Annotated in this window: 73 protein-coding genes, 1 tRNA gene, 1 pseudogene, 1 CRISPR repeat array, 1 riboswitch and 1 other annotated feature; of the genes and pseudogenes, 62 read left to right on the top strand and 13 right to left on the bottom strand. The window is 40.2% G+C overall.

The genetic code is table 11. The annotated features are described in order from the left end of the window. Positions 1-189: 189 nt before the first annotated feature. From selB to FZC40_RS12215, 3 genes are all read left to right on the top strand, one after another. Positions 190-2,079, top strand: a complete 1,890-nt coding sequence (gene selB, locus FZC40_RS12225) for a selenocysteine-specific translation elongation factor (protein ID WP_148604722.1) — start codon at positions 190-192, stop codon at positions 2,077-2,079. Positions 2,080-2,132: 53 nt separating this feature from the next. Further along, positions 2,133-2,693, top strand: a complete 561-nt coding sequence (locus tag FZC40_RS12220) for a hypothetical protein (protein WP_148604720.1) — start codon at positions 2,133-2,135, stop codon at positions 2,691-2,693. Positions 2,694-2,827: 134 nt separating this feature from the next. Next, positions 2,828-2,924: transfer RNA gene (locus FZC40_RS12215), tRNA-Sec, on the top strand. Positions 2,925-2,965: 41 nt separating this feature from the next. On the opposite strand, the gene mobA is transcribed toward FZC40_RS12215, so the two are convergent. Continuing rightward, positions 2,966-3,538, bottom strand: a complete 573-nt coding sequence (gene mobA / locus FZC40_RS12210; RefSeq protein ID WP_148604718.1) for a molybdenum cofactor guanylyltransferase — start codon at positions 3,536-3,538, stop codon at positions 2,966-2,968. 239 nt (positions 3,539-3,777) lie between these two features. On the opposite strand from mobA, the gene fdhF (FZC40_RS12205) reads away from it, so the two are divergent. The 8 genes from fdhF (FZC40_RS12205) (at position 3,778) to FZC40_RS12170 (ending at position 13,780) form a co-directional block, all read left to right on the top strand. Further along, entirely contained in the window at positions 3,778-5,952 is a 2,175-nt protein-coding gene (gene fdhF / locus FZC40_RS12205) for a formate dehydrogenase subunit alpha (RefSeq protein ID WP_148604716.1), read from the top strand. Further along, entirely contained in the window at positions 5,949-6,485 is a 537-nt protein-coding gene (locus tag FZC40_RS12200; RefSeq protein ID WP_148604713.1) for a 4Fe-4S dicluster domain-containing protein, read from the top strand. Before fdhF (FZC40_RS12205) ends, FZC40_RS12200 begins: the two co-directional genes overlap by 4 nt. Positions 6,486-6,811: 326 nt before the next feature. After that, the gene (gene fdhF, locus FZC40_RS12195) at positions 6,812-8,980 is read left to right on the top strand and encodes a formate dehydrogenase subunit alpha (RefSeq protein WP_148604711.1); all 2,169 of its coding nucleotides are present in this window, start codon (positions 6,812-6,814) and stop codon (positions 8,978-8,980) included. A gap of 3 nt (positions 8,981-8,983) precedes the next feature. Continuing rightward, positions 8,984-9,517, top strand: coding sequence for a 4Fe-4S dicluster domain-containing protein (locus FZC40_RS12190; RefSeq protein WP_148604709.1), 534 nt, complete (start codon positions 8,984-8,986; stop codon positions 9,515-9,517). 131 nt (positions 9,518-9,648) lie between these two features. Beyond that, positions 9,649-10,437, top strand: a complete 789-nt coding sequence (fdhD, locus tag FZC40_RS12185) for a formate dehydrogenase accessory sulfurtransferase FdhD (RefSeq protein WP_148604707.1) — start codon at positions 9,649-9,651, stop codon at positions 10,435-10,437. Positions 10,438-10,459: 22 nt separating this feature from the next. After that, a complete protein-coding gene (locus FZC40_RS12180; protein WP_148604705.1) occupies positions 10,460-11,020 on the top strand; it encodes a 4Fe-4S dicluster domain-containing protein in 561 nt (186 codons plus the stop codon). A 17-nt stretch (positions 11,021-11,037) separates the two neighbouring features. Further along, positions 11,038-12,414 (top strand): [FeFe] hydrogenase, group A, encoded by a 1,377-nt coding sequence (locus FZC40_RS12175; RefSeq protein ID WP_148604702.1) that lies wholly within the window; start codon positions 11,038-11,040, stop codon positions 12,412-12,414. Between the two features lie 193 nt (positions 12,415-12,607). After that, the gene (locus FZC40_RS12170) at positions 12,608-13,780 is read left to right on the top strand and encodes an aminotransferase class V-fold PLP-dependent enzyme (protein ID WP_148604700.1); all 1,173 of its coding nucleotides are present in this window, start codon (positions 12,608-12,610) and stop codon (positions 13,778-13,780) included. On the opposite strand, the gene FZC40_RS12165 is transcribed toward FZC40_RS12170, so the two are convergent. Continuing rightward, positions 13,781-14,041 (bottom strand): putative Se/S carrier protein, encoded by a 261-nt coding sequence (locus FZC40_RS12165; RefSeq protein WP_148604698.1) that lies wholly within the window; start codon positions 14,039-14,041, stop codon positions 13,781-13,783. It lies immediately after the preceding gene. Beyond that, positions 14,038-14,649 carry a sulfurtransferase-like selenium metabolism protein YedF gene (gene yedF, locus FZC40_RS12160; RefSeq protein WP_148604696.1) on the bottom strand — a complete coding sequence of 204 codons (612 nt, stop codon included), beginning with the start codon at positions 14,647-14,649 and terminating at the stop codon, positions 14,038-14,040. Before yedF ends, FZC40_RS12165 begins: the two co-directional genes overlap by 4 nt. A gap of 241 nt (positions 14,650-14,890) precedes the next feature. Between yedF and FZC40_RS12155 the strand changes: the two genes are divergently transcribed. The 5 genes from FZC40_RS12155 (at position 14,891) to FZC40_RS12135 (ending at position 19,906) form a co-directional block, all read left to right on the top strand. Further along, positions 14,891-15,520: a cobalamin B12-binding domain-containing protein gene (locus tag FZC40_RS12155; protein WP_148567497.1), complete on the top strand. Its 630-nt coding sequence runs from the start codon at positions 14,891-14,893 to the stop codon at positions 15,518-15,520. 674 nt (positions 15,521-16,194) lie between these two features. Continuing rightward, the gene (locus tag FZC40_RS12150) at positions 16,195-16,854 is read left to right on the top strand and encodes a cobalamin B12-binding domain-containing protein (protein ID WP_148567499.1); all 660 of its coding nucleotides are present in this window, start codon (positions 16,195-16,197) and stop codon (positions 16,852-16,854) included. 17 nt (positions 16,855-16,871) lie between these two features. Continuing rightward, positions 16,872-17,576 carry a GntR family transcriptional regulator gene (locus FZC40_RS12145; protein ID WP_148604694.1) on the top strand — a complete coding sequence of 235 codons (705 nt, stop codon included), beginning with the start codon at positions 16,872-16,874 and terminating at the stop codon, positions 17,574-17,576. A gap of 22 nt (positions 17,577-17,598) precedes the next feature. Beyond that, positions 17,599-18,288: a DUF1638 domain-containing protein gene (locus FZC40_RS12140; RefSeq protein ID WP_148604692.1), complete on the top strand. Its 690-nt coding sequence runs from the start codon at positions 17,599-17,601 to the stop codon at positions 18,286-18,288. 145 nt (positions 18,289-18,433) lie between these two features. After that, entirely contained in the window at positions 18,434-19,906 is a 1,473-nt protein-coding gene (locus FZC40_RS12135; protein WP_148604691.1) for a UDP-N-acetylmuramoyl-L-alanyl-D-glutamate--2,6-diaminopimelate ligase, read from the top strand. 6 nt (positions 19,907-19,912) lie between these two features. Here FZC40_RS12135 and FZC40_RS17600 read toward each other — a convergent pair whose 3' ends face one another. From FZC40_RS17600 to FZC40_RS12125, 3 genes are all read right to left on the bottom strand, one after another. Then, complete coding sequence (locus FZC40_RS17600; RefSeq protein WP_279233337.1) at positions 19,913-20,044, bottom strand: hypothetical protein; 132 nt, start codon at positions 20,042-20,044, stop codon at positions 19,913-19,915. 112 nt (positions 20,045-20,156) lie between these two features. Then, a complete protein-coding gene (locus tag FZC40_RS12130; RefSeq protein WP_148604689.1) occupies positions 20,157-20,918 on the bottom strand; it encodes an exodeoxyribonuclease III in 762 nt (253 codons plus the stop codon). A gap of 169 nt (positions 20,919-21,087) precedes the next feature. After that, on the bottom strand, positions 21,088-22,977 hold the full coding sequence (locus FZC40_RS12125; RefSeq protein ID WP_148604686.1) for an ABC-F family ATP-binding cassette domain-containing protein: 1,890 nt from the start codon (positions 22,975-22,977) through the stop codon (positions 21,088-21,090). A gap of 133 nt (positions 22,978-23,110) precedes the next feature. Here FZC40_RS12125 and FZC40_RS12120 point away from each other — a divergent pair, with 133 nt between their 5' ends. After that, positions 23,111-23,584, top strand: a complete 474-nt coding sequence (locus FZC40_RS12120) for a gamma carbonic anhydrase family protein (RefSeq protein ID WP_148604684.1) — start codon at positions 23,111-23,113, stop codon at positions 23,582-23,584. A gap of 74 nt (positions 23,585-23,658) precedes the next feature. On the opposite strand, the gene FZC40_RS12115 is transcribed toward FZC40_RS12120, so the two are convergent. Together FZC40_RS12115 and FZC40_RS12110 are read right to left on the bottom strand one after the other, a co-directional pair. Next, positions 23,659-24,156, bottom strand: a complete 498-nt coding sequence (locus tag FZC40_RS12115; protein ID WP_148604682.1) for an ECF transporter S component — start codon at positions 24,154-24,156, stop codon at positions 23,659-23,661. Positions 24,157-24,246: 90 nt separating this feature from the next. Next, positions 24,247-24,849 (bottom strand): hypothetical protein, encoded by a 603-nt coding sequence (locus FZC40_RS12110; RefSeq protein ID WP_148604680.1) that lies wholly within the window; start codon positions 24,847-24,849, stop codon positions 24,247-24,249. Positions 24,850-24,997: 148 nt separating this feature from the next. Continuing rightward, positions 24,998-25,205, top strand: a binding site (T-box leader). Between the two features lie 55 nt (positions 25,206-25,260). Between FZC40_RS12110 and ileS the strand changes: the two genes are divergently transcribed. Next, positions 25,261-28,356, top strand: a complete 3,096-nt coding sequence (gene ileS / locus FZC40_RS12105; RefSeq protein ID WP_148604678.1) for an isoleucine--tRNA ligase — start codon at positions 25,261-25,263, stop codon at positions 28,354-28,356. 168 nt (positions 28,357-28,524) lie between these two features. On the opposite strand, the gene pheA is transcribed toward ileS, so the two are convergent. Both pheA and FZC40_RS12095 read right to left on the bottom strand, forming a co-directional pair. Next, positions 28,525-29,421: a prephenate dehydratase gene (gene pheA / locus FZC40_RS12100; RefSeq protein ID WP_148604676.1), complete on the bottom strand. Its 897-nt coding sequence runs from the start codon at positions 29,419-29,421 to the stop codon at positions 28,525-28,527. Next, positions 29,422-30,057: a lactate utilization protein gene (locus FZC40_RS12095; protein WP_148604674.1), complete on the bottom strand. Its 636-nt coding sequence runs from the start codon at positions 30,055-30,057 to the stop codon at positions 29,422-29,424. 124 nt (positions 30,058-30,181) lie between these two features. Between FZC40_RS12095 and FZC40_RS12090 the strand changes: the two genes are divergently transcribed. The 5 genes from FZC40_RS12090 (at position 30,182) to FZC40_RS12070 (ending at position 35,371) form a co-directional block, all read left to right on the top strand. Further along, the gene (locus FZC40_RS12090; protein ID WP_148604672.1) at positions 30,182-30,865 is read left to right on the top strand and encodes an HAD family hydrolase; all 684 of its coding nucleotides are present in this window, start codon (positions 30,182-30,184) and stop codon (positions 30,863-30,865) included. 239 nt (positions 30,866-31,104) lie between these two features. After that, entirely contained in the window at positions 31,105-31,383 is a 279-nt protein-coding gene (locus tag FZC40_RS12085; protein WP_148567512.1) for a Veg family protein, read from the top strand. A 138-nt stretch (positions 31,384-31,521) separates the two neighbouring features. Continuing rightward, positions 31,522-32,754 carry an arginine deiminase gene (gene arcA, locus FZC40_RS12080; RefSeq protein ID WP_148604670.1) on the top strand — a complete coding sequence of 411 codons (1,233 nt, stop codon included), beginning with the start codon at positions 31,522-31,524 and terminating at the stop codon, positions 32,752-32,754. A 94-nt stretch (positions 32,755-32,848) separates the two neighbouring features. Beyond that, a complete protein-coding gene (argF, locus tag FZC40_RS12075; protein ID WP_148604668.1) occupies positions 32,849-33,832 on the top strand; it encodes an ornithine carbamoyltransferase in 984 nt (327 codons plus the stop codon). A 48-nt stretch (positions 33,833-33,880) separates the two neighbouring features. After that, complete coding sequence (locus FZC40_RS12070) at positions 33,881-35,371, top strand: phosphohexomutase domain-containing protein (RefSeq protein WP_148604666.1); 1,491 nt, start codon at positions 33,881-33,883, stop codon at positions 35,369-35,371. 93 nt (positions 35,372-35,464) lie between these two features. Here FZC40_RS12070 and FZC40_RS12065 read toward each other — a convergent pair whose 3' ends face one another. Continuing rightward, positions 35,465-36,172, bottom strand: a complete 708-nt coding sequence (locus tag FZC40_RS12065) for a FadR/GntR family transcriptional regulator (protein ID WP_148604664.1) — start codon at positions 36,170-36,172, stop codon at positions 35,465-35,467. A gap of 289 nt (positions 36,173-36,461) precedes the next feature. On the opposite strand from FZC40_RS12065, the gene lctB reads away from it, so the two are divergent. The 14 genes from lctB (at position 36,462) to FZC40_RS11995 (ending at position 58,471) form a co-directional block, all read left to right on the top strand. After that, entirely contained in the window at positions 36,462-37,256 is a 795-nt protein-coding gene (gene lctB, locus FZC40_RS12060; protein WP_148567517.1) for a lactate dehydrogenase subunit LctB, read from the top strand. Between the two features lie 14 nt (positions 37,257-37,270). Next, complete coding sequence (lctC, locus tag FZC40_RS12055; RefSeq protein ID WP_148604662.1) at positions 37,271-38,509, top strand: lactate dehydrogenase subunit LctC; 1,239 nt, start codon at positions 37,271-37,273, stop codon at positions 38,507-38,509. Position 38,510: 1 nt separating this feature from the next. After that, the gene (lctD, locus tag FZC40_RS12050) at positions 38,511-39,911 is read left to right on the top strand and encodes a lactate dehydrogenase subunit LctD (RefSeq protein ID WP_148604660.1); all 1,401 of its coding nucleotides are present in this window, start codon (positions 38,511-38,513) and stop codon (positions 39,909-39,911) included. A gap of 7 nt (positions 39,912-39,918) precedes the next feature. Then, complete coding sequence (locus tag FZC40_RS12045; protein ID WP_148604658.1) at positions 39,919-41,460, top strand: L-lactate permease; 1,542 nt, start codon at positions 39,919-39,921, stop codon at positions 41,458-41,460. Positions 41,461-41,560: 100 nt separating this feature from the next. Next, complete coding sequence (gene larA / locus FZC40_RS12040) at positions 41,561-42,835, top strand: nickel-dependent lactate racemase (RefSeq protein ID WP_148604656.1); 1,275 nt, start codon at positions 41,561-41,563, stop codon at positions 42,833-42,835. Between the two features lie 389 nt (positions 42,836-43,224). Continuing rightward, on the top strand, positions 43,225-43,917 hold the full coding sequence (cas6, locus tag FZC40_RS12035) for a CRISPR-associated endoribonuclease Cas6 (protein WP_148604654.1): 693 nt from the start codon (positions 43,225-43,227) through the stop codon (positions 43,915-43,917). 11 nt (positions 43,918-43,928) lie between these two features. Next, positions 43,929-45,683 carry a type I-B CRISPR-associated protein Cas8b/Csh1 gene (locus tag FZC40_RS12030; RefSeq protein WP_148604652.1) on the top strand — a complete coding sequence of 585 codons (1,755 nt, stop codon included), beginning with the start codon at positions 43,929-43,931 and terminating at the stop codon, positions 45,681-45,683. Next, positions 45,673-46,620: a type I CRISPR-associated protein Cas7 gene (locus tag FZC40_RS12025; RefSeq protein WP_148604650.1), complete on the top strand. Its 948-nt coding sequence runs from the start codon at positions 45,673-45,675 to the stop codon at positions 46,618-46,620. The genes FZC40_RS12030 and FZC40_RS12025 overlap by 11 nt, the downstream gene beginning before the upstream one ends. 2 nt (positions 46,621-46,622) lie before the next feature. After that, a complete protein-coding gene (cas5b, locus tag FZC40_RS12020; protein WP_148604648.1) occupies positions 46,623-47,378 on the top strand; it encodes a type I-B CRISPR-associated protein Cas5b in 756 nt (251 codons plus the stop codon). A gap of 8 nt (positions 47,379-47,386) precedes the next feature. After that, positions 47,387-50,002: a CRISPR-associated helicase Cas3' gene (gene cas3 / locus FZC40_RS12015; RefSeq protein ID WP_148604645.1), complete on the top strand. Its 2,616-nt coding sequence runs from the start codon at positions 47,387-47,389 to the stop codon at positions 50,000-50,002. A gap of 11 nt (positions 50,003-50,013) precedes the next feature. Further along, complete coding sequence (locus FZC40_RS12010; RefSeq protein ID WP_148604643.1) at positions 50,014-50,508, top strand: CRISPR-associated protein Cas4; 495 nt, start codon at positions 50,014-50,016, stop codon at positions 50,506-50,508. Between the two features lie 12 nt (positions 50,509-50,520). After that, positions 50,521-51,519 (top strand): type I-B CRISPR-associated endonuclease Cas1b, encoded by a 999-nt coding sequence (gene cas1b, locus FZC40_RS12005; protein ID WP_148604641.1) that lies wholly within the window; start codon positions 50,521-50,523, stop codon positions 51,517-51,519. Between the two features lie 3 nt (positions 51,520-51,522). Next, the gene (gene cas2, locus FZC40_RS12000) at positions 51,523-51,807 is read left to right on the top strand and encodes a CRISPR-associated endonuclease Cas2 (protein ID WP_148604639.1); all 285 of its coding nucleotides are present in this window, start codon (positions 51,523-51,525) and stop codon (positions 51,805-51,807) included. 176 nt (positions 51,808-51,983) lie between these two features. After that, positions 51,984-57,526: a CRISPR direct-repeat array (repeat unit 30 nt; unit sequence GCCGAACCATAACATAGGATGTTTTTAAAT). Positions 57,527-57,877: 351 nt separating this feature from the next. After that, positions 57,878-58,471, top strand: coding sequence for a glycerol-3-phosphate responsive antiterminator (locus FZC40_RS11995; protein ID WP_186843847.1), 594 nt, complete (start codon positions 57,878-57,880; stop codon positions 58,469-58,471). Positions 58,472-58,754: 283 nt separating this feature from the next. Here the strand turns inward: FZC40_RS11995 and FZC40_RS11990 are convergent, their stop codons facing one another. Beyond that, entirely contained in the window at positions 58,755-59,528 is a 774-nt protein-coding gene (locus tag FZC40_RS11990) for a triose-phosphate isomerase family protein (protein WP_148604635.1), read from the bottom strand. Positions 59,529-59,535: 7 nt separating this feature from the next. After that, positions 59,536-59,985 carry an RpiB/LacA/LacB family sugar-phosphate isomerase gene (locus FZC40_RS11985; RefSeq protein ID WP_148604633.1) on the bottom strand — a complete coding sequence of 150 codons (450 nt, stop codon included), beginning with the start codon at positions 59,983-59,985 and terminating at the stop codon, positions 59,536-59,538. Between the two features lie 192 nt (positions 59,986-60,177). On the opposite strand from FZC40_RS11985, the gene FZC40_RS11980 reads away from it, so the two are divergent. From FZC40_RS11980 to FZC40_RS11865, 25 genes and pseudogenes are all read left to right on the top strand, one after another. Next, a complete protein-coding gene (locus FZC40_RS11980) occupies positions 60,178-62,202 on the top strand; it encodes a sigma 54-interacting transcriptional regulator (protein ID WP_148604631.1) in 2,025 nt (674 codons plus the stop codon). A 116-nt stretch (positions 62,203-62,318) separates the two neighbouring features. Beyond that, the gene (dhaM, locus tag FZC40_RS11975; protein ID WP_148567531.1) at positions 62,319-62,714 is read left to right on the top strand and encodes a dihydroxyacetone kinase phosphoryl donor subunit DhaM; all 396 of its coding nucleotides are present in this window, start codon (positions 62,319-62,321) and stop codon (positions 62,712-62,714) included. 147 nt (positions 62,715-62,861) lie between these two features. Beyond that, on the top strand, positions 62,862-63,869 hold the full coding sequence (locus FZC40_RS11970; RefSeq protein WP_148604629.1) for a dihydroxyacetone kinase subunit DhaK: 1,008 nt from the start codon (positions 62,862-62,864) through the stop codon (positions 63,867-63,869). A 110-nt stretch (positions 63,870-63,979) separates the two neighbouring features. Further along, positions 63,980-64,621 carry a dihydroxyacetone kinase subunit DhaL gene (dhaL, locus tag FZC40_RS11965; RefSeq protein WP_148604627.1) on the top strand — a complete coding sequence of 214 codons (642 nt, stop codon included), beginning with the start codon at positions 63,980-63,982 and terminating at the stop codon, positions 64,619-64,621. A gap of 336 nt (positions 64,622-64,957) precedes the next feature. After that, entirely contained in the window at positions 64,958-66,511 is a 1,554-nt protein-coding gene (locus FZC40_RS11960) for an amidohydrolase (RefSeq protein WP_243135808.1), read from the top strand. 16 nt (positions 66,512-66,527) lie between these two features. Then, the gene (gene glpK, locus FZC40_RS11955) at positions 66,528-68,015 is read left to right on the top strand and encodes a glycerol kinase GlpK (protein WP_148604625.1); all 1,488 of its coding nucleotides are present in this window, start codon (positions 66,528-66,530) and stop codon (positions 68,013-68,015) included. Positions 68,016-68,180: 165 nt separating this feature from the next. After that, a complete protein-coding gene (locus FZC40_RS11950; RefSeq protein ID WP_148604623.1) occupies positions 68,181-68,768 on the top strand; it encodes a class I SAM-dependent methyltransferase in 588 nt (195 codons plus the stop codon). Positions 68,769-68,935: 167 nt separating this feature from the next. Further along, entirely contained in the window at positions 68,936-69,061 is a 126-nt protein-coding gene (locus FZC40_RS17595; protein WP_279233336.1) for a hypothetical protein, read from the top strand. Positions 69,062-69,093: 32 nt separating this feature from the next. Then, a complete protein-coding gene (locus FZC40_RS11945) occupies positions 69,094-70,692 on the top strand; it encodes an ABC transporter substrate-binding protein/permease (protein WP_148604621.1) in 1,599 nt (532 codons plus the stop codon). Further along, positions 70,689-71,405, top strand: a pseudogene (locus FZC40_RS11940) (amino acid ABC transporter ATP-binding protein); the annotation flags it as partial. The gene FZC40_RS11945 and the pseudogene FZC40_RS11940, both read left to right, overlap by 4 nt. 565 nt (positions 71,406-71,970) lie before the next feature. Beyond that, on the top strand, positions 71,971-72,888 hold the full coding sequence (locus FZC40_RS11935) for a metal ABC transporter substrate-binding protein (protein ID WP_243135807.1): 918 nt from the start codon (positions 71,971-71,973) through the stop codon (positions 72,886-72,888). Further along, positions 72,888-73,727: a metal ABC transporter ATP-binding protein gene (locus FZC40_RS11930; RefSeq protein WP_148604617.1), complete on the top strand. Its 840-nt coding sequence runs from the start codon at positions 72,888-72,890 to the stop codon at positions 73,725-73,727. Before FZC40_RS11935 ends, FZC40_RS11930 begins: the two co-directional genes overlap by 1 nt. Beyond that, the gene (locus FZC40_RS11925; protein WP_148604615.1) at positions 73,727-74,569 is read left to right on the top strand and encodes a metal ABC transporter permease; all 843 of its coding nucleotides are present in this window, start codon (positions 73,727-73,729) and stop codon (positions 74,567-74,569) included. Before FZC40_RS11930 ends, FZC40_RS11925 begins: the two co-directional genes overlap by 1 nt. 53 nt (positions 74,570-74,622) lie before the next feature. Beyond that, positions 74,623-75,078 (top strand): Fur family transcriptional regulator, encoded by a 456-nt coding sequence (locus tag FZC40_RS11920; RefSeq protein WP_148604611.1) that lies wholly within the window; start codon positions 74,623-74,625, stop codon positions 75,076-75,078. Positions 75,079-75,207: 129 nt separating this feature from the next. Then, positions 75,208-75,305: riboswitch (NiCo riboswitch) on the top strand. Positions 75,306-75,435: 130 nt separating this feature from the next. Further along, positions 75,436-77,955: a cation-translocating P-type ATPase gene (locus FZC40_RS11915; RefSeq protein ID WP_148604609.1), complete on the top strand. Its 2,520-nt coding sequence runs from the start codon at positions 75,436-75,438 to the stop codon at positions 77,953-77,955. Between the two features lie 173 nt (positions 77,956-78,128). Beyond that, the gene (locus FZC40_RS11910; protein ID WP_148604607.1) at positions 78,129-78,935 is read left to right on the top strand and encodes an amino acid ABC transporter substrate-binding protein; all 807 of its coding nucleotides are present in this window, start codon (positions 78,129-78,131) and stop codon (positions 78,933-78,935) included. Between the two features lie 76 nt (positions 78,936-79,011). Further along, positions 79,012-79,674 (top strand): amino acid ABC transporter permease, encoded by a 663-nt coding sequence (locus tag FZC40_RS11905; protein ID WP_148604605.1) that lies wholly within the window; start codon positions 79,012-79,014, stop codon positions 79,672-79,674. Between the two features lie 9 nt (positions 79,675-79,683). Then, entirely contained in the window at positions 79,684-80,478 is a 795-nt protein-coding gene (locus tag FZC40_RS11900) for an amino acid ABC transporter ATP-binding protein (RefSeq protein WP_148604603.1), read from the top strand. A 398-nt stretch (positions 80,479-80,876) separates the two neighbouring features. Further along, on the top strand, positions 80,877-84,533 hold the full coding sequence (rpoB, locus tag FZC40_RS11895) for a DNA-directed RNA polymerase subunit beta (RefSeq protein ID WP_186843848.1): 3,657 nt from the start codon (positions 80,877-80,879) through the stop codon (positions 84,531-84,533). A 39-nt stretch (positions 84,534-84,572) separates the two neighbouring features. Beyond that, positions 84,573-88,244, top strand: coding sequence for a DNA-directed RNA polymerase subunit beta' (rpoC, locus tag FZC40_RS11890; RefSeq protein WP_243135809.1), 3,672 nt, complete (start codon positions 84,573-84,575; stop codon positions 88,242-88,244). A gap of 81 nt (positions 88,245-88,325) precedes the next feature. Then, a complete protein-coding gene (locus FZC40_RS11885; RefSeq protein ID WP_148604597.1) occupies positions 88,326-88,565 on the top strand; it encodes a ribosomal L7Ae/L30e/S12e/Gadd45 family protein in 240 nt (79 codons plus the stop codon). 109 nt (positions 88,566-88,674) lie between these two features. Further along, a complete protein-coding gene (gene rpsL / locus FZC40_RS11880) occupies positions 88,675-89,049 on the top strand; it encodes a 30S ribosomal protein S12 (RefSeq protein WP_148567559.1) in 375 nt (124 codons plus the stop codon). 138 nt (positions 89,050-89,187) lie between these two features. Next, on the top strand, positions 89,188-89,658 hold the full coding sequence (gene rpsG / locus FZC40_RS11875) for a 30S ribosomal protein S7 (protein ID WP_148567560.1): 471 nt from the start codon (positions 89,188-89,190) through the stop codon (positions 89,656-89,658). Positions 89,659-89,696: 38 nt separating this feature from the next. Next, positions 89,697-91,769 carry an elongation factor G gene (gene fusA, locus FZC40_RS11870; RefSeq protein WP_148604595.1) on the top strand — a complete coding sequence of 691 codons (2,073 nt, stop codon included), beginning with the start codon at positions 89,697-89,699 and terminating at the stop codon, positions 91,767-91,769. Positions 91,770-91,808: 39 nt separating this feature from the next. Continuing rightward, positions 91,809-92,226: GTP-binding protein (locus FZC40_RS11865; protein WP_148604593.1), on the top strand; the 418-nt coding region annotated here is incomplete at its 3' end.

Here is a 92,226-nt window from a genome sequence, read left to right as displayed (position 1 = left end):
CGTGTCCATCAAAGCCAAAGGGTTTTCTGAAAATGCTCTGGATCGGAAATTAAATAATGCCGAGACACCCATCATTGGAAGGATTCACAAAGATTTTTACTTACTGGATATGCGAACGATCGAAAGCAAAGATTTTGAAACCATTGCAATGGCACTTGAAAATCTGGCTGAGTGATGGGGGAGGCATGAATGAATCTCATTTTAGGTACAGCGGGGCATATCGATCATGGCAAAACAAGTTTGGTCAAGGCCTTAACCGGCATTGATACTGACCGGTTAAAAGAAGAAAAGAAACGTGGTATTACCATTGAATTGGGCTTTGCCTATCTTGATCTTCCGTGCGGCAATCGAATTGGAATTGTAGATGTTCCCGGACATGAAAAATTTATTAACAATATGCTGGCGGGAGCCGGAGGCATTGACCTGGCGATGATGGTGATTGCCGCTGATGAGGGCATCATGCCCCAGACGATTGAGCATTTTGGCATTTTATCCCTTTTGGAAATTCAGCATGGGGTGGTTGTAATAACAAAAACGGACTTGGTAGATGCGGATTGGATCGAAATGGTTAAAGAAGAAATTCGTGAAAAATTTCAGGGCAGTTTTCTTGAAAATGCCCCAATTATTCCGGTCTCGGCTTATACCGGAGCAGGGCTAGAGGAACTGAAGCAGGCGCTTTCACAGATCGTCTCACATGTTAAGGCAAAGAAACTATCGATCCCGTTTCGACTTCCCATTGATCGTGTTTTTTCAGTTGATGGTTTTGGAACGGTCGCAACCGGAACCTTGATTGAGGGACGTGTCAAAGTGGGAGAGAACATCATGCTTTATCCCACGTTAGAAGTGGCCAGAGTACGAAGTTTGCAGGTGCATGGAACGGCGGTGGAAAAAGCCGTTGCCGGACAGCGGGTGGCGGTGAATTTGACGGGTATCAAAAAACAGCAAGTGATGCGGGGAGACACCATTGCTCCCGCAACCAGTATGGAAAACACCATGATGGTTGATGTGAAGCTTAATATTTTAAAGAGCAGCAACCGGTCCGTAAAAAATGCCAGCCGGGTGCATTTCTACCACGGAACAAAAGAGATTCTGGCCAAGGTCATTCTCCTGGCCAAGGATGAACTGGAGGCGGGGGAATCGACTTACGTGCAGTTTCGGTTTGAAGAAGAACTGGCGTTAAAAGTGGGGGATCATTTTGTCATCCGCTTTTATTCGCCCCTGGAAACGATTGGCGGCGGTGTTGTATTAGATGCCAATCCGGTTAAACATCGACGAAACCAGGCGGCTGTCATCAGTGCCATGAAAATCAAAGAAAACGGTACCAGAAAAGATAAAGTGCTGCTGGCAATTTCCGAACAAAGCAAAAATCTGAGGGACATCGACTACATCAGAGATCACATCGGAAATGAGCCGATCACAAAAGAACTGGATGAGTTGGTTGAAGAAAAGAAGATCATCCCGTTAAGCGAGAGGTTGTATCTTTCAAAGGAATACCTGGCATCCTTGAAAAACAAGCTGCTTAAAATTCTTCGGGAATATCATAAAACCTATCCATTAAAGGAAGGTGCGAATCGCGAAGAAGTCAGAGGAAAGCTGATTCCCAGAGCGTCGGTTGCGGCGATTGACAGTATTGTCAATTACTTTATCGATAAAAAAATAGTGAAATGGGAATCCGAGTTCATCAGTCTTCCGGACTTTAAGGTGGTCTATAAAGAAGCGGATACGGAGTTGCTGAACGAGGTTGAGAATTTCTATAAAAATGCCGAATTTGCACCGCCGTCATTGGACGATCTAGCAAAATACTACGGAAAAAACAAACAATACACTGGCGCAATCACGATGTTGAAGAAATCGGGGACAATCATCGCGCTGGATTTAAAATACTGCATCCATAAGGATTATTATCAAAAAGCGTTGGATTTGATGAAGGACTATCTTAAGGAAAATGATGAAATTGCGTTAGGAATCTACCGTGATATTTTGGGCGTTTCAAGAAAATACGCAGTTGCTCTGCTTGAGGAATTTGATAAGAAGCGGATTACGAAAAAAGTTGGTGAGGCAAGAAGGCTTTATAAATAAAAAATGATGGCGAGGTGAGGATAATACAAACTAAAATTTATGACATACCAAATATGATTTTAATTGGTTCAACTGCAAGAAACAGCGGAAAAACGACGTTGGCGGTTTCATTAATAGAAAAGTATAAAAAGCAAATGCCGGTAATTGGGATAAAGGTAACGACGATTGATGAAAATAATCGAAGCTGCATTCATGGCGGAGAAGGCTGTGGGGCGTGTTCTAGTTTAAAGGGTGATTTTGAAATAACCGAAGAGAAAGGTCAGAACCCGAATAAAGACACCGCCATGCTTTTAGCAGGTGGGGCAGAAAAGGTATATTGGTTAAAAACGATCAATACTCATATCGATGAAGGAATTGAAGCATTGATAGCCCAAATACCGAAAGATGCATTAATAATATGTGAATCGAATACGTTAAGAAAATTTGTAAATCCTGCTGTTTTTGTTATGGTCAGAAATACTGCCGACAGCAAAATAAAAAAGACCGCGGCGGAAGTCATCGACCAGGCGGATATCGTTTTTGATAACTATTTTGATGGAAATTTTGAAGCACTTATTAATGAAATAGAAAAACGACTGAGCTCATTCGTAACAGTCAGAATGCCGACAAAGTAAAATAGTAAGTTCCGAAGACAATCGCAAATTATTATCAGGGATTGTCTTCAGGACGTTTTAGGCGCAGATTTACAGTTCGGAAGAACTTGCGAACAAAAAAAATATGTGATATTATAGCAATAATATTTATCTTTGGGGGTAGATGGGCGCTGGTGTGTCCTCTGGTCTTCAAAACCAGTATTAGTAGTGAAGAACTGCTTAGGTGGGTTCGATTCCCACATATTCCCGCCAATTTTGAATAGCAATCGTCCTAAAATGCGAAAAAACGCATTTTAGGGCTTTTTTATTATTCTCTGATAATCTTCCGGGGTATTAATATTATCCATTATTTTAGTTTCGTCATCGTTAGAAAAAAGTTTATAGTCGTACTGATCGATAAGACGGAATACTTTTGCTGAACCGTCTTTGATGATGGCATAAATTTTATCATAGCTATCGGTCGGATATATTCCGATTAAAGGTTCCGCCTTGCCATTTTGAGATAGCAAGGTAAGTTCGCTTTGTTCTTTTGTATGATAGTCGATTAACGAAAAAATTGTTTCTTCAACAAGCTGTGGCACGTCCACACAAACAATAAAACAGTATTTATTCTTAGCAACTTTAAAACAGGAATACATCCCGCCTAAAGGGCCCCGGTCTTTAAATTCATCCGCAACCGGTGTGATACCTTCAATTTCATGGGGATAACCAGATATGATAATGTCGGTAAAACCCATTTTCTGGGCCTTGAAAATCAGGGTCTCAAGAAAAGTTTGACCGTGATATTTAAGATCTGCTTTATTAACTCCCATACGGCGGCTTTTTCCGCCAGCCAGAATGAGAAATGAAAAGTCACTATATTGCATTTAAAGCCTCCTTCTTAACCGGTATCATTTTAATTTTGGATAATGCTTAAAAACTAATTATAGGGAACATTAAGAGAATAAGTCAAGCGTAAAAAATGAAATGAGAACAAAAATGCATAATCGAGAAGGGATTATAACGGTTTGTAATATCGGGGCGTTTCTGATTGACTTTATGCCGGGAAATATGTGACAATCGGAAGAGTGTGAATAATTTAACAAAAACTGAGAAGGAGGATGTTATGGGAAAACAAGTATTAACCACTTGCCCTTATTGCGGATCAGGATGTCAATTATACCTTAATGTTGAAAATGGCAAGATTGTTAGCTCGACCCCGGCAAATGGTAGAACCAACGAAGGAAACCTATGTCTCAAAGGGCATTATGGCTGGGATTATTTAAATGATCCACAGATTCTGACAAAAAGGCTTACCAAACCGCAGATTAGAAAAAATGGGGTATTGGAAGAGGTTGAATGGGATGAAGCCATCAACTATACAGCAAAACGGCTTAATGAGATTAAAGAAAAATATGGCCCGGATTCGATTATGGGAACAGGGTGTGCCCGTGGTTCAGGAAATGAAGCAAATTTCGTCATGCAGAAATTTATGCGTGCTGCGGTTGGAACGAATAATATCGATCACTGTGCGCGTGTTTGTCATGCACCATCAGTTGCCGGGTTACAGTACTCATTAGGTTCGGGTGCCATGTCAATTAGTATTCCAGAAATTGAAGATACTAAATTACTATTTGTAATCGGGTACAATCCGGCAGAGTCACATCCGATTGTGGCCAGAAGAATTGTAAAAGCCAAACAAAAAGGCGCGAAAATTATTGTCGCAGATCCTCGTATTACCGAAACGGCACGAATTTCGGATATGCATCTTCAATTAAAAGGCGGGTCCAACCTGGCGCTGGTACAGGCTATGGGAAACGTCATCATTGCTGAAGGAATGGTTGATCAGAAATTTGTTGATGATCATACTTTAGGGTATGAGGAATATAAAAAAACGGTTGAAAAATACACCCCGGAATATGTCGAATCGATTTGTCATCTGCCAGCCGAAACCATTCGTCAGGCCGCTAGAGAATATGCAAAAGCAGAAAGAGCAGCGATTCTTTGGGGAATGGGTGTTTGTCAATTTGGTCAGGCAGTTGATGTCGTTAAGGGACTTGCCAGTCTGGCATTGTTAACCGGGAATTTTGGCGGGCCAAGCATGGGCGTTGGTCCGGTCCGGGGACAGAACAATGTTCAGGGCGGCTGCGACATGGGCGCTTTGCCGAATTGTTATTCTGGGTATCAGAATGTTACCGATGATGCAGCACGTGAAAAATTCGAAAAAGCGTGGGGCGTAAAATTGCCGAAGGAAAATGGGATTCCCCTGACACAGGTTCCCCATCATGTACTTGATGTAAAAGATGAGAAGAAAAAATTGCACGCATATTACATCTTTGGTGAAGATCCCGGACAATCGGATCCGGATCTCAACGAAATGAGAGAAGCGTTGGACAAACTTGATTTTGTCGTTATGCAGGATATTTATATGAATAAAACCGGCCTCAAGGCAGATGTCATTTTGCCGGCAACAGCCTGGGGTGAGCATGATGGCGTTTACAGCTCTGCTGACCGTGGATTCCAGAGAATCAGAAAAGCGGTTGAGCCAAAAGGCGATTTAAAGACCGACTGGGAAATTATTTGCTTAGTATCAACAGCCATGGGTTATCCGATGAGCTACAAAAACACCAAAGAAATCTGGGACGAAATGAGAAGTTTGACCCCCAGTTTCTTTGGTGCAACTTACGAAAAGATCGAAGAACTGGGCTGCGTTCAGTGGCCGTGTCGTGATGAATCGATGGAAGATAAAGGAACACCATATCTTCATAAAGGGGGGATATTTGCTCATCCAAATGGCAAAGCTAATTTTTTTGCTACTGAATGGCGTGCGCCAGGTGAAATTGAAGATGTTGAATATCCTTATACATTATCAACGGTTCGCGAAGTCGGTCATTATTCTGTTCGAACGATGACCGGAAACTGCCGTACCCTGACCAATTTGGAAGATGAACCTGGCTGGATACAAATGAGCCCGGAGGACTGTGAAAAGCTTAATCTTAAACAAGGTGAATTGATTCGAGTCAACTCCAGACGTGGAAGTGTTATGACTCGGGTTATGCCGACAGAACGGGTCAAAACAGGAGCGACTTATATGACCTATCAATGGTGGATCGGGGCATGCAATGAATTGACGGTGCCATATTTAGATCCGGTGAGCAACACACCTGAATCCAAGTACTGCGCCATCAATCTTGAGAAGATAGACGACCAGGCCTGGGCTGAAAAACAGGTCAAAGATTCCTATGAAAGTATCCGAAAAAATATGGGTATCGATGCGGCAGAAAAGGGGTGTCGAATATGAATTATTTTGTAAAAGGTAATCCAGACTTATGCATCGGTTGCAGAACCTGTATGATCGGATGCGTAGTTGCACATGAAGGGGTGAAAATCTTTCAGATGAAGCCCGGTGAATATGTATTTAATCCAAAACTGGATATCATAAAAACGGCGACCATTACCATGCCGGTGCAATGCAAACATTGTGAAAATCCAGCCTGTATGAACGTCTGTGCAGTAGGTGCCATTCAAATGATTGACAATGCTGTGATGGTATTACAGGATAAGTGTATTGGCTGCAAAACCTGTATGATTGCCTGCCCATATGGTGCTATTAATATGGTCGTATCCAGTGATGGAAAAAAACAACTGGATGGCAGTGAACGGGTAGTGGCTAACAAATGTGATCTTTGTACCGGAATCGACGGAGGACCTGCTTGTATTCGCGTATGTCCAACAGCGGCATTAAAACTTGTTACGGAGGAAGATGTGGAAACATCTGTTTCAAATAAACGAACAGCAGCGGCAATTTCGCTTGCACAGGTAAAAGAATATTAATATTTTTAAGAATTGAATGATGACTGTATCAGAATATGACCATTGTTGTTGAAATGATGGATCATATTTTGCTGCAGTCAATTTTTAATAATATAATAATTTACGAAAAAATAGCAGAATGGTTAGCCTGATCTTTAGATATTATTTTTTTTAGATGGAAAGAGTAAAATTAGGCCCAAAAATAGACGGATTATGGAAAATTGATTTGAAATATTTTCGGATTTTGAGAGGGCTCGAAGAACAGATAAATATTTGCTATTACTTGATATTTATTTGCTGATATGACATAATAAGGCAAACGATATCACTGATAAGGAGGATGTATTATGGGAAAACAAATATTAACAACTTGTGCCTATTGCGGAGCGGGTTGTCAATTATATCTTAACGTCGAAGATGGTAAGATAGTAAGTTCTACCCCTGCAAATGGGAGAACAAATGAAGGAAACCTGTGTCTTAAGGGACATTATGGCTGGGATTTTTTAAATGATCCACAGATTCTGACCAAAAGGCTCACCAAACCACAGATCAGAAAGAATGGGGTATTGGAAGAAGTCGAATGGGATGAAGCCATCAGTTACACCGCAGAACGGCTGTCAGAGATTAAAGCAAAATATGGTCCGGATGCAATTATGGGGACAGGTTCCGCCCGTGGTCCGGGAAACGAAGCAAACTTTGTTATGCAAAAATTTATGCGTGCCGCTATTGGTACGAATAATGTGGATCACTGCGCCCGGGTTTGACATGCTCCATCTGTAGCGGGTCTACAGTACTCATTAGGAAGCGGTGCCATGTCAATGGGCATCCCAGAAATTGAAAACGCAAAATTATTATTTATATTTGGTTATAATGGCGCGGATTCACATCCAATCGTTGCCAGAAGAATTATAAAAGCTAAGCAAAAAGGCGCAAAGCTCATCGTCGTTGATCCTCGTATTACGGAATCAGCCCGAATCGCAGATATGCATCTCCAATTAAAAGGCGGTTCCAACATGGCGTTGGTACAGGCGATTGGGAATGTCATCATTAATGAAGGCTTAGCTGATCAGAAATTTATTGAAAATCATACCAACGGGTATGAAGAATATAAAGAATTTGTTAAAAAATACACACCGGAATATGCGGAACCAATTTGTCATGTGCCGGCTGAACAAATCCGGGAAGCAGCGAGAGCTTACGCAAAAGCAGAAACATCGATGATTCTTTATGGAATGGGTGTCTGTCAGTTTGCCCAGGCCGTTGATGTTGTAAAAGGACTTGCCAGTCTGGCACTCTTAACCGGAAATTTTGGCGGACCCAATATGGGTATCGGTCCGGTTCGTGGACAGAACAACGTTCAGGGAGCCTGTGATATGGGCGCTTTGCCGAACTGTTATTCAGGATATCAGAGTGTTACCGATGATGCCGTGCGAGAGAAGTTCGAAAAAGCCTGGGGAGTCAAACTTTCAAATAAAGTTGGTATTCCACTGACCCATGTTCCACATCGTGTCCTTGAAGAAAAAGATGAGAAAAAGAAAATCCATGCTTATTATATATTTGGTGAGGACCCAGCACAATCCGATCCTGATCTGAATGAAATCAGAGAAACATTGGATAAACTCGATTTTGTTGTCATGCAGGATATTTTTATGAATAAAACAGGACTCCATGCGGACGTTATTTTACCATCTACTGCCTGGGGTGAACATGATGGAATTTATTCCGCCTGTGACCGTGGATTCCAGAGAATCAGAAAAGCAATTGAACCAAAGGGTGACGTTAAAACTGACTGGGAGATCATTTCTTTGATTTCAACAGCCATGGGTTATCCGATGCATTACAACAATACCAAAGAGATTTGGGATGAAATGAGAAGTTTGACCCCAAGTTTCCACGGCGCGACTTATGAAAAGCTTGAAGCGCTAGGCAGCATTCAGTGGCCTTGCCGTGATGAGTCCATGGAAGATAAGGGAACACCATACTTGTTCACCGGTGGAAAATTCTCTCATCCAGATGGAAGAGGCAAGTTCTTTGCAACAGAGTGGAGACCACCCTGTGAAGTTGAAAGTCCGGAATATCCTTATACATTATCAACGGTTCGAGAAGTTGGACATTATTCAGTTCGAACCATGACCGGTAACTGCCGTGCCTTGGCGAACCTGGAAGATGAACCAGGCTGGATTCAAATGAGTCCGGAAGATTGCGGCAAATTGAATGTTAAAGAGGGCGAACTGATTCGCGTATTCTCGCGACGTGGAAGTCTCATGACCAGAGTTTTGCCGACTGAGCGTGTTAAACCAGGCGCCACTTACATGACCTATCAGTGGTGGGTTGGTGCCTGTAATGAATTGACAACGCCGTATCTTGATCCAGTCAGTAATACGCCGGAATCCAAGTACTGCGCCATTAATCTTGAAAAGATCGATGACCAGGCCTGGGCTGAACAGTGTATCAAGGATTCGTATGAAAGTATTCGAAAAAAAATGGGCATCGATACTGCCAAAAAAGAGGTGTAGAACATGAATTATTTTGTAAAAGGTAATCCAGACTTATGCATTGGCTGTAGAACCTGTATGATCGGATGTGTGGTTGCGCATGAAGGAGCAAAAATCTTTCAGATGAAGCCTGGTGAATATGTGTTTAATCCCAAATTAGATATTGTAAAGACAGCGACCATTACCATACCGGTACAATGCAAGCATTGTGAAAATCCGGCCTGTATGAATGCCTGTCCGGTGGGGGCCATTGAAGTCATTGATAATGCGGTGGTTGTTTCTCAGAATAAGTGTATCGGCTGTAAAACCTGTATGATTGCCTGCCCCTACGGCGCGATTGATATGGTCGTATCCAGTGATGGCAGCAAGCAGCTGGACGGCAACAGCCGGATGGTTGCTAATAAATGCGATCTCTGTTCTGGAATCGAAGGGGGACCTGCCTGCGTTCGAGTTTGCCCAACGGCATCGTTAAAACTCGTAACTGAAGAAGCGGTGGAAACTTCTGTTTCAAACAAACGGATGGCAGCGGCAATTTCTCTGACACAAGTGAAAGAATAATAAAATCTTCTCAAAATAAGTGATGATGACTGTATCAGAGCAAGGCGGAGTCTTCTCAACGTTTACTCATGCAAACCTTTGATGCAGTCTGATTTCTGATAGCGAAATATAACGAGGAGAAAAAGGAGGGGATGGCAAATTTGGATACCTTTTTAAAGCTAGCAGTTATAAAAGTCCAGGGTGAACAATCGGATGTTGTTGACGAGACAATTATTACTGAATATCCTTTTAAGCTGAATGTTAATGGCAACGACCTTTGTACGCTTTACTGTACACCCAAAAATCTGGAAGAGTTGGTTGCCGGTTATCTAACGAGTTGCGGCATGTCAGGTACCAGGCAGGATATTCTAAATATCGAAATAGATGAGAAAAATAATACTGCAAAGATACAACTTGCTGACTATGCACCTAGCCCGAAAAAGGAACCATTAGAAAAACCAATCGTCGTGGAAATTCAAACGATCTATGAAATAATGAAAAAGAATATCGCCCCAACGGAACTTTTTACTGAGACGGGCGGATTTCACCAGGTTGCAATTTATGATGGCGAAAAAGAAGTGGTAACCATCATGGATGTGGCTCGGCACAATGCCGTGGATAAGGTGATCGGGTATTGCATCCTCAATGATATCGATACCAGAAATAAGATCCTTGTAGTGAGCGGAAGGATTTCATCAGATATGCTTCAGAAGGCAGAAAAGGGTGGCATTTCAATTGTAGCATCAAAATCGGCGCCAACGAGTTTAAGTATTGAGAAAGCTGATCAAGCAGGCATTACTTTGGTTGGATTTATTCGTGGAGAGCGGATGAATGTATATACGCATCCCAACCGAATTGATTTGGGAGACGAATTATTTAGACTCATAACTAAAAAAAAAAGAATAAATTACTTGAGAAAATATTTTCAATACTTAAGATGATAAAAAGAAAATGGAGGGTAAAATGAATAATAATTTAAGTTCATTTGTTGTCGCATGTAATGATCAGTGTACCGGATGCAGAGCCTGTGAAGTGGCCTGTTTTACCGTACACAATCAAAAAGATAACAAAGTTGCACACACCGTTGGTACCGTTGAGATACCGGTTACACCCAGATTGTTTTTAACCAGACTTGAAGAGTTCTGTTTGCCGGTTCAGTGTAAACAATGCGAAGATGCACCATGCCTCAATTCCTGTTCGGCAAAAGCAATCGCCCGTATAGACGGTGTTGTCTATGTCAATGAAGACCTTTGTATTGGTTGTAAAAACTGCATGATGGCCTGTCCATTTGGTGCTTTGGAAATGCTTCCGATTGCCAAAAAAGGCAAAGCAGTTAAGCAAACCGGAAGTGATGAAGTGAGAAAATCCGCATATAAATGTGATCTTTGCATAAATATTGAAGGCGGACCCGCTTGCATAAAAACTTGTCCACACGATGTTTTAAAACTTGTGAATTTGGAAGAAGATCGTCGAGAAAAAAATATCAAGGCTGCCATTGCATTATCATTAACAGGAAATTTATAGGAAAGGGGGACAAATGAGTGATAATTAATATTGATAAAGATATATGTACCGGTTGTAGAGAATGTGCAGAAGTATGTCCAGTGTCTGCAATCGAGGGTGAACAGGGGAAAGCACAAGAAATTAATTATGATAAATGTGTTATGTGTGGTCAATGCGTACAAAAATGCAAATCTTACGTTTCAATTGTTGAACACGGCGCGGAAGTATACGATCAAAAAAGAGCCGAACGAAATCTTCCGGCTACCCTTAAAGAACCACTTTTTGCAGCCTACAACAATTGTAATTTAGATAAGGTTAAAGCAGCTTTAGCTGACAAAAACGTCATTACAATGGTTGAGTGTGCACCAGCAGTTCGGATGGCGATTGCCGAAGACTTTGGGGCCGAATTGGGAACTGTTGAGGCTAAAAAACTGGCGGCAGCACTGCGCAGAATTGGTTTTGATAAAATTTACGACACTAATTTCACCGCTGATCTCACCATTATGGAAGAAGGAACTGAACTGATAAAACGCGTCACAGAAGGCGGAAAACTGCCAATGTTCACATCCTGTTGTCCAGCATGGGTTTCCTTCCTTGAAAGAAATTATCCTGAAATGAAAGATAATTTATCAACTTGCAAGTCGCCACAGCAAATGGGCGCAATTTTCAAGACCTATGGCGCAAAGATTGATAATTATGATCCAGCTAAAATTTTCACTGTTTCAGTTATGCCATGTACCTGTAAAGAATTTGAGTGTAACCGTGAAGAAATGAACAGCAGCGGATATCAAGATGTAGATGTTGCCATCACGACAAGAGAACTGGCTTATCTGATTAAAGATATGGGTATTGATTTTAATCAACTGCCGGATGAAGATTTTGATCAGCCAATGGGCATGTATACTGGGGCGGGCACCATTTTTGGTGTTACCGGCGGGGTTATGGAAGCGGCAATCAGAACGGGTTATGAATTGATCACCGGAAAACCAATTCCGGCAGTTGATGTGACGGCTGTTCGTGGCAGTGATACCTTCCGTACGGCAACCTTACAGGTTGGCGACATTGAATTAAAAGTTGGAATTGTAACCGGTCTTAAAAATGTCATACCGGTTCTTGAAGATATTAAAGCCGGTAAGCTTGACCTCCATTTTATTGAGGTAATGACATGTCCAGTGGGATGCGTCAGCGGCGGTGGTCAACCGAAGCTTCTTCTTGACAGCGAAAAAGAAGCTGCTTATGAGGCAAGAACAAAAGGAACTTATGCACATGATGCTGAGCTGCCAATTCGTAAATCTCATGAAAATCCAGCGATTGCGAAAATTTATGAAGAGTATTTACTGACTCCAAACGGAAAAGAATCCCATCATATGTTACATACTAAGTATTGTATCGGGGAAAACGAATTTAAGAAATAATTAATTACATCATTGTAAAATATGAGGCTATTGAAAACTCTGATTGGATTGTCGTTTTTGCTGTGATATTTGTCACATTGATAATTCAAAAGAATTAAGTAAAATCACAAATCGATTTTACGAGTTTGCGATAGCCTCTTTTATAATAAAATTAGATTGCTTAGAAAAATGTAAAAAAAAAGAGGGTGTGCCCATGAAAACAGTTGATAAAAGTGTATATTTTGATAATGCCAGCACATCTTTTCCAAAAGCTCCGGGAGTAGGGCCTGCGATGGCGGAATATTTAGATACCAGAGGGTGTAATGTCGGAAGAGGAAATTACAAATGGGGGTATGAAGTAGCAGAAACGGTTTATAAAACCCGAAAGAAGCTGTGTAAACTATTCCAATTTAATCAAGGTTCAGACCCATCTAAAAATGTTATTTTTACTTCGAGTGTGACTGAAGGGCTAAATCTAGTCATTAAAGGCTTGCTTAAACCGGGAGATCATGTTCTGGTTAGCGGCATGGAGCATAATGCTGTGATGCGGCCGCTTTATTTTCTAGAACAGCAGGGGATTGCCATGAGCGTTATGCCTTGTGATATCCAGGGAAAGTTACAGCTGGATAAAATAGAGCCATTGATTCAGAAAAACACAAAAGCTATTATTATGACCCATGGGTCTAATGTATGCGGAACCGTATTGCCCATTGAAAAGGTTGCCGAGATTTGCGGTAAACACCAGTTGAAATTTGTTGTAGACAGTGCTCAAACGGCAGGGATCTTTCCAATCAATATGGCGGAAACATCGATTGATGCCCTTTGTTTTACCGGGCATAAGGGTTTGTTGGGGCCGCAGGGGATTGGCGGAGTGATTATGAAAGATGATTTGGCAGAGCAGATTACTTCTCTTGTCCAGGGGGGGACTGGAAGCCGATCAGAAAGTTTTGAAATGCCGGATTTTTTACCGGACAAATTTGAATCTGGAACACTTAACATCCCCGGAATTTATGGACTTTCAAAGGCTGTGGATTATCTTCAAGAAAAAGGTCTGGGAAGTATTTTAAATAAGGAAATGGAATTAACTCAGAGATTGATATCAGGAATACAAAGCATTGAAAACTTGAATTTAATCGGCATTCCTGATATTAATAATCGCAGTGCCGTGGTATCCATTGTCAGCGTTAAGAAAGATAATGCCCAGGTCGCTTTTGAATTAGACCAGAGCTATGGGATTATGACCAGAGTGGGTCTTCATTGCGCACCTTTGGCCCATAAGACTTTAGGCACCTATCCTCAAGGCACCATACGTCTATCGTTGGGACATTTTAACATGAGTGAAGAAGTGGATTATTGTCTAAATGCTTTGCAAGAAATCACGAAATAATTATTTGAATGGAGATGGGAAGATTTTCCCGTCTTTTTCAGTTATTTCATAAATTTGAAACATTTCAGGAGCTAAACTCCAAGACTCTAAACATGCCATGACAGGTTTCAGCTCTTCAGGTGAAAAACGAATGGAGATGCCACATCCGGCAGAAATCTCCCGGAGGGTAGGCATAATTGAAATGTTTGCGCAGGTTTCCAAATGAGACTGGGTGGTAATCGCTGAGTGGGTGTTTGCAAAAGTAATGACAAAATATGTCATAAAGTGACGACCTTTGAAGCACCGTTTATTTTCTCGGTGATGTCATACATGTTACTGATGGTTCCAACTTGAAGTTGGTCAGTCAGTTGATAGAAATCTAAGCAGGCACCGCAAACAAGAATTTCGCAGCCTTTTTCAGCAAGGACTTTAAGATGTTCAATAACCTGGTCATTCGTCGTCGGCAGTTTAACCCCGGCATTCATAAAAAGAATTGCTTTGGGAAGAGAGGTCCCTTGGGAAAGAGTGTAAAAATACATTTTTATTAAGTTGCCGCCGAGAACCGGGTCACCGGCACCAATGATATCTTTGCCCATGAATAATACCCAGTCATCAGTTGGCGTAGCAATATTTGTTTCAGGGAAAAGATCAGAAAGAGCCGAAGTGTTTCCCTGGAATGAGCTTTCATTACCAATAAAATCGACAGAATAGTCAGAATCGACGCCATTAATTTCAACACCATAACCCTTGTTTTGAGCTAACTTTTTTAAGTTTTCTACAGCAATGGCATTATCCACCAAAATGGTAAAGGACAAAACATGCCTTTCAATTTCTTTATTGGCCATAATAACCGGAATAGGACAATTTTTACCGCGCGCATCAATAGTCATAACAAGCCTCCTAGAATAAGTATTTGTTGTATTTCATTATAACAAGGGCAGTTATTTTAATCAAGAGCGAAGTAAATTGTCATATAATTAGAGTCGGATATTTGGAAAAATATCAAAAAAATGGAAGCGTTTACTTGACAAATATTATGTAAAGGTGTAACATAATATTGTAAACATGTACACACATGTCACACATGTATTTTTATTTCCAAAATATTGTAAAAAAGGAAGGGTTATTTGAATGTTAGATTTAAAAGTATTAACACAAGCGCTTGGAGATTTAGAAGAAGATGAGGTAATAGATTTACTGAATGAATATGTAGCAACAAATCCAACTGAAGAAGATGCTTTAGAAGCAGTCGGCGCGTGTCAGGCTGGTATGGGGATTGTTGGAGATCTTTTTGAAAAAGGTGAATATTTTGTTGGCGATTTAATCTTTGCCGGTGAATTATTAACTGAAGCCATCAATGTGTTGAAACCGGCTTTAGGTAGGGGCGGATCTACCGTTGCAGGTACAATCGTTCTGGGTACTGTGCATGGCGATTTACATGATATTGGAAAAAATATTTTCAAGAGCATGTCAGAAGCAGCTGGATTTGAAGTCATTGATTTAGGAATTGATGTAGCTCCAGAAATTTTCGTTGAAAAAGCTAAAGATTGCAAACCGGCGATTATTGGTATGAGTGGCGTGTTGACGCTAGCGATTGATTCGATGAAAGAAACCGTTGATGCACTTAAAGCAGCAGGTATTGATGCTAAAATTATTATCGGCGGAAATCCTGTAACAAAAGAATCTTGTGAATATGTTGGTGCCGATAAATTTACTACTAATGCGGCTGAAGGCGTTAAGATCTGTCAAGCTTGGGTATAAACCTTCCATTAAATATAAATAATCACTCAACTATGGATCGTGTCATGGGCATTATCCATAAGAGGGGAGAGAATTTTGATTCTCTTCCCTCTTTTAAATTTTTGCGAAGGCATTAAGAGACAAACAGTGCTTGAAATCATATGAAATTGTAATTTAATCTGCAAATTTTTCCTTTAAAAATAAAAAATTTGCAGATATTTGTATATACAGGTCGATATAAGTATGATATAATTTCGACAAACGATTTCATGGTTAATCAATATTTAAAAGGATAAAATCGTGAATGTTTTTTCAACTCAACAAAAAATTGCTGACGTATGGGTAAATAATGGTAAAAAAAGTTTCACAACCGATAGAAAAAATTTTAGCATCAAGCATTGCAGTTAGTGTATTTATCAACTGGATGCTTGTTATTATGCGCTGTCAAAAAGATAATAGTTTAGAGACTTTTGCTCTTTATGGATGAAAAGCAAAAGTCTCTAAATTCGAATGCTAGTTTTAAATTTTATTGTATAAAGGCAGATTATACCATTATTAAAAGAACTAAATTAGGGTATAATAAAGAAAAATTGATAAGGAATTTCAGGTGTAATTGCTTAAGACAGTGCCGCGATATTTATATGAGAATGGCATGAGGTCATTACTTTGCACCGTTTAGGAAGTGGAGCTTAAATATGAAACAGAGCATTGTAAGATCCATTGAAGGATTATATGAAGACCGAACATTGGAGCTTGTGCGAATTGCCATTCGTAAAGGATTCAAACCGATTGATATATTTAATTGGTTGCAAATCGGAATGGAACGGGTGGGGAAATTATATGAAACAAGTGATTATTTTATTGCTGATTTGATTTTCGCTGGGATTATTTTTCAAGAAGTGATGGAATTAGATGAACTAAAAGAAATTACTAAGGTTACCCCCAAAAATAAAATTGGTAAAATATTGCTCTTTTCAGTTTCGGGTGATTGCCATGATATTGGAAAAAATATATTCGGCTCATTTGCCAGAACAGCTGGATTTGATGTAGTGGATATTGGGACTGATGTTTCACTTTATCAAGCAATGGAAGCTGTTGAAACGGTGAAACCTGATATTATTGGACTCAGTGGTATGCAGCAAGAGACCATTTATGAAATGAGAGCGGTTGTTTGTGAGTTAATAAACAAAGGAATCCGAGATGATTATCGTATCATTATTGGAGGAGCTGTCATAGATGAAAAAGCAGGTGAGATTGTTGGCGCAGATTATGCAACCAAAGATGTCACGATGGGTGTTGATAAATGCAAATTATGGATGGTAGAGAAGTCCGCTCAGAAAAATACTAGAAGATAGACCAAGGTGGTGAGAACATGGGATCCCCCGAGTATATAAAAATAGTTGAGGCGATAAAAGGTAGAATAACAAGTGAAGAAATTAAACCGGGTGATGCTATTCAGTCAGAAAATCTTCTTTGCGAGGAATTTAATGTAAGTCGTATGACGGTTAGAAAAGGCTTGGCGGTTCTCGTGAACGAAGGGTATATTTATTCAATTCCGGGAAAAGGCAACTATGTTTGTGAGCCGAACTTAGACTCATACACATTACATTTTGATGAAATGATGGCTACCGATAAGAAAGGTGAAGAAATTCGTCTTATTGAAGTGAATGTAGTCAAACCCAGTTATGAGGTTGGCTTTAATTTAGAAATTCCGGAAAATAAACACGTTATTGTGGTAAAACGTGTTTTTCTGAGTGATGGACATGTTAAGGCGTTTGATGTTAAATATATTCCTTATTACCGCGGTATTCCGATTGTTGAAAAGGAAATTCGTTACGCGACTTTTCCAGAAATGGTAGCAAAAAAAAATTCAATATTTGCGATGACCAAGAAGTTGAAGATTAAAGCAATAGCAGCAAAGGATGAAGTAAGTCAAATTCTAGATGTCATGGATGGTGACGCTATTTTGGTTGTGGAGCAAAAGCTCCTTGATGAAAAAGATCACCCAATTGGATGGGGATCCATGTATTTTGCCGGAGATGATTCTGGACTGGAGGCCATTGCTTCCTTTGATTAGTTATGAATAACAGAGGTATGGGATGAAAAAAAGTATCTTATTAATCGCATGTAGTATGATTAAAGATGAGATGACCCTAGCTATGAAAAATACTGACATAACTTATGATACAATTTGGATGAGCTCGGATCTTCATATTAATCCTGATTATTTGAGAAATGCACTGCAAGAAGAAATAAATAACCATCAAGATTATGAAATGATTTTATTGGCATATGGAAATTGTGGGAAGGGCTTAGTTGGGCTGATCAGCGCCAATACAAAATTGGCATTCCTTCGGTCAGAAGATTGTATTCACATGCTGCTTCATAAAAAAAAGGGACTAAAGGCACTCCGGGGAGAAACCTATTTTATCACTAAAGGCTGGATGGAAGGAAAAAAGTCATTAAAAGAAGAATATCATTATGCCATAAATAAATACGGTCCTAAAAGAGCCGAAATGATTATGGAAATTATGTTTAAAAATTATGGGTCTCTGATGATGATTGACGATGGATCTTATGATTTGGAAAATTGGATTCATTGCGCAAGACATCTAAGCCAGGTTCTTAAATTGGATTTTGTAATTACCAATGGTGATGTTGAACTTTTGGAAATGTTCCTTTCTCTTAAATGGGATCATCAGGTAGTCCTGATCTCGCCAGGGACAGAAATCACAAAGGATGATTTTGGTGTGCAATGTGCGGTTACCGGCACACAAAATGTCTTTTGAGATAATTTAATAATTAGTAAGGAGATGCCGGAATAAGCGTCTCTTTTTTAGTTGCTAAAAAATACCTTTATAGACAGTGAATTCGCAAAGAAGTATAATAATAAGAAAGTACTGTCTTTTAAGGATAAATTAGGAAGGAAACAGGATGAAATTAGAAGAATTAATTCAAGATTTAAAAGTTCTGGAAATAAAGAACAATATATCTGAGAAGAAAATAAGCAAGGTCGTATACAACTCTAAAGAAACAGAAAAAGAAAGCATTTTTGTTGCGATTGTTGGATATATAACAGACGGTCATAAATACATAGGAAACGCAATCGATCAGGGAGCATGCGCGGTCGTTTATCAAAATGATTTGGCCGAGTATGATAAAAACGTTACCTATATAAAAGTTTCGGATTCTCGCTTTGCTCTTGGTCTATTGGCAAATCGTTTTTATCATAAACCATCAGAATCGATGGTAGTAACAGGCGTGACTGGAACAAATGGAAAAACATCGCTAACGTATATGCTTAAACATATTTTCGAAATGCAGGGAGAAAAATGCGGCTTAATTGGAACAATCCAAAATTTGGTTGAAGATGAAGTCATTGACAATCGCGGGCGGACGACACCTGAATCTTTGGAGATTCAAGAAATCATTAAAGAAATGAAAGATGCTGATTGTTCACATTTGTTTATGGAAGTGTCTTCTCACGGCCTGGCATTAGATCGGGTAAACGGGGTGGCGTTTGATTATGGTATTTTTACCAACCTTACCCAAGATCATTTGGATTATCATAAGACTTTCCAGAACTATTTTGACGCAAAAGCCAAACTTTTTTATCATGTCAAGAAAGCGAATATTATTAATGGCGATGATCAATGGGGGCAAATGTTATGTGAAATTCTTGAAGAAAAAACAGATACTCCGATCATTACCTATGGAAAAAATTCAACAAACGATTATGTCGCCAGTGATATGGTTTTTAATATGAATGGGACGACTTTCACCCTTGTTACGCCAGTTGGTGAGGAAGAAATATTTTTAAGTATTCCTGGCGAGGTTATGGTCTACAATGCAATGGCGGCGATGATAAATGCCATTGAAGAAGGTGTGCCGATGGCGATTATAAAAAAAGCAATGGCATCAATGCCAGGTGTTGAAGGCCGAATGGAGCATTTAGATGTTGATGCTCTTTTTGATGTCGTTATTGATTATGCACATTCCCCAGATTCTTTGGAAAAATTGCTGAAATCAATTAGAGAGATATTTAAAGGGCGAATTGTCCTGGTCTTCGGATGCAATGGTGACCGCGATAAGGAAAAGAGACCGATTATGGGACGAATAGCCGGAGAGTTCGCAGATATCGTGGTGATAACTTCAGATAACCCTGCCAGTGAAAATCCGATGGATATTATTAATGCCGTGGCAGCAGGTGTTCGAGAGAAAACTGATCAGTACTACACTGTTGAAACACGTAAAGAAGGCGTCTATTTTGGCGCATCTTTGTGTAAATCTGGTGATGTGTTGGTTCTAGCAGGAAAAGGCCATGAAAAGCAAGAGATTATGAAAGATGAAACATTATATTACAACGAATGGGATACGGTCAGAGAAGCCATAGCCAGGCTTAAATAGGGTTGTCTAAAAACGTCCTGGCTGACAATGGTAAATCGTTGTCGGCGGCATGATCGGACAGGCTGATGCCGGTTCGCCATGATTAATGTTTAGTTTGTTGCAGATTGTGCAAAACATCATGCTGTAGGGGCGATCCATGATCGCCTCGTGACGTTGTTACAAAAAATCAACGTTTTCGGGCAATCAATGGATCGCCCCTACTAGGTATACCTCAATATGATTTTTCGACATTAAAAATCAACAGGGTGATTTATTTCAGGGTTAATACAATGGGGCAATGATCAGAGCCGGTTACATCATTTAAAATATCGGTGGATTCAACTTTTGACATGAAATTTTCCGAGACAAAGAAGGAATCAATCCGCCATCCGGCATTGTTGTTTCGGGCATTAAACCGATAAGACCACCAGCTGTACTTAATTTCATCCGGGTGCTGGATACGCCAGCTGTCCACCATGCCGATATTGAGAAAATCATCAATCCAGGCTCGTTCGATCGGAAGAAAACCGGATCGCTTGGAATTTTCTTTAGGGTTTTTCAAGTCGCTTTCCCGATGAGCGGTATTGATGTCGCCGCAGACGATGACGTTTTTATCTGAATCTAAGAGAGCTTGGACATCCTTTAAAAGACAATGGTTAAAATCCATTTTAAATTGAAGGCGTTCATCGTCTTTTTGTCCGTTTGGAAAATAGACATTATAGAGAATGAAGTCAGGGTATTCCAAGATAATGGTTCGCCCTTCATTGTTGAAAACTGGGTCGGAAAGGCCGGTTTTAATGGAGAGTGGTGCTGTTTTATAATAAACGGCGGTTCCGCTGTAACCTTTCCGTTCGCCTGAATGAAAATAGGCGGTATAGCCCGGAATATTCAATAAACTTTCCTCAAGCTGATGATCGTGGGCTTTCGTTTCCTGAAGGCATAAAATATCCGGCTGTTCTGCTTCAATAAAGGGGATAAACCCTTTTTTCTCAACGGCGCGGATGCCGTTAACATTCCAAGAAATAATTTTCATAAGTCACCTTTCAATTTGTATAATAATTACAATAAGTTATAAATCGTCCGGGAGATAATAGTAAATCGTTGTCTGCTGTATAATCGGACAGGCTAATGCCTGTTCGCCATGATGCCGAAACTGATGTTCCTCTCCCAGACTTACGGTTGTATTTTGTCAATATTCAATATCAAATTCCATTTTCCAGTGCTTCCAGAGTTTCAAGTCGTTCCATGATTTCAAGTATTTCTTCTTCCAAAGCAGCCATTTCTTCCGATAATTCCTGGAGGGTGGTGTAATCACTGGTGATGATAGCGATTTTCTGCGTCACATCATCCAGCCGCTTTTCTTTCTTTTCCAGGGTATCGATTAAAAGTTCCTGTTCTCGCTTTTCTTTATAGGTCAAACCAGGCTTTCGAATTTTGGGTTTCTCGATTTTTACTTTGACCGCTTTTTCTAATGGTTCTTCTTGTTTATTAAATCCTAATGGATGCTTGGCAATGTAGTCCGAATAATTCCCGGTTTGGGTGGTGATCACGCCGTTGCCGTCAAAAGAATAAATCTGTTCACAGGTGCGATCCAGAAAATAACGGTCATGGGAAACAATCAATACCGCGCCCTGGAAATCATCAAGGTAGGACTCTAAAATGGTCAGGGTCTCAATGTCCAGGTCATTGGTCGGTTCATCAAAGAGAAGAACATTCGGAGCCATGATCAGAATGCCTAAGAGATAGAGTCGTCGGCGTTCTCCACCGGATAATTCGGAGATGTAGACCCACTGACTATTCTTATCAAACAGAAACAATTCCATCATTTGTGCCGCGGTAACGGTTTCGCCATGGGAATTTTCCATGTACTCGGCTTTTTCTCGAATATAGTCAATACATCGAAGGTTAAGATCCATATCCTCAGATTCCTGAGAAAAGTAACCGAGCTTGACGGTTTCGCCAAGGGAGATAGTGCCCGAGTCGGGTTTCAGTTTACCGGAAATGAGATTGAGTAGGGTCGATTTTCCAAGACCATTTTTACCAATAATGCCAATGCGTTCGTTTTGACCAAGAATGACACTAAAATCGGCAATGATTGTTTGGGCGCCAAAGGATTTTTTTAAATGATCGATTTCAATGACTTTCTTACCAAGTCGGGTAAAACCAACCGATATTTCCAATTGCGTTTCGCTCAAGTCTGTGGCACGATCTTTTATTTCGTCAAAACGCTGAATCCGTGCTTTCTGCTTGGTCGTTCGCGCCCGGGCGCCCCGGCGTATCCAGGAAAGCTCGCGGCGATAAAGATTTTGGCGCTTTTCTTCAATGGCAGTCTGAACAACTTTTCGGTTTGCTTTTTGTTCTAAAAAATTCGAGTAGTTTCCGTCATATTCATACAGATTTCCTTTGTCCAACTCAATGGTTCGATTAACCACCCGGTCTAAAAAATAACGGTCATGGGTTACCATCAGCAATGCTTCGTGACGGTTTAGAAGGTAATTTTCCAACCAGGCAATTGTATCATTATCAAGATGATTAGTCGGTTCATCAAGAATCAGCAGATCACAAGGAGTGAGCAAAGCAGAAGCCATAGCAACACGTTTCCGCTGTCCGCCGGAAAGATGCCCGATGCGTTTATCATAGTCTGAAATGCCCAGTTGAGACAGAATGGTTTCCACCTGAGATTTAAGGTTCCAGAGATTTTCATCATCAATTTTTTGAGATAAGCCCAACAAGCGCTTTTGCAAGGAGACATCTTCAGAAGATTGCTCTAACGCCATCAGGGTTGATTCATAATCTCTGACAAGATTCATTTCCGGGGAATTGGCGCTAAATACCTGATCGAGAACCGTTATGTCAGGATCAAGGTCCGGGTCCTGGGGCAGAATTCCCACTCGTTTGGACCCAAAGAATTTCACTTCACCTTCATCAGGAGTATCCAGGTTACCAATGATTTTCAACAAAGAAGTTTTCCCTGAACCATTGACTCCGATAACGCCAATCTTATCGGTATCGGAGATGTTAAAGGAGATATTATTAAAAAGTGCTTTCACACCATAGCTTTTTTTTAGATTTTCAATACTTGCAATATTCATGGATTCATCCTTTGTGTTTTCGTTTTATTGTCTATTTTATCATAAGTAGTCGGTGAAGTCGGGAAAATTATTTACAAAATGTTCGAAAGAGGGTATTATGAGGACATCTTAAGAAATGAGGGTGAAGAGGAAAATGATGCTGGGGAAAACTGCTTTTATTGCAAAAAGTGCGGATGTGGTTGGAAAAGTGACACTTGGAAATTATATTAGCATCTGGTTTCAAACGGTAATCCGTGGCGATGTGGATACCATCACCATCGGAGATCGAACGAATATTCAAGATGGAACGGTGGTCCATGTGGCACCGGGATATCCTACTATTATTGGAAATGGTGTAAGTATTGGACATAATGCCATTATTCATGGCTGCGAAATTGGTGACAACGTTCTTATTGGGATGGGCGCGATTATTCTGAATGGCGCAAAAATTGGGGATAATTCCATCGTTGGGGCGGGATCTTTGGTGACACAGGGGAAAATATATCCGCCAAATTCTTTGATTTTCGGCAGCCCAGCAAAAAGAATCAGAGACTTAAATGCCGAGGAAGTACAGTCTATTCGCGATAATGCCGAAGAGTATTTGGATACGATGAAACGTTATATGTAAAATAATGGGGGCTGAAAAATTAGATTAAAAAAGCTGCTGTAAACCACTTAAATAGGGTTTGCAACAGCTTTCTTTTATTCTGATTTCAATGGATTCAACCGAAATTGCTCCAGTGGTTTGTAGAGAATGGTCACAATGACAACCCCAACTGAACCTTGTAAAAGGCTGAAAGGAACATTGATAAGCGGTGAGGTGATGCTGCCATACATGATTACTTCCGAAACATAATAGACTAGTGACATGACAATGACTGCGGGAAATGCGAAGAATAGGATATTCTTTGCGGGATAGCGTTTTATGAAGTATCCAAATATAAAAGCCATCAAGCCCTTAGCTATAAATGTAGGGAACATATAAATGCTGTAACCGCCAAAATAATCAGCGCCGGCAGATCCAATCCCGGCGGCCAGAAGGCCAGCCCAGGGTCCCAATATGTAAGCCGATAAAAAGACTGCGCCATCACCTAAGTGGATATAACCATTAAAAACGGGAATTCTGATAATAAATGTCATGATGAAGACAAGTGCCATCATTAAGGCGGAATAAGTAATTTTTTTTGTTTGACTGTTCATTAAAGGCCCTCAGTTTCTATAGTATTCCTATAGATTATCTCATATTTCATTCAAAATGCAAGATTCCGATGAAAATATTTATGATTTTCATTAGATTTGCTCGATGAAAATAGTAACGGAACTATTGCCGGCCATATCCGTTTTTTGCGAATTGTTAGGAGATACAGTGATACTGATTGAATATCCGCTAACTGTTGCATCGAGGTAGGTGGAATCGGATACCGTTTCTTCAGAATAATCAGATTGATTCTGCAAAAGAGGACGATAAAAAGATACAATGTCTCCCGTTGCAAGTCCTGAAACATAGGTCGTCGTCCAACCGGGATCGCCGTTTGCATTCGTAATTTGATAAGAATCGGCAACGTCAAGAACCCCATAAAGTGGGATCAATTGATTCGGATAACTGGTGGCTAATTTTTTAGAATTATCAACGAAGATTTCATCGGTATTTGTATCAATAACAGTCTGCATTTCTTGGGGCACGGTAACGGTTGTTGTCGCCGTAGCAGATGGCTGATTGCTGGTGGTATTGGTTGTATTGGTTGTTTGTTCTTGTTGTGTTGTTGCTGGTGTAGTAGTGCTCGCTGTTCCACTGGTATTGGTATTTTTTATCAGCTTTGGAAAAACAAAAATTGTGCCAACAATGAGAATCGCAATGATGAAGACAGAAATCAGAATATAACGTAATTTCATTTTTAACTCCTTTTTATTCTAATAATGCCATCATTATACCCGATATTCTTAAATATTTGAATAAAGATTTCAAAAAACTTGATTTTATTAAAGATTTTGTATAGAATATGAAACAGACGTTTCGATTAATAATATTAATGAAACAATATAAAATGTAATGATAAGGATGCCTTGTGGAAAGCTTTAACAGAGATGTAATCGGTTTGGTGAAAGATTATTAAAAGATACCTCAAGGAGATCACCTTTGAACAGGATTCCTGAAATTAATGAAGTAGGGAACCCCGGGGAATCGTTAAATTCATATGAGTGGGCAGATTGTGTCAACTTGGGTGGTACCGCGATTTTTCGTCCCTTGAATTTTTCAAGGGGCTTTTTTGGTTTAATATAGCTATAGTTAGTGGAGGTAGAGATTTGGCAGAGTTTAAAACATTAACAGAAGGAAATGTTGGAGAACGGGAAGATAATATTTCGAAGCAATGGGAAAAAATGAATCTTTTAAAAATGACCATTGATAATCGAGAAGGAAAAGAAAATTTTGTATTTTATGAAGGACCGCCAACCGCCAATGGACGGCCTGGGATTCACCACGTTTTGGCGAGAACATTAAAAGACACCGTTTGTAAATACAAGGTCATGAATGGCTATCGCGTGGTCAGAAAAGCAGGATGGGATACCCACGGCCTGCCGGTTGAAATCGAAGTTGAAAAACAATTAGGCTTGTCCAGTAAACCGGAAATTGAAGCATACGGCGTGGAGAAGTTTAATAAAAAATGCCGGGAATCGGTTTTCAATTATGAAAGCCAATGGCGAGAAATGAGCCGAAAAATGGGCTATTTCATTGACATGGAAGATCCTTACATCACGTTGGACAACAATTATATCGAATCGGTATGGTGGATTTTAGATAAGTTCAACAAGGAAGGGTTCCTTTACGAAGGACATAAAATCATGCCTTTTTGTCCGCGCTGCGGAACTGGCCTCGCCTCTCATGAGGTTGCCCAGGGTTATCAGGAAATCAAGAGCAATACCGTTGTCGTTGCATTCAAACGCCGGGATGCCGATGAATATTTTCTGGTTTGGACCACAACCCCCTGGACTTTAGCCGCCAATGTTGCCCTTGCCGTTCATCCGGAAGCGGATTATATTAAGGCCCGAAGCAACGGAAACGTTTATATCTGTGCAAAGGTCTTGGCGCCTAAACTGCTTGGCGAAGATTATGAAATCCTTGCAGAAATGAAAGGGAGCGCTTTGGAATATGTTGAGTATGAACAGCTCATGCCTTTTGTGACCCCGGATAAAAAAGCATTCTATGTAACCTGTGCAGACTATGTTACCACAGAAGACGGTACCGGTATCGTTCATATCGCGCCAGCCTTTGGCGAGGACGATTATAAAGTCGGCCGCCAGTATAAATTGCCGGTGCTTCAGCCGGTTGCTGAAAATGGAAAATATACAGATACCCCATGGAAGGGACAATTCGTAATGGATGCCGACTTGGACATCATAAAATGGCTTAAAGCGGAAGGCAAGCTTTTCAAGAAGGAAAAGATCGTTCATAATTATCCGCACTGCTGGCGATGCAAAACCCCATTGCTTTATTATGCAAAACCAAGCTGGTACATCGAAATAACAAAAATTAAAGACCGATTGATTGAAAACAATAATGGGGTGGAATGGTATCCGGATTATGTTGGTGAAAAACGTTTTGGCAACTGGCTGGAAAACTTAAACGATTGGGCGATATCCCGAACCAGGTACTGGGGAACTCCGCTGAATGTCTGGCGTTGTGAATGCGGCCATATCGAAACCGTTGGTTCCCGAAAGGAATTAGTCGAACGGGCCATTGAAGACATCGATGAAACCATTGAGCTTCACCGCCCTTATGTGGATGATGTCCATATCAAATGCCCGGATTGCGGAAAGACGATGAATCGCGTCAAAGATGTCATTGACTGCTGGTTTGATTCCGGGTCAATGCCGTTTGCGCAATACCACTACCCATTTGAAAACAAAGAACTTTGGGAAGAACAATTCCCGGCAGATTTTATATGCGAAGGGATTGATCAGACCAGAGGCTGGTTTTATTCACTGCTGGCGATTTCGTCTTTTGTTACCGGGAAAGCGCCCTATAAACGGGTATTGGTCAATGATTTAATCCTTGATGCGGAAGGACAAAAAATGTCCAAAACCAAGGGAAATACCGTTGATCCGTTTAAAATGTTTGAAGAATACGGAGCGGATGCTCTGCGTTGGTATTTATTGTATGTATCACCATCCTGGACCCCCACCCGTTTTGATATCAAGGGATTAAAAGAGGTTCAAAGTAAATTCTTCAATACCCTTAAAAACACCTATCATTTCTTTGCTTTATATGCCAATACTGATAAGATTGATCCGCGGGAATTCTTTGTCCCTTATGAAGAGCGTCCGGTCATTGATGCCTGGATTCTATCGAAATACAATCGCTTGGTCAAAGAAGTTCGCCAGGAAATGGATATTTTCGATCTGACCAGAGCCGTGCGAAAGATTCAAAACTTTGTCAACGAAGATTTATCCAACTGGTACATCAGACGCAACCGTCGCCGTTTCTGGGGAACCGAGCTGACGGCGGATAAGAAAGCTGTTTACAATACGACCTGGGAAGTGCTGGAGGGTATTACCCGCCTTTGTGCCCCGTTTGCACCTTATGTAACGGAAGAAATATATCAAAAGCTGACTGACGGCGAATCGGTTCATTTAGCCGATTATCCGGAGGTTAATGAAGCCTTGATTAAAGATGACATTGAAGAACCAATGGATTTAGTGAGAGATCTGGTCAGTCTGGGACGTGGCGCCAGAGAAGATGCGAAAATCAAGGTGCGACAGCCTTTATCCAAAATTATTGTGGATGGCAAGTACCGTGAAACCATTGGTGATTTATGTGTTTTATTAGAAGAGGAACTCAATATCAAGGAAGTTGATTTTGAGGATAATCTTGGAGATTTCATGAACTACACCCTGAAACCGGACTTTAAAGTAGCCGGACCGATTCTGGGGAAAAATGTGAAGCTCCTGGGAAAAGCACTTGCCACAGTGGATCCCGCCGAGGCTGTTGCTAAATTGGAATCAGGAGAAAGTGTGGTGGTCAATCTGGATGGCGAAAACATTGAGCTTAAAAAAGATTTTATCGACATTCGGATTTCAGCCAAAGAAGGATTCAATGTCCAGATGTTCAATAACAAATTTATCATTTTGGATACGACTCTTAATCAGGAATTGCTGGACGAGGGTTGCGCCCGAGAATTTGTTTCACGCATTCAGCAGTTAAGAAAATCCAATGGATATGAAGTGATGGATCGGATCGATATTACTTATGCCAGTGATGAACAAATGGATCGGGCCATTGAAGTCTATTCAGATTTCATAAAAACCGAAACCCTGGCCGATCATATTACGATTAAACCTGAAGCTGGTGAAACGTTCAATCTTAACGGACATGATACAACGATTGAGCTTGAAAAGAAATAAAGTAAAAGTCCCTATAAATTAAATATATAATTCAAAAAGTAAGTCCTGAAGATAATTGTAACATCAGTTGTCTGCATCATGGCGAACAGGCGACAGCCTGTACGAGCATGCGGCAGACAACGAGTTACAATTGTCTTCAGGACGTTTTTTGTTACCAAAACTAATTTTTTAAACAGTTGGACCTTTTTCGATAAATTGCGGATAATAACCCAGAAACTGAAAATAATCTGTTTTTTCGGCAATGATCGGAAGCAGGGTGGTGAGGGTGCTTTGAGAAATGTTTCCGGTAAAATTAATAAAAAACAGATATTCCCAATTGTGATTTGCCAAAGGTCGGGATTCAATCTTGGATAAATTGAGCGAAAAGACCGAGAAGATCCCAATGACTTCAAAAAGCGATCCGGGACGATGCGGCAGATGAAAAGCAATACTGACGCAAGTTGGCTTATTAAAAAGTTTAAGTTCACGGGAGATGATGACAAATCGGGTGACATTGGTTTGTGAAAAATTGATGTTTTCGGCCAAAATTTCAAGATCGTAAATCTCACCGGCTCGTTTGCTGGCGATGGCGGCCATATGGGGTTCGTTTTTTTCAGCCACGTAAGCGGCGGCAATGGCCGTATTGAAATAGGGAATGCATTTCCAGTTCGGATAGGTGTTCAGAAATTCCTGGGATTGAGAAAACCCCTGGGGGTGGGAATAGACTTCATCAATACTTTCAAGAGTCGCTCCTTTGGGAGCTAGAAGGCAGTGACGAACCCGGATTTCTTCCTCGCCGACGATATAATACTGGTAGCGGGAAAGAAGGTCATAAACGACAGCAATGGAACCAGTGGAAGAGTTTTCAATGGGAACAACCCCATAATCGGCTTTTCCCTGATTCAGTGCCTCAAAGACATCCTCAAACGTTTTACAGGGAAAAAGCGTGCAGGAATCATTAAAAAAAGAGAGGCTGGCTTCTTCGCAATAGGAACCACAGGCACCGCCGTAAGCAACTCGGGATTTCGCTTCAACAACTTGAGGATACTTTGAAAATGCTTGGTTTAAAGCATCCAGGATATTCATTTAATAACCTAAATTTTCGCCGACTAAAATAATTTTAATGCGGCCGGGAATATCACTATGTCGGGTAACGACAATATCGCAACAAAGGCAATCTTCACTATGGCAATTGCCGCAGTGGCCGGTATCATAACATGGCGTTTTTCGGCTCAGGCGGATAGCGTTAACCGGAGCGGCAACGTTCTGGGTTCGGAAAATGGCGGCATCTACATTGGCAACAATTTTATTAATCCCGGCAATGATGATGACCTGCTCAGGACCAAAGCAAAGTAAAGCCACGCGGTTGCCGATACCATCGATGTTTACGAGTTCGCCAGACATGGTAATGGCGTTGGTCCCCATTATAAGCGTGTGGCTTAGGACCGCCTTTGCGAGAAAGTCTCTTTTTTCCGGATACGATTTAGCCAGACCGCGATCAAGGTAGGTGTAGTTACCGTTTTTTACCGCATCAAGTAAACCAATTTCTTTAATGGATTGGGAACCGCCATGGGTAATGCCGGCGCCCTTTGGAATTAACGATAAAGCAAGTTCTAAAGCTTCATCGCGCGAACTGCAGTAATAGCCTTCAAAATTCCGTTTTTCAAAATTTTTAATTAAAGATTTACTGAGATTCAAATAATTTTCTTCTTTATAACCCAAAATAATACCTCCAAGGAAAATGATAATCTTATTATAAACCAACAGCGTAAAAAAAACAAAAATAATTATTGAATTAGGTTATAATAAAATAAAAAAGATGAACAAAAGATAATTGGAGGTAAAAATGCACAAATATAAAGGAATCGTTTTTGATTTAGATGGCACATTAATTAATTCTCTGGAGGATCTTATTGATTCCTGCAATACCGTCATGGCACAGCATGGATTCCCCACTTATGCCTATGAAGATGGCAAAAAATTAATTGGTAGGGGACTTAGAAATTTGATACGTGATGCAGTGCCTGAAAAATATCGCTGTGATGATGCCTTCGTCGATGAATTGACGGATCTGCTTCGGACTGAATACAGCATTAATTACATAAAAAAAACAAAACCTTACCCGGGGATCATAAAAGTACTGGATTATTTAAAAATAAATCGTATTCCCTATGGGGTTTGCACCAACAAACCGGATTCAGTGGCAAAATCGCTGATCCAAATTTTGTTTAAGGGCTATGATTTTGTTGATGTAGTGGGATTCACCAGTGATGATTTAAGAAAGCCAAATCCGACGACAACATTGGCATTAGCAAAAAAAATGGGCGTCGAGCCAGAAGAATGTCTCTATGTGGGGGATTCAATGGTCGACTATGAAACCGGGACAAATGCGGGAATGCTGCCGGTGCTGTGCACCTGGGGGTTTGAGTCGCCTGAGGTGATTTCAAAGTTTGAAGATGCGTTTTGGATAGACAACCCCCTGCGGATTATTGAGGCATTGCGTGATGGCAAAGAAATGTATTCGGCATAAGAATAAAACAGATTTCAACCCGTAAAATAGCAGAATGCTATTTTACCGGATTGAAGATTTTTTCAGAAGATAATCGAGAGCGGGGCAGACGTCAAAATGTAAACGTCGAGCAACATGTAAATAGAAATATAAATTACATGTTGACAAAGATTCTCTGTATTGTTATAATAAAAAAGTTTTACTTTCCATTAAATATGTGCTATACTAAGGAAGAGAAAACCATAAGAGAGGTGAATTTCATGCCAAAAGCAACCATTATGGACATTAGACGTGAGGTGGAAAATTATCTTGGTCGACGAGTCAAACTTGAAGCACATAAGAGCAAGAAAAAACTTTACCAAAAAGAAGGGATTATTGAGGAAACTTATCCCAGTATTTTTACCGTAAGAGTTAAAGAGGATAAAAGAAAAGAGCAAAAGTTATCTTTTAGTTATTCCGATCTTTTAACTCAAAGCGTAAAAATAGTATTACTTGATGATGATGAAGCTGTAGCTGAAAAGAAATTATTAGTTTCATAATGACAACATAGAAAAGTTCCGCACAAAAAGGGAGGGCTGATGTTCTTCTTTTTTTGTTTTTTGAATTATTTCGAATTGATAGGATTTTCATCAAAGCGGTGATATAATAAAAAGAATGGGGAAGAATGGAGATGAAAAATGGGAGATAAAAATTTAAATATAGAATCAGAAATAGGAAAATTAAAAAAAGTGTTGGTTCATCGACCGGGAAGAGAACTGGAACGGATTGTTCCGGATTCCTTAAAGGAATTATTGTTTGAGGATATCCCATGGCTGAAACGGATGCAGGAAGAGCATGATGCTTTTGCCGCGATATTAAAAAGGCGGGGAGCAGAAGTTTATTATGTTGAAGATTTATTAAAAGATATTCTCAAAGAAACATCAGTCCGAGAGAAACTAATCAATGAAGTGATCGACCAGAATCCATCATCCGGGAATTATATTGATGGCTTTTTGAGTGAATATTTAATGTCCTTGAATAGTGAGGATTTGGGAGAGGCATTAATTGCCGGCGTTTTGCAAAAAGAACTGAATCATATGGAACGGCATCGGGTGTTAACGGACTATTTAAAAGGGCCGGAACCGTATGCATTTTATTTAAATCCTTTGCCGAATCTTTATTTCATGCGAGATCCTGCCGTTACCATTCATGATGGACTGAGTATTTCGGCAATGGCTACCCGGACGAGAAAAAGGGAAAGTCGCTACATGTCGGCCATTTATGAAAATCATCCCCTGTTTGCAACCTGCGAAAATAAAACCTTTTATCAGGATACTAACTTTTTTTCTGTCGAAGGTGGGGATATCCTGGTTCTCAGCCCGAAAGTTGTTGCAGTGGGTTGCAGCGAGCGTACTGCTGTACAGGGAGTTGAAGAGCTGGCCAAAAACCTTTTTAATGCGGACTTGGGCATTGAAAAAGTACTGGCCGTAAAAATTCCCAATAATCGCGCCTTTATGCATTTAGATACTGTTTTCACGATGGTGGATTATGATAAATTTATTGTCTACCCTGGTATTCTAGAACAAATTGAAACCGTCGTTATGACACCAGGCGGCAAAGACTATCTTCTTTATGAGTGGGCGGACAGCCTCAAAGAAGCGCTTAAATCGGTTCTGGAGCTGCCGGCCATTAATCTGATTGAAAGCGGTGGCGGCAACCCGGTTGCCGCCGCCCGAGAGCAATGGAATGACAGCACCAATACCCTGGCGATTGCCCCCGGTGTGATTGTCGCGTATGAACGGAATGAACGTTCCAATGAGGTGCTCTGTGATAATGGCATTGAAGTCATTGGGATTGAAGCCTCAGAGCTGGTGCGTGGTCGCGGCGGTCCCCGATGCATGACCATGCCTCTGTATCGAGATTCATTTTAGTCAGTCAAATTATGAAGAAGAATATTTTCCTTGTGAAATAGACTGAATATCAGTTAAAATATAGATAAAAGAAGTGATAAACGGAGGAAGCGCTATGAATTTAAAAGGACGTCATCTTTTGACGCTAAAGGATTTTACCCCAGAGGAAATACAGTATCTAATTGATTACGCGGCAGAGTTAAAAGCAAAGAAAAAATCGGGTGAGGTGGGAAATCTTCTTAAAGGAAAAAATATTGTGCTTCTTTTTGAAAAAACATCAACACGAACCCGTTGCGCTTTTGAAGTGGCAGCTTTTGATGAAGGAGCAAACGTCACATTTTTAACGAATAGTCAAATGGGCAAGAAGGAATCCATTGAGGATACCGCAAAGGTGTTAGGTCGCTTTTATGATGGCATCGAATTCCGGGGTTTTCAGCAGGAAACCGTGCAGATATTAGCGGACTGTTCCGGCGTACCGGTATGGAACGGACTGACGGATACTGACCATCCGACTCAAATATTAGCGGATATGCTGACTGTTCAGGAAAATTTTGGCGAGCTCAAAGGCCGTCGACTGGTGTTTGTTGGAGATGCCAGAAATAATATGGGCAACTCATTGATGATCGGATGCGCAAAATTGGGAATGCATTTTGTGGCAGTGGCACCGGAAGTCCTTTTCCCGGAACAAGGCTTAGTGGCAGAAATGCGAACCTTGTGCAAAACTACCGGAGGATCGATTACCCTGAGTACGGATATTAAAGCCGGTGTGAAGGGTGCGGATGTGATCTATACCGATGTTTGGGTTTCGATGGGTGAAGAGGATCAAATGGCGGAACGGATTAAATTATTGTCACCCTATCAGGTCAATATGGAAATGATTAAGGCAACAGAAAATGATAATGTAATCTTCCTTCATTGTCTGCCGGCCTTTCACGATTTAGAAACCAATGTTGCTCAAGAAGTCAAAGAAAAATTTGGATTAAGTGAAATGGAAGTGACGGATGAAGTCTTCAGAAGCAGGCACTCGGTTGTCTTCGATGAAGCGGAGAATCGGATGCATACGATCAAGGCGGTAATGTGTGCCTCTCTGGTTGGCTAAAATATTCCCCTGTATTCACTAGAATCATCGCCAGGAGATTAAGAAATTATGGAAATTAAAAATATTAGGAAGTTGCAAAACGGTTCAGATGTACGGGGCATTGCGATTGCTGGAGTTCCTGGAGAAACCGTTAATTTCACCCAGGAAATGGTCATGAAAATCGCCTTTTCCTTTGCCATCTGGCTAGAGAATAAATTGGCAAAAAAAGCGCCGCTAAGTATCGCCGTGGGGCGGGATAGCCGCATTTCCGGGTCGCACTTTGCCCAGGCCGTGGCGCTGGGATTGGTGTGCAAAGGAAATAAGGTCTATCAATGCGGCATTGCCACCACCCCGGCAATGTTCATGACCACGGTAGATCCGGTCCTGAATACGGACGGTGCGATGATGGTAACGGCCAGCCATCTGCCTTACAATCGGAATGGGCTTAAGTTTTTCACCAAAGAGGGCGGCTTGAATAAAGAAGATATTGCCGAAATCCTGGAACTGGCAGAAACAGTCGAAACATCGTTTACTCCCGGGGGGCAGGCCGTCGACTACGATTTCATCCCCTCTTATGCAAAAAATATTGTAGAATTGATCCGTGAAAAAACAAAGCAAGAGCAGCCGTTAGCCGGGAGTCATATCGTCGTCGATGCCGGTAACGGAGCCGGCGGATTTTTTGCCGAACAGGTTCTGCAACCATTAGGGGCCGATACAAAAGGAAGTCTCTATCTTGATCCGGATGGGAATTTTCCCAATCATGTTCCGAATCCAGAAGATCCACAAGCCATTGAACACATCACCAAAGCGGTTTTAGATAATCAGGCGGATATGGGGATTATTTTTGATACCGATGTGGATCGGGCCGCGATTATTGATCAAAAGGGAAATGCCATTAACCGAAATGGATTTATTGCCTTTATTGCAAGCCTGTTGTTGAAGGATTATCCGGGATCAACAATTGTGACCGATTCCATTACTTCGACCGGGTTAACTGAGTATATTCAAAATTTAGGGGGGAAACATCACCGCTTTAAACGCGGCTATAAAAATGTCATTAACGAAGCTATTCGTTTAAATGAAGCCGGAGTTGAAACACATTTAGCGATGGAAACCAGCGGACACGGAGCCATCAAAGAAAATTATTTTCTGGATGACGGTGCGTATCTTGTTACCCTGGCACTCATAAAGTTTGCCGAACTTCATCAGTCCGGAAAACCGATCAGTTCTTTTTTAGAGGGCATGAAGGAACCGCAAGAAGCAAAAGAAATTCGTTTTAAGATCGCAGTTGAAGATTTTAAGGCATATGGGGCAAAGGTGCTGGAAGAATTTAAAATCTTTGCAGCAAGTCAGCCGGGCTGGACGTTGGTCGAACCTAATTATGAAGGGGTTCGGGTAAGCTGTGATGAAACGGCTGGAAATGGCTGGTGTCTGCTCAGAATGTCCCTTCATGATCCCATTATGCCACTCAATATTGAATCCGACGCGGTTGGCGGATGCGACGTTATCCAAACAACGTTGATGGCATATTTAGAGCAATTCGAGGCTTTGAAACAATAGCAATGATCATTGAAGTTAGATGAAGTAAGATATAGTCAGCAAAAAACCGCAACAGGGGTAAAAGTCCTGTTGCGGTTTTTATTTTTGCGCCGATTAATCATCAGGCTCCAGCCGGGAAACAAAGTCATCAATCAAATCCATATGTTGGGACATGGCCATCGCGGCTTTAAGGGGATCATGGCTTTGAAAAGCCTGGAGAATAATGTGATGCTGCTGGTCGATGAGTGGGCCTCTGTGGGGATCGTCAAGGATGGCGATGCGAATATCTTTGATCAGAGCTTCAATCAGAGAAGCGGATGACAAAAGGACATTTTTAATCATGATATTTTCAGAAGCCATGGCAATTTCATAATGGAAACGCTTGTCCAATTCAGCCCGAATGGATTCATCGGTTTCGGTTTCAATTGCCTGACAAATTTTTTCAATCTTTTCATAGCGCTCAGGAGTCATATGTTTGGCAGCCAGTTTAGCAGATTCGGTTTCCAGGGCGCGCCGGAGTTCCTGAATCTGACTGATTTTGGCTTTACTCAGCCAGAACATAATGGTCAAGGGCTGGGTTAGGGTATCTTCATAATCGACGGCAATGAAGTTGCCTTCTCCCTGTTGGCATCGCACCAGACCAATCATTTCCAGGGCCCGTATGGCTTCCCGGATGGTTGCTCTTGAAACGCCTAACTGTTCTGCCCACTGTCGTTCAGAAGGAAGACGGTCGCCGCTTTTCAAATTTCCCTCGATAATGTTGTCTTTGATTTGCTCGAGGATTTGCAAATATATTTTTTTTTGTTCGATTTCTTTAAACATATAAACACATCATTTCATTTTATTTGCTCATATCATCATGATAGCAGCTTGTTGTATTATTATCGCAGAAGAAAATTTTTATAGATTTCAATGCTTGTTTTATTGTAGCACAGAGATTTTTAAATGCAAAATCATAAAAATATAAAAAAAATAATGAAAACGTTATTTTAATACTTGACAAGAATTTACGAAAAGAATATAATGGTAACAGGTTGGTGGTCAGACCACTGACCAATAGCAAAATTTTATCAAAGAGATTTTATCAGAGTGATTTTAATGGAGGGTAAGAATGAAAATACTGGTTTGTATTAAACAGGTTCCTGGAACATCCAATGTGGAAGTCGATCCAGTGACTGGTGTCCTGATTCGTGATGGGGTTGAATCAAAAATGAACCCTTATGATTTGTATGCTTTAGAAACCGCATTCCGGCTGAAAGAACAATTAGGCGGGACCATTACCACCTTGACGATGGGGCCGATGCAGAGTAAAGAAGTATTATTAGAGTCTTTTTATATGGGTGCAGATGAAGGCTGTTTATTATCAGACCGGAAATTTGGCGGCGCGGATGTGGTTGCAACAAGCTACACACTTGCCCAGGGAGTTAAAAGACTTGGAGATTTTGATCTCATCGTTTGTGGAAAGCAAACCACCGACGGCGATACCGCTCAGGTTGGACCAGAAATGGCCGAGTTTTTAGGAATCCCACATATTACAAATGTCATTAAGATTTTATTGGCAGATGAAAAAGGCTTGACTTTACAGATGAACATGGATGATTCGATTGAAATCCAACGGATTCCATACCCCTGTCTGATTACCGTGGACAAGGATATTTACACCCCACGCTTACCCTCGTACAAGCGGAAAATGGCAATTACAGAAAATCCTGAAATAAAAATTCTGACGTTAAAAGATATGTATGACACCGATGAAAAAAAATATGGATTAAGCGGATCAGCCACTCAGGTTGAACGTATTTTTCCGCCGGAAAGCAATGTTGAAAAAACGAGCTTTGCCGGAGATGGCAAAACCCTGGCGAAAACTTTATTTGGAATTTTGTCAGAGAAAAAATATTTAGGCTAGAAAGGAAAAAAATCATGGCAGGAATAAAAATAATTAAAGAAAACGCAGGTCGAGAGATCTATGAAGCACTGACAGAGATTTGTCCTTTCGGAGCCTTCAGTTATGAAAATGATAAACTTGAAGTGACGGCCGCCTGTAAGATGTGCAAAATGTGTTTGAAAAAAGGACCGGAAGGCATTCTCATTCTTGAAGAGGACGAGAAAGTCGCCATTGACAAGGATTTATACCGGGGAATTACGGTCTATGTGGATCATATCGAAGGAAAGGTTCACCCCGTCACATTAGAACTGATTGGAAAAGCCCGAGAACTCGCAAAGGTTACTAATCATCCGGTTTATGCTTTGTTAATGGGAACCAATATTAAGAAGCCGGCAGAGGAACTTTTGAATTACGGCGTCGATAAGGTTTTTGTGTATGATGAACCGGAATTAAAGCATTTTGTAATCGAACCCTATGCTAATGCATTTGAAGATTTTATTGAAAAAATAAAACCATCTTCCATCTTGGTGGGCGCAACCAATGTCGGCCGTTCGCTGGCTCCGCGAGTAGCAGCCCGCTACCGCACCGGCCTGACTGCTGATTGTACGATTTTAGAAATGAAAGAAAATACCGATTTGGTACAGATCCGTCCGGCTTTTGGCGGAAATATTATGGCCCAAATTGTTACCGAAAATAATCGTCCCCAGTTTTGCACTGTTCGCTATAAAGTGTTTAACGCGCCTGAATTTGTGAAAGATCCTTGGGGAACCATTGAAATAATGGAAATCGAAAAAGAAAAACTGATTTCATCCATTGAAGTCCTGGAAGTGATCAAAAAAGAAAAAGGACTGGATATTTCTGAGGCTGATACCATTGTGGCTGTCGGCCGAGGGGTAAAAAGCGAAAAAGATTTGGACATGATTAATGAATTTGCTGAAAAAATTGGCGCTGTCGTGGCCTGTACCAGACCCGGAATTGAAGCCGGCTGGTTTGACGCAAAGCTTCAAATTGGGCTTAGCGGCCGAACGGTAAAACCAAAGCTGATTATTGCCCTTGGTATTTCCGGGGCAGTACAGTTTGCTGCCGGGATGCAAAATTCCGAATACATCATTGCCATTAACAATGATCCCAAGGCACCCATTTTTAATGTTGCCCACTGTGGGATGGTCGGTGATCTGTATGAGATACTGCCGGAACTGTTAAAAATGATCGAAGCATCGGAAACAATAAAAGAGCAGGAAATAACCGAGCCTGAAGAAAGGATGGCAGTATAAGATGGATTATAAAAAAGTCACAGCCGCGGATATCGTTTTTTTAAAGGAACTGATTCCGGCTGAACGCATTTTTGTTGGCGCAGAAATTGGCGAAGATTTCAGCCATGATGAGTTGGCAACCATTCATTCTTATCCAGAAGTTTTGATTAAGGTGAAATCGACGGAAGAGATTTCAAAAATCATGAAATTCTCCTATGATCATAATATTCCAGTGGTCGTGCGGGGTTCCGGTACGGGTTTGGTGGGCGCTTGCGTTCCTTTATTCGGCGGAATCATGCTGGAAACCACCCTGATGAACAATATTCTCGAGCTGGATACGGAAAATCTGACGGTAACGGTCGAACCAGGGGTACTCCTGATGGAACTGTCAAAATTTGTGGAAGAAAGTGATCTTTTCTACCCACCGGATCCCGGCGAAAAATCGGCGACGATAGCCGGAAACATCAGTACGAATGCCGGCGGGATGCGGGCCGTAAAATATGGGGTCACCCGGGACTATGTCCGCGGGCTGACGGTGGTACTTTCCAACGGCGAAATTATTGAGTTGGGTGGAAAAATTGTTAAGAACAGCTCGGGCTACAGCTTGAAAGATTTGGTTATTGGTTCCGAAGGAACACTATGTGTCATCACCGAAGCCATACTGAAGCTTTTACCGTTGCCTAAAAAGACCCTGAGCTTATTGATTCCCTTTGACAATATTGGGGCCGCTGCCGGAATTGTGCCAAAGATCATCAAATCCAAAGCGATTCCCACAGCGATTGAATTTATGGAACGGCAAACGATTTTATTTGCTGAAGAATTCCTGGGCAAAAAATTCCCGGATTCCAGCAGCAACGCCTATATCCTCCTAACTTTTGATGGCAATACAAAAGAACAGGTAGAAGCCGAGTATGAAGTGGTGGCTAATCTCTGCTTGGCAGAAGGTGCCAAGGATGTCTTTATTGTCGATACCGATGAACGGAAAGATTCCGTTTGGTCGGCCCGGGGCGCTTTTTTAGAAGCAATCAAGGCGTCTACTACTGAAATGGATGAATGTGATGTGGTGGTGCCAAGAAATCGAATCGCTGAATTTATTGAATTCACCCATGACTTAGCAAAAGAAATGGATCTGCGGATTCCGAGTTTTGGACATGCCGGAGATGGAAATCTTCATATCTATGTATGTCGGGACAAACTGGGCCAGGAAGAATGGAATGCAAAACTTGACGAAGCGATGGGTCGCATGTATGCAAAAGCACTCACATTCCATGGCTTGGTTTCCGGAGAACACGGCATCGGCTATGCCAAACGGCAGTATCTTCTAAACGACTTTGGAACTGAACATCTGGCTTTAATGGCCGGAATCAAACAAACCTTTGATCCTAAAAACCTACTCAATCCTAAAAAAGTATGTCAGATGTAGGTGGAGTATGAATGATATTGTACTTTTCTGCATCGCATTAATTCCGGTATTATGGCTGATTGTTTCGCTGGGGATCTTAAAGATCCCCGGACACAAAGCCTGTCCCATTGCTTTGGTCATTACCATTGTATTAAGTTTGTTGGTATGGAAAATGCCGGTGGCGGATAGTCTTACCGCGGCGTTGGAAGGCGGCGCAATGGCCATCTGGCCGATCATGCTGATCATTGTCGCGGCTGTTTTCACTTATAATCTGGTCACACATACTGGCGGAATGGAAACGATTAAAAAAATGATGACCACTGTTTCCACTGATCAACGGATATTGGTATTGATTATTGCCTGGGGCTTTGGCGGATTTTTAGAAGCCATTGCTGGGTTTGGAACAGCCGTAGCCATTCCGGCCAGCATTCTGGCAGCACTTGGGTTTAACCCAGTGTTTGCCGCAATTATTTGTTTGATTGCCAACACGACCCCAACCGCTTTTGGGGCGATCGGTTTACCGGTGAGTACGCTGGCGCAGGTAACCGGACTTAATGTAAACGATCTTTCCTTCACCATTGCGATTCAGCTTTTTATTATGATTGTCGTGGTGCCGTTTGTTCTGGTTATGTTCACGGGCAAAGGAATTAAAGGACTTAAAGGTGTTTTCTGGATCACCCTTTTTTCCGGCATCTCTTTTGCATTACCGCAAATATTTGTGGCAAAGTTTTTAGGGGCCGAGTTACCGGCAATTGTGGGATCTGTCTTATGCATGGCGGTAACCATATTTATTGCCAAGGTCTTTTATAAAGATACCGCAGCAAAGGATCAGGAGAAAATTGATCTAAAAACGGCGGTGATGGCGTGGCTGCCATTCATATTGGTGTTTGTGATCATTATTCTTTGTTCCTCATTATTTCCGGCGATTAATGGTGCTTTGTCACAGGTTAAAACATCAGTGCAGATCTACACCGGCCCACATGGAAAACCTTTTACATTCCTTTGGCTGGCAACGCCCGGAACCCTGATTATTTTTGCCACCTACCTGGCGGGTCTGATCCAGGGCGTGAAATTTGGGGTAATCAGTAAAATTCTCGGAAACACCGTTAAGCAGATGCTTAAATCGGCGATAACCATTATATCAATTGTCGCATTGGCCAAAGTGATGGGTTATAGTGGCATGATTGGTATCATCGCAACTATTTTAGTCTTGCTAACGGGAAGTTACTATCCCTTGATTTCGCCGTTTATCGGAGCGATGGGGACTTTTGTAACCGGCAGTGATACATCAGCCAACGTTCTTTTTGGCGGGCTTCAGGTGGAGGCGGCCAAGGCCATCGGGATTAGTCCCTATTGGTTGGCAGCAGCTAATACAGCCGGCGCCACCGCTGGGAAGATGATTTCACCGCAAAGCATTGCCGTGGCAACGGCGGCGACTGGAATTATTGGCAGCGAGGGAAAAATATTACAGACCACCCTTAAAGTTTGTCTGGCTTATGTTGTTGTGATTGGGTTGGTTGTCTATTTTGGAGCACCGCTCATCGAAGGCCTTTTGAGTACCTTCGGTTAGAATTTTAATTAAAAAAATATGAATTATTTCAATGAAATAAAGGGCATTAGGGGAGAACGCTTTCCTCTGATGTCTTTCTTTTAAAAGAAAGAAGGAAAAAATGATGAAAATAAGTTTGCCTTATGGAAAAGAAAAGCTAACTGCAGATTTAGACGAGTCCATCTTAAATGGCGTTCTGGTATCACAAATTGAGAATTATGATCCGCAAAAATCACAAATTGAATTAGTCAAAGAAGCTTTGTTAAATCCGGTCGATTCCCCAGGACTCAGAGAACTAGCCAAAGGAAAGAAGAAAGTCGTGATTATTGCCAGTGATCATACCCGACCAGTCCCCAGCAAGATCATTATGCCATTGATGCTGGCGGAAATTCGCGAGGGCAATTCCGATGCCGAAATTACCATCCTCATTGCCACCGGCTTTCATCGATTAACTACCAAAGAAGAAATGATTCAGAAATTTGGATCGGCAATTGTTGAAAAAGAAAAAATTGTGGTTCATGATTCTGGTGCTGTCGACAGCCTGGTAAAGATCGGGATTTTACCGTCAGGCGGCGAGCTGATCATTAATCAGTTAGCCGAAGAAGCTGATTTGCTTGTTTCTGAAGGCTTCATCGAACCGCATTTTTTTGCTGGGTTTTCCGGAGGCAGAAAAAGTGTGCTGCCGGGAATCGCCAGCCGGGTCACCGTGCTAGCCAATCACTGCGGGGAATTTATCGCTCATCCCAAGGCCCGAACCGGATGCATTGAGGGAAACCCGCTTCATACCGACATGCTTTATGCCGCAAGAGCCGCCAAGCTGGCTTTTGTCGTTAATGTGGTCATTAATTCTGAAAAAAAAGTGATCCAGGCGGTGGCCGGTGATTGCGGCAGCGCCCATGCAAAGGGGTGTGAGTTTTTAAAAAGTCTCTGCAGAGTTAAGGCAATCCCCAGCGATATTGTCATCACCTCCAACGGCGGCTATCCTCTGGACCAAAACATCTACCAGGCTGTTAAAGGGATGACGGCGGCGGAAGCAGCCGTGAAGCCGGGGGGCGTTATTATTATGCTGGCAAAGTCAAATGATGGCCATGGGGGCGAGTCTTTTTTCAACACCTTTAAAGATGAGAAAAATATTGAGGCAATGTCAGAACGCTTTGAAAAAACACCAAGAAATGAAACCATTCCCGATCAGTGGGAAGCTCAGATTCTGGCACGAATTCTGTTAAAAGCGAAAGTCATCTATATTTCTGCGGCACCGGAAGCAATGATCCGCGAGTTTCAGATGACACCAGCAAAAGATTTAGCAGAAGCATTGTCAATCGCCCGAGAATACCTGAATAATGATCAGGCAAGAATAACGGTTATTCCGGATGGGGTAGCGGTGATTGTTGAATAAAGAGAAATTACTAAAGTGCAGTTATATTCTGGCTGTTTTAGATAGTGGATATAACTGAGAACATCTGTAGACAGTTTGCGGAAATGAATTTAGCGTTTTAATTGGTTTCATAAGCCTTATTAAACCAACAGTAAATACAAATATCCAAACTATATGCCCTGTAACTTCTATTTGAAAATATTCAATAAGGATTACAGGGATTTTTGTATTAATAAGTTTTCATCGTTTCATAAAAATGATTTATTAACGATCACATTTCATTCTGATAAATTTCAAAAATCAAATAATGAGCATTTGATTTTATTGCATTATTGTAGAATAATTTTGTTGAATTATTTTGACATTTCAAATATTGAGGTGTATTCTTTTAAAATGAGGAGGTATTCACAATGAAAATATTTTCATATTCAGTAAAAGTTTATGTATTAAAAGACATTCATTACACTGCCTTAATGCAAAAACTTTGTGATTTAATCGATTCCTGTTTTGATGATAATCCTGACCGATTAAATTGGCATTCAGCAAACCAATTCAAAAATTATTCATTTTCTGGTTTAACACCGTTGGAGAAAAACAAAAACTATTGTGAAGGTAAGATTTATTCTTTTTCACTGAGAACAACAGATGAAAAATTAGGTTTGTTTTTTAACAATAGACTTGAAAACGCTTACTCATCAAATTTAAAAGTTTTGACCATTGAATCCAAAGTATTACCTCATGTACAACTCTCCAAAATTTACTCAATCACTCCTGTAGTCCTAAAAACCGAAGGCGGCTATTGGCGAACTGCATTAACTTTTGAGGATTTTGAACGTCGATTGAAAGAAAATCTGATTAAAAAATACAATGCTATGTCTCATACAAAAATGAATGAAAATTTTCAGCTGTTTAATCATATTAAATTTGATAATCAAAAACCAATTTCGACTGCTTATAAAGACATTAATCTTTTAGGTGATAAGTTGACTTTAATGCTGGAGAATAACCCGTCAGCCCAGGAACTTGCTTATGTCGCAATAGGAAGTGGCATTGGCGAAATGGGTTCCCGAGGTTTTGGTTTCTGCAATTATAAATTCATCTAGGAGGTGATGCTATGCTGAAAGATTGTATTGATATCTTTGAAAAAAAGTATAATCAAGCTGGTGATGCTCTAATTACCGATAATTATACCCTTGATCCGGGAACTTATATTTTAGTCGATAAACAAGGTCAGATTGTAGATCAGAAAAACGTAGAGAAGAATATGGATAATGCCATTGGTTTGGATGAATTCATCCAACGGGATTATTTATCTAAATTGATAAGTATGAACAAACCCATTGACAACAAAAAGGTCATCCACAGTAATAATTATTTGAGCTTTTGGATTAAAAAAGAGAGCATCAAACCTGACACCCAAGGTCAAACCAAATTATCGTTTGAAATCATAGAAAACTACTATAACATTTTGAAAAATCCTCGATTGAAATATAAAGGAAAAAGTCTTGAACTTTATGAAGATTTTGAAACATTCAAAAAAGAACCGAATTCCAACAATCTTGATTTTTGCGAATCATGGATAAAAGAAAATATTTTTGAATTAATGGAAAATCAATGCATCAAAGCGGATAAAAGTTATCTTAAGATATTTTTTCAGTACGAGACTGATGTGTATCTCAAAGAAAGTCAGAGATATATACTCCCAAATATTTACAATACGACTGATTATAACATTGTAATGAATAGCCAGATTTTTGGTCTTCCCAATAATAATATGGGGATGAATGCCAAAAAACCTTATCTGGAAAATAAGGGGCGAATAAAGAGTAAAATTCCATATTTAATTTCAACGGAGAATGTCTATCTGCAAAAAAAATTCTTTGACTACCTTTTTAACTACGCCAATCAGGGAAAAACAAATATCTACTTTAGTACCGATGACAACGATCCAGAACAGATTTACACATACAAAAACAGTCACTGTCATGTGAAAAAACTAAATGGATATTTTTTGCGTATTCAGAAGGGGATGGAATTAGAAATCCAGGATTATGATCTGATAACCGGTTATTCCCCTGATATAGAACCTTTTACATTGCGGCAGGTTATTCCGATTCCTAAGAATTCAAATTCAGATCTGGTCTATAGTGATTATATCAAACGTGAAGAAATTCAAAAAATGATCAATGATGTTTTTTTTAAAAAGGTTCTGATCAAAAATTATTTTATCGATGCCAATGAAATTAAACTCAATGATTTTCGGGTCAAAGAAGAACTGTTACGTTGCCGAAGCGGCTTTTTTTCATGGTTCTACAAGGGTGATTCCAGGGTTATCAAAAACATATTCCCAAAGAGTTCGCTAGAAATTGTGAAGAATTCAATCGGAAATAATTTCTTTTACAAAGCGATTGAACAATTTAATGTCCGCGATGCATTTATCACATATTTTGAAGGAGGAAAAAGTATGGCAGATCAATTAATTCCTATTAGAGAAGGACTAAGAATAAAGATCAACACCGAAGGCGAACATTCCATTGAAAATGATTTAGAGTATTACTATGCAGTGGGGCAACTCTCAAATTATTACGTGTCGAAAAATAAAACATCCAAATTGAATCACTCTCTAGTTAATCCGATTTTGAATTGCAAAACAGATTTAAAACTGAAAGATTTACTAAAACGATTTTTTATTAAATACAATTATGATATTAAACCCGGTCGGAGATTTGGAAATATTCAAAGTATGATTTTTTCTTATATTCCTGATGGGTCAATTAATGATACCGTATTAATTGCGGGCTATCTAAGCCCTAATTTGCTTTACGAATCAAATAAGGAAAAACAGGAGGACAAAAGTAATGTTAAATAGTCGAATTTATGGTGTGCTGGGAATAAAATCCTTGATGTCCAATTGGAATGCTGACTTTACCGGTTTTCCTAAATCAATTTCAACAGGGGAAGTTTTTGGCAGCGACAAGGCGTTAAAATATCCAATGAAGCGCATGTGGGAAGAACAAAAAGAAAAAGTGATTTACCTCAAATCTTTTAAAACCGAAGAAGTAAAGAAAAAGGGGGAACCGGATGCCATTAAAGTAAGACCCAAATCATTGAAAGAACGATATGAAGAAATTTTTGATGTTAAAAATTTAAAAGACGAACGGGATAGCAAGAAAGTCCTGAAAAATCTTTTTACAGCGATTGACATTAAAAATTTTGGGGCGACTTTTGCTGAAGAAGGAAATAATCTTTCCATTACCGGCGCCGTACAGATTACCCAGGGTTTTAATAAATACGAAGGTCATAATGTCGAAGAACAGCAGATTTTATCACCTTTCAGGGATAGTACAAAGGATGACGCCGAGCAATCCACTCTAGGTACAAAAATTGTCAGCAACGAAGCTCATTACTTCTATGGCTTTGCGATCAATCCAACGGTATACCATAACTTTATTGAAATGGGTGTCACCGAGGGTTATACCCAGGAAGATTATGAAAAATTCAAATCGGCTTCTTTGATTGCCGCCACCGCCTATAATACCAATGCAAAGGTAGGGTGTGAAAATGAATTTGGGCTGTTTGTAGAAACGGAGCCAGAGCTTTACTTTCCGGATCTGGCCCAATATATTACGTATGAAAAAGATGCTGGTGAAAAAGGTGTGATCAATTTAGGTATGGCTGATTTGTTTAATGACTTTGGCAGCCGCATCCAGACCATTGAAATTTATTACAATCCTTATACGACGATTCTAAAAGGAGAATTAAACAAAGCAAATATTTTTAATATCTTTACCAAAGAAGAGGTTTAATCATGGAAACACTCACGTTTAAGCTCAGTGGTAACACCGCCTTTTTCAAGCAGCCTGATGTTAACACCTATCTGTATTATACTTACGGTAACATACACAAAATTGCATTATTAGGACTATTTGGAAGCATTCTAGGCTTAAATGGATACAACCAACAGAAAAAAAACGAGGATTATCCGGAATTCTATCAAAAATTAAAGACTCTCAAAATCGCGATTTGTCCTTTAAATGACCAGGGTTACATACCTAAAAAAGTACAAGTCTTTAATAATTCTGTCGGTTATTATAATAAAGATAAACAAGATAAGCCTTGTAATCTCATTGTTAAGGAACAGTGGCTGGAAAAACCAGTCTGGCAAATATATCTGCTTCTTGACGGCTTGAATGAATCATTATTGCTTCAATCATTAAAAAAGAGAATGGTTGAAAAACGTTTTGTTTATCTACCGTATCTTGGCAAGAATGATCATTATGCCAATATCGAAGCAATTGCCGTTCATCCAATTATAAGGACAATGACGGAAACACCAATTATTATTGATAGCTTTTTCCCAAAAAAAACGGGGGAATTGATCCCCAAAAGAGGATTGGGAAAAAAAGAACCGGACTTTAAATATGAAGAGCGATTGCCGATTGCATTGGAATCCGTTTGTAACCAATACGTAACCGAATCATTGATTTTTACCAACATCCCCGTGAAATTGAATCAAGATTTCCCAGTTTATGAAGTAAATGGAAAAAACCTGATGTACTTATAGGAGCTGCCATGATTTTTGATCACATACCATTATTTGACTTCAATCATTACTTTGATACCAGCAAACCATTTTATGCTCATCTCAAAACAAATGAGGATACCTTGAACTATGAAACATTAGAGGCACATCTGGGCCTCACGCTTGACTATTTAGAAAAACTCTGGGAAGCGAAAAAATTGGATAATGTTTTTGAAAATTTTGAACGCAGTCTCGTTGATAACCTCTCAGCTTCCGCAATTCTTTTATGGCGAGAGCTATTTTATAATGCTATTTATACCCACGATTTAGGAAAAACAAATCCTAATTTTCAAGTCCAAAAAATGTCAAATGAAAATCACGAAAAAACGATGTCAAACAATTCGAACCATTCCTTCTTTTCGGCGCTGATTTATTGTAATCACTATTTAGAGAAAATTATGAATTTTGATGGGGAAGATCAGGAACGCCTGTTTTTTTCTTTGGTTTTCAACAGTTTTATCATCAGTAAACATCACGGATATCTTGGTGGCTTTCAGGATTTTTTATCAAAACTTAGTTCAGAATTATTCAGTTCTGAAAATGAACATTGCGTTTATTATCGCGAGTTGTTCGGCCAAATCCCTCAAAGCAACACGGATATCGGTGATTATTTTGAGGTTGTCCTGCAGGACCTTAAAAACAAAGCCCTCTGGAAATCCATTTCATGGATTATTTATGGACGTTTTCTTTATGGCCTCCTGGTTTCCTGTGATTTTTATGCGACATCTGATTTTATGAATAAGCCGGTTGAGAATTTCGGTGTCATCGATGATATAAAAAAGTACCGTGCTGCGTTTAACAGTACACCAATATATGAAACTATTCAGCATTATCAGCAAAGCAAATTTGAAAAATGTGATGATCCCTTTATTGGAAATGAAATCAATCGATTAAGATGTGAGCTTTTTTTAGAAGCAGAAGAAGGGCTCACGCATAACTCAGAAGAATTGATATTCTTTTTAGAAGCACCCACCGGCAGCGGCAAGACAAACACTTCCATCAATCTTGCATTAAAACTGTTGGAGGCAGATTCAAGGCTTAGTAAAATCACCTATGTGTTTCCCTTTAATACCCTCGTAGAGCAAACCAGAGAGAGTTTGGAAGCCGCATTTAATTACGATCGTTCAATTCTGGAAGGGATTACAGTCGTCAATGGAGTGACAGCTATTAAAAAGGTCAAAGCAAATAGTGACTTGGCCGAAGGCGAATGGGATATCAACGACAATAAGGATCGTGTCGATTACGAGCAGTCACTACTTGGTCGTCAGTTCTTACACTATCCGCTGATCTTAACTACTCATGTCAATTTCTTTAATACCCTATTTGGTACCAATCGGGAAGAAGTCTTTCCATTGGCTCATCTCGCAAACAGTGTGATCATACTTGACGAAATTCAAAGCTATCGAAATGATTTGTGGAAGGAAATTATTCTGTTTCTTCAGGACTATGCGAAACTATTAAATATGCGGATTATTATCATGTCTGCAACCCTGCCGGATTTGGGTAAATTAAGTTTGGAAACCACGCCTCGAATTCCAAGCTTGATTAAAGATTCGAGTGTTTTTTATCAACATCCATTATTTAAAAACCGTGTAAATCTCGATTTCTCATTGCTTGATTATGACAAAGAGTCAGTGCTCGAAAAGCTCCTGGAAAAAATAATCGCAACGAGTCTTGAGTTAGCAAATAATCCCGAATATTCAGGCTTTAAAAATAAATTGCTAGTAGAATTTATTTTTAAGACGACGACTCTGGAATTTTTCGAATTGCTTCAGAAAACAATGAATGAGAGAGGCATGGATAGACAGGTGTTGTGCATTACTGGGGATGATAATAAGGCGGAACGAAAGCGTATCATAGACAAAATAAAATCAGGAGAGAATCTTATTTTAGTGGCAACACAAGTTATTGAAGCCGGAGTCGATATTGATATGGATATGGGTTTCAAGGATGTATCGCTTTTCGATGCAGAAGAACAATTCTTGGGTCGAATTAATCGGTCCTGTAAGAAAAAAGGATCAAAAGTATTCTTTTTCAACTATAACAATGCAGATCGGCTTTATCCTAATGATTTTCGAAAGCAGGAAAAGCTTACAATTAAAAACGAAGAGATGCAAAAAATCTTAATTGCAAAAGATTTTTCGACCTATTATGATGTAGTTTTAAGTGAGATTAATACAGCAAAAGAGGCTAACAATGAGGCGAATATTGAAAAATTTGCCAGGGAAACGTTATGGAATTTTGACTATCCTGAAATTCAAAAACATATGCAACTCATTGATGAGAATAATCGGGAAGTGTCAGTGTTTATCTATCAGGTTCTTGAAGACTTTGACGGAAATATGATAGATGGTTATGAGCTTTGGTCTGACTACAAAACGCTACTGGAGGTTACAACATTAAACTATGCTGAAAAACGGGTGCGCCTCTCGGAATTTTCTGAAAAGATGTCCTATTTTATTTATCAAATTCCAAAATTTCAATTCGAGCACGAAGGACAAATCGGAGAGCTTTTTCTATGTAGACGAGATGATTCTTTTTTTCCGAATGGGAAATTCGATCGAAAGGCATTTGAAAAAGTTAAATCAGACAAACTTTTTCTATAAAGGAGGATTTTATGGGCGCGACAGGTACATTGATTAATTATTATTTCCACTGCAAACGCCAGTGTTGGCTGCATGGAAACCGGATCAATCTTGAAGATAATAGCGAGGACGTAAAAATAGGAAAGGCTTTACACGAAGTGAAAGCATCTGAAGGGCAGGAAACAGAAATTGCGGTTGAAAACATTAAGATTGATAAAATCACTAGGGATTATCTCGTAGAAATCAAAAAATCAGATACGGATTATGAGGCTGTTAAATGGCAAGTTCTTTTTTATTTGAATGTTTTGAAACAAAAAGGAATCGAGCGTCGAGGAAAAATAGAATTTATTGAAAAAAATAAAAGCGACCATAAAATATACTATGTTGATTTGGACGATGAAATTGCGGAAAATTTGAAATGCATTGAAAAAGATATGGTATATTTAATCGATCTTCCGACACCCCCACCCTATAAATTTGAAAAGAAATGTATAAAATGCGCCTATTACACCTATTGCTGTATTTAAAGGAGGTACTTTATGGGAAATACACGTTATTTAACATCAATGGGAGATTTAACCAGAAAAGATAATTCGCTTTGCTTTCGTGTTAATGGTAAAAACACCTATATCCCCGTTGAAGGGGTCCGAGAACTTTATTGTTTATCTGAAATAAGTTTAAACAGCAAATTACTGGATTTTCTATCTAAAAATAATATTATTATTCATTTTTTTAATTACTATGAGGGTTACAGTGGTACTTTTTATCCAAAAGAAACTCTTATCAGCGGTCGTCTGTTAGTTGCTCAAGTAAATGCTTCACAAAAAAATCGTATTGATATCGCCAAGAATATTGTCAGAGGGATCGCATGCAATATAGATGAACTGCTCTATCATTATTATAAGCACGATAAAAAAGAAGTAAAAACAACGATTGACTGGATTAGAAAGACATTGCCGGAAAATTTAGAAAAATCACATAATATTAAACAGGTTCTGCAAATTGAAGGTGAATTATGGCAGCGATTTTATGCTGATTTTAAATATTTTTTACCCGAAGATTTTATGATGCATAAGCGAGTAAAACGTCCGCCGGATAATCCCATTAATGCACTGATTTCTTTTGGGAATAGTTTGCTCTATTCCAAAACGATATCAGTTATTTATCAAACACATTTGGATCAGCGGATTAGTTTTCTTCACGAACCCTCAGAAGGACGTTTTTCCCTGAGTCTTGATTTGTGTGAGGTATTTAAGCCAGTTATCGTTTTTAAAACTATTTTTGATCTTGTTAATAATCGCAAACTTCAAGTGGATAAACATTTTGAAAAGAAATTAAACTATTGCATTCTTAATGAAGAGGGTAGAAAAATATTTGTTGCTGCATTTGAGGAACGCCTTGAGAGTATTTTTCAACATCCAAAACTCAAACGTAAAGTAAGCTATCGCACTGCGATTAAGTTGGATTGCTATAAACTCATTAAAGAAATTCTTGAAGGTCAGCAATTCATACCGTTTAATAATAAGGAAAAGCAATAAATTATGGGTAAATCACTTAATTATAACTATGCCTTTGTTTTTTATGATGTGAATGAAAAACGAGTCTACAAAGTTTTCAAAATCTGCAAAAAATATTTAATTCATTATCAGAAGTCGGTTTTCCGTGGTGCGATCACACCTTCAAAGCTAATACAACTCCGCCATGAACTAAAAAGTATTATCAAAATTGATGAAGATTTTGTATGCATCATTAAACTAATCAATGGAGATGTTTTTGAAGAAGAAACTTTAGGTAATAACCAATCTGCGGAAAATCTTTTTCTGTAATTTACTTACCAGGCGTTTTATAAAAAATCATCTTGAAATTCGCATATCAATGCGGATGATTGAACTTTATGATTCAATTCTTTTGATTTTGTAAAAAGGGTGGTAAAATATTATAGAATCCCCTATTATTGAGATTTATTAGACTAAAGCAAATTTAATTTTGCGATTTTACTATAGCCGAACCATAACATAGGATGTTTTTAAATACACTTTTTTCTGGTGCAATAAGTTGATTGAATCGGGCCGAACCATAACATAGGATGTTTTTAAATAATTTAATTCACGGTCGCTGTATGCCTATGACATGGCCGAACCATAACATAGGATGTTTTTAAATCGCTGACTGCCATGCCGGTTGTTAAAACCGTAATCAGCCGAACCATAACATAGGATGTTTTTAAATAAAGGTACTAATCAAGACGGATCGACCTATCTAGGCGCCGAACCATAACATAGGATGTTTTTAAATATAAATTCTCCTGTTGACTTATTTGTGTAATCACCGCCGAACCATAACATAGGATGTTTTTAAATAAATTTGAAATTGTACCCAACGTTGTAGCATCTGAAAGCCGAACCATAACATAGGATGTTTTTAAATATAGCTGATTTAATACCAGTTATACCACCAAGAATAGCCGAACCATAACATAGGATGTTTTTAAATTGTGATTGCCCTCCATGGAAGTATGGATTTGGTTGGCCGAACCATAACATAGGATGTTTTTAAATCCATCACCGGTGATATTTACTTGCATACGCTCGACGAGCCGAACCATAACATAGGATGTTTTTAAATAATTGTTCGCCGGTAACTAAATCTTTTTCCTCTGCGCCGAACCATAACATAGGATGTTTTTAAATGTTTGCTTAACAATTCCGCGAACTCTTCTGTTTCAAGCCGAACCATAACATAGGATGTTTTTAAATCCTAAACGCAGAGCAAAGAGAACAAATCGGGAATGAGCCGAACCATAACATAGGATGTTTTTAAATCGAAAAAGATTATACGTTGCAAGTGCCCTATGCCGCCGAACCATAACATAGGATGTTTTTAAATTTGTTTTTCTCCTTTCGTAAAACGCTATTTTTATAGCCGAACCATAACATAGGATGTTTTTAAATTTGATTATCTTATGTATGCAATCGTCTCTATATATCGCCGAACCATAACATAGGATGTTTTTAAATGTATCAAAACAATATGGGCTGAACATCAATTCTTTAGCCGAACCATAACATAGGATGTTTTTAAATTTTGAGAAATGACATAACCGGTATTGTCGTAAATTGCCGAACCATAACATAGGATGTTTTTAAATAGTCTTATTTAACTAGTAAAAATATTACTGATGTAGCCGAACCATAACATAGGATGTTTTTAAATGTAAATTCACAATTACAAAGTTGTTTTAATAAACAGCCGAACCATAACATAGGATGTTTTTAAATTTTGAAAACCATAAAAGTTCTCCTGGCTGAATTGTGCCGAACCATAACATAGGATGTTTTTAAATAAAATTGCATCATTGGCTATTGCAAATGGAAAAGCAGCCGAACCATAACATAGGATGTTTTTAAATACAATAAACGGTAATTTATCGGGAACACATTTTATTGCCGAACCATAACATAGGATGTTTTTAAATATGCTTTTTCGTTTAACCGGCATTTCTGCTCTAAGGCCGAACCATAACATAGGATGTTTTTAAATTACCCTAATTGTCAAGGTGTTCCGATTGCGTTTGGAGCCGAACCATAACATAGGATGTTTTTAAATACGTATTAGGTATCTTGTTTTGTTTCGCAAGAACTAGCCGAACCATAACATAGGATGTTTTTAAATAAAAGGCTCAAAATACCGGATAAAATGCAAGCGGGCCGAACCATAACATAGGATGTTTTTAAATTGTTACTATTACTCAAAATTTGGCACATGGTAGACGGGCCGAACCATAACATAGGATGTTTTTAAATACCATATAATCTAAATCATCAATTTCATCTTCATAGCCGAACCATAACATAGGATGTTTTTAAATATCTCTCTCTCTTTACACAAAGAGTACATTTGTTTGCCGAACCATAACATAGGATGTTTTTAAATTTGATGCCTGACCATTTGAAAGTACAAAAATAGATGCCGAACCATAACATAGGATGTTTTTAAATAGGTGTACCGATTGCGTTTGGATCGGAGGATGGAGGCCGAACCATAACATAGGATGTTTTTAAATTCCATTAAATCCATTTTCTTTGTTCTTCCAAACAACGCCGAACCATAACATAGGATGTTTTTAAATATGGAATGGAATGTTTAAAAAGCGTTCCATTCCCAACGCCGAACCATAACATAGGATGTTTTTAAATACATCTGAATAACAAACAGTTGGTACGAACGGTACAGCCGAACCATAACATAGGATGTTTTTAAATTGGAAAGCGAATAACGTCCCTAAATTATTGGATGAGCCGAACCATAACATAGGATGTTTTTAAATTCGTAAATTATTAATGTATTCATCTGATCAGGTAACCGCCGAACCATAACATAGGATGTTTTTAAATCAGAGGAAATAATTGAACTGACTGGAACGACATTGGCCGAACCATAACATAGGATGTTTTTAAATACAGCATCACTTACAATCGGAGCATTCAGGACGTTGGCCGAACCATAACATAGGATGTTTTTAAATGTCTTTTCTTGTTCACTCTCGAAGCCATTGTCAAACGCCGAACCATAACATAGGATGTTTTTAAATCAAGATGGTTAAACGTCCAGCCAATGCAACCGCTTATGCCGAACCATAACATAGGATGTTTTTAAATTCCTTTACAATAACAGCACCATAATGACGCTTCAGCCGAACCATAACATAGGATGTTTTTAAATAAGTCTTCATAATCAATTGTACAATCCCTTTGATCGCCGAACCATAACATAGGATGTTTTTAAATTCGGGTGTTGAATGATGATAGTATGTTCCTTTATGGCCGAACCATAACATAGGATGTTTTTAAATGAAAAAGTTAATAACCTGACTGTTTTGAAAGCAGTTGCCGAACCATAACATAGGATGTTTTTAAATATATTACCAGCTAACAAATTGTTAATCGTCGCATTAGCCGAACCATAACATAGGATGTTTTTAAATACGTACACGTTTAGCGCTGATAGCTCAATAGCTGATGCCGAACCATAACATAGGATGTTTTTAAATATATCGACGTGAAGATTATCGCCCCTTTCATCCGTGCCGAACCATAACATAGGATGTTTTTAAATGAAAATGGATAAATTCGCGGAACAAGATGCGAATGCGCCGAACCATAACATAGGATGTTTTTAAATGCATATTCACAGGGGCTATTGTAATGCTTGTATCTCGCCGAACCATAACATAGGATGTTTTTAAATATTAAATGGTTTAAATTATCGGTGCCTGTTTGGCCGCCGAACCATAACATAGGATGTTTTTAAATACTTTCGTCCACATTAAAGGCCCAGCAAAAGGGAAAGCCGAACCATAACATAGGATGTTTTTAAATCCAAATGTTTCTCCCCGGCTTATTGAAGTTCTTAAGCCGAACCATAACATAGGATGTTTTTAAATATTAATTATATTGGATGTATTAGCAACATTTTACGAGCCGAACCATAACATAGGATGTTTTTAAATAGTTTAGAGCGTTGGCAACATTAACAAACCCAAGCCGCCGAACCATAACATAGGATGTTTTTAAATGACGCGTACGAGTTGGGGTTAGCTGATATCTACATTGCCGAACCATAACATAGGATGTTTTTAAATATACTTATCTAGCTGGGCAAGGAGTATACAATCAAGCCGAACCATAACATAGGATGTTTTTAAATCACCACTAAACCACGCCAATGAGTAAACCGCCAGAGCCGAACCATAACATAGGATGTTTTTAAATCAATTTTATGGTCAAAAGATACAATTGTCAGCTAGGCCGAACCATAACATAGGATGTTTTTAAATAGGATTGTAAATTCATTAAATAATATAACAACAACGCCGAACCATAACATAGGATGTTTTTAAATCCGGTGTCTAGTGCTAAATTAAACATAACTTCGGCCGAACCATAACATAGGATGTTTTTAAATCCGGGTACAAAAGAGGGCTTTTGTGAAAGTCCTTATGCCGAACCATAACATAGGATGTTTTTAAATGCTGTTAAACTCACAGATACAAGCGCATTGATTACCGCCGAACCATAACATAGGATGTTTTTAAATTGAATAGCATAGTTTTTGGCATATCCACAGGAGCTAGCCGAACCATAACATAGGATGTTTTTAAATACGAGTGATACGCCAGACGGCTTCAATGGGATTAAAGCCGAACCATAACATAGGATGTTTTTAAATCCATCAATGCCGATTTTTATACCAATATCTGTTGCCGCCGAACCATAACATAGGATGTTTTTAAATTTTGCTTAGTCGCCACAACATCAGCATCAAATAAATCGCCGAACCATAACATAGGATGTTTTTAAATATTGTATGGTGGATTTGATGAATAATACATAACAACGCCGAACCATAACATAGGATGTTTTTAAATTAGTTAACACCTTTGTTTGAATCACCACGCGCACATGCCGAACCATAACATAGGATGTTTTTAAATGTCGTAAAAAATGGTGAAGTATCTGGTATAACGGGCCGAACCATAACATAGGATGTTTTTAAATAGACCATACACTTCCACATTACTTATTAATTGTTTGCCGAACCATAACATAGGATGTTTTTAAATTCGAGTGCGCCGCGCTCTTGCCCGACGTTTGTTCCGGCCGAACCATAACATAGGATGTTTTTAAATATATTTACTTCGAGTGGTGGAACGATTTCTTGCGAAGCCGAACCATAACATAGGATGTTTTTAAATGGTAAAATAGCATGATCCTCTTTAGGGGCCCCGCTCGCCGAACCATAACATAGGATGTTTTTAAATTAAAATATCAAATATACTTATCATAAGTTAATAAGTGCCGAACCATAACATAGGATGTTTTTAAATTGATATCGATTGTACGACACCATGGAATTTCACCTCGCCGAACCATAACATAGGATGTTTTTAAATGATCAATCAGGTGGCGGACTTAGGTCAGGCTCAGAAGCCGAACCATAACATAGGATGTTTTTAAATTAAATTTAACACCGGGCTGCACACCATGGATCTTATGCCGAACCATAACATAGGATGTTTTTAAATATGAAATTCTCATTACCGAAGCCGTCATCGATTAAGCCGAACCATAACATAGGATGTTTTTAAATTCATTGACCGCTTCAATCCAGTCCTGCCATTCCTTCGCCGAACCATAACATAGGATGTTTTTAAATACAGTAATGTCAATATTATTTAAATCCTCGATATCCGCCGAACCATAACATAGGATGTTTTTAAATACAGTAAAATCAGTTAATGTATCAACGTCCGCTCCTGCCGAACCATAACATAGGATGTTTTTAAATGTGATTCGTGTATCTAACGTCACACCCCATTTTTCGCCGAACCATAACATAGGATGTTTTTAAATCCTGCCAGATCCGCTTGCGTTCGCTTTCGCGCTGCAGCCGAACCATAACATAGGATGTTTTTAAATAATGTTGATATTGCTTCTCAAACGGTTGATGATGCTCGCCGAACCATAACATAGGATGTTTTTAATCTTTTTTTAATGGTCGTCACCCCCTTGCTACGTTTAAATTAACTAGACTGTTTTTAAAAATCCAAACGATTGTTTTTCATGAATCATATCTTTTACGTTAAAATTTGACAATCGGAATTCATTTTTTCACTTCGCCAAAATTCCGATTTGATGTTCTTTAATTGCTGTTATTCTTGACAACTTTAAAATTAAAGAATAAAATGACACTATAAGTAAACCATTACAATAAAATAACACAGGGCAAGAGTTTAAGAGATGTCTGTATGATACTGTGGCTACGCCGCACCGGAATTTTCGGGATTGCGCCCTTTGTATGATGTGGACTTTTTTCGTGTCAAAGAAAGGAAAAATTTTGGAAAAGAAAAATTCTGGTAAAGAAGACTTTCAAAAACTACTAAAACCCCACCCGGTTATTCCATCGGTCCATCAGAGAAAAGAATTGCTTTATGCGATGGAAGAAACGAGTGTTGGCTGGATTATGTTGAAATTAGGGGATGTCAATACGCTGCCACGGCTGGTTAAGCTTATTCATCAATCAGGCAAACGTGTGATGGTTCATCAAGATTCCATCAAGGGAATTGCCAGAGATAAGATGGGGATTCAGTATATGGGCGATTGCGGAGTAGATTGCGTGATTACGATGAAATCCCCTTGTATAAAATATATCAAAGATGCCGGAATGTTTGCGGCATTCGGTTTTTTTATCATCGATTCAGATGCTTACCGTACCGGTTTGATGAACATCAAAGAATGTGATCCGGATGGTGTCATTCTGATGCCGGGGACGATTCCGGAGCAGATTATTAAGGCGATTGCCGGGGAAACAACGGCACCCGTTATGCTGGGTGGATTGATGACAACTGAAGAGCAAATCTTAAATGCCGTTCGCATTGGCGCCACTTCAGTTGCAAGCAGCAATCCTGAATTATGGAACTTCAGTGCTTAAAAAATAGATCAAATATTGTTACCCCAAAAGATAATGTAAATTTGAAGGAAATCTTGAAAAGTCAGAGTAAATGGCAGAATTCTACAAAGGAGTAGTTGAAAGAGTATTGGGATAGAACACTTTATCAAATTAGAACAGATTACTTTTATCTATGACTTGGGAGAAAAATAAGGCTAAAGTCCATAATAAAAGCCGATATCAATAGTTTAGATATCGGCTTTAAAGCTTTGTGATTTCGATGGTGCATAATCATGTCATCCAAACTAAAAATTAAAAAACTGGTTTAGTTCAGTATCTCAGTAACGGCAGCCATGATCGCTTCGAAGCGGCTGACGGGCCAGGCACTTCGGGTGAAAAACAAACCGTCCACATTTTCAAGAAGCGCATAAGGTTTGGCGTTATCGATGTTGACGCTGCCGCCGTAAAGAAGCGGGATGTCTGCTCCCAACTCGCCATAAAGTTCAATCACAATATTTCTCAGATGATTATGGATTTCCTCGACATAAGAAGCTTCGGGAGGGGTTCCGCTGTCACCGATTGCCCAGACGGGTTCATAGGCTACCCAGAATTTTCCGATGGCATCAGAAGGCACATTCTTCAGGGCGATCTTCAATTGTTTGGCCAGCATTTCTTTGGAAACGCCGTAGTTTTTGTCCTCCCGCTTTTCACCGATGCAGATGAGCGGGGTAAAACCGAATTTTAATGCGGCCAGCGTTTTTAAATTGACTGATTCATCCGTTTCATAAAGATGCTGCCGGCAATCGTTGTGACCGAGTAGGACAATATCGATACCGATTTCTTTGAGCATCACCGGTGAAATTTGTCCGGTGAACTGTCCGAAATCCTCATAGTGCATATTCTGCGCGCCCAGTTTCAGAGCGGTATTCTCAGATATCATGAGCTCCTTCATTTTCCAGAGATGCGTGAAAGGCGGGATAATGAAGAAATCGATCTGGGGATAGTTCTTGATCGTCGCCATCAATTCGGATGCGTAAGCGAGACCTTCTGCCGTTGTTTTATTCATTTTCCAGTTGGAACCTAATAAAAATTTTTTCATAACGCCTCTATTTCATATGCGTTTTTTCCAGGGTTCTCATTTTTTCAACTTTTCGTGTTGATCCACCGCCCTGGAATTCGCTTTTTAACCATGCTTCAGCAACCATTTTGGCATGTTCAACGCCAATGACACGAGCGCCCATGGTCAGTACATTGGCGTCATTGCTTTTTGCAAGCCGTTCCGCAGAATAGACATCATGACAGGTGCCGGCGAAAACCCCGGGCACTTTGTTTGCCATCATAGCGACGCCCAAACCGGTTCCACAGAACAAAAATCCGCGATCAAATTTATGATTGCTGATCGCTTCGGCCAGGTTAAAGGCAATCTCCGGGTAATCACAATCGTGGGTTGAAGAATATTCTAAATCAGTGATATCATAGCCAGTCGTTTTTAAATAATTGAAAATCTGATTTTTAAAATCGATGGCTGCATCATCACAATCTACAGCAATTCGCATAATAATCCTCCTTAGAATGATTGATTTTGTTTAAGGTATTCTATCAAACGATACGGTAATATTATGGCATAGATATGTTGTTTTGTAAAGAATGCAGGGTTGGGGTCAAGTTGGAAATTTGGAAGAAAATTGATTCATCAATAGAAAACGCTAGCTCAATATTTGCATGGATAAATAGACAATGGAGGGGATATGGAAAAAAGCCAACGGGTAAAAATCACGAATAAAAACGGACTTCATACCAGGGTTGCCGCGATGGTTGTCAGGCAGTCTCAAAAAATCGAAAAAATGTGGAACTGCCAGCTTTATCTGAGGCGCCTGAACTCTCATTCAGGTGTTCCCTGCAATAGTGTCCTGCCGCTGGTATCTTTGAAATTGAAAAATGGCGAGATGGTTGAGGTGTACACCGATGACAACGGAAGTGAGGAAGCGGTTTCGGGGCTGGCCGATTTTATCAGACAGATATCGGAACTTGAAATTCCTGAAACGGAGGCAGTCGATACAATTCTCCAGGAAAATACACTGGCCAGTGAAAAAATATTTGAAAGTATCAACAACGGTCTCATCGCAATGGACAGTAATGGCAGCATCAATATTTTTAATAAAGCGGCAGAAGAAATCACCGGAATAAAGGCGAGCGATATTATTGGAAAAAAAGGAGACGAATGGGTTCCCAATTTCAATTTAAAGGATCTGTTAAATACAAAAAAAGAAAAACTTGGTTTAAAGCATAAAATCGGTAAAAAATGGGTAATAACGAACAAGAGTCCGATTATTGTCGATGAGGAGGTTGTTGGCGGCGTCGTGGTGTTTCAGGATATTTCACAAATAGAAGAATTATCCTGGGAACTTCATAGTGTTAAAGAGTTGAAGGAAAAGTTCAACACGATTCTGGAAACGGTTGACGATGGCATCTGCATGATCAATCGAAACCGGGAGATTACCTATGTGAATCTTCCTTTTGTGAGAATGTTTAAAAAAGAAGGAATCCAGGTTTTATCTCGAAAAATACAGGATCTGTTTCCGGAAGAAAAATTTCGGAATGATTTTTTCATGGGCAAAGATGAGATCATCATCGTTACGAAAGGCGGACGGGAATTTATTATGCATGCCAGGCCGATCGTGATTGAATCCAAATTCACCGGAAATGTTGTCGTGGCGAAAGAGCTGACGGAAATTGCCAAGCTGGCAGACCGGATTGAACTGCTGTCGGAAAAGACGCGCTTTCTTCAGGATGAGCTTGATAAGAAAGAGAGCCTTAATCCTTCCTTTAACAATATTGTTGGTAAAAGCGGGGCCTTGATGGAGAGCCTGACGGTGGCGTCAAAAGCGGCCCGAACTGATGCCGCGGTTCTGATCCGGGGGGAAAGCGGCACCGGTAAAGAACTGGTGGCGAGAGCCATCCATCGGGGCAGCTCAAGAAACAAAAAACCTTTTGTAGGAATGAATTGTGCGGCCATCCCCTCAAATCTTTTGGAAAGTGAGCTTTTTGGTTATGAAAAAGGAGCATTCACTGGGGCCTATAAAGAGAAACGGGGAAAATTAGAAATAGCGAGTGGTGGAACGATTTTTCTGGATGAAATTGGCGATATGGATAAAGCCATGCAGGCCAAGTTGTTAAGAGTGCTGCAGGAACAGGAAATCGAGAGAATCGGTGGCATCGAACCTATTAAAATTAATATTCGGGTGATTGCTGCGACCAACAGCCCGCTTGAAAAAATGATGGAGGAGGGGGATTTCCGCCGGGACCTGTATTATCGATTAAATGTGATAACCGTTATGCTTCCGCCGTTGTGGCAGAGAAAAGGCGATATTCCAGTTCTGGTGGAGCATTTTACCGAGAAAATAAGCAAAAAGTATGATTTGCCGAATTGTACCATTAAGAAAAGTGCATTGACGGCATTAGAACAATACCGCTTTCCCGGAAATGTCAGAGAACTTGAAAATATTATCGAGCGGGGAATGACATTATCGAATAATGAGTGGATTTCCATTGACGATCTGCCTAATCATTTAAGGGATGAAGTGAATGATAAAAAGAAAAACAACCGTCCGTTTGCATTGGATGGGGATAATCTCCCCACACTTGAAGAAATGGAACGGGAACTGATCGGATTGGCCTTAAAAAAACATGGAAGTTTCAGGCAGGCAGGTTTGGCTTTGGGATTGGATCACAAGACCATATCGGCAAAAGCGAAAAAGTATGACTTGAAATGAGCTTAGTTTGGCATGATAATTGCTATATGATAACGTATACCTATTGTAGAGGGTCGGGCTGTTGAGAAGCCTGACAGATACTTCTGGTAAATGCACTTTAAAAAGGAGGATGAATAATGACGGGCGTGATTATTGTATCCCACAGTGAAAAACTGGCAGAAGGTCTTAGAGACATTGCGATGGAAATGAATGATGGCAGCGTCGAGATAATTGCTGCCGGCGGCGCTGACGGAGGACGTATTGGCACCAATACGCTGAAGATTAAAGCCGCAATTGAGGCATTGGCAGACCGTGAGCATATTCTTATTTTCGTTGATCTGGGAAGCTCGGTTATGAGCAGCGAGGCGGCCATTGATCTTGTCGATGATGCGATTCAGGAAAAAGTTCATATCGTGGATTCTCCGTTAGTTGAAGGCGTTATTGGCGGTGTTGTCCAGGCGACAATCTGCAATGATCTGGACGAGATTTTAGCAACTTGCAGTGAAAGTGCAAGGATGAAAAAAGTATGCTAATTGGGGAATTATAACCCACCTGGGTAAAAACAACCCATGTCTGAAATGAAGATAAGCTTTGAATGGCTTATTCTGAGGATTCTATATTGGCATGGTTCTTGCTCTTTTTAGAAAACGTATACAAATTATATATTTTAGGAGGATAAAATGAAACGATTAATCAATGATCCCTATGATGTTGTAGAAGAAATGTTGGAGGGATACGTCCTTGCGCATAAAGATTATGTGACATTGATCACTGAAGGTGAAGCTCAGGGTCGTGTGGTTCTCAGCAAGACTGCTAAGAAAAAAGACAAAGTGGGCGTTATCATCGGCGGCGGATCCGGACATGAACCATTATTTCTTGGTTATGTTGGAAAAGGTTTTGCAGATGCTGCCGTTGTCGGCAATATCAATACATCGCCTTCTCCCGACCCCTGCTATGCGACAGCAAAAGCAGTTAATACTGGTAAAGGATGTATCTATTTATACGGCAACTACGCTGGAGATGTCATGAACTTTGACATGGGTGCAGAAAAAGCCGATGAAGAAGATGGCATCCGGGTTGAAACTGTTACCGTAACAGATGATGTTATTTCCTCCGAAAATATTGAAGACCGTCGTGGGATTGCCGGTATGTTTTTTGTTTTCAAAAGTGCCAGCGCAAAAGCTGATCTGGGCGGAGATTTGGATGAAGTTGTAGCGGCGGCTCAGAAATGCAACAGTGTCACCCGCACCATGGGTGTGGCCATGTCATCGGCAACCCTGCCTTCCAAAGGAGGCCCGATTTTTGAAATGGAAGACGGCGATATGGAAATCGGTATGGGGATTCATGGCGAGCCAGGCGTACGACGTGGAAAAATTGAACCGGCAGATCGAGTAGTCGATCAAATTATGGAACCGATTTTAGCAGATCTTCCCTTTGCTAAAGGTGATGAAGTATATGTCCTTGTCAACAGCTTAGGGGCTACGCCAATTCTCGATTTACATATTTGTTTTAGACGTGTTGCTCAGATTCTGAAAGAAAAAGGAATCACAATTTATAAATCATTAGTCGGCTCTTTCGCTTCGTCGATGGATATGGCGGGCATGTCGGTAACGTTGGTCAGGTTGGATGATGAACTGAAAGAACTACTGGATTATCCATGTGATGCTCCATATTTCACCCAGGTTTAATCATTTTAAGCCAGATATCTAAATCTAATTAAATAGAAATAAATTTTAATAATAGAAAAACGGGCAGGCAGTTTTTTGTCTGTCCTTTAATCCATTGACAGGAGAGAATGATGAGCGAATATATATTAAACAAAGATTACTTTATCAAGGTCATTGAAGACCTTGCCGTGTTGGCAGAAGAAAAGAAAGACTATTTTTCAGAATTGGATTCTGCTATTGGCGATGGCGATCACGGGATGAACCTGAGCATTGGCTTTCGTGAAGTAAGCAAAAATTTGGATAGTTGGAAATCAGAAGACATCAGCACCCTGTTTAAGAATGTCGGAACGGCCTTGCTGGATAAGGTTGGCGGTGCTTCCGGACCATTGTACGGCGGATTTTTTATGAAATTCGGCTTGCCTGTAAAAGGAAAAGAAGAAGTGACTTTTGATGAATTCATCGAGATGATGGAAACCGGTGTTGCCATTATCGAAAAGCGCGGCAAAGCCAAAGTGGGTGATAAAACGATGGTTGATACACTGCGACCGGCTGTGGATGCATTAAAGGCCGCTTATGTTGATGAAAAACTGGCGCCTAAAGAGGCAATGAAAAAAGCAGCCGAAGTCGGCTCAGCCGGATCGGACTCAACGATTCCCATTATCGCTAAAAAAGGACGGGCCATGAGACTGGGTGAACGGGCAATCGGTCACCGAGATCCAGGTTCTGCTTCTAGTACCGCAATTCTGGCAATTTTTTATAACAATATGCCGTAAAGAATTTAATGAGAGCGGGATTTAGAAAAATCCTTGATCAACTGCGTAGACTGTAGATAAAGCGTCAAAGTAAGTACCGGAGACAATCCTGATAGTATTTGTCTCCGGTACCGGCTTATCTGCAACCTTATTGTTTAGTGAAAATGCTGAGGCGATAGCCTTGACAATTTTGAGATAAAGGAATAGAATGAAAAAAGAGTAAACCATTACAAGAGAATAACACAGGACAAGAGTTTAAGAGATGTCCGTATGATACTGTGGGTACACCGCACTGGGATTTCCGGGATTGTGCCCTTGGTATGATGCGGATTTTTTTGTATAGAGAAAGGAAATACATTGAAAAGAAAAACGATCGAAAACAAACTTGCCCTCATTAATGGAATCGGTATTACCATGGATGAGAAGAATCCAAACTGTCAGGGAATTTATATTAAAAACGGAAAAATTGAAGAAATCGGAAACACTGAAGCCATAAAAATGATGGCGGAAAAAGAAAGTGCAAAGATAATTGATCTTCAGGGGAAGACCTTTTTACCGGGACTTCACGACTGTCATGTTCATATGATGAACACCGGTTTATCCGCGATCGGCATTGATTTATACCACTGCCGATCCATTGCAGAGATATTGAAAACACTGGCTGAAGAGCAAACATCCGACCAAGAGGAATGGATTTACGGCTATGGTCTTGATGAGTCCCGATTGATGGAGAAAAGACCGCCAACTGCCCAGGAGCTGGATGCTCGGTTTAAAGAGCGTCCGGTCTATCTGGCCGATCGGGGACTGCATTATACCCAGGTCAATACGGCTGCTATGGAAGCCATGAGGTTTCTGGGAACAGAAGAAGGGCTTATTAAAGACCAAGCGGGGAACGTCATTGGGAGGCTGCAGAGTAAGGCTAACAGCCATGCCCGAAAATTCTTTTTTGACAAAATGACAAAAGAACAGCGAGAAACGGCGATCCGGTACACGGCGGAGATAGCGGTGAAAGCCGGAGTGACCACGATCCATGCGATGGAAGGCGGAGATCTATCTTCGGATGAGGATATTCCGGTGTTCCTGGAATTAATGGACCGTTTGCCGGTACATGTTGTGCTGCACTGGTGCAGCACTAAAATTGAAGAGGTCATTGAAAAAGGCCTCAGTGTCATTGGTACCGATATGTTGTTGGATGGCTCCATTGGCTCCCGAACGGCGGCTTTTGAGGAATCGTATTGCGATGATTCAAGCACGAAAGGTGAGCTATATTATAGTGATGAATGGATTATTGACTATATTGTTGCGGCTCATAAAAACAATCTGCAAACCGGATTCCACGTCATCGGACAGCGGGGCATCACCCAAGTTCTCGATTGTCTGAAAAAGGCTTTGAACCGGTATCCCATCGCGGACCATCGCTTCCGGCTCGAACATTTTGGCTTTCCGAATCAACAGGATATTCAGCGGGCGGCGGATTTAGGGGCGGTTATTTCCACCCAACCGGCCTTCACCTATTTGCGGGGCGGCCCGGACAGCGTTTATGCAGATCGCGTGGGAGCAAAACGAAACCGTCGGGCTTATCCCATCCGGGAATTTCTGGAGGCGGGGCTTATTGTCAACGGCGGCTCGGATTCGAATGTTACTCCGATCAATCCGGTACTGGGCATTCATGCCGCCGTTAATCCCCCCTATGTTCAGAATGCCATAAGTCCATATCAGGCACTGCGATTATTCACCATTGATGGGGCTTATACAGCAAAAGAGGAAAAAATACGCGGGTCTTTGAGCCCTGGAAAAGCAGGCGATATCACCGTATTGTCTCATAATCCATTGGAAGTGTTACCCCAAAATATAAAAGATATTTCTATTGAAATGACCATTTATCAAGGAAATGTTGTCTATCAAAAATAAAATATGGAGGAGAAAGATGAAGTATATCTTAGGAATTGATGAAGGCACCACCGGTGTAAAGGTAATGATTTTCGATAAGGCGGTGAATATTATTGCCCAGGCTTATTCGGAATTTACCCAGCATTTTCCCCAGTCCGGGTGGGTTGAGCATGATGCCGGTGAAATCTGGGATGTGACCATTAAAATGGTGGCAGAAGCCTTGAAAAATGGCGCTGTCAAACCGACGGATATTGAAGCGATTGGGATCACCAACCAGCGTGAGACGACGCTGTTTTGGGATAAGAAAACAAGTCAGCCGGTTTGCCGTGCCATTGTCTGGCAGGATCGACGAACCCTGGATATTTGTGAAGCCTTGGAAGCAAAAGACGGCGCAGGAATTGTTGATCGAACCGGGATGGTCATTTTACCAAATGATGCCGCGACAAAAATCCGCTGGCTATTGGATAATGATCAAAAAGTGAAGGAAGGCGTGGAGAATGGCGAACTTCTTTATGGCACCATTGATAGCTGGCTGGTATGGAAACTCACTGGAGGCCGTGCTCATGTGACGGATTACTCCAATGCTTCAGTCACCCTGCTGCAAAACGCCCGAACTTTGGATTATGATGAATGGATTCTGGATGAGTTGCAGATTCCCAAAGAAATACTGCCTGAGCTGAGAACGTCCAGCGAGATTTACGGTATGACGGATCCCGCTGTTTTCTTTGGTGCCGAGATACCGGTGGCCGGAATTCTGGGAGATCAGCAGGCCGCCGCTTTTGGGCAGGGCTGTCTTGAAAAAGGAATGGCGAAAAACACGTATGGCACGGGCTCTTTTATGGTTATGAATACTGGGGATGTATATGTGCCGCCTTCAGATGGTATTTTCTCTCCGGTTCTTTGGAGTGCAAAAGGCCGTACGGACTATGGTCTGGAAGGAATGGCCGATGTTTCAGGAGCAGTTATTCAGTGGCTTCGGGATGGGCTGAACATCATTGACAACGCCGGGGATGCTGAAAAATTGGCCCTTCAGGTGGAGGATAGTTTGGGAGTATACTTTGTTCCGGCATTTGTGGGGCTGGGAGCACCTTATTATGATTCTTATGCCCGCGGCACCATTATGGGAATATCAAGAGGAACCACTAAACATCATATCGCCCGGGCGGCATTGGAATCGATGGCATTTCAGGTAAAAGATGCTTTCAAAGTAATGGAGAAGAAATCGGGATTCAGCCTGACAAAACTGAAAGCTGACGGCGGCGGTTCGAAAAGCAATTTCATGCTCCAGTTTCAGGCGGATATTTTAGGAATTCCGGTAGAGCGGCCGATCATTACCGAAACCACGACCCTTGGGGCTGTTTATGCAGCCGGTCTGGCGGTCGGATATTGGGACAGCTTTGAAGAAATCAACGAGTTCTGGAAAGTCGAAAAGTGTTTTGAGCCACAGATAAGTGATTCAAAAAGACAGGAACTGTGCGGATTCTGGGATAAAGCAGTCGAACGTTCGGCGGGCTGGTTGAAATAAGCGTTCAAATGACTCGGCAATACTGAGAAGTTATCAAAAAGGTAGATTGTCTGAGACTGTAATTATATCAATAAAATTTATCATTTAGTTTATTCCTGGTGCTTATCAACACTATTTTTGGGTATTATATTAAAAATAGATAAGATAAATGTAAGGAGTGTTCAAATGAATAATTGTCAACCGACTAACGCGTATTTTGGTAATGTTGCATATCAATGGGATATTTTATGTCGTCATAATTCCGAAAAAATATCTACGATTCTGGGATTGGCGAATATAAAAGATAATAGCCGTATTCTGGATATTGCAACAGGTACCGGTATTTTAATACCGCATTTATTGAATTATGAACCAGCGGAAATCATTGCGATTGATTTATCGGAATTGATGATTAGACAGGCACGAAAAAATTTCAAACAGTCGAAAGTCAAATTTAAAGATGCGAATTTTTATCAGTATAATCAGACTGGCTTTGATTTTGCCATTGTCTACAATGCTTATCCTCATTTTGCTGATAAGGATGTGTTTGCGCGACAACTTTCTGCTTGCCTGAATTCCGGGGGACGTTTTATGATTGCCCATAGCGAAAGCAAGGACAGCTTTAATGCCAGGCGTTCTGAGGAGCGAGTCAGGAAAATGACATCTTCATTGAATGATGCAGTGACTGAATCAAAACACTTTAATACACTCTTTGATATTGATATTCGAGCAGATGGTGATGAATTATATATTATTTCTGGAATAAAATTGTAAAATAATAAACAGATGAATGAAAAACAACAGCAATGAAAGTTGCTGTTGTTTTTTATTAAAGATAATGGTCGGGAAGAATGAGAAAGTAGACGTCCGGGCATAGATGATTCAAACCAGCGTTGCTTAAGCGGGAATAAACGTTGAAATAATATGCTGGAGATAGTATGATGAATGATAAATTTGGTGATATTGGAACGGGTGGCCACGTGGGCCCATATGAGACGGCATTAAATCGGCCGTGTGATGCTTGTGAATTTAGAAAAGGAATCAAGACAGTGGTTGCTATTACTTGAATTGGAAAACCGGAAAGTGTTGGAGGACATTCATGAAAAAAGGTGTTTTGAAAATTTACGCACTACTATTGTGTATTGCTGTTGTGTTTCTAATTTGCGGGTGTTCGGCAGCAGACGAAGCAAAAATCAGCAGTGCCAGTGATTTGAACAAGGCTGGCTATATTATTGGTGTTCCTGAAGGAACACCTCCGGAAGAGGTGGCCAAAGAATACATGCCCAATGCGGAAATCTCTTATTTCACTCAGTTTATTGACGGTGTGGCGGCCCTCAAAAGCGGAAAAGCCACGGCGGTAATTTATGATAGCTCCGGGGTCGACCGCATTCTTCTCAGTAATCCGGATCTGGTCAAGCTGCCCGAGGAACTGGGGAATATTGAAATTGCCACCGTGGTGGGGTTGAATAATACGGGGTTGAATGATCAGATCAATGCTTTTATAAAACAGATTCATCAGGATGGTACCGCCGATGAAATGGTGACCCGTTGGATCGATAACATCGGTGGGAAAATGCCGGATATTCCCAAACCCCAGAATCCGGAAAAGAAGTTGACAATCATTACCAATGGCATGACGGAACCCATGAATTATTACGAAAATGGGCAGCTTACCGGCTATGACATTGAGTTTATGAAACGGTTTGCCAATTATGCCAACGTTGATTATGAAATTGTCACGATGGATTATGCGGCTATGATCCCAGCGCTGCAAAGTGGCAAAGGTGATATCATTATATCCGATTTCTTTAAAACCGATGAACGGGGACAGGAAGTGCTCTATAGTGATGCCTACGTGGTACTTCATAACAGCGTATTGGTGCGAAAGACCATGTACAATGGGGCGGTAGAAAACGCTGACGGAACCGTTACGACCAATGAAAACCAAACGGGGATTGGTTCGTTTTTCGGGTCCCTTCAAAACAGTTTTAATAAAACATTTATCGTCGAAGATCGGTACAAGCTGGTTTTGGATGGCCTTTGGACGACGATTGTTATTTCACTATTGTCACTTGTATTCGGCAGTATATTGGGGGCATTGATTTGTGCCATGCGAAAGTCCCGATCACGGCTTTTATCCGGGAGCGCCATTGTTTATATCCGGCTGATTCAGGGGGTTCCCATTGTTTTAACATTAATGATCTTGTATTACATTCTATTTGCTTCGGTGGACATTGATCCGGTGCTGATTGCGGTGGTAGGTTTTTCCATAAACTTTGCTGCTTATTCGGCGGAGATATTCAGAACAGCCATCGACGCAACTGACAAGGGACAGCTTGAGGCAGCTTATGCCCTGGGTTTCACAAAGGCGTTTAGCTTTTTTAAGGTGACATTACCTCAGGCGCTAAGGCATATTCTTCCCATTTTCAAAGGAGAATTCATCAGCATGGTAAAAATGACCTCGGTGGTGGGTTATATTGCCATCCAGGATTTGACCAAAATGACGGACATTATCAGAAGCCGTACTTTTGATGCCTTTTTCCCGCTGTTTGTGACAGCTTTTATCTATTTTGTGATCACCTATCTGTTTATTATTGTGCTGGGAAAAATCGAAGTTCAGGTTGATCCCAAACGTCGAAAACGGATAGTCAAAGGGATTGTTGATCCTGAAGCGAGCGCAATGGAGGTGGTAAAATGATAACGATCAAAGGTTTGTCAAAGAGCTTCGGAGAGTTAAGTGTGCTGGAAAATATCAATACGGAGATAAAAGAGGGTGAAGTCATCTCCATCATCGGTCCATCGGGCTGTGGAAAATCAACGTTTTTACGGTGTATCAACCTGCTTGAAACACCGACAACGGGCGAAATATCCGTTGACGGACAGAATATTCTGGCTAAAAATGCGGATGTGTCTGGTTTGCGTCAAAAAATGGGCATGGTGTTTCAATCATTTAACCTGTTTTCTCATCTGATGATTATTGAAAACCTCATGCTGGGTCCGGTTAATCTTCTAAAAATTCCGAAACAACAGGCTTATGATGAAGGAATGCGTTTTTTGGAAATGGTCGGACTGAAATCAAAAGTCTATGCTTTCCCTGATGAACTGTCGGGAGGGCAGAAGCAGCGTGCCGCCATAGCCAGAACTCTGGCTATGAAACCTCAAATCGTCTTGTTTGACGAACCAACTTCGGCACTGGATCCGACCATGGTCAGCGAGGTTCTGGGAGTGATCCGCAAGCTGGCTTCTAATGGTTTAACCATGATGATTGTCACCCATGAGATGAAATTTGCCAGGGATGTATCAAGTCGCGTTTTTTATATGGATGAAAAGGGCATTTATGAAGAGGGATCACCGGAGCAGATTTTCGACCATCCCCAAAAAACAAAGACCCGCGCGTTTATAAAGAAAATTTCCGCGTTTGAATATGAAGCCGCAGGCAGCGGGTTTGATCTGTATGAACTTAATGCAAAAATTGAGGAATTTCTTAAAAAGCAGATGTTCACCGAACGTCAGATTATGAATGTGCAGCTGGTTTGTGAAGAAATCCTTTTAGGTATCTTACTCCAGGCATTTCCCAGAGCGGTTGTCTCCCTACTGGTTGAGCATTCGGATTTAAACGGCGAGGTTACCATTCAGGCAAGTTTTGATGGAGCAGTTTATGATTTGCTAAAAGCGGAGGAAAACACAATATCTCTTGCCATTATTAATACATATGCAAAAAAAATGTTGACTGAAAATAGTGAAAGCCGAAATACAGTAACAATCATAATTTAATAAAAAAGGTTCTTCAAGTCCATTCCCAGTTTTTAATACTGGACCAAATTAAGTGTTAATGAACTGGTAAAAAAATAATGATGAAAGCTGAAGTAGCGGCATTTTAATTATTTAAGCACATCAAGCAGTTGCGTTTATATATTTTTAGTGTATAATAAAAATAAACGCGAATGCAAACCATTATCATTTGGAGGAAATTTCTGTGCTCACAAAAAAGATTAAGATTCTAATTATGTTGTTCATTTCTATTGCTGTTTTAAGTGGGTGTGCGTCAAATAGCACTCAAACAAATTCGAAAACTTCTGCTACTAAAGATGGGTTTACGATTGTCACCTCTTTTTATCCGATGTATGTTGAAACAATTAATGTGGCAAAGGACATTCCTAATGTGCAGGTAATTAATATGACCGAAACGCAAACAGGTTGCCTGCATGATTATCAGTTGAAACCTCAGGATTTAATAACGCTTGATGGTGCCGACGCTTTTGTAGTTAATGGAGCCGGTATGGAGACATTTTTGGATGACGTTATAAAACAGGAAAAAAATCTGAAAATTGTGAATGCCAGCGATGGAATAGATTTAATTAAAGATGCATCAGGCGAAGACAATGCTCATGTTTGGGTGAGTATATCCAATTGCATCACGCAGGTGAAAAATATTGCCAAGCAACTTTCGGTGATCGATCCGAAAAATGCCGAAGCCTATCAAAGCAACGCAGATGCCTATATTGCAAAATTGGAAGCGTTAAAAGAAAAAATGCATGCTTCTTTGGACATGGTAAGTAATCGGAATATTATCACCTTTCACGAAGCTTTCCCATATTTTGCAGAAGAATTTAATCTCAATATTGTCGATGTCATCGAAAGAGATCCCGGGACAACGCCGTCTCCAAAAGAACTTGAGGATACGATCAATATTGTCAAAAAATCAAATGTGAAAGCCCTTTTTGCAGAACCTCAATATCCGGCCGAAGCCGCCCAGACCATCGCAAATGAAACCGGAGCTAAAGTGTATTCCCTTGATCCCGGAGTGACCGGGACGGCCGATGAAACGGCGTATGATGCGTATCTGAATGTTATGGAAAGCAATTTAAAATCACTGGAAGAGGCACTGAAATAATGGAAAAGCAAGACGAAACGAATTTAAATAAAGACCAATACTCCGGTGAGCATTGTGAAAATGAAGAAAAATGTTCAGGCTTATGCTGCACAAAGGTTGAACATTTCAGTGTGAATTTTGGCAATACGAAAGTTCTGGAAGATGTTAATCTGCATATTCATTGTGGTGAATTAACAGCAATCATCGGACCCAACGGCGGGGGAAAGAGTACGCTTTTAAAAGCAATGCTTGGAGACGTCAAGCATTCGGGACAACTTAAATATTTGAGCGAGCATGAAAAGAACCGTGCCCATCCTGTCATTGGATATGTGCCTCAGCATCTGAGTTTTGATATTGGCACACCCACCAGTGTGCTGGATCTTTTTATGGTCTGCAACTCAAAAATTCCGGCATGGTTAACGAGCACAAAAAAAATAATTAGCAAGGTTAAAGAGAGTCTTTCAATAGTCAAATCAGAACATCTCATCAATCGCAGAATTGGGGCTTTATCAGGAGGAGAACTGCAACGCGTTTTGCTCGCTTTGGCACTTGATCCGATTCCGGATTTACTGCTTTTGGACGAACCGGTATCTGGCATTGACCAGAAGGGATTAGAAATTTTTTATGATACCGTATCGGAATTAAGAAGGAAGTATGATTTGTCAATTGTTTTAATTTCCCATGATTTAGATATTGTTGAAAAATATGCAGATCGTGTCATTTTATTAAATGGTAAAGTCTTATGTAATGGCTCGCCGAAAGAAGTTTTCAACAATGAAATAACGACAAAAATATTTGGCATGTCATGGTTTAAGAGAAGACCAACTGATCATGAAAGCGACGAAGGGGGCGACAAATAATGATGAATCTATGGTACAGTTTAGTCAATATTGTCTTACCCTTTCAATGGGTCGAATTTACATTTATGAAGAATGCTCTTTTGGCGATATTACTGATAACCCCTCTTTTTGGTTTGTTGGGAACAATGATTGTCAATAATAAAATGGCTTTTTTTTCAGATGCATTAGGTCATGGTGCCTTTACCGGAATTGCCATTGGAGCATTAATCGGTTTAGTAAAACCGGTTTTGGCCGCCATTGTTTTTTCGGTTGTGTTTGCCCTGATCATTACGGTTATTAAAAATAAAAGCCGCGCTTCTACCGATACCATTATCGGTGTGTTTTCATCGATCGCAATCGCATTTGGCCTGGTGCTGTTGTCTCTAGGGGGAAGTTTTAATAAATATTCGTCCTATTTAATCGGAGATTTGCTCAGCATCACGCCATCTGAAATTCTGCTTTTACTCGTTGTTTTTATTATTATTGTTATTCTTTGGGTGTTGATTTTCAACAAGCTTTTGCTGGTCAGTATTAATCAATCCCTGGCACGAAGCCGGGGTGTAAAAACACTTTTGGTCGAAATGATATTTACTTCGATTGTGGCGGTTATCGTGACGATTTCAATCCAATGGGTCGGTCTTCTGATCATCAACTCACTGCTGGTTTTGCCCGCGGCAGGGGCAAGAAACATTACAACAAATGTTCGGCAATATACCCTTGTCTCGATCATAATTGCGGTGTTTTCAGGTATCTGCGGATTAATTGCTTCATATTATTTGAACACCGCAACCGGAGCAACAATTGTATTGGTATCCGGACTTGTTTTCTTCCTGACACTGGCATTTAAAAATAAATTCGCCTAGAGGCAGCGGCGTTAATTATAAAATTAATAATTTGCTATGAAAAGAGGATTAATATGAGCGAAATATCTTCCCATAAAGAAGCATTAAAACATAGCGGCTTGAAGAATACCAAACAACGCAATTCAATATTAAATATATTGGAAAAAAGCACTCAGCCGTTAACTGCTGATCAAATTTATGTGGCTCTTATCAATGAAAAGACAGCAATAAATTTGTCCACGATCTATCGGGTTTTAAACACACTGGCTGAAAAAAATTTAATTATTAAATCAAGTTCAGTTAGCGATAATAAAACTTTGTTCGAACTGAATAGTTTGGAACATAAGCATCATCTTGTCTGTGTGGAGTGTAAAAAAATAATTATGGTCGATGAATGCCCATTTGAAGAGTATGAAAAAAAATTAAAAGAAAAAATGGGATTTACAATTCTGGGTCATAAGCTTGAAATTTATGGAATTTGTAATAATTGCCAGAAAAAAAATGAGAAAAATAATAAGCCGACGGTGTAGGTTATAAACCGTTATCCCTCAATTTGATTTTTCAAAAAATCATCGAAAAAATAGCGAATATTGAATAATAAATTGACAAATAGTTGTTAAAAGGATATAATAGTCTAATCTCTTTGCGCTGCATAGAATACAGTACAAACTGAGCAGGCGATGCAATCTTAAAAGATTCATGGGGCCGGGCCATAAAAGTGGCAACAGATGAACTTAAGCACATCTGTGGGACAGTAATTGTCCCATGGGTGTGCTCTTTTTATACCTAAATTTTGGACAAAAATTGAAATCTAAGAAAACTATGCGACATAAAGAGGGTTAAAATCATGAAAAAATGGGAAGAAATGAAAAACGGAGGTAATTTTCATGACTACAAACAAAAAAATGGGTTTAACTACTCAGGATGCACAGGCACTGCAGGAGCAGTATGGAAAAAATGAATTAACTGCTGGTAAGAAACAAAGCTTTTTCATTAAAACGCTCCATATTATTGCTGAGCCGATGTTTTTATTACTGATCGTTGCAGCTATTATCTATTTCGTTTTAGGTGAACCCCGAGATGGCGCGGTAATGCTGATTTTTGTTATCGGCATTATCAGTATTGATGTGCTCCAGGAGTGGAAAACAGATAAGACTTTAAATGCGTTAAAAGAACTGTCCGCACCACACGTCACCGTTATTCGTGATGGTGAAGAACTGATTATTGCCAGTGTGGATTTAGTGCCGGGAGACACGATGATCATCGCCGAAGGGGTTAAAATACCCGCGGATGGTGAAATTATTAAGGCTAATGATCTTTGCGTGGATGAATCATCCTTAACCGGGGAGGCGGAAGGTGTTTGGAAAGTCACCGTTGATAACGCCGAGGAATCGGCCGATTATTGGCGAAGAGACTATTGCTATGCCGGTACGCTTGTTACGCAGGGAAATGCTCATGTCCTTGTTGATAAAATTGGCGCGCTAACGGAATACGGAAAAATCGGAACCAGTGTCGCTTCAGCCGAAGAAAAACCGACGCCGTTACAAAAACAAACAGGAAGCCTTGTAAAACTATGTGCGGGCATTGCTGCGGTTCTTTGTGCATTAGTCGGGGTGATCACTTATTTTAATATCCCGGAACATCTTTTCAAGGATCGTATCATTGAAAGTATTTTATCGGGAATTACTTTGGCCATGGCCATGATACCTGAGGAATTTCCAGTCATTCTCACGGTGTTTTTATCCATGGGTGCCTGGCGATTAGCCAAGAAAAATTCACTGGTGCGCAAACTGCCTTCAGTGGAAACGCTAGGGGCTGTTTCAGTACTTTGTGTGGATAAAACCGGTACGATTACCATGAATCAAATGACAGTCACGGATATTTGGGCCCGAAATTCCGATGAAGACGAACTCTGCGAGATGATGGGTCTTGGATGCGAAACAGAAGCCTATGATCCGATGGAAAAGGCCATGGTCCGTTATTGTGAAAAATGTGGCTTTTCCAAAGAGCATCTTTTTGGCGGAGAATTAATTACGGAATATGCGTTTACCAATGAATTAAAAATGATGGGTCATGTCTGGCATCATGATGGAGAAATTATCGTCGCAGCCAAAGGCTCGCCAGAAAGGATGCTGACAATTTGCATATTAACGGATCAGGAACGCCTGGAAGTTAATGATAAAATCGCAGAAATGTCAAAAAAAGGGTTACGTGTTATCGCAGTGGGCGTCATGAAGCCCCAGACTGAAGCTGAAATCCCCAAAACGATTACAAAAGCAAAGTTAAATTTATTGGGCCTTGTTGGCCTTGCCGATCCACCGCGGGAAGCCGTTAAGGAAGATATCAAAAATTGTACCAGAGCCGGCGTTCGAGTTGTTATGATCACTGGGGATAATGGCATTACGGCCAGTAGTATTGCCAAACAGATTGGCATACCGAATTGCGATCATATTATTACCGGGGATGAATTAAACCTTATGTCTGATGAGGTATTGCAGGAAAAAGTTAAAAATGTGAGTATCTTTTCCAGAGTTGTGCCAGAGCATAAGATGCGAATTGTTAAAGCCTTTAAAGCCAATGGCGAGGTTGTGGCCATGACGGGGGATGGGGTTAATGATGCCCCGGCACTTAAAACGGCAGATATCGGGATTGCCATGGGTAAACGCGGGTCAGAAGTTTCCCGGGAAGCAGCCGATCTCATTTTACTGGATGATAACTTTTCTACTATTGTATCGACCATTGAAGATGGCAGACGAATATATGATAATATTCGAAAAGCGGTAGGATATGTGTTCACCATTCATATTCCGATCGCGTTTTCCTGCTTGTTTGCACCGCTTCTAGGTGTTACAACAGCTAATTTATTTTTACTCCCGCTTCATGTCGTAATATTAGAACTTATTATTGATCCGACCTGTTCCATTGTTTTAGAACGACAGCCGGCTGAGCATGATATCATGGATCGAAAACCAAGAAATCCCAATGAAAGTATTATCCCGGGAAAAACTTTAGCAAAAAGTGTAATTCAAGGATTGGTCATTTTTGGGACATCCTTTGGAACCTACTTTATGTTTCTGGGGCAGGGAAATACACCGCTGGCGAGAACCATGGGGTTGGTTATCATCATGCTGGCCAATTTGGTTTTGGTACAGGTCAACAGTTCCAATCAGGACTTTGTTTTTCAGTCAATGAAGCGTCTGATCAAGGATAAAGTCATGTGGGCGATCAATATCGGAACGATTGGCGGAATTTTGATAATTTTATACACCCCTTTAAGTGGCTTTTTAAAGTTGTCGCCATTAACAATCGAGCAGTTTTTTATGGCTGCCGGTATCGCCGTCTTATCGGTAATTTGGTATGAAGCAGTGAAACTCGTTTATTGGCTTAGGAAAAAAGGAAATAATTAATTAGGCTTATCAAAACGCTAAAAATAGAAAAAGCATAACTTCTGAGAGAGATCTGGAGTTATGCTTTTTGTGCGAAAATTTATATCGGATTTTAATGCAAAGGACTAGCAAAGCACTGTGATAAAGTGTATAATGGCTTCGTAATTATATTAGGAAAAGAGGAACAAAAAGGAATGAAAAAAAGAAGACTACTTGTTTTAACGCTTACCGTCATTCTTGTCGCTGGTTTATTCGCAGGTTGCAGCAGTTCTGCCAAAACAGATAGTAATACAACTGCAAAAAATGATGATAAGACTTTTGTTGTTGGTTTAGATGATTCTTTCCCGCCAATGGGTTTCAGAGATGATAAAAATGAAATCGTTGGATTTGATGTAGATCTTGCCAAAGAGGCTGGGAAGCGGATGGGAATGGAAGTTGTCCTTCAGCCAATTAATTGGGACACTAAGGAATTAGAACTTGATTCTGGAAATATTGATGTTATCTGGAATGGATTAACCATAACGGATGAACGTAAACAAGCCATGGATTTCACAAAACCTTATCTTAAAAACGATCAGGTAATTGTTGTTAAAAGTGATTCGAGTATAAAAACAAAGGCTGATTTAGCCGGTAAAAATATTGGTCTTCAAAAAGGATCTTCGGCCTATGATGCCTACATGGCTGACCCAATCAGCAAAGAAACAGCTGCGATGAATGAATATGATGATAATGTTTCGGCACTCAGTGATTTAGGAATTGGCCGAATTGATGCCGTCATCGTTGACTCGGTTGTCGCTCGTTACTACATCAAATCTGAAAATGTTGCGTACACTATTTTGAATGAAAGTCTGTCACCAGAGCTCTATGGTGTTGCTGTTAAAAAGGGCAATACTGAATTGCTAACAAAACTTCAGGATGCTATCGATGCTATGATTGCTGATGGAACGGCGGCTACCATTTCGACAAAATGGTTTGGTGAAGACATTATTTACAAACCATAATTTCTAAATAAATTAATTATTAGAAAGGGGCTTTCACAACAGCTCCTTTTTTATTTTATTTCTCAGGAGAATGATTATGTCAGATTTTTTAACTTATTTATCAAATATTACTTTACCGATGTTACAAGGAATGGTTATTACCCTCAGCATCTTTGCGGTTACCTTTGTATGCTCAATTCCACTGGGGTTTCTTTTTACCCTAATGGTTCGCAGTAAAATTAAACCAGTAAAAGCATTTGCTGATGCCTATATCTACGTCATGCGGGGAACACCATTGCTGCTCCAATTGATGTTTGTTTACTTTGGACTGCCGTTATTGCCTTTTTTTGGTCAATTTTTTATTTTTGGCCGATTTACGGCCGCCTGCATCGCCTTTGGAATGAACTATGCCGCCTATTTTGCGGAAATCTTTCGGGGCGGGTTGCTTGCCATTGACAAGGGTCAGTATGAAGCAGCAAAGGTATTGGGATTGACAAAATTTGAAACCATGACGCGGGTTGTTGTTCCACAGATGATTCGTGTTTGTTTACCATCGATCACCAATGAAACCATTACGCTGGTAAAAGATACCTCTCTGGTTACGGTAATTGGAGTGGCTGAAATTTTGCACTATGCAAAAACTGCCGTCAATCGAGACGGAAATACGTTTGCTTTTATTGTTGCCGCCATATTATACTTGCTGATCAATTTTGTTATTACCATGGTATTCAAGAAACTTGAAAAGAAATATGAATTTTAGGGGGGCAACATGGAAATAATAAGAGTAAATAAACTCAATAAAAGTTTTGGAGATCATCATGTACTAAACGATATTTCGTTTACCGTGAACAAAGGCGATGTGGTAGCAATCATCGGTTCTTCCGGTTCGGGAAAATCCACCTTGCTTCGCTGTCTGATTGATTTGGAAAAGGCTGATAGCGGAGATGTTTTTATGGAAGGAAAACCGTTGATTAAATCTGGCGTTTATCCCAGTGTGCAAGAGATTCGGGAAATTATCATTAGAATGGGAATGGTTTTTCAACACTTTAATCTTTTTCCCCATCTCACCGTGCGACAAAATTTAGAACTGGCACCAAAAGTGGTAAAAAAAGAAGAACCACTTCAAATGAATAAGCGCTGTGAAACTTATTTGGAAAAGGTTGGTTTGTTAGAACGAATTGACGCGATGCCTTCGACTTTATCAGGCGGAGAAAAGCAACGGGTGGCAATCGCTCGGGCATTGATGATGAATCCTGATATTCTCCTTTTTGATGAGCCGACATCGGCTCTGGATCCTGAACTGACTGGTGAAGTATTAAATGTTATGCAAAGTCTTGCCAATGAGCATATGACCATGGTGGTTGTAACCCATGAAATGGATTTTGCCAGAAAAGTTGCGAATAAGATTCTATTTATGGACGCAGGTAAAATACTGGAAGAGGGAACACCGGAAGATATTTTTAATAATCCTCGGGAGCAAAGAACCCAGGAGTTTTTAAGTACGATTCTTAGAGAGCAGAGCAAAAAAGCTAAAAAGAAATACCGACTTAAAAAATATTTATAATAATTGTGTTTGCTATTTTGGTTTATATAAAAACAAAGCCTTCCCAAAATGAATGGGAAGGCTTAATTATTTAAAAAAAGGCGCTCAAAAAAATTGACAAACAGATAATCTTATGATAGCATATTAAATTGCATTGGTATCTTTAAAAATAAGATTATCAGGCGTCCTTGTCATTGATTTCCAATGAAACAATAGCCTAGCAGTGATTCCGCAATTACAAACTGATCAAAGGGGAAGTAAGGCTGAATCTAATGCATATGAAATTGATTACTTGCTAATCATAACACAAGGAGAGATGAAAAACAACAGGCAAATTAGGGATGCCAAAAGGAGAGACAGCGGTCTCTTACTGGGTGATCCGTTGCTGAGTATTGTGCGAGGGGTGATATTGGATGGTAATGTTGCATCCTGAAAAAACTGGCTTAAGAATACGCCAAAGCTTTTCTAAAATCAAAGAAGTTATTGAAATGCCGAACCTGATCGAGGTTCAGAAAGAATCATACCGATGGTTCATTCAAAAAGGATTAAAAGAGGTTTTTGATGATATTGATAAAATCGAAGACTACACCGGAAATTTAGTTCTGGAATTCGTGGATTATTCCATTGAGGGTAAACCAAAGTATTCGGTAGAGGAATGTAAAGAGAGGGATCAAACCTACTTTATTCCTTTAAAAGTAACAGTCCGTTTAATTAATAAGGAAAAAAATGAAGTTAAAGAGCAAAAGGTTTATATGGCCGATTTGCATAAAATGACAGAGACAGGAACCTTCATCGTTAATGGAGCAGAACGTGTTATTGTCAGCCAGCTGGTGAGATCACCAGGGGCATACTATTCTTTAAGTCGTGATAAACTTGGAAAGAAATTATTTTCGGCGCAAGTTATTCCAAACCGTGGTGCGTGGCTGGAGTATGAAACAGATTCTAACGATATTATGTATGTTAAAATTGACCGTACCCGTAAGCTGCCAATCACAGCCCTTATCCGGGCCTTAGGATTAGGAACAAATCAAGAAATTCTTGATTTCTATGGGGATGATTATCGATTAATTGAAACCATAAAAAAAGATGAAAATAATAATATGAAATCAACCCGGGATGGACTCATTGAAATTTATAAAAGACTGAGACCAGGTGAACCACCAACAGTAGAAAGTGCTCAATCCCTGATTAATTCGATGTTTTTTGATGATCGACGATATGACTTAGCTAAAGTCGGCCGACATAAATATAATAAAAAATTGGCACTTGCAACTCGAATTGCCGGTCAACGGGCAGCCAATACAATTATTGATCCTGAAACAGGAGAAGTTTACATTGAAGAAGGCGATATCATTTCCATTGAGGTGGCGATACAGATTCAAAATGCCGGTATCAATGTGGTTGATGTCCGAGTCGATGATAAAAATGTTCGAGTTATCGGGAATGGTTTTGTCGATATTAATGTCCAAGATATTCCTTTTGATATCAGTGATCTTGAGATCAAAGAACATGTTTGTTATGAAGTACTTAAAGAAATTTTAGAATCCGATATGACTGATGAGGAAAAAAAGAAATCCATCAAAAAACGCATGGACGAGCTAGTTCCAAAACATGTGCTGATTTCAGATCTTCATGCGTCAATTAGTTATATCATTGGACTCGATTATGATATCGGAGCTATTGATGATATTGACCATTTGGGAAACCGTCGTCTGCGATCAGTTGGGGAGCTTCTTCAAAACCAATTCAGAATCGGATTATCCCGAATGGAACGCGTTGTACGTGAAAGAATGTCGGTCCAGGATGATGAAATTCTGACCCCGCAAGGGTTAATTAATACGCGTCCGGTCAATGCGGCATTAAAAGAATTTTTCGGAAGTTCACAGCTTTCGCAATTTATGGATCAGACGAATCCATTGGCAGAATTAACGCATAAACGACGTTTGTCAGCATTGGGACCAGGTGGTCTTAGCCGTGAACGGGCGGGATTTGAAGTGCGTGATGTTCATCATAGCCATTATGGCCGTATGTGTCCGATTGAAACGCCTGAAGGTCCTAACATTGGATTGATTGGTTCCCTCAGTACCTATGCCCGAGTGAATGAATATGGTTTCATTGAAGCGCCTTATCGTAAAGTATATGACGGGGTTGTAACAGATGAGATTCATTATTTGGCGGCTGATGAAGAGGGGCGCTATACCATTGCCCAGGCGAATGAACCGTTAGATAAAAACAACCGTTTTGAACGTAAACAGGTTACCGGTCGTGCCGGAAGCATGCGTGATTTTGTACTGATTCCACCGGATCGGGTCGATTATATGGATATTTCACCAAAACAGGTTGTTTCGGTAGCGACATCCCTTATACCTTTCCTTGAAAATGATGATGCTAACCGAGCCCTGATGGGAGCGAACATGCAACGTCAGGCAGTTCCGCTGCTGATTCCCAAAGCTCCGATTATCGGAACGGGAATGGAATGCAAGGCGGCTCATGATTCAGGCGTCTGTGTGATTGCTAAAAATGCCGGAATTGTTGAACGGGTTGAAGCTTCAGCCATTCATATTCGTACCGATGAGGGAGAATTAGACAAATATACCCTTTTGAAATTCAAACGTTCTAATCAAGGAACCTGTATGAATCATAAGCCTTTGGTAGACAAGGGGCAACGCATTGAAGCAGGAGAAATCATCGCTGATGGTCCTTCAACTGAAATGGGCGAACTGGCACTTGGTCGAAACATCCTCATCGGATTTATGACCTGGGAAGGTTATAATTATGAAGATGCGATGCTGATCAATGAAAAACTTCTCAAGGAAGATGTGTTTACATCGATACATGTTGAAGAATTTGAAGCAGAAGCACGGGAAACCAAGCTTGGACCAGAGGAAATCACACGAGATATTCCCAATGTCAGTGAAGATGCTTTAAAGAACCTGGATGAACGCGGCATTATTTTTGTTGGTGCAGAGGTTAAATCTGAAGATATTCTGGTTGGAAAGGTTACCCCTAAAGGGGAAACTGATCTTTCTGCTGAAGAAAAACTTTTAAGAGCAATATTTGGAGAAAAAGCTCGTGAAATACGGGATACTTCCTTAAAAGTTCCTCATGGAGAATCAGGAATTGTTTTGGATGTAAAAGTATTTTCTCGCGAAAATAAGGATGAAGATCTTAAACCGGGTGTCAATACCTTGGTACGAGTTCTTATTGCGGTAAAACGAAGAATATCAGTCGGCGATAAAATGGCTGGTCGTCATGGAAATAAAGGGGTTATTTCCCGAATCCTTCCTGAAGAAGATATGCCGTTTATGCCTGATGGAACACCATTGGAGATTTGTCTTAATCCGCTGGGGGTTCCGTCTCGTATGAATATCGGACAGGTTCTGGAAGTCCATTTGGGACTCGCTATGAGAACCATCGGCTGGCATATTGCCACCCCGGTTTTTGACCCTGCTAACGAAGATGATATCATGGAGTTGCTCGATCAGGCCGGTTTGCCGCAAGATGGCAAGATCCAGCTTTATGATGGACGTAGCGGAGAACCTTTTGATAATCCGGTAACTGTTGGCTATATGTATATGCTTAAGCTGCATCATCTGGTTGATGATAAAATGCATGCCCGATCAACCGGACCGTATTCTCTGGTTACGCAACAGCCTTTGGGTGGTAAAGCCCAATTTGGTGGACAGCGTTTTGGAGAAATGGAAGTTTGGGCACTGGAAGCTTATGGAGCAGCTCATACCCTACAGGAAATTATGACGATAAAATCGGATGATGTAGTGGGACGGGTTAAAGCTTATGAAGCCATTGTAAAAGGTGAAAACATTCCCCGACCAGGAATCCCAGAGTCATTTAAAGTATTGATAAAAGAATTACAAAGTTTAGCATTGGATGTTAACATCCTCAATGATCAAGAAGTGCTTAAACAGCTTGATGATGAAATGGATGAACGTGATCCATTGGAAGAATTGGCGATTGAAATTGGCAGCGCGGAAATTTCAGAAGCGGGCGATGATGTACGATTGGAAGATTCCTTCCAAATTAAAAGCATTGATGATACTGATGACGACTTATTTTAAGTTGAATAAATTTATAAAAGAAGGGAGCGAAGCCATTTGTTGAATGAGGAATTCACTTTAAAATCCATACAAATCGGATTGGCATCACCTGAAAAAATCAGAGAGTGGTCACGAGGGGAAGTAAAAAAACCGGAGACTATTAATTATAGAACCCTGAAACCAGAAAAAGAGGGGTTGTTTTGCGAGAAAATCTTCGGACCTCAGAAAGACTGGGAATGTAATTGTGGGAAATATAAACGTATTCGCCATAAGGGCATTGTCTGCGAAAACTGTGGTGTTGAGGTAACAAAATCAAAAGTAAGACGTGAACGAATGGGGCATATTGAATTAGCTTCGCCAGTTTCACATATTTGGTATTTCAAAGGAATCCCCAGTCGAATGGGTCTGATTCTAGAAATGTCACCAAGAAACTTAGAAAAAATCATTTATTTTGCAGCCTATGTTGTTACCGATCCTGGGGAAAGTAATTTTGAATACAAACAAATCCTCACAGAATCAGAGTACAAAGAAGCAAAAAAACAATTTGGAAACAAATTTACTGCTAATATTGGTGCGGAAGCCATTCAGGAATTATTGAAATTGGTTGACCTCGATCAAGAATCGGCGGTGCTCAAGGAAGAACTCAAAGGAAGCTCCGGACAGAAAAAAATAAGGATTGCCAGGCGTTTAGAAGCTGTCGAAGCTTTTCGAAATTCAAACAATCGTCCGGAATGGATGATTTTAGAAGCAATTCCGGTTATCCCACCAGAATTGCGACCAATGGTACAACTTGATGGCGGACGTTTTGCAACATCGGATTTAAATGACTTGTATCGACGCGTGATTAATCGTAATAATCGTCTTTTGAAACTATTAGAATTGGATGCACCGGATATTATCGTTCAAAATGAAAAACGCATGCTTCAAGAAGCAGTAGATGCGCTCATCGATAATGGTCGTCGCGGTCGCGCTGTAACAGGTCCGGGAAACCGTCCATTTAAATCTTTAAGTGATATGCTAAAAGGAAAACAAGGACGTTTCCGTCAAAATCTTTTGGGAAAACGGGTTGATTATTCCGGGCGTTCCGTAATTGTTGTTGGACCAAACTTGAAAATGTACCAATGCGGACTTCCTAAAGAAATGGCGATTGAACTTTTTAAACCGTTTGTTATGAAGGAACTGGTTGGACGTAATCTATCCCAAAATATAAAAAGTGCCAAAAAAATGGTTGAAAAGCTCGACCCAGCAGTTTGGGATGTCTTGGAAGATGTTATTCAAGAGCATCCGGTTTTATTAAATCGAGCTCCGACCCTTCATCGATTGGGTATTCAAGCCTTCGAACCGGTTTTAGTAGAGGGAAGAGCGATGAAACTTCATCCTCTGGTTTGTACCGCCTACAATGCCGACTTTGATGGTGATCAAATGGCTGTCCATGTACCGTTATCAGTTGAAGCACAAGCAGAAGCACGTTTTCTAATGCTGGCTTCAAATAACATTCTTAAGCCACAAGACGGAACACCGGTTGTATCGCCTACTCAGGATATGATTCTTGGTACCTACTACATGACTATATATAAGGAAAATGTTAAAGGCACCGGAAGCGTGTTCAGAGATTTGGAAGAGATGGAAATGGCTTACTTCAATCATGAGGTTGAGTTGCATGCCCAAGTTAAAGTCCGCAGTACCAAAGAAATTGATGGCGAACAAATTACCCGATTAGTAGATGGGACCGTGGGACGATTCATTTTCAATACCATTATTCCACAGGAATTAGGCTTTGTGAAACGGGATACTTTAGAGGAAAAATTCGCTTTGGAAATTGATCGACAAGTGAATAAAAAAGTCCTAACAGAAATTGTTGATCGTTGCTATAAGAAATTCGGACCAACTGTAACATCTGAGGTTCTGGATGAAATAAAAGGCATCGGCTTTAAATTTTCAACAAAAGGTGCCATTACAGTCGGCGTTAGTGACATGGTGGTTCCAGAGGATAAAGAAGAAATTTTATCGCGAGCCGATGATAAAATTGATGAAAATCTGACATTATATCGTCAAGGTTTTATCAGCGATGAAGAGCGTTATAACAATGTTATTGAAATTTGGAATAGCGCCACTGATGAGGTTACAGAGGCACTTTTAAATAATCTGGATGCCTGGAATCCAATCAATATGATGGCCGATTCCGGTGCCCGAGGTAGTAAGAATCAGATTCGTCAGTTAGCGGGTATGCGTGGTCTGATGGCCAATCCAACTGGTCGAATCATTGAATTACCAATTCGTTCAAACTTCCGTGAAGGTCTAAATGTTCTTGAATTCTTCTCGTCCACCCATGGTGCGCGAAAAGGACTTGCAGATACAGCCCTTCGTACAGCCGATTCAGGCTATTTGACCCGACGTCTTGTTGATGTCAGTCAGGATGTAATTGTCCGTGAAGAAGATTGCGGAACAACTCGTGGATATGAAGTTTCTACAATTAATGATCATGGTGAGATTATTGAAACATTGGAAGAAAGACTCGTTGGCCGATATGCTTTTGAAGATGTCGTCCATCCTGAAACTGGTGAGATTCTTACCCCAGCCAATGAAATCATTACCAGTGAAATGACCGAAGCAATCATTAAGTCGGGAATTGAAAAAGTTCTAATTCGGGCAGTTTTCAATTGTCAATCAAAGCATGGCGTATGCAAAAAATGTTATGGTGTTGACTTAACCACTTGGAGACCCGTTGAAATTGGTGAAGCCGTGGGAATTATCGCAGCTCAATCAATTGGAGAGCCGGGTACTCAGTTAACCATGCGTACATTCCATACCGGGGGTGTTGCATCAGCTGAAGATATCACCCAGGGTCTTCCACGTATTGAAGAACTTTTTGAAGCACGAAAACCAAAAGGGCAAGCCATTATTTCGGAAATTGATGGTCGCGTAGAAATTCAGGATACCCAAAAGAAGACTGAAGCGGTTATCACAGCAGCTGACGGCGAAATGAAAGTATATCTTATCCCTTATGGTTCACGGCTACGTGTCCATACCGGGGATAGTGTAGAAGCCGGGGATGAAATCACTGAAGGTTCCATAAATCCAAGTGATATTCTCAGAATACAGGGGATTGATCATGTTCAGCAATATCTACTCCAGGAAGTACAAAAAGTTTACCGTATGCAAGGGGTTCACATTGGCGATAAACATGTTGAATTGATTGTTCGCCAGATGTTAAGAAAAGTTAAAATTGAAAATCCTGGTGATACAAAACTTCTTTCTGGAAGTATGGTTGATATTTTTAACTTTGAAGAAGAAAACAAAATAGCAACGGAAGAAAATTTAGAAGTGGCAACAGCAACCCGTGAGTTATTGGGGATAACAAAAGCTTCATTAGCGACAGATTCATTCTTGTCGGCCGCATCATTCCAGGAAACTACCCGTGTTCTTACGGACGCAGCCATAAAGGGCAAAGTTGATCCGCTTGTTGGATTAAAAGAAAATGTTATCCTTGGACAACTGATACCAGCCGGTACCGGCGTCAAAAGATATGCTGATATCGAGTTGATCTATGAACGTGAAGAAGAAGAGACTGATGAAGTCTTTATCGCACCAGATGAAAGCGACGAAATGTTGGATATTGTTTTTGATGATGAGATTCTGGATGCTCACGTAGAAGAAACGCAAGAAGAAACAGATGAAGCAATTATCACGGATTTGGATATCTTTGATTTGGATTTTCTTACAAAAGAATAATTCTTGACATTTTGAGCTCAAACATATACAATTAATAGGCGTGTTTAAAGAGATACATAAACAGCAAGGAGAAGAAACGGTATGAATCAATTTGTTGATGTTTCAAAAGTAATTGGAATGAAACAAACCCTTAAGGCTGTGAAAGAAGAAAAAGCACTCAAAGTTGTTTTAGCAGAAGATACAGACGAAAGTATCAAAAAAAGCATTGTCGATTGTTGTAACGATCATAATGTACCGATAGAGCGGGTTGACACCAAGGTAGGACTTGGAAAAGCCGGTGGTATTGACCGTGGGGCAGCCGTCATTGCAATAATTAAATAAAAGGGATTGGAAGTGTCTCTACTGAGATACTTCCAATCCTTACATGAAGTCATTAATGACCTTAGCGGGTTATTGATATATTATTTTATAAAAGGAGGTGCAGGACTAAATGCCTACCATTAATCAGCTTGTGAAAAAAGGAAGAAAACGTCAGGAAGTTAAAACAAAAACTCCAGCGTTGAAAGCAAACCCTCAAAAAAGAGGTGTATGTACAGCAGTTAGAACATCCACACCAAAGAAACCAAACTCTGCATTAAGAAAAATTGCCAGAGTTCGTCTCGTAAACGGAATGGAAGTTACCGCGTATATCCCAGGAATCGGCCATAATTTGCAAGAACATAGTATTGTTCTTATCAAAGGCGGACGAGTTAAGGATTTACCAGGGGTTCGTTACAAAATTATCCGTGGTGCTCTCGATACCGCTGGTGTAGATGCTCGTAGACAAGCTCGATCCAAATATGGGGCTAAAAAGCCTAAAAAGTAGTAGTGCATAGTGCTGCATATTAAAGCGCTCGTAAAAGATCGAGACCAGATATATGTTAGAGACGCAATACGCACAACAACAATATGTTGGATGTCGAGTACCGATGAACATAAAAATAATGTTAAGGAGGGAAGTAAAGTGCCTAGAAAAGGACCTGTTCCAATAAGAGAAGTTTTACCCGATCCGATCTATGGAAGTATTGTTGTAACAAAATTAGTCAACAATATTATGTTAGATGGAAAAAAAGGGGTTGCCCAAAAAATTGTATATGATGCATTTACACAAGTAAATGAAAAAACCGGAAAAGATGCGCTGGAAGCGTTTGAAGAAGCTCTAGCTAATATTACTCCTGTTTTAGAAGTTAAAGCTCGCCGAGTAGGCGGTGCAACATATCAAGTTCCAATGGAAATAAGAACCGAACGAAAACAAGCTTTAGGTCTTCGTTGGTTAGTTAATTATTCCAGAAAACGATCAGAAAAAACAATGAAAGATCGTTTAGCTGGAGAAATCATGGATGCATTAAATAATAGTGGTGCAGCCGTTAAGAAGAAAGATGATACACACGCAATGGCAGAAGCAAATAAAGCTTTCGCACATTATCGTTGGTAGTCTTTATTCAAAATTTGAAATAAGAGAGGAAAGCATCTGTGTCAAGAAGTTATAGTTTAGAAAAAACAAGAAATATAGGTATTATGGCACATATTGATGCAGGAAAAACCACCACCACAGAAAGAATTCTGTTCTATTCCGGAAAAATTCACAAAATTGGAGAAACCCACGATGGTGGAGCTCAAATGGACTGGATGGAACAGGAACAGGAAAGAGGTATTACCATTACCTCAGCAGCAACAACATGTTTTTGGAAAGAAAATCGTATCAATATCATTGATACGCCAGGACACGTTGATTTTACCGTCGAAGTAGAACGTTCACTAAGAGTTCTTGATGGTGCTGTATCTGTATTTTGTGCAAAAGGTGGCGTTGAACCTCAATCAGAAACAGTATGGCGACAAGCCGATAAATATAATGTTCCAAGAATGGCATATGTCAATAAGATGGATATCACCGGAGCAGATTTTTATAATGTACTGGATATGATGGAGGATCGTTTAGGCGCGAATCCTGTTCCAATTCAATTACCTATCGGTAAAGAAGGCGATTTTATCGGAATTATCGACCTGATTCAAATGAATGCCGAAATTTATAAAGATGATTTAGGCGAAGTCATTGAGATTGTTGATATTCCAGAAGATATGGCAGAATTAGCTGCTGAATACCGTGAAAAAATGATCGAATCCATTTCGGATTACGATGAAGCGATTTTGGAGAAATTCCTTGAAGGCGAAAAAGTTGGTGTTGATCAAATTAAGGCCGCTATTCGTTTAGCAACATTGAATAATGAAATAGTTCCGGTTGTATGCGGTTCATCCTATAAAAACAAAGGTGTTCAACCAATGTTGGATGCAATAGTTGACTTCATGCCATCACCATTGGATGTTCCTCCAATTACTGGAATTAATCCTAAAACTGAGAAAGAAGAAGTTCGACACGCAAGTGATGAAGAACCATTCTCAGCGTTGGCTTTCAAAATCATGACGGATCCATTTGTAGGCAAGCTTGCATTTTTTAGAGTTTATTCAGGAACTATTAATTCCGGTTCTTATATTTTCAACTCTTCCAAAAACAAAAGAGAACGTCTTGGACGTATTTTGCAAATGCATGCAAATCATCGGGAAGAGATTTCAACCGTTTATACCGGGGACATTGCGGCAGCAGTTGGTTTAAAAGACACAACCACAGGGGACACCCTTTGTGTGGATACAGCACCGATTGTGCTAGAATCGATGGTATTCCCGGAACCTGTAATCCATGTTGCTGTTGAACCAAAAACAAAAGCTGGTCAGGAAAAAATGAGTACCGCTTTAGCGAAACTGGCTGAAGAAGATCCAACATTCCGAATCAGAACTGACGAAGAAACAGGTCAGACGATTATTTCAGGTATGGGCGAACTTCACCTGGATGTTATTATCGATCGGATGCTTCGAGAATTCAAGGTCGAAGCCAATATTGGCGCTCCTCAGGTAGCGTATAAAGAATCCATTACCAAAGCGGTTGATGCTGAAGGTAAGTTTGCCCGTCAATCTGGTGGACGTGGTCAGTATGGACATTGTTTAATTCATATGGAACCAGTTGAACCAGGGACAGGATATGTTTTCGAAAACAAAACAGTTGGGGGTTCAATTCCAAAAGAATTTATCAACCCAATTAATCAGGGGATTGTCGAAGCAATGCGTAACGGTGTATTGGCTGGTTATCCGGTATTAGATTTAAAAGTAATTGTTTATGACGGATCTTACCATGATGTGGATTCATCGGAAATGGCATTTAAAGTTGCCGGATCGATGGCATTTAAGAATGGTATGAGAAAAGCTGATCCTGTAATCCTGGAACCGATATTCGCTCTGGAAGTAGTAATTCCAGAAGAATATATGGGCGATGTTATCGGGGATATCAGTTCTCGACGAGGCCATATTGAAGGAATGGAAATGCGTGGCGGCGCTCAGATTGTCAAAGCGATGGTACCTTTGTCAGAAATGTTTGGATATGCAACTGCATTAAGAAGTAAAACGCAAGGCCGTGGCCTTTCCACTATGCAATTCTCGCATTATGAAGCAGTACCTAAAAGTGTTTCAGAAGAAATAATTGAAGGTCGAAAATAATAACGAAATTATTAAAATAAATTTTAAGGAGAAGAACAAATGGCAAAAGCAAAATTTGAAAGAAATAAGCCACATGTAAATGTTGGAACAATTGGACATGTCGATCATGGCAAGACAACATTAACAGCGGCCATTACATGTGTATTAAACAAACGATTTGGAACAGGGGAAGCGGTAGCATTCGAAAACATCGATAAAGCCCCAGAAGAAAGAGAACGTGGAATCACCATTTCAACAGCACATGTTGAATATGAAACACCGAATCGCCATTATGCCCATGTTGACTGCCCGGGCCATGCGGATTATGTAAAGAACATGATCACTGGTGCTGCCCAAATGGATGGAGCCATCCTGGTTGTTAGTGCTGCTGATGGTCCCATGCCACAAACTCGTGAACATATTTTATTAAGCCGTCAGGTAGGTGTACCCTACATCCTTGTTTTCTTAAACAAAGTAG

Source organism: Acetobacterium tundrae, assembly GCF_008086615.1.
Classification (GTDB): domain Bacteria; phylum Bacillota; class Clostridia; order Eubacteriales; family Eubacteriaceae; genus Acetobacterium; species Acetobacterium tundrae.
The sequence above is the reverse complement of the archived record's forward strand: the minus strand, read 5'-3'. Positions and strand labels throughout refer to the sequence as shown.

Coding starts and splice junctions, on each gene's coding strand:
- selB (WP_148604722.1), top strand. CDS start 190: ATGAATCTCATTTTAGGTACAGCGGGGCATATCGATCATGGCAAAACA.
- FZC40_RS12220 (WP_148604720.1), top strand. CDS start 2,133: ATGATTTTAATTGGTTCAACTGCAAGAAACAGCGGAAAAACGACGTTG.
- mobA (WP_148604718.1), bottom strand. CDS start 3,538: ATGCAATATAGTGACTTTTCATTTCTCATTCTGGCTGGCGGAAAAAGC.
- fdhF (WP_148604716.1), top strand. CDS start 3,778: ATGGGAAAACAAGTATTAACCACTTGCCCTTATTGCGGATCAGGATGT.
- FZC40_RS12200 (WP_148604713.1), top strand. CDS start 5,949: ATGAATTATTTTGTAAAAGGTAATCCAGACTTATGCATCGGTTGCAGA.
- FZC40_RS12190 (WP_148604709.1), top strand. CDS start 8,984: ATGAATTATTTTGTAAAAGGTAATCCAGACTTATGCATTGGCTGTAGA.
- fdhD (WP_148604707.1), top strand. CDS start 9,649: ATGGCAAATTTGGATACCTTTTTAAAGCTAGCAGTTATAAAAGTCCAG.
- FZC40_RS12180 (WP_148604705.1), top strand. CDS start 10,460: ATGAATAATAATTTAAGTTCATTTGTTGTCGCATGTAATGATCAGTGT.
- FZC40_RS12170 (WP_148604700.1), top strand. CDS start 12,608: ATGAAAACAGTTGATAAAAGTGTATATTTTGATAATGCCAGCACATCT.
- FZC40_RS12165 (WP_148604698.1), bottom strand. CDS start 14,041: ATGACATATTTTGTCATTACTTTTGCAAACACCCACTCAGCGATTACC.
- yedF (WP_148604696.1), bottom strand. CDS start 14,649: ATGACTATTGATGCGCGCGGTAAAAATTGTCCTATTCCGGTTATTATG.
- FZC40_RS12155 (WP_148567497.1), top strand. CDS start 14,891: ATGTTAGATTTAAAAGTATTAACACAAGCGCTTGGAGATTTAGAAGAA.
- FZC40_RS12150 (WP_148567499.1), top strand. CDS start 16,195: ATGAAACAGAGCATTGTAAGATCCATTGAAGGATTATATGAAGACCGA.
- FZC40_RS12145 (WP_148604694.1), top strand. CDS start 16,872: ATGGGATCCCCCGAGTATATAAAAATAGTTGAGGCGATAAAAGGTAGA.
- FZC40_RS12140 (WP_148604692.1), top strand. CDS start 17,599: ATGAAAAAAAGTATCTTATTAATCGCATGTAGTATGATTAAAGATGAG.
- FZC40_RS12135 (WP_148604691.1), top strand. CDS start 18,434: ATGAAATTAGAAGAATTAATTCAAGATTTAAAAGTTCTGGAAATAAAG.
- FZC40_RS17600 (WP_279233337.1), bottom strand. CDS start 20,044: ATGGATCGCCCCTACAGCATGATGTTTTGCACAATCTGCAACAAACTA.
- FZC40_RS12130 (WP_148604689.1), bottom strand. CDS start 20,918: ATGAAAATTATTTCTTGGAATGTTAACGGCATCCGCGCCGTTGAGAAA.
- FZC40_RS12125 (WP_148604686.1), bottom strand. CDS start 22,977: ATGAATATTGCAAGTATTGAAAATCTAAAAAAAAGCTATGGTGTGAAA.
- FZC40_RS12120 (WP_148604684.1), top strand. CDS start 23,111: ATGATGCTGGGGAAAACTGCTTTTATTGCAAAAAGTGCGGATGTGGTT.
- FZC40_RS12115 (WP_148604682.1), bottom strand. CDS start 24,156: ATGAACAGTCAAACAAAAAAAATTACTTATTCCGCCTTAATGATGGCA.
- FZC40_RS12110 (WP_148604680.1), bottom strand. CDS start 24,849: ATGAAATTACGTTATATTCTGATTTCTGTCTTCATCATTGCGATTCTC.
- pheA (WP_148604676.1), bottom strand. CDS start 29,421: ATGAATATCCTGGATGCTTTAAACCAAGCATTTTCAAAGTATCCTCAA.
- FZC40_RS12090 (WP_148604672.1), top strand. CDS start 30,182: ATGCACAAATATAAAGGAATCGTTTTTGATTTAGATGGCACATTAATT.
- FZC40_RS12085 (WP_148567512.1), top strand. CDS start 31,105: ATGCCAAAAGCAACCATTATGGACATTAGACGTGAGGTGGAAAATTAT.
- arcA (WP_148604670.1), top strand. CDS start 31,522: ATGGGAGATAAAAATTTAAATATAGAATCAGAAATAGGAAAATTAAAA.
- argF (WP_148604668.1), top strand. CDS start 32,849: ATGAATTTAAAAGGACGTCATCTTTTGACGCTAAAGGATTTTACCCCA.
- FZC40_RS12070 (WP_148604666.1), top strand. CDS start 33,881: ATGGAAATTAAAAATATTAGGAAGTTGCAAAACGGTTCAGATGTACGG.
- FZC40_RS12065 (WP_148604664.1), bottom strand. CDS start 36,172: ATGTTTAAAGAAATCGAACAAAAAAAAATATATTTGCAAATCCTCGAG.
- lctB (WP_148567517.1), top strand. CDS start 36,462: ATGAAAATACTGGTTTGTATTAAACAGGTTCCTGGAACATCCAATGTG.
- lctC (WP_148604662.1), top strand. CDS start 37,271: ATGGCAGGAATAAAAATAATTAAAGAAAACGCAGGTCGAGAGATCTAT.
- lctD (WP_148604660.1), top strand. CDS start 38,511: ATGGATTATAAAAAAGTCACAGCCGCGGATATCGTTTTTTTAAAGGAA.
- FZC40_RS12045 (WP_148604658.1), top strand. CDS start 39,919: ATGAATGATATTGTACTTTTCTGCATCGCATTAATTCCGGTATTATGG.
- larA (WP_148604656.1), top strand. CDS start 41,561: ATGATGAAAATAAGTTTGCCTTATGGAAAAGAAAAGCTAACTGCAGAT.
- cas6 (WP_148604654.1), top strand. CDS start 43,225: ATGAAAATATTTTCATATTCAGTAAAAGTTTATGTATTAAAAGACATT.
- FZC40_RS12030 (WP_148604652.1), top strand. CDS start 43,929: ATGCTGAAAGATTGTATTGATATCTTTGAAAAAAAGTATAATCAAGCT.
- FZC40_RS12025 (WP_148604650.1), top strand. CDS start 45,673: ATGTTAAATAGTCGAATTTATGGTGTGCTGGGAATAAAATCCTTGATG.
- cas5b (WP_148604648.1), top strand. CDS start 46,623: ATGGAAACACTCACGTTTAAGCTCAGTGGTAACACCGCCTTTTTCAAG.
- cas3 (WP_148604645.1), top strand. CDS start 47,387: ATGATTTTTGATCACATACCATTATTTGACTTCAATCATTACTTTGAT.
- FZC40_RS12010 (WP_148604643.1), top strand. CDS start 50,014: ATGGGCGCGACAGGTACATTGATTAATTATTATTTCCACTGCAAACGC.
- cas1b (WP_148604641.1), top strand. CDS start 50,521: ATGGGAAATACACGTTATTTAACATCAATGGGAGATTTAACCAGAAAA.
- cas2 (WP_148604639.1), top strand. CDS start 51,523: ATGGGTAAATCACTTAATTATAACTATGCCTTTGTTTTTTATGATGTG.
- FZC40_RS11990 (WP_148604635.1), bottom strand. CDS start 59,528: ATGAAAAAATTTTTATTAGGTTCCAACTGGAAAATGAATAAAACAACG.
- FZC40_RS11985 (WP_148604633.1), bottom strand. CDS start 59,985: ATGCGAATTGCTGTAGATTGTGATGATGCAGCCATCGATTTTAAAAAT.
- FZC40_RS11980 (WP_148604631.1), top strand. CDS start 60,178: ATGGAAAAAAGCCAACGGGTAAAAATCACGAATAAAAACGGACTTCAT.
- dhaM (WP_148567531.1), top strand. CDS start 62,319: ATGACGGGCGTGATTATTGTATCCCACAGTGAAAAACTGGCAGAAGGT.
- FZC40_RS11970 (WP_148604629.1), top strand. CDS start 62,862: ATGAAACGATTAATCAATGATCCCTATGATGTTGTAGAAGAAATGTTG.
- dhaL (WP_148604627.1), top strand. CDS start 63,980: ATGAGCGAATATATATTAAACAAAGATTACTTTATCAAGGTCATTGAA.
- glpK (WP_148604625.1), top strand. CDS start 66,528: ATGAAGTATATCTTAGGAATTGATGAAGGCACCACCGGTGTAAAGGTA.
- FZC40_RS11950 (WP_148604623.1), top strand. CDS start 68,181: ATGAATAATTGTCAACCGACTAACGCGTATTTTGGTAATGTTGCATAT.
- FZC40_RS17595 (WP_279233336.1), top strand. CDS start 68,936: ATGAATGATAAATTTGGTGATATTGGAACGGGTGGCCACGTGGGCCCA.
- FZC40_RS11945 (WP_148604621.1), top strand. CDS start 69,094: ATGAAAAAAGGTGTTTTGAAAATTTACGCACTACTATTGTGTATTGCT.
- FZC40_RS11930 (WP_148604617.1), top strand. CDS start 72,888: ATGGAAAAGCAAGACGAAACGAATTTAAATAAAGACCAATACTCCGGT.
- FZC40_RS11925 (WP_148604615.1), top strand. CDS start 73,727: ATGATGAATCTATGGTACAGTTTAGTCAATATTGTCTTACCCTTTCAA.
- FZC40_RS11920 (WP_148604611.1), top strand. CDS start 74,623: ATGAGCGAAATATCTTCCCATAAAGAAGCATTAAAACATAGCGGCTTG.
- FZC40_RS11915 (WP_148604609.1), top strand. CDS start 75,436: ATGACTACAAACAAAAAAATGGGTTTAACTACTCAGGATGCACAGGCA.
- FZC40_RS11910 (WP_148604607.1), top strand. CDS start 78,129: ATGAAAAAAAGAAGACTACTTGTTTTAACGCTTACCGTCATTCTTGTC.
- FZC40_RS11905 (WP_148604605.1), top strand. CDS start 79,012: ATGTCAGATTTTTTAACTTATTTATCAAATATTACTTTACCGATGTTA.
- FZC40_RS11900 (WP_148604603.1), top strand. CDS start 79,684: ATGGAAATAATAAGAGTAAATAAACTCAATAAAAGTTTTGGAGATCAT.
- rpoB (WP_186843848.1), top strand. CDS start 80,877: ATGTTGCATCCTGAAAAAACTGGCTTAAGAATACGCCAAAGCTTTTCT.
- FZC40_RS11885 (WP_148604597.1), top strand. CDS start 88,326: ATGAATCAATTTGTTGATGTTTCAAAAGTAATTGGAATGAAACAAACC.
- rpsL (WP_148567559.1), top strand. CDS start 88,675: ATGCCTACCATTAATCAGCTTGTGAAAAAAGGAAGAAAACGTCAGGAA.